Origin of the sequence: Paraclostridium dentum (assembly GCF_048568265.1) — a bacterium.
GTDB classification, from domain to species: domain Bacteria; phylum Bacillota; class Clostridia; order Peptostreptococcales; family Peptostreptococcaceae; genus Paraclostridium; species Paraclostridium dentum.
In genome coordinates, this window is record NZ_CP183813.1 from 3,056,583 (window position 1) to 3,171,925 (window position 115,343).

Sequence of the window (115,343 nt, forward strand, 5' to 3'; positions counted from 1 at the left end):
TGAGTTAAAGAAAAAGAAAGAAATACTCTTATCAGATAATCGTGTACCTAATGGGTATTTAGAAGTTAAGCATGATTGTTCTATGTGTAAAGATACAGGATTTTTAGGAAATGGACACAAGTGTAATTGCCTTAAGCAAAGAATAATAAATGAGGCTTATCATATGTCTAATTTATCTAGAGTTCTTCACCATCAAAACTTCTCTACTTTTGATGAATCTATCTTCTCTACTCAAAGAGAAGATTCTTCTGGAGTATCTCCTCAAGAAAATATATTAGAGATATTATCTATATGTGAAGGTTTTGTTATGAACTTCGATAAAGATAATGATGAAAATATGCTTTTCTATGGAGACACAGGTTTAGGGAAAAGTTTTATGTGTAACTGTGTTGCAAAAGAACTTTTAGATAAGGGTTACTTAGTTATATATCAGACTGCTTTTAAAATGTTTGAAATAATAGAAGAATATAAGTTTAAAAATTCAGATGATCATATAACAAAAGATAATTATAATAATTTATTTGATTGTGATCTTTTAATAATTGATGATTTAGGAACAGAGCTTACTAACTCTTTTACTAATAGTGAATTATTTAATATTTTAAATACTCGTCTACTATCAGGAAAGAAAACTATAATTTCAACTAACTTATCACCTATGCAATTAGGAGATATATACGCACAAAGAATATTCTCTAGAATATTTGATAGATTTAGAATGGTTAAGTTTACAGGTAATGATTTAAGATGGGAACAAAAAATGACTAAGTAGAAAATCTCCGTATTTTCTAACTTAGTCATTTTATTTATATAATATTAATTGTTTATATTTAATTTTCCATCTTTAATTTCAATACAAGTGTCTGCCATATCAGCAATTTCATTATTATGAGTTATCATAACTAATGTTTGTCCAAAATCTTTCACACAACTTCCTAATAAGTGCATAACTTCTTCTGTTGTTTTGCTATCTAAATTTCCTGTTGGCTCATCTGCAAATATTATTTTAGGTTTATTAGCTAAAGCTCTCGCAATAGCTACCCTTTGTTGTTGACCTCCACTTAACTCATTAGGAAATTTATTAATTTTATCTTTAAGACCTAACTTATCAATTATACTGTCTATGTATTTTTTATCTACTTTTTTATCGTCTATAGATATTGGGAGTATTATATTCTCATATACATTTATAACTGGTATTAAGTTAAAACTTTGAAATATAAATCCGAATTCTTCACTTCTTAATTTAGATAATTTATTTTCATTTAAAGTCGAAATATCTTTGCCTTTTAACATTACTTTACCTGATGATACAGTATCTAACCCTGCAATACAATTTAAAAGTGTACTTTTACCGCTTCCACTCGGACCTATTATAGCTGTAAATTTGCCTTTTTCTATAGATAAATTTATATCTTTTAATGCTTGTACTTTATTTTCACCTTTACCATATATCTTATTTAAATTTGTTATCTCTAATATATTCGCCACAAAATCCCCGCCTTTATTCATTTGTACTCAACCCTTCTACTATACTCATTTTTTCTATCTTCTTTTTACATAAAAATACTGCTATTAAACACATAATTATAGATACTATTAAAAATTCTACACTTTCAAATATCGGTAATGTAAAGTTCATAGCTTTTTCACTACCCGATAGTTCTTTACTTATTTCATTTGAAAGTTTTGTAAATTTATAAATACTCTGAGTAGCAATTATACTTGCCAATATAGATGCAAAAACTGCATACATTATATTTTCTTTTACAATCATATTTTTAAGTTTTTTAGGACTCATTCCTATAGCTCTTAGTGTTGAAAGTTCCTTCATTCTAGTCATTATATTAGCTTTTATTATGCACAATACATTTATAGATGATATTAATAATATTAAACCTACAATTACTAATGTTTCTTTTGTATTTCTTTCACTTTGCTTTATGTAGTAATTTTTATAATTGTACTTACTTTCAAATTTTGAAAATGAATTATTTTTTATAACTTTTTCTATTTCATTTTGAGCTTTTTTATCAGTTCCCTTTTCAATTTGTATATTTAGTTTATTATAATTTTCTCGTCCACTTATATTTTTAAAATCATCTTCATTTAATACAATTTTTAACCCAGTTGATAACCCACCTTCTCTCAAAACGTAGTCTCCATTTAAAATCCCAGCAACCTCTATATTTTCATTTTTATACTCTACTTTATTGTTTTTTGTAACAGGAATTTTTATATTTATTAAATCGCCTACTTTCATATCATTTAATAACTTTGTATTAGGAGATGCATTAGAGTAAAAATAATTAGTTACTAAAGCTTTTGGATATTTACCTTTACTTTTATCATTTATATTTTTCCCTTTTTCAATATATTGGTTTATGTTTTTTAAACTCTCATTGTTATTTCCTTCAATATCTACATATTCTTCTAAATTTTTATTTTCATCAACTATCCCATTTACACTTTTATACTCCTTGGTTAAATATTTAGAGTTAGTTATAAAAATTCCAGTTAACTCAATAACTGGCTTTACACTTTTTACCTCTTTTATATTTGATATTTTTTCTATTTCATCTTTACTAAATTTTGTAAAATTAGAATCTGAGTTATTAGGATTGTGAGATAATTTTATATCACTATTTCCCATAATCATAAGAGGCATAGTAGTCGTATCTAAGCTTTTATCTTCATTTTTTGACATTGCAATCGTATCTATAAAAAGTACTCCTCCCAAACTTATGGATATAATACATAGTATTGTTCTTATTTTATTTCTCCAAAAGTTTTTGTAAGCCATTTCTCCTGAAAATCCAAAAACCTTTCTTATTAATTTATAATAAAATCTATTTTTCTGTTTTTTATTAAATTCATCACTGCTTCTAATAGCCTCTACAGGCGAAATTTTTCCACTTTTATATATTGGTACTAAACTTGATATAAACACAGCTATAGTAGCCATTAACATAGGCTCATATATACTAGCTTTACTTATGTAAAGATTTACAAACCTCCCATAAATAATGTAAAATCCAGCATATGAAGCTAACATTCCTATCAAGAATCCAAATATAAGACCTAATGCCAATACGCTAATACTTTCTATAGCAATCATAAATCTTACTTTCTTTTTAGATAAACCAATTGCTCTTAATATACCTATTTGTTTTGTCATATCTATAAGAACTATACTAAATATATTACATATAACTAGAGTTGACGCTAACATTGGATATAACTTTCGCTTCATTGTATATGTTGTTCCCTTTGACATTGAATAATCATCTAACACTTGTGTTAGTGATGCATTTACCATAAAATTTGAATCATTTAATCCATATTTATTTATAATTTCATAAGCTTTTCCAATGTCTGGTCTAGACGAGTTTAAATATAAAGTTCCACCATGAGTTACTAAATTATTTGGTAAAATAGATTCATTGCTATTATCTTTAGTAAAAGCCTTTACTCCATAGTACTCATTTTCACTTGCATAACTACTTGAATCTTCATAGTAAGCATCTGGCTTTTTTACTATCCCAACTAGTTTGAACTTTTTATCTTTACTAAATATTTGATTTTCATTATTTTTATCAACATAATACTTTACAATTTTAAAATTAATTTCTTGATTTAAATCATCATTTAGGCCCATTTCTTTTAATGCTTTTTGCTCTATAACTATTTCATTTGAATTTTTAGGATTGCTTCCTTTCGATAATTGATATCCATATGAATCTATAAATTTATCGCTATATGAATTTAATTGAATTGACGTTCCGTTTTTTCCTACAATTTTACCTAACCCCAAAATATCATTAACTTCAGTTACTTCCTTATCTTTTTTTAACTTATTAACTATATCCTCGCTTAAGTTACTATATTCAACATGATAGTCACTATAATTTTTATATGCTTCTTTTATTTCTAGTTTACTTTGTGTTTCTGGTATTACATTTAATGAAAATACTAGTATTACAGCTAACGCTATACTTGTTATTAATGCGATAGTCCTTCCTTTTTGCTCTTTCATATAAGCAATTGCTAACTTAAAACTAATCTTCAAAATATACCCTCCCTTTTGTAATTCATATTTATGCCCCTAAAATCAAAAAAAATAAGGTGTTATCTTTTACGTTTAAAAGATAACACCTTATTTTTTTTGATTCAATATTTATAGTACAACTGGTACCTTTATAGCCCCAACTGTCATATTTTCATCTATAGGTATATAAATTTGTAATAAAAATTTATTTTCAAAATCCTCTATTTCTAAATCTCCATTATATTTTTTAAGTGAAGATTTAACACTTTTTAGCCCTATTCCATGAATAAATTTATCTTTCTTGCTAGTTATAATTTTACTATTTTTTATTTCTAATTTATTTATTTTAGAATTTTCACAGCGTATAACATAATATGATTTAACAAGTGTTCCCCTTATTTTTATATATTTTTTATCCATATAAGTTTTATTGCACGCTTCTATTGCATTATCTAGTATATTTGAAAATATGCTACATACATCTGTCATTTCTATAAAATTACATTTAGAAAAATTAACATCACAAGTTAAAGCTATATTATTTTCATTACAAATATTTTGTTTTTCATTTAATATAATATCTAATATCATATTCCCAGTATTATGTATTTCTTTAAACTCTCTTAATTCCTTACTCATTTCATCTATATATTTATTTACATCTTCTTTATCATAACTTAGATTTTTCATACAAAATATATGGTTATTTATATCATGATAAAGCTTTTTGACCTTATTTTGAGATTCTTGAAGATTTAAATAATACTTGTACTGCATATCTATTTTTTCTTTTAATAACCTTTCTTCACTTTTTTCTTTAATATCTTTAATGATTTTAAAAACTATCATTAAAAGTAAAAAACTACTTGTAAAAGACAGCTTAGGAGTTACATTTATATTAAATACATTAAGCTGATCATAAGAATAATTCATCCTAAACATATATGTCCATGTAGGTAGACTATTCATAATAGCTACTGTAAAATTACTTATTACACATCCTATTATAATTACTACACTTACTTTTTCTTTTTCCATATCTTTAAATCTTTTAATTAGATTAATATAACTGATATTAATAAATATAGTAATTGAACTTCCTATAATTGCTATTATATTATGGTTATATTCTGATGTAGGCGAAGCATACTCAGAATGTCCTGTTACAAAAAAGAAAACTATATAATACACCCATTGCCAAATTACATATTGTACTGTATTATAAGTTAAATAATATAACAATACTTTATAATTACTTATTTTATAATTTAACTTTATAAATAAAATAAAAGATATCCATTTTAAATTTATTATGAAACCATAGTATTGTGTTTCTCTACTGAATAAAATTATAGAATCCAAAGCACCAATTAACAAAAATACTATATCTAAATATCTCTTTTCATATCTTCTTTCTTCTAAACAATTTAATATTCTTATAAAAATAAAATATTCAACAAATGTAGATATGCCTATAATTAACCTTGACATTAATTCACTTCTTAACATAATTTTTCACCTAAAGAACTTAAAAACTTATGCTTAAAATCTTTAAATCTATGCCTACTAACTAAAATCTCTTCTTCATTTTCTAATATAGCTACATATTGTTTTATATTTTCTACATAATTTATATTTACTAAAAAACTTTTATGACATCTATAAAAATTATGATTTTTTAATTCATTTTCAATCTTATCCATGGTCATTTTAGTTTCATAAATTTTATTTTCTGTGTGTATAGTCATATCTTTTCTTTGAATTTCAATATAAGTTATATCTTCTATATTTATTTTGTAAGTTTCATTTTTATTTTCAACCAACACAAATTTATCTCTTTTATTTATAACTTCATCTATACAGCTCAAAATATGCTTCTTAAAATCATCATATTGTATAGGCTTTAATAGATATCTATAAGCTCTTACTTCATATCCTTCTTGTATGTATTCAATAAGTGACGTTGTAAAAATTATTTCTGGTTTATTTTTATCAATTTCTCTTATCTTTCTGGCTACATCCATTCCAGTTATTTCGTCCATCTGAATGTCTAGTATAAATATATCCGCACCTTGATTATAATTCTTAAGTAATTCTTCCCCAGTTGAATATATGTTTAAATTGTAATCAATATTTTTTTCATATAATATATTTTCTAAAATTTTTTCTATCGTTTTTTGATGTTCTATTTGATCTTCGCATAAAATTATTTCTATCATAATATCCCCTGTATATATTTTTTATATGTTTATATAACTATTATACATAATTTGTAAATACTTCTTAAGTTATAATACATTTTTATACTAAAAACTCGACTTTCTCTGAATTCATTATGTATATATAGCTTTTTTGAACACAAAAAAACTCTTAGATAAAATCCAAGAGTTTACTGGTGGGATTAACAGGGCTCGAACCTGTGACCCCCTGCTTGTAAGGCAGGTGCTCTCCCAGCTGAGCTATAATCCCAAATGCTGGTGACCCATAGGGGAATCGAACCCCTGTTACCGCCGTGAAAGGGCGGTGTCTTGACCGCTTGACCAATGGGCCATATTATATTTTTACAAAAAAAAATGGTGATCCATCCGCGACTCGAACGCGGGACACCCTGATTAAAAGTCAGGTGCTCTACCGACTGAGCTAATGGATCATCTTTTTTTGGAGCTAGTGATAGGAATCGAACCTACAACCTGCTGATTACAAGTCAGCTGCTCTACCGTTGAGCCACACTAGCAATGTGTGTTTGGCGACCTGGAAGGGACTCGAACCCTCGACCTCCAGCGTGACAGGCTGGCATTCTAACCAGCTGAACTACCAGGCCGCATATATGGTGGGATTAACAGGGCTCGAACCTGTGACCCCCTGCTTGTAAGGCAGGTGCTCTCCCAGCTGAGCTATAATCCCAAATATTGGTGACCCATAGGGGAATCGAACCCCTGTTACCGCCGTGAAAGGGCGGTGTCTTGACCGCTTGACCAATGGGCCTTACAAAAAAAATGGTGATCCATCCGCGACTCGAACGCGGGACACCCTGATTAAAAGTCAGGTGCTCTACCGACTGAGCTAATGGATCATCTTTGCTGAGATGTTGTTTCGACTTTTTTCTCTGCCGTATCAACAAATACTATTATATTAGCTTTATTAACTTTCGTCAACACTTTTTGTAAAATTTTTTAATTTTTTTAAGCAAATTATTTAAATACCCTATTTTTCAATGGTTTAATCCATTTATTTAAGCATAATTTTCAGCAAAATTTAGTAATTTTGTTAATTTTTTTAGATTTTTTTAAAATATTATATTATAAAAATATTTTATTAATACTATTTGTAATATAATATTCTTATACTAAATAAAGGAGGTAAATTTATGAACTTCATAAACAAAGAAAATCATACATTTACATTTTCAAGCTTAAACAATCCAGTTCTTAAAGTAAAGTCAGGAAGCAATGTAGTTTTTGAAACTCATGATTGCATGTGTAGTCAAATAACATGTAGTGATGACAATATGGATAGTATAGACTTTGATAGAGTAAATCCAGCAACTGGACCTTTATACATAGAAAATTCTATGCCTAACCAGACTTTAAAAGTTAGTATAAATTCTATTGAATTAAAAGGCAATGCGCTTGCCATGACAGGTCCTGGAGTTGGAGTTCTTGGTAATAAACTAGATACTATGACTCATAATATTTTAAAAATAGAAAATGAAAAAGCTTTATTTAATAATTTAGAACTTCCTTTAAATAAAATGATTGGTGTTATAGGTGTTGCTCCAAGCGATAATAAGTCTATAAATTGTGGGACTCCTGGTAGTCACGGTGGTAACATGGACTGTAAGATTATAGCTGAAGGCTCTAGTGTATATCTTCCTATATCAGTAGAAGGATCTTTATTATCTCTTGGAGATATCCATGCTGTTATGGGTGATGGTGAAATCGGAGTAAGCGGAGCTGAAATAGGAGCTCTAGTTGATGTTAAAGTTGAAGTAATAGATAACTTAACAATAAAGAATCCTATCTTAGAAACTGAAGATGCTTATTATACTGTAGCTTCTGCTGAAACATTGGATGAGGCTTATGAAATCGCTATCGAAGATATGTTTGATATTTTACTTCCTAAATGCAACTTATCTAAAAATGACCTAGTTATGCTAATGAGTTTAACTAGTGATATAGAAGTTTGCCAAGTTGTTGATCCTTTAAAAACGATTAGATTTAAAGTTAAAAAAGATATTTTAAGTCAATTAAATATAAATAAATTAATATAAAAATAAAATAAAGCTATGTTAAAACATTATATACTGTTTTAACATAGCTTTTGATTTTATATATTATAAAATTAGAATATATTCTTTCTTACTATAGTTTGAGCTCTGTTTGGTCCAACTGAAACCATATCTACATTTACTCCAACTAACTCTTCTATTTTAGCTATATATTTCTTAGCATTTTCAGGAAGTTCTTCATATGTTTCCATACCTGTTAAATCTTCAGACCATCCTTCTAATTCTTCATATATAGGCTCGCACTTAGCTAAATCTTCTAATGAAGCTGGGAATTCTCTTAAAACTTTGTCTCCCATTTTGTAAGATGTACATATTTTAACTGTATCAAATCCAGTTAAAACGTCTAATAACATTAAAGATATACTAGTTAATCCATTAACTCTAGCAGCATATCTAACTATTACAGCATCAAACCATCCACATCTTCTTGCTCTACCTGTAGTTGTTCCGAACTCTCTTCCTTGAGTTCTTATCTTGTCCCCTGTTTCATCGTTTAACTCTGTAACAAATGGTCCTTCTCCAACTCTAGTAGTGTAAGATTTTACTATACCTACAACATCTTTTATCATGTTAGGTCCAACACCAGCTCCTACAGAGAATCCTCCTGATGTAGGATGAGAAGATGTTACGAACGGATACGTTCCTAAATCTAAGTCTAGTAATGTACCTTGAGCTCCTTCAAATAAGACTTTCTTTCCTGCTTTTATAGCTTCGTATACAACAACTGATGTATCATCTACGTAAGATCTTATTTGCTCTGCATACCCTAAGTATTCATTATATATAGCATCAAAGTCAAACTCTTCTGCTCCATATATATTTTTAACTATTTTATTCTTAGCATCTACTTGAGCTTTTAATTTTTTAGCGAATATATCTTTATCCATTAAATCACATATTCTTATTCCAGATCTCTCTGTTTTATCCATGTAACAAGGTCCTATACCTTTTTTAGTAGTACCTATTTTATTATCTCCTCTAGCTTCTTCAGCTAAAGCATCTAATTCCTTGTGATATGGGAATATAACATGCGCTCTATCACTTATTTTTATATTTTTAGTATCTATATTATCTGCATTTAACTTAGCTAATTCTTCTAAAAATCCTTTTGGATCAAATACTATTCCGTTACCTATTACATTTATAGTTTCTGGATTTAATACTCCTGATGGTATTAGGTGTAATGCATATTTCTTTCCATCAACAACTAATGTATGACCTGCATTGTTTCCACCTTGTCCTCTTACTACTACATCAGCTTGTGTAGCTAAATAGTCTATAACTTTACCTTTACCTTCGTCTCCCCATTGAGAGCCTACTATAGCAACAGTCTTCATATTAATTCACCTCTAATTATTTTATTCGAACACTTACTTTCTTATTTTACCAAACATTCGCTTTATTTTCAAAACCTTTTTTATTAACCTATTTTATTTAGTATGTATTTTTCCACATATTCTAAGCTTTCTAGGGTTTTTATTTCGTGTTCATTAGTTTCTATAAATCTAACCATATCATTTACATTGTTAGCCTTTTTTACTAGTTTATTATCTCCTGTAAATGTATTTGTAATGTATATTTTTACTTTATTATTTTCTTTAATACCATATACAACTATAGTTTCTTTATCTTTATTATCAATTATTCTACATATATTGATTTCTTTGTTTATAAACTCTGTATTTGGATATATATATACTATATTTATCATTTTTTCTCCCCCGTTGAAAAAATTATACTAATTATAAGAAAGCAAGCTAAATTAGCTTGCTTTTTTAATTTGACTTTTATCCACCATTTATCCACAGAGCATCTGTGGAAACTGTGGATATCGTTTCGATAATTTAAAATAAAAATATCCACATATGATTATTTTTTATAAAATTATCAACATGTGGATATTTTTTTATTACATTTCTCTAGCTTTGTTTGCAAATTTTTGTATTTCGCCTAACCAAACAAGTTCAACTGATCCAGTTTCTCCATGTCTATTTTTAGCAATTATAATTTCTCCTATATTCTTTCTTTCTGAATCAGGATGATAATATTCATCTCTGTATAGGAACATTACTATATCTGCATCCTGCTCTATAGCTCCAGATTCTCTTAAATCGGATAACATAGGTCTATGATCTGATCTTTGTTCTGGTGCACGTGACAACTGAGATAATGCTACTACAGGACAATTCAATTCCTTAGCTATTATTTTCAAAGATCTAGAAATTTTAGATATTTCTTGTTGTCTACTTTCATTCCCTCCATCACCTTCCATAAGTTGAAGGTAATCTATAAGAATTAGGTCTAAACCTTTTTCAATTTTTAATTTTCTACACTTCGATCTTAATTCACCTATTTTTATACCAGGTGTATCGTCTATATATATGTTGGCGTTAGATAAAACAGACATAGCATCTATAATTCTAGGCCAGTCATTTTCATCTAAGTTACCAGTTTTTATCTTTTTCAATTCTACATGAGATTGTGCAGATAACATACGTTGAACTAATTGTTCTTTTGACATCTCTAAACTAAATACAGCTACAGATGCATTACCTTTAAGTGCTGCATTTTGGACTAAGTTAAGAGAAAATGCTGTTTTACCCATTGCAGGACGTGCCGCAACAAGTAGCAAGTCTGTTCTTTGTAGTCCATTGGTTTTCTTATTTAAATCATCAAATCCAGTAGTTATTCCAGTTATATCTTCCTTATTGGTATATAACTTTTCTATCGTGTCATATGTATCCATAAGTACTGAATTTATAGTTTGGAAATCTTCGCTAGATTTTTCTTGAGATATATCAAATATTTGCTTTTCTGCTTTTTCTAAAATGTCTTCTACTTTTATTGAACTATCATATCCTAAGTTTAATATATCATTAGATACTCTTATAAGCTTTCTTAAAACTGATTTCTCTTTCACTATATCTGCATAATACTTAACATTAGAAGTTGTAGGTACTATAGTAGATAAGCTAGTTATATAGCTTATTCCTCCTATATCCTCTAGATGACCTTGCTTCTTCAACTCTTCAGTAAGAGTTATTAAATCTATAGGTTCATTTTTATTGTTTAGCTTCATCATGCACTCATAAATAATTTTATGAGCTTCTTTATAAAAATCTTCAGGTTTTATAGTTTCTGTAACAGTTATTATAGCTTCTTTATCTAATAGTATAGATCCTAGTATAGATTGCTCAGACTCCACACTATGTGGAGGAATTCTACCTATATCCTCCATTTATCTCACCTCTAGTGTTTTTCTTATTGTTTTTCTTTTACGTCTACTCTCATTTTAGTAACTACTTTTTGATGTATTTTTATTTCAACAAATCTTGAACCTAAAACTCTTATAGGCTCATCTAATATAACTTTTCTCTTATCTACATCTATTCCATGCTCTTTTTTTATTTGAGCAGCTATATCTTTAGATGTTATAGAACCGAATAATCTTCCACCATCACCAGCTTTAGAATACATAGTTACATTCATTTCTTCCATTTTCTTTCCTAATTCAACTGCTGCTTCGTATTCTTTTTGTTCTTTTATTTGTTGAGATGTTTGTTTTTCTTTTAATTCTTTTAACTCTGTATTTCCAGCTTGAACTGCTAATTTTTTAGGGAATAAAAAGTTTCTAGCGTATCCATCACTAACTTCCTTTATATCACCTTTTTTTCCTGTTCCTTTTATGTCTTTTAATAATATAACTTTCATTACTCTTCTTCCTCCTCTAGATATTGTGTTATGATGTCTGATACCATCTTATATCCTTCTTCTAAAGATACTCCTTCAAGTTGAGCTCCTGCTATATCAATGTGGCCTCCGCCACCTAGTTTTTCCATTAATACATGTACGTTAATAGACCCTAATGATCTAGCACTTATAAATATAGTTCCTGATTTAGTTTTACCTAATACAAATGATGCTTCTACATCTTTTATGCTTAAAAGCTCATCTGCAGCTTGAGCCACAACTACATTTATATTATTTATATCCGACTTGCAATAAGCTAAACATATCTTGTCATTTATAACTTTAGTGCTTTGAATTATCTCTGCTTTCGTTACAAAATCTTCTAAATTAGAGTTAAATAACTTCTTAACTTCTATTGTATCTGCTCCTGCTTTTTTCAGATATGATGCTGCTTCAAATGTTCTAACTCCTGTTTTAAATGCAAAATTTTTAGTATCTAAACTTATTCCTGCCATTAATCCTTCTGCTGTTAATTTATTTATCTTAACATCTTCTTCCATATATTGAACTAATTCTGTTACCATCTCACAAGTTGATGATACATAAGTTTCATGGAATAAAAGAACTGTATCATTTATAAATTCGACCCCTCTTCTATGGTGGTCTATAACAACAATTTTATCAGATATAGCCAGTAGTTCAGGACATTCAGTAAAGTTAGGTCTATGAGTATCAACTACTATTACCAATGTGTCCTTAGAACAATTCTTAATAGCGTCTTCTCTTGATATAAACAAATTATTGTAGTAATCAGATTTTTTCAATCTACCTATAAATTCATCAATAGAATCATTAGAACTATTTAAAACTATATGTGCATTTTTATTACATGACTTACATATATCATAAATACCTCCTGCAGCTCCCATTGCGTCCATATCAGGATATTTATGTCCCATTATATATATATTCTTGCTTTCTAATATAATCTCTCTTAGAGCATGACCTATAAGTCTTGATTTAACTTTAGTTTTCTTTTCTACAGCTTTAGACTTTCCTCCGTAGAATATAGACTTGTCTTTAGTTTTTATTACGGCTTGGTCTCCACCTCTACCAAGAGCTAAGTCTAATGCTCCTTTTGCTAATTTGAAATTATCATTAATTGTTTTTCCTTCTATTCCTATACCTATACTTATTGTTACAGGTAAATTATTTTCTTGGTCAATTTCTCTTATTTTATCTAATATAGAGAATTTATCTGCTTCTAATTTGTCTAATTCATTCTTACTTAAAACTAAAAAGTATTTGTCATTAGCCGTTTTTTCAAGCGCACCGTTGCAGCTTGATTCTAATGACGCTAATATTTTATCAATTTCTACATTTATTAAAGGTCTTCTCTCTTCAGGAGCACTTTGTAATACTTCATCATATCCATCTACTTGTATAGTAGCTACTACATTTTTTTCTTCTTCATACTTACTTTTTAAGTCTAAGTAGTCAGTTTTATCAATCCAGTAAAGCATCATTAAATATTTAGTTTTGTCTTCTTGATCACTTTTTATAATATTATAAACTATAGTGTACTGTCTTCCATTATAGTTTATATCGGTATATAACTCTTTATTTTCATTTAATACTTTTCTTAAGTTTATATTTTTAACAAGAGTTTCTATGTTCATACCTAAGGTATCTTCTTTTTCTGTCATTTCATGGAACTTAGCATTGTACCATGTAACACTACCATCAAACTCTAAAATACATAAAGGTATTGGCAAGTTTAGTATAGCTTTTTTTGTTACTTCATCAATATCTACAGCTAAATCTTGAATATACTTATTCCATTCTTTTCTTCTTATATCTCTTGTTCTCCAGTTATGAAAAACAATATATATAAAGGCAGCAAATACAAGAGCACCTATATATATATTGTAATACATTAATATAAGACTAAGAATCCCAATAACCACTATGTATGCATTTATTTCTGGCATATTAAATTTAAAGGTCGACTTATTAAACATTTCTACCTCCTAAGTGGATTTGTAGTTTCTTACCTTTCTAAAATCAATTGCACTGTCTAACATTCCTACAAAGCTCAAAATCATGGATCCTGATAATAGAATTACTGCTATTACTGCAAATACTATTTTACCTGGCGATTTATCTTTCCATCTTTTTATAAAGTAAATAGACACTGATACACCTTGTATTAAAAATAGTATACTAAATACCAATTGAATATTTAACATTATTGAATCTGTATAAAGCCCTATATTCAACATCTCTAAGAACATAACTAATAAATATAATATTAGTGATGTTACTATAGCATTTCCTGGTAAATAAAACTCCGAAAATTTTGGTAAATCGTAATTTAATACTTTAGTTCTTCTTAAAATAAAGGCTTCTACATAATATGTTATTAATGATGCTATTATGCTATACATAAATAACACTGTAGGCATCATGTTTTGGAACATATTGATCATATCTTTGGCAGTTATATTTTCTTTAGGCATCATATTCGTACTTTCCATAATGGCAAACTGAGCTTCTACTGTTGCTTTTATAGTTTTCGATATATCTGCTAATAAGTCTATATTAAATAACAGTTTTGACATTGCAAAAAATACAATTATAGATAGTATAAATGCTATCGTTCCAAAATATATAGGCGTAAAGCTTTTATTTTCATCTTCTACTTTGCTATCTTGATTGATTCTATATCCCACTGCTATCCCTGGTAACATACACATTATAAGTAAATTTAAAGCGTATACTACGTCTACAGTTAATACCAATATAAAAAAAGAGGATATAGCTGAAATTAATGCATACTTATATCCTGAAGTTGTTGATATTATAGCATATGGAACAGGAAGAATAAGCGCAAGTAACCCTAAAAACGGAATGTATGCTGCACCAAGACAAAGCACTATGCCTATAGCAGTAATTATTGCCGCTTGAGTTAATTTAGCTCTATTATTCAAATTAATATCACTCCCTATTGTCTAAGTAATTTTTAAGATTAGATAAATCTCCATACCATCGTTCTACACTATGGTCTTCCTCTATTCCATCCTTTATCTTTTCCTTTATTTTATAATCTATTTCCTTAAAGCTAATTCCAAGTCTCTTTGATAGTAAATATGTAACCATAACTATATTAGCTAGAGTATCTTGTAAAATCTGATCTACAGGTCTTGTACCTTTAAATAAAAGGTTAAATAAGTCCCCCAGGCTTATTATTAATTCTGTTTTCATCCATTCAATAATTTTTATGTTCTTCGTTATCTCTGAGTTTTTATCTAGTCTCACTATGTCCCCCCTCCTTAATATATAAATATTATATCATAAATCATAGTAGTTTTAACCAATAAAAAAACGAGCCCCCTAAAGGCTCGTCCTTTTCTTAGTCTAATGTATATGGTAATAAAGCTAAGTTTCTAGCTCTCTTTATAGCAACTGTTAATTCTCTTTGATGCTTAGCACAAGTACCAGCTATTCTTCTAGGTAATATTTTACCTCTTTCAGTTACGTATTTTTGTAATCTTTGAGTATTTTTGTAGTCTATCTTAGCATTTTTATCTGCACAGAATTGACAAACTCTTTTTTTCTTACGTCTCTTCTTGTTTATCATGTCTTTTTCCCTCCTTTTTAGAATGGTATATCATCATCATCTATAGCTTGGAATCCTTGAGGATCTAATCCTGCAGGCTCAAAGCTTGGTTCGAAACTAGGTTCGAATCCTTGATTCTGATTTTGATTTGGATATGGACTATCCGATCTATTTTTATTACTATCTAAGGCTTGTATATTTCGAGCACTTACCTTAGTGAAAGTTCTTTTTTCTCCTGATTGAGTTTGATAATTATCTACTCTTATCGAACCTTGTATAGCAACTAATCTACCTTTTGATATATAGTTTGCACAAAATTCAGCAGGTTTACCCATTACCTCAACCGGTATAAAATCAGTATCTTTGCTACCATCTTTTTTAGTAAAATCTCTATCAATGGCAATACTGAATGATGCAACGGCTGTTCCTGTTCCTGGGATATATCTTAACTCAGGATCCTTCGTTAATCTTCCCACTAGCACAACATGATTCATATAAACACCGCCTATTCACGTAAAATTTATATATTAGTTATTAAGCAACAACTATCATATGTCTTATTACGTTCTCGTTTATCTTTAAGTTTCTGTCTATTTCCTTAGGAACATCAACACCTGACTTAAAGTTAACTAATACATAGTAACCTTCAGTGAACTTAGCTATTGGGTAAGCTAATTTCTTAGTACCCCAAGTATCTACAGTTGCAACTTCACCTTCAGTAGCTATAACTTCTTTAACCTTGTTTAATACAGCTGCTTTTGTTTCTTCATCTGCATTAGGCTTTACTACGAAAACTAATTCATAATTCTTCACACGATTCACCTCCCTTTGGACTTACGGCTCTGCTGCGCAGAGCAGAGAAATGAGATTTATAATCTCACACTTTACACATTTTATCACTAATAAAATTAATTGTCAATTTTATTTTATTTCATACTAAAATTGGAAATATTAATATTATTAGAAAAAATAAAATTTCAAATTAATATAGTATAAAGATTTTTATTTTGTTAATCCTATAAGGTATAACCCCATAACCTTAATATATTTCATCTTAATCTCCCCTAAAAAAAAATAGTGACCGAAAGGTCACTATTTTTTTTTAAGCATTTGCATCTTGAGCTAAAGCATCTTTTAATACATCTGCTAATCTATTCATACCTTCAACTATTTTATCTTCAGGCATATTAGAGTAGTTTAATCTGAATGTATTTTGGTTTCCTCCATTAGGGAAGAATGATCCTCCTGGAACATAAGCAACATCTTTTTCTAAACATTTTTCCATTATTTTTTTTGCATCTAAATGTTTTGGTAGCTCTACCCAAGTGAATAATCCACCTTCTGGATATGTATGTTCTATTCCTTCTGGGAATGTTTCGTCCATTGTTTTTAACATTAAATCTCTACGTTTACTATAAACTGATTTTATATTCTCAACATGAGCATCTAAATCATAAACATCTATAAATTTACTTATTTCTCTTTGTGATATTGTAGATGCTTGTAAGTCTGCTCCTTGTTTAATAAATATGAATTTTGATAATAATTCTTCAGAAGCAGCAACCCAACCTATTCTGTATCCTGGACAGAATATTTTTGAGAATGATCCTAAGAACATAACTAGTCCTTTTTCATCCATAGCCTTTAATGATGGTAATATTTCCCCTTCAAATCTTAATTCCCCATATGGATTATCCTCTATTACTGGTAATTCAAACTTATTTATGACATCCATGAATCTTTCACGTCTTTCCATAGACCATGTCTTTCCTGTTGGATTTTGGAAGTCAGGTATAACATATATCATTTTTACATTTTCTGTTGTTTCTAAAATCTTTTCTAGTTCTTCAATTATCATACCATCTTTATCAGTTGGTACTTCTATAAATTTAGGACAATAAGCTTTGAACGCATTAAGTGCACCTAAGTATGATGGACTTTCTACTAAAACTACATCTCCTTCATCTAAGAAAATTTTACCTGCAAAATCTAAACCTTGTTGAGATCCACTTGTTATTAATAGATCATCTTTTGATACATTAGTTTTTAGCTTTCTATTCATTCTTTCAGCTATGTGCTCTCTTAAAGGTCCAAATCCTTCTGTTGTAGTATATTGAAGAGCTTCTCTTCCTGATTCTTCTAATACCATTCTTGATATTTCTTTCATTTCTTCTACTGGAAATAATTCAGGAGCTGGAAGTCCGCCTGCAAAAGATATTACTTCAGGTTTCTCTGTCAATTTTAAAAGCTCACGAATCTCAGATCCTTTTAATCCATCCATTCTTTTTGCAAATTTGATAGCCATAATTAAGTTCCCCCTTGGTAAAATGTTTTCCCACTTTAATTATAGCAAAAGAAAACGCTTTTTTACAAGCCTTTTACTTTTTTTATTCTTTTTTCTAAAGTTTCTCTATCTAACATCAGCATTCTATCACACTTTAAACACTTTATTTTAAAGTCCATTCCTGCTCTAGTTATTTCAAATTCTTTACATCCACATGGATGTGGTTTCTTTAGTTCTACAACATCTCCTACGTTTAGCTTCATTGGCATTTGCATCACTCCTATCTTAATTTAGTTACTTCTTTTTTTCCTCCGGCTACTCTATTTACTTTGAAAATTCCATTATATAAAATTTCATTTTCTTCTAAAGATTCTACAACTACATCCATATCCTCTTTTAAAAATCTAACAGATATTCCACAACTAGAACTTATTTCTCTAGGTGTTGGTAAAGTGGTTACCTTTAAATCTTTTTCATTTAAAACTTTATCTGTTCTTATTGCATGATGTGTTGAGTTAAAAGCTACTATATACATTTCGTTCATTTTTCTGTATTCCTTTCTTAATGCCTTTATTTTTGATTTTATATAAATAAAGACTACATAAACTTTGTCATGTAGTCTTTATTATTTATATAGATATAGTTTTTGATGAATTGTTCATTGATTCTACAATTGTATACATATTTGTTACAGTTCCAACCTTTAATTCTTCTTTTAATCCGTAGTAATCTAAGCATGTTCCACAAGATAATATTTCAACACCTGCATCTTGTAATATTTTCAGATTTTCTACTGTTGCTTCATTTTCTGTTGTCAACTTTATTCCGCTATTAACAAATAGTATACTTTTTGGATATGGCTTACTTTCTGTTAAAGTATATATATATCCTTTTATAAGTACCTGTCCTAATTCATCATTTCCAGTTCCCATTTTATCTGAGTTTATAAATATACATGTATCAGCTAAAGACTCTTGTGATTTTTCTTCTATTATAACATTTTCACCTTTTATAATCTCTATACAAATAGAATCTTTTTCTGTTTTTAATACATTTGCTTCTAAATTCATTGATTTTGCTAATTTTAATATATTTTCCTTAGCAATCTCATTATCTACAGTTACTTCTACAACCCCTTGTTCAATACTATCTAATTTTTTTTTAGTATTTATAACTGGTTTCGGACATGCCAGTCCTTTTGCATCTAACTCTATTCTCATAAATACTCATCTCCTTAATATAATACAATACTCCCTTAATTTTAACATATATAGACATATTTTGTTATAGATTATTCCTATACCATAGATTTAAATTATTTCATTGTCCTATTGTCTATTTAACTTTTAATATTTGTATTTTATCATCCAATTCAACACCTAGAGTTGAGTCGTTAATCAACATTATACTTTTTATGTCTTTTTCAAAACCTTTTAATTCTTCACCTTTTTTATTAATTATTTTATTATCTTTATACAATATAAAGTTATCTTTCATATTAACAATACCATCTATATATTCAATATTACTTGATTTAGATATATCTTCAACTTTCTTGCTTATATGTTTTATATTATTGTTTTCTTCTGTAACATACATTCCATCACTATTTATATTGCTATAATATTTTATATTTTTAACATCAAATTCATCAATTACTTTTAAATTATAATCTACCCTGCTTATTTTATTTTTTTCAATTAAGTAAATATTATCTTTTTGCACTATGCTATCTAAAATAATAGAGTCTTTTATGCTTTTTTTATTTTTTAAGTTTCCGTTGTAATCGTAATGAGTTATTGTACTTTCTAAATCTTTTTCAGTTTTTAAATTACACACGTATATACCTTGTGATGTATATTCTATATCAGTTAGTTTACCTTCTAAATCTAAGTTTTTCTGCAAGTTACCCTCAAAATCATAAATATTTATACTATCTTTATTTTCTTTTTTATATGCATACACATATGAATCATTATCTAAACTTACATACATAAGTCCATTATTCGGTACATTTTTTTTGAAAACAACTTTTCCAGTTTTATTTATACTATATATAGTATTTTTATCTTTATCTAATACATCTATATACTTATTACTATCTAGTCTTAAATTTTTTATATTTAGATTTATCTCAAATATTTCTTTTCCATTTTCATCTACACTTTTTAATGTCTTTCCATCATAATATACAATATTATCTTCATACTCTACACAATTAAACTTTTCACTAACCTCTATACTTTTTTTATCTTGTATTTTTACAGATTTTTTACCTAATTTTTGACTAACACTTCCTATTGTCTTAGGATTTATTAAAACTATTATAATTAATACAATTATTAATAACCATTTCTTTTTCACATCTAATCCCCCCAAGCCCATTTATACCTAATATTTTCTATATAAAAATAAAAGACTCCTTTTATTAAAGAGTCTTTTTAAATAATTTCTAAGTTTTTATATAAACAAACACCTTTTTGATAATACTCAAGTTCTTTTTCTTTTGAAATATCTGTATATAGTTGACCTAATTCTATATATAAGTCTGCAAGAGTTTTCCTGTCATTTAGTTCATTTACTATATTTATACATTTTAGTATATATTCTATTGCCATTTTAATATTTTCTTCTTTTTTATATATTTGCGAATAATATTTAAGAGCTTTATATTCAAAGTACTTATTTTTATTTTTTATTGAACTAGCTAGTGCTAACTTTGAATACTTTCTAGCTTCTTCATAGTTTTCTAATTGAATGTATGATTGTATTATTTTTATAATAACATTAATTGAACATTCATCTTCATCATATTTCTTTATTTCATAAGCCCTTTTTGAATAATCTAATGCTTTTTCACTGTCGCCTATATTTTCATAAACTTCACATACTCTTAAATAAACATTAGCTAATTCATTCTTATTATCTTCTTCTTGTAAAAGTTCTAAAGCTAATCTAAATTGTTGCTTAGCTTCTTCATATTTACCCATACCCATTAATTTATTCGCTTTAGACACCATTAACTCAGCTTCTTCTTTTGTGTTAACAGTTATATCTAAGCTTTTAATTTTTTCTATATACTCTAAAGCTTCATCATCTTTGTTTAGTTGTGTATAACAAAATGATATATTGCTGTATAAATCTTTCTTAACACTTGAATCATTTAATTTATTTTCTTCTAAAATATCTTCAGCAAATTTGAAGTTACTTACTGCTCCTTTATGGAAGTTTTCTTCCATATAAATTTTACCTATGTTTATATAGCATTTAGCTATATTCTCTTTATCATTATTTTGTATGAAAAAATATAATGATTTTTCAAAGTTAATTATAGCAGCATTATAATCTTTTTGTTTTAGGTTTATCGTAGCAAGTAATAGATTGCATCTCCCATAATTATCTATTAATTGATACTTTGTACATATCGACATAACTTTATTTATTTCTTCTTTTGCTTTTTCTAAATCTTTACATTTTATATAAATTTCACTTTGTATTATTAAATTATCAGTTATCTTTTTAGCTTGCATTTCCTTTGTTTCTAGTAAATAGTCTACACTTACACCAAGACGGCTTGCTAAATATTCTAATAACTCGTAACTAGTGTATGACTTGTCTCTTTCTATATGACTAATTTGAGCTGCAGTAATTCTTTCTCCAGCTAGTTCTTTAAGCGTTAAGTTTTTTTCTTTTCTTAATTTCTTAATTTTTTCTCCTAAGCTTAAAATTTCCATGCCTGTCCCCCCTAGAAAACATTTTCTTATAATAAAATTATAACTTATATTTATCATAAATACACTAATTTATTTTTTTAGGCGCCATTTATTTTTAATTTAGTACATAAAAATACAGGTGATTCCCTCTTTATAGCCATACTACTGAGGTAAATCACCCATATTTTTACATATTAATTTCTTTTTCTATTTCTATCAAAGCTTCGACAGTTTTATCTATTTCCTCTTTTGTATTAAAGTATCCAAAACTAAATCTTACAGTACCTTGTATAAGCGTTCCTATTGTCTCATGAGTAAGCGGTGAACAATGAATTCCTGATCTTGTGGCAATATCGTACATATCGTCTAGCAAGTATGTTAATTCTCCTGAATCTATATCCCCTATGTTTATAGAAATTACAGCTGCTCTTTTTTTGCTATCTAAAGGTCCATATATTTTAACATTAGGAACCTCTTTTAGTTTTTTCAGCATATAATCACATAGTTCTTCTTCATGATGTCTAATTTTATCTATTCCTGTTTCTAGAACAAATTTAACCCCTGCATTTAAACCTGCTATACCAGGTGTATTATGAGTTCCTGACTCATATCTATCAGGCATCATGTTAGGTTGGAATAAGTCTTCTGAATTACTACCTGTTCCACCTTCTTTTAATATATCGACATTAAGTCCTTCTCTTATATATAAAATACCTGTACCTTGTGGTCCAAGTAAACATTTATGTCCTGGAGCTGCTATCATATCTACATTTAATTTCTGAACATCTACATTATAGACTCCTAATGTTTGAGATGCATCAACTAAGTATAATATATTATTTTCTTTAGCTATATTACCTACAGATTCTATATCAACAATAGTTCCACATACATTTGATGCATGAGTTGTAACAATCAATTTTGTATTTGGTCTTATTGCTTTTCTTATATCTTCAGGATCTAGTTGCCCTAATTTATCACATTTAACAATAGTATTTTCTACTCCTTTTTTCTCTAAAGACTTTATAGGTCTTATAACTGAGTTATGTTCAATACTTGTTGTTATAATATGATCTCCAGGTTTAACAACCCCTTTTATAGCAAGGTTTAAAGAGTCTGTAGCATTATGTGTAAACACTATATTCATAGGATTAGATACATTTAAAAGTTTAGCTATATTCTCTCTACACTCGTAAATCTCTCTCCCTGCTCTCATAGCTAATTTATGACCAGCTCTCCCTGGATTAGCTCCATAAGTTTCCATACAATCTAAAACTGCACAATATACTTCCTTAGGTTTTGGAAATGTAGTTGCTGCATTATCTAAGTAAATCATATTAAGTCCCCTCTCTTATGCTTCTTGTCCTTCTAACAATACTGATATTATGCCATTTAAATCATCATCATTGTAGTACTCTATTTCTATTTTACCTTTTTTCTTGCCTTTAGAAATATTAACTTTTGTTCCTAAAAGACTTGTAAGTCTTTCTTCTACATCCACAATATATATATCTTTTTGTTTTTTACTTTTTTCAACAATTGGAGTCTCGCTTTCTACTATTTTTTTAGCTAATCTTTCAGTTTCTCTAACAGATAACTCTTCCTCTATTATTTTATTAGCTAACTCTAATTGGATTTTTGAATCAGTTATTCTCAAAAGAGCTTTACCATGCCCTGGAGTAATTCTATTATCTTCTACCATAGCCATAACTTCTTTGCTAAGGTTTAAAAGTCTTAAAGTATTTGTTATGTGAGGTCTACTTTTTCCGACTGCTTCAGAAATTTCCTCTTGAGTTACACTATAATGGTCTATTAAGCTTTTATAAGCTATTGCTTCCTCTATAGAGTTTAAATCTTCTCTTTGTAAGTTTTCTATAAGGGCTATTTCCATTAAATCTTTCATAGGTATATCTTTTATAACAGCTGGCATTTCTTTTAAATTAGCTTTTTTTGAAGCTCTATATCTTCTTTCACCAGCTATTATCATGTATTTACCTTCATCGTCTGGTTTAACTACTATAGGCTGTAAAACTCCATAGTTTTTTATAGAATTTGATAATATCTCTATTTTTTCCCCATCAAAAACTTTTCTAGGTTGTTCTGGGTTTGCATAAATTTTCTTTATATCTATATTAACAATATCTTTTGAATCTATTTCTTCTTTTATAGTTGGAATTAAAGCTCCTAGCCCTTTTCCTAGTCTATTTGAACGTCTTGTCGTTTTTTCCATTCTATATCACATCCTCCTCTAAATCTATAAATTCTTCTGCTAATTCTAAGTATGCAACAGCACCTTTACATCTAGAGTCATAGTATATAACTGGTTTACCATGACTTGGAGCCTCTGCTAACCTTACATTTCTTGGAATTAAAGTTGTATACACACTTCCTTTAAAGTATTTTTTTACTTCTTCTACTACTTGAATTGACAGGTTCGCCCTTCCATCAAACATACTTAAAACTACACCTTGTATTTCTAAATTAGGATTTAGACTTCTCTTAATTAGTGATATAGTTTCCATTAGCTGGCTAACACCTTCTAAAGCATAGTATTCACACTGTATAGGTATTAAAACACTATCAACTGCTGTTAAACAATTTATAGTTAGCATACCTAAAGATGGAGGACAATCTATAAATATGTAATCATATTTATCTCTTACTTTATCTATTGCTTTTTTTAATATATATTCTCTTTCTTCAACAGTTGTAAACTCTATTTCTGCTCCAGCTAATTCTGTTGCTGATGCTACTATATCAATATTTTCAAATTCAGTTTTAATTATTGCATTCTCTATACTATCATTATTTATTAATACTTCATAAATTGTATTTTCGACTTCATTTTTTTCTATTCCATATCCACTAGTAGAATTCCCCTGTGGATCTAGATCTAATACTAAAACTTTTTTACCCATTTTAGCTACACTAGCGCTTAAATTTACATTTGTAGTTGTTTTTCCAACTCCACCTTTTTGATTAAACACTGCTATTACTTTGCTCATAAGACTTAACCCCCTTTAACCTTTTAAAAAAAGATTACTGCTAAGCAGTAATCTTTTATTTTTTAGGAATCTTTACAACAACCTCTATGTGATCACCTTTATCAACCTCTTTATACTTAGCTTCTAATCCTGTATTAGTTATAGCTTCGTATGCTTGCTTGATAGTATTAAGGTATATTCTCATTCCCATTATACCTTTGACAGTTTGTTTTTTATCTTCACCATCTTTAGGTTGTTTTAAATCTTCTAATATATCTGCTATTAGCTTTTCTGTTTTCTTTACATTTAAATCTGATTTTATTACCTTTTCTAAAACTTCTCTCATAAGTTCTTCATTTGGCAATTTCAATAAAGCTCTAGCATGTCTCTCCGTTAAACTATTCTCTACTAATTTTATTTTTATATCTGTTGGTAATCTTAGTATTCTAATTTTATTAGCTATTGTAGATTGATTTTTCCCTAACTTTGCTGCAAGCTGTTGTTGTGTGAACTCATGCTCTTTTATTAAGTTCTCATAACCCATAGCTTCTTCTATAAAATTTAAATCTTCTCTTTGTAAGTTTTCTAATAATGCTAATACAGCTGAAGATTCATCAGACATATTGTTTATTATAGCAGGAATAGTTTTTAATCCAGCTAGTTTTGATGCCCTAAGCCTTCTCTCTCCTGCTACTAATTCATACTCATTGTTGCTTTTACTCCTAACAGTTATAGGCTGTAATATACCATATACCTTTATAGATTCACTTAACTCTTCTAATGCCGCTTGTGAAAATACTCTTCTTGGTTGGTATGGATTTGGAACTATATTATCTATAGGTATCTCCATAACTCTTTTATCTTCCATAACATCCCTCTCTCATCCAAAACTAAATATATTTAAAACACGAAATTACCTTAGTTACTTATTTGTATAATATTTCTTCATTTAACTACATATTCCTTCTAAAATATTTTTTTTAACATATAATTTAAAAATATTTCTTTGGAAATATACATTTTCATTCTATTTTATTGGGGTTTTTACTGGTTTGCCTGCTTTTCTTGGGTATTTTGCTGGCGTACTATTTACTTTTTTGAAAACAACTATATTGTGTTTTAGCTCTATTTCTGGAAGCTCTACATCTATCTTTTCTACAAATTCTAAACCTAAAACTTCCATAGCTTTTCTAGACTCTTCTAATTCAGTGTCTGCATTTGGTCCTTTTAAACATACAAAGTAGCCCCCAACCTTTATAAAAGGTACACAAAATTCCATTAAAATAGGTAGTCCTGCAACAGCTCTAGCTGTAGCTATATCATATTGTTCTCTATATTTTTCATCTTTTCCAAAGTCTTCTGCTCTTCCATGTATTAATTCAATATCATCTATATTAATATTTGTACAGACTTCACTTAGGAAATTTATTCTTTTATTTAAAGAATCTAAAAGTGTTACTTTTGAATTTTCTAAGCAAATTCTTAATGGAAGTCCTGGAAACCCAGCTCCAGTACCTACGTCAATTATAGACATTCCATCTTTTATATAACCTTTTTTAACTGCAGCTACAGAATCTAAAAAGTGTTTTATATACACTTCTTTTTCTTCTTCTATTCCAGTAAGATTCATTTTTTGATTCCATTCAACTAATATTTCTCTATACTTACTAAACTTATCTATAGTTTCATCGCTACATTTTAAACCTAATTCTTCAATACCTTTTTTTAATATATCATCATTAGTCATTTTTTTCACCTCTACCTCTTCTTTGTTGTTCAAGATAGATAAGTAAAACTGATATGTCAGCTGGCGAAACTCCAGATATACGAGATGCTTGTCCTATTGATATAGGCTTTATAGCATCTAACTTTTGTCTAGCTTCTATTCTTAACCCATCTATAGCTGAATAATTTAAGTCTTCATTTAACTTCTTATTTTCTAGCTTCTTAAATTGATCTATTTGTTTTAATTGTTTATCTATATAACCTTCATATTTAGTCATTATTACACATTGTTCTTTTACTGAATAAGGAACTTCTTCTCCTGCTCCTTTACCAGCAGCTTCTATCATTTCATAATCAACTTCTGGTCTTTTTAAGAATTCATATAAAGAATAACCTACTTTTATAGGAGATGCTCCTTTTTCTTCTAGTAGATGATTTATATCTTTAGGAGTAATTCTTTCAGTCTTTAATCTTTCTAATTCTTTTTCAATTAACTCTTTTTTATCTAAGTATTTTTTATATCTATCTTCATCTACAAGTCCTATTTCATTACCCTTTTCAGTAAGTCTCATATCTGCATTATCTTGTCTTAAGTATAATCTGTACTCACATCTAGACGTCATCATTCTATAAGGCTCATTAGTTCCTTTTGTAACTAAATCATCTATTAAAACACCTATATAAGCTTCTGATCTGTCTAATATAAATGGTTCTTTTCCTTGAATTTTTAATGCTGCATTTATACCTGCTATTAAACCTTGAGATGCTGCCTCTTCATAACCTGAAGTTCCATTGAATTGACCAGCACTAAATAAGTTGTCTACACCTTTTATCTCAAGAGTTGTTTTTAATTGAGTTGGGTCTATACAATCATACTCTATTGCATATGCAGGTCTCATTATTCTTGCATTTTCAAGACCTTGAACACTTTTATACATTTGAATTTGTACTTCGTAAGGTAAACTTGTTGATATACCTTGGATGTACATTTCTTTAGTACTTTCTCCTTCTGGCTCTATAAATATTTGATGTGATTCCTTGTCACTAAATCTAACAATCTTATCTTCTATAGATGGACAATATCTAGCACCAGTACTATCTATTTCCCCTGCATACATAGGAGATCTTCCTAGGTTACTCTTTATTATTTCATGAGTGTTTAAATTTGTTCTTGTTAAGTAACATGGCTCTTGTTTTCTAGCTAATTCATTATTTAAAAATGAGAATGGAGTTATACGCTCATCTCCAGTTTGTAATTCCATAACAGAGAAGTCTATGCTATCTCTATGTATTCTAGCAGGAGTTCCTGTTTTAAATCTTCTCATTCTTAATCCTAAGTCAACAAGTTTATCAGTTAAGAATTTACTGTATCCTAAAGCATTAGGACCTTCATAAAAAGAAACTTCTCCCATGTATATTTTAGAATTTAAGTAAACTCCTGTTGCAAGTATTACAGCTTTAGCATGATATATACATCCTAGTTTTGTAATTACACCCTTTACAACATTACCCTCACTTAGTATATCTACAACTTCATCCATTGCTATATCTAAGTTAGGCTCATTTTCTAATGTTTTTTTCATTTCTTCATGGTATCTAGCCTTATCTGCTTGAGCTCTTAATGAGTGAACAGCTGGCCCTTTAGCTGTATTTAGCATTCTACTTTGTATAAATGTTTTATCGATATTTATACCCATTTGCCCACCTAGAGCATCTATTTCCTTAACTAATTGTCCTTTTCCTGTTCCTCCTATAGAAGGGTTACAAGGAAGTAAAGCTATTGAGTCTAAAGAAAGAGTTATAACTAATGTCTTATGTCCCATCCTAGCTGTAGCTAATGCAGCTTCACATCCTGCATGCCCCGCTCCAACTACTATTACATCATAATTTCCTGCATCAAAATTTAACATATATTCTCCTTTCTGATAAATATAGTATGTTTCACGAAAAACATACTATATTTATTTTCCTATACAGAAGTTACTAAATATCGTGTCTAATAGATCTTCAGTTACTGTATCTCCGTTTATATAGCCTAAGTAATCCCATATATTTTTAAAATCAACCTCTATAAAATCTAATGGCATATATGAGTCTATAGCTGTTAAAGCATCTGAAATTGATTGTTTAGCTTTGTATAGTGCATCTTTATGTCTAGAGTTTGTAACAACTAAATCAGAAGAGTTTCTAACCGTTCCTTCAAACACCATATCTTCTATTTTATCATGTATTTTTTCTATACCTTCATGTTGTAATGCTGATATAGTTATTATATTTTTTTCATCTACAAACTGTTTTATTTTTTCTATATCTATAACTTGATCTAAATCTGTTTTATTTAGTAAAACTATAGTTTTATTAGGTTGTACAGCTTCTAAGATTTCTATATCTTCTATTTCTAATTCTCTTGAAGAGTCTAAAACAACTATCGATAAGTCTGCTGAATTGAAAAATTCTTTTGATTTTTCAACTCCTATTTTTTCAACAACATCTTCAGTCTCTCTTATTCCTGCTGTATCTACTATTTTTAAAGGTATTCCTTTTATGTTTACAAATTCTTCTATTACGTCTCTTGTAGTTCCTGGAATATCTGTTACTATAGCTCTATTCTCACCTAATACAGCATTTAAAAGAGATGATTTTCCTACATTTGGTTTTCCAACTATTACTGTTTTCAATCCATCTCTAAGAATTTTTCCACTTTCAGCTGTATCATATAATTTATTTATTTCTTTTTGAAGTTCTAGTGATTTTTCTTTTAATGTATTATATGTTATGTGCTCAACATCTTCATCCGGAAAATCTATAGAAACAGTTATATGAGCTAGCATTTCTGTTATACCGAATCTTAAATCTTTTATTTTTTTAGATAAAGACCCTTCTAATTGAGACTGAGCTACAGTGTGAGCCATCTCCGTTTTAGCATTTATAACATCTATTATTGCCTCTGCTTGAGCTAAGTCTATTCTTCCATTTAAGAATGCTCTCTTAGTAAATTCTCCTTGATCAGCTAATCTAACGTCTTTAGATAAAACTAATTCCAGTATTTTTTTTACAGAAATAAATCCTCCGTGGCAGTTTATTTCTATAACATCTTCAGTTGTATATGAGTTTGGACCCTTCATATAAGCGACTAATACTTCATCTATAGTCTTTTCTCCGTCTAGTATATGACCATATATTAACGTTCTTGTGTTATATTCCTCGATCTTCTTTCCTGAAACTGACTTGAATATATCATTTGCTACTTGAAGTGATTTTTCTCCACTTATTCTTATTATTCCGATTCCACCTTCACCTGGCGCTGTTGCTATTGCAGCTATAGTATCGTCTATAAACAATCCTATCACCTCTTTATTTAATATTTTTATACACAATCTTTTAAAATAATATTTTATCACTTTATATACTATTTTGTAATAATATCGATCTAAAATTTGAATAAACTCTACCTACTATAATATCATGTATATCAACATAATCTTAATATTATTTTATAATAATATATATCTAAAATTTAAATAAGCTCTATATAATATAATATCATGGTATATCGCTTAATCTTCATATACTTAAATTATTTCCTCAATCTAACTATTATATAAAAATTTTTTCAAAAATAAAACCCCCTATATATTTAGGAGGTTTACTTTAATTCTATTTTTTATACTCTATTACAAGTCTTCTATATGGATCTACACCTTCACTATGAGTTTTTACAAACTTATCATTTTGAAGAGTTGAGTGAATTATTCTTCTCTCATATGGATTCATATAATCTAACTTTTTAGTTTTTCTTGTTTTAGCAACTTCTCTAGCTACTTTGTTTGCATATCTTATTAAAGATTCTTCTCTTTTTGATCTATAATTTTCTATGTCAATAAGTACCTTAAAGTGTGAGTCTTTTTTTACTTTGTTTAAAGCTAACCCTGCTAAAAATTGAATAGAATCTAAAGTTTCTCCTCTTCTACCAATTAATATTGCAGCATCTTTCCCTGTTATATTAACTTTAACAACATTTTTTTCTTGATTTACATCAACTTGAGCTTCCATATTTAAGTTGTTAACTATATTTAATACGAAATCTCTAACTACATCTGATTCTTTTAATGTATCTTTGCTTTCTTCTTTTTTGTCTACAATAGTGATTTCTTTTTCTCTTAATGGTTGTTCTTTTGAAACTGGAGCTTCTATTTTTTCCTTAATAGTTATTTTAAAAACTCCATCTTTGTTTCCTATTAATCCCAAGAAACCTTTTACCGGCTCTTTTACAACCTCTATATCTATGTCTTCTCTATTTACTCTTAATTGTCCTAAAGCTTGTGATATAGCAATATCAATGTTTTTACTTTTTATTTCTAGGCTTTGTTTCATCTACTACACCCTCCCCAGAATTAGCAAGCTTAGTTCTTAATGGATTCATTATTAAGTAGTATTGAGCTAATTGGAATAAGTTACTTACTGTCCAATATAACGCAAGACCAGCTGGGAAACTTATACCCCACCAGAACATCATGAATGACATGAAGTATGTCATAAACTTCATAGATCCTTGTTGTTGATCTTGTGGCATAGTTAACTTTTGAGTTATAAATGTTGTTACCCCTGCTAATACAGCTATTATTAATGTTTTATCTGGTGATGATAAAGATGTCATCCATAAAAATCCTGTATCCGCAGCTTTTTGTGCAGCAGCATTTTGGAAAACATGGTATGTAACCGGCTGTCTTAATACATTATAAAGACCTATTAATATAGGAAATTGTATTAATAATGGTAAACATCCTGACATCGGATTTATTTTAGCCTCTTGGTAAACCTTCATTATTTCTTGATTTTGCTTTTCTGGTTTACTCTTATATTTTTCTTGTATCTCTTTTATTTTTGGTTGAATATCTTGCATAGCCTTCATAGACTTTGTTTGTTTTATAGTTAATGGTAATAATATTACTTTTACAACTATAGTGAATAAAATAATAGCCCATCCATATTCAATTCCAAAATCTAATATAAATTTAAGAACTTGACCTAATAAGTTACTAATAAAATTCAATTCTAATACCTCCTAAAGTGTCTTTATCTTTACTTTACAACATAATTACTTTAGAGGATCATATCCTCCAGGATGGAAAGGGTGACACTTTAATATTCTTCTTATGGCTAAATAAGATCCTTTTAGTGCCCCATATTTTTTTAAAGCTTCTATCGCATACTGAGAACAAGTTGGATAAAACCTACACGTAGGTCCTTTTAAAGGAGATATGTGTTTTTGATAAAATCTTACTATATATATAAAAACTCTAGTTAAATAATAGTTTATATTATTTAATAAGTTATATAATTGCTTCAATTTAATCCCCCATATCCTTATTAACCTTTTAATAGTTTAGACTTTTTTACCAAGCTCATAACCGATTTCTCTATATCTCTATACTCAGCATCTTTGCTAGCTACTCTAGCTATGAACACTAAATCATATCCATCTTTTATATGCTCATCACAGTTTAACCTAAAACCTTCTCTTATTCTTCTTCTAACCTTATTTCTAATATTAGCTTTTCCAACTTTCTTAGAAACAGAAAATCCTACTCTATTAAAGTCTGATTTATTATCCAGTATATACATTACTAAGTATTTATTTGCAAAAGATTTGCCGTGTTTGTATACTTTTCTAAAATCAGAGTCTTTTTTTATACCTTTAGTATTCTTGAAATCCATACTAAATCCTCCTAAAAACACAGCTTAAATTTATAATTTTTTACACAAAAAGGCTACTTTTCAGCAGCCCTTTTATAAAAAAATTAATGAGTTAATCTCTTTCTTCCTTTAGCTCTTCTTCTTTTAAGAACATTTTTTCCGTTAGAAGTTTTCATTCTCTTTCTAAATCCATGTTCTTTCTTTCTTTGTCTTTTCTTTGGCTGATAAGTTCTTTTCATTTTTTGCACCGCCTTTCAAGATTAATTTTCCGTTTATAAAAATAATAACTTTACCCTCAAAGTAAGCATAACACGTACAATTATAAATCCTTTTAGGCTTATTGTCAACGTATTTTTGACGTTGTTTTGTCAAGATTTAATAGTAAAAAATGATAGTTAATTTTGTTGACATATTTATCAACAAGTCGTTAAATATGTGGATAAATTGTATATAAATTATTGAAGTTTAGCATATATTCTGATATTATAAATATACTTGTTGATAATGTTTATAAATATTATTAACATTTTAAATTTATTCACAAGTTGTGGATAAAATGTGCATAACTTATTGTGTAAAAGATAATAATCAAGTTATAAACTATATTTTATTATTATTGATATTATTTATAACTTTATATACATATTGTTCATAATTTCTATAAATTATCAGCTATTTTTTATTTTTTACAGTTTATCCACATGTTTATCCATATTTTTTTTGCATAAAATTATATTTTTTAAATAAATACTAAATTTGTTAATAACTTTGTGGAAATTGTTAATTATTTTGTTCGGAGGTTTAAATTATGGATATAGTTTCTTTATGGGAAAAAACTCTACAGCTTATAAAAGGCGAGTTATCACCCCCAAGTTTTAATGCTTTCTTTAAGCAAATAAAACCATTACAAATACAATCAAATACTTTAATATTATTAGTTCCAAATGATTTTACAAAAGGAATACTTGAAGATAGATACTTAAATCTAATAGAAAGCTCTGTAAATCAACTTTCATTAAAAAAACATAATATCAAATTTGTTTTAAGCGAAAATGAAGTAAAAGGTTTAGATAAAGACCAACAACTAGATTATGATACACAGATAAGAAAAAAATATCCAAATCTAAATCCTAAATATACTTTTGACACATTTGTTATTGGAAATAGTAACCGTTTTGCTCATGCAGCTTGTGTTGCTGTAGCTGAAGCTCCTGCAAGAGCTTACAATCCATTATTTTTATACGGTGGCGTTGGACTTGGAAAAACACATCTTATGCACGCAATCGGGCATCATATAATGGAACAAAAAAAAGATCCAAAGGTAGTTTACGTATCATCTGAAAAATTTACAAACGAGCTTATAAACTCAATTAAAGATGACAGAAATGAAGAATTTAGAAATAAATATAGAAATGTAGATGTCCTTTTAATAGATGATATTCAATTTATTGCAGGAAAAGAAAGAACTCAAGAAGAGTTTTTCCATACATTTAATTCATTACATGAAGCAAACAAACAAATAATAATATCTAGTGATAGACCTCCTAAAGAAATACCTACTTTAGAAGATAGACTTCGTTCAAGATTTGAAATGGGGCTTATAACTGATATTCAAGCTCCAGATTTTGAAACTAGAATGGCTATATTAAGAAAAAAAGCTCAAATGGAAGATATAGATGTTCCTAATGAAGTTACAGTATACATAGCAAAAAATATTAAATCAAATATAAGAGAATTAGAAGGCGCGCTTACGAGAGTTGTTGCTTATAGTTCCCTTACTAATAGAACTATATCTTTTGAATTAGCATCTGAAGCTTTAAAAGACATCATTACTACTTCTAAGCATGAAGAAATTACAGTAAATAGGATAAAAGAAAAAGTTTCTGCTGTATTTTCTTTAAAAATGGAAGACTTTAATTCTAAAAAGAGAACTAGATCTATTTCTTACCCTAGACAAGTTGCAATGTACTTATCAAGAGAACTTACCGATTTATCTTTACCTAAAATAGGTGAGGAGTTTGGAGGAAGAGATCATACTACTGTAATACATGCTCATGATAAAATTGCTAAGGATATTGAGAATAACGAAGATTTTAAAGAAAAAGTAAACAAAATAATACTAGATTTAAAGGGTTAACTTATAAACATTTGCATGTGGATATCACGTTAATTAAATGTGCATATTTTTTTTCTAATAAAATATATACAATTTATTCTACAAAAACACACAAAGATATTAACATTTTTTACACATGTTGATATCTTTGTATTTATTTTGATTGAGATACTTATCCCCATTATCCACAGCACCTACTATTATTACTACTATTTTTTCTTATTTATTTTTATATAAAACAAGCCAAGGAGGTTATCCACAATGAAGATAATTTGTAATCAAAAAATACTAGCTCATAAAATAAGCATTGTTCAAAAAGCTATTAATGGAAAAACAACTTTAGAACTTTTAAAAGGGATATTATTAACAGCTAAAGAAGGAACTTTAAATTTAACAGGATATGATTTAGAAATAGGAATAGACACTCATTTACAAGCTGAAATAGTAGAAGAAGGGGAAATAGTAATAAATGCTCGTTTATTTGGAGATATAATAAGAAAATTACCAGATACTTTTGTTGAAATAGAAACAGATTCTGATAATAATGTATACATAAATTGTTTAAACTCAAGATTTAAAATAAAAGGGGATTCAGCTGTTGAATATCCAAGATTACCAGATGTAAACGAAAACGACTTATACAATATTCCTCAAGATTTACTAAAAAATATGATAAAACAAACAGTTTTTGCAATATCTCAAGATCAAACAAAACCAATATTAATGGGAGAGTTATTAGAAATTGTTGGTGGAAATATAAGCTTGGTTGCAATAGATGGATATAGATTAGCTGTAAGATCTAGTGAAATTGATAATATGAGTAATAATACAAAAGTTATTATACCTGGAAAAACACTTCATGATGTAAATGGACTACTTTCATCTGAAGATGATGCTATTCAATTAGGATTTGATGAAAAAAATGCTATATTTATAATCAATGAAACTAAAATTATAACTAGACTATTAGATGGAGAATTTATAGATTATAAAAAACTTCTACCTAGAGAATATGGAGTTAGAGCAAAAGTTAATACAAAAGAATTATTAAATAGTATAGAAAGAGCTTCACTATTATCTCAGTCAGAGAAAAATAATTTAATAAAATTATCAATAAGAGACAATTCGATAGCAATAACTTCTAATACTGAAAAAGGAAATGTTTATGAAGAGGTTTCTATAGAACTAGAAGGAGATTATTTAGACATAGCTTTTAATTCAAGATATTTCTTAGATGCTTTAAAAGTTATAGATAGTGAGGAAATATTTATAGAATTCACTACAAATGTAAATCCATGTATAATAAAACCTGTAGATGGAACAAAATATACATACTTATTACTTCCTGTAAGAATATCATCTAATATATAGATTAAAATTAAACCCAACTGAAAAAGTTGGGTTTTTATGATATAATATATTTTTGAATATATGTTAAAACTTAAGATAATAAATTAAATTAATATATATTTGCTATAATAAAAGGAGGAAGAAAAATGATAGAAATCACTATAGATTCTGAATTCATAAAATTAGATCAATTCTTAAAACTAGCTGATATTGCATCTACAGGTGGACATGCTAAATTTTTAATTCAAGAAGGTCTAGTAAAGGTTAACGGAGAAATAGAAACTAGAAGAGGAAAAAAATTAAGATCTAATGATATAGTAGAAGTTGAAGGCAATACAATAAAAATACTATAAAAGGGGTGCCCTTTGTGTATTTAAAAGGCTTAAATTTAATCAATTTTAGAAATTATGAAGCTCTTTATTTAGAGTTTAATCCCAAAATAAATTTACTTATAGGTAAAAATGGACAAGGAAAAACAAATATTGTAGAAGCAATTTACTTATTATCATTTGGAAAGTCTTTTAGAACAAGTAAAGATAAAGAAATGATTAGATTTGATAGTGAAAATTTATATATAGGTGGAAATTTCACAAAATATAACAGAAATAGTCTAATAGAAATTGGAATTGGTAAAAATAACAAAAAGGGAATTAAAATTAATAAAATAAGCATAGAAAAAATATATGAATTATTAGGAAATCTAAATGTAGTTATTTTTTCTCCTGAAGATTTAAGGTTAGTCAAAGAAGGACCTAAAGAAAGAAGGTCTTTTATAGATAAAGAAATAAGTCAAATTATGCCTAAATATTATAATTACCTTACAAATTACAATAAAATACTATTTCAGAGAAATAAATTACTAAAAAGTAACTATGTCGACATAAATTTAATAGAGGTTTATGACGAGAGTTTGGCGAAGTATGGTAGTTATATATATATTTTAAGAAGAGATTTTATAAAAAAAATTGCATCTATATCAAGTGAAATGCATAAAAATCTTACTAATAATTTAGAAGATTTATCAATAAAGTATAAAAATCAATTAAATATTAATGATGAAGACACTGTAAACACTGTGTATGAAAGATTTATTGAAAAACTTAAATCTGGACATCAGCATGATATAGAAACTAGAACTACTAGATATGGAGTCCATAAAGATGATTTATCAATTTATATAAATGAGCTAGATGTTAGACTATATGGATCGCAAGGGCAACAAAGAACAGCATCTATTTCATTAAAGCTTTCAGAAATAGAGCTGATAAAAAACGAGGTAGGAGAGTATCCCATTTTGTTATTGGATGACATTTTCAGTGAATTAGATGAGACTAGACAAAAACTCTTAGTTGATAATTTAGATAAAGTTCAAATATTTATAACGACAGCTGAAGCTTCTCATAAAAAAATATTTAGCACTGAAAATACTACTATTTTCAATATTGAAAAAGGAAATGTAATTAGTATAGAGAATGGAGGAAACTAGATGAAACAAGAATACGGTGCAAGTCAAATACAGGTATTAGAAGGATTAGAACCTGTTAGAAAAAGACCTGGTATGTACATAGGGTCAACAGGACCTAGAGGTTTACATCATTTAGTTTATGAAGTCGTGGACAACAGTATAGACGAAGCTCTAGCTGGATATTGTTCAGACATATATGTTTCTATAAATGAAGATGGAAGCATATTAGTAAAAGATAATGGTAGGGGTATTCCAGTAGAAGTTCATCCTAAGACTGGAAAATCTACACTAGAAACAGTTTTAACTGTACTTCATGCTGGAGGAAAATTTGGCGGTGGAGGCTATAAAGTTTCTGGAGGTCTTCACGGAGTAGGTATTTCTGTAGTTAATGCATTATCAGAGTGGTTAGTTGCAGAAGTTCACCATGATGGTAAAATCTATAGCCAAAGATATGAAAAAGGAGTTGCGACTTCAGAAATAAAAGTTGTTGGAGAAACTAAAATAACAGGAACTACAATAACATTTAAACCAGATGCTACTATATTTGACGAAGTTGAATATAAGTATGATATATTAGAGCATAGATTAAGAGAATTAGCATTCTTAAATAAAGGTGTTAATATAGTTCTAGAAGATAAGAGAGAAGATCAAGAAAAAATAAAAAAATTCCATTATGAAGGTGGTTTAAGAGAATTTGTTAAACATCTAAATAAAACAAAAACAGGAATTCATGATGATATAGTTTATATAGAGAAAAAAGTAAAGGACTACATGGTTGAAGTAGCTTTACAATATACTGACGGTTATACAGAGAACATATATTCTTTTGCAAATAATATAAATACTCACGAGGGTGGTACTCACTTAAGTGGATTTAAAACTGCTATGACTAAGGTTGTAAATGATTATTCAAGAAAAAATGGAATATTAAAAGAAAAAGATTCAAATCTTTTAGGAGAAGATATAAGAGAAGGTCTTACAGCTGTTATATCTATAAAACTTCCAGAGCCTCAGTTTGAAGGTCAAACTAAAACTAAATTAGGAAATACAGCTGTTAGAGGTGTAGTAGATAGTGTAACAGTTGAAGAGATAGGCTCATTCTTAGAAGAAAATCCAACAACTGCTAGGATAATAGTAGATAAAGCTTTAAGAGCTCAAAGAGCTAGAGAAGCTGCTAAAAAAGCAAGAGAGTTAACTAGAAGAAAGAGTGTACTAGAAAGTACATCTTTACCTGGAAAATTAGCTGACTGTGCAGAAAAAGATCCTTCAAAAAGTGAAATATTCTTAGTCGAAGGGGATTCTGCCGGAGGTTCAGCAAAGCAAGGAAGAGATAGACACTCTCAAGCAATATTACCACTAAGAGGTAAGATACTTAATGTTGAGAAATCTAGATTAGATAAAATATTATCATCAGATGAAATAAGAAATATGATAACTGCATATGGATGTAGCATAGGTGATGATTTTGACTTAGAAAAAGCTAGATATCATAAAATTGTAATAATGACCGATGCCGATGTCGATGGAGCTCATATAAGAACACTTTTACTTACATTCTTCTTTAGATATATGAGACCTCTTATAGAGAATGGTTATGTTTATATAGCACAACCACCTTTATATAAAGTTAAAAAACAAAAGAAAGAATACTATGTATACTCTGATCAAGAGTTAAATACTTTATTAGAGCAACTTGGAAGAAGTGGAATAGAGCTACAAAGATACAAAGGTCTTGGAGAGATGAATGCAGAGCAACTTTGGGACACAACTATGAATCCTGAAACAAGAACTTTATTACAAGTATCTATAGAAGATGCATCTATGGCAGATGAAATATTCTCAATGCTTATGGGTGATAAGGTTGCTCCAAGAAAAGAATTTATAGAAGAAAATGCAAGATATGTTAGAAATTTAGATATATAAGAGAGGGGATGAGTGTTAATGGATGAAAATAATAGAATACTCCCTATTGAAATAGGTCACGAAATGAAAAAGTCGTATATTGATTATGCGATGAGTGTTATAGCTGGACGTGCCCTACCAGATGTAAGAGATGGACTTAAGCCAGTTCATAGAAGAATATTATACTCAATGAGTGAATTAAATTTAACACCAGATAAACCATATAGAAAGTCTGCCCGTATTGTTGGGGACGTTCTAGGTAAGTATCACCCACATGGAGATACTGCTGTTTACTTTGCAATGGTAAGAATGGCACAAGATTTCTCTACTAGAGGACTTTTAGTTGATGGACATGGTAACTTTGGTTCTGTCGATGGAGACTCACCAGCTGCAATGCGTTATACTGAAGCTAGAATGAGTAAATTAGCTCTTGAATTATTAAGAGATATAGATAAAGAGACAGTAGATTTTACACCAAACTTTGATGAATCTTTAAAAGAGCCATCAGTTTTACCATCTAGATTCCCTAACCTTTTAGTTAATGGATCTAATGGTATAGCAGTTGGTATGGCAACATCTATACCACCTCATAACTTAGGCGAAGTAATTGATGCTACAATACACCTTATAGATAATGAGGATTGCAGTATTGAAGATTTAATTCAATTTATACAAGGTCCAGATTTCCCAACTGCTGCAATAATAATGGGTAAGGAAAATATAGCTGAAGCCTACAGAACAGGAAGAGGTAAAGTTAAAGTAAGAGCTAGAGCATATATAGAAGAGCTATCTAAAGGAAAGCAACAAATAGTTGTAACTGAAATACCATACCAAGTAAATAAAGCTAAGTTAGTTGAAAAAATAGCTGAATTAGTTAAAGATAAGAAAGTTGAAGGAATCTCTGATTTAAGAGATGAGAGTAACAGAGATGGTATGAGAGTAGTTATAGAGCTTAAGAGAGATGCGAATGCAAACATAGTTTTAAATAAGCTTTATAAACATTCTCAGATGGAAGATACATTCAGTATAATAATGCTAGCATTAGTAAATGGAGAGCCTAAAGTTTTAAATTTAAAACAAGTTTTATATCACTATGTTCAACATCAAAAGGATGTAGTAACTAGAAGAACTCAGTTTGATTTAAATAAAGCTGAAGCAAGAGCGCATATACTAGAAGGATTAAGAATTGCTTTAGATAACTTAGACGAAGTTATAAAACTTATAAGAGCATCTAAAACTACTCAAGAAGCTAAGGAAGGTTTAATTAATAGATTTAATCTTTCTGATTTACAAGCTCAAGCAATACTTGATATGAGACTTCAAAGACTTACAGGATTAGAAAGAGATAAGATAGAAGCTGAATATGCAGAATTACTTAAAAAGATAAATAGATTAAGAGAAATTTTAAGTGATGAAAGATTGCTTATGAATGTTATAAAACAAGAATTAACTATAATAAAAGAAAACTACTCAGATGGTAGAAGAACTGAAATAAAACATGCTGAAGGCGAAATAGACATGAGAGATCTTATAGAGAATGAGGAAGTAGCTGTAACTCTTACTCATTTTGGATACATAAAGAGAATGCCTATAGATACATATAAGAGCCAAAACAGAGGCGGAAGAGGTATTTCAGCGCTTACTACAAGAGAAGAAGACTTTATAAAAGAGTTAATAACTACTCATACACATAGTAGATTATTATTCTTTACAAACAAAGGTAGAGTTTATAGATTAAATGCATATGAAATTCCAGAAGCTAAGAGACAAGCTAAAGGAACAGCTATAGTTAACTTATTACAGTTAAATAGTGATGAAAAAATTGCTACGATGATATCTATAGACGATAATAGCGAATCAGAATTCTTATTATTAACTACTAAAAAAGGAATAGTTAAAAAGACTAAGCGTGAAGAATTTAAAAATATAAACAAATCAGGTCTAATAGCAATAGGTTTAAGAGAAGATGATGAACTTATTGGAGTTAAAGTGACTGATGGTAGTGAAGATGTTATATTAGTTACTCAAGGTGGTATGTCTATAAGATTTAATGAAAATGATATAAGACATATGGGAAGAACTGCTATGGGTGTTAAGGGTATAACTTTAAGTAATAATGATAAAGTTGTATCGATGAACCTTTGCAGTGAAGGAACTGAATTGTTAGTTGTCAGTGGAAATGGCTTTGGAAAAAGAACATCAATAGAGGAATATAGATCTCAAATAAGAGCAGGTAAAGGTATAAAGACTTATAATATAAACGATAAAACAGGCGAGATTGTCGGAGCTCAAATGGTTAATGAAGATGATGAGATGATGATAATAAATTCAAATGGAGTATTAATAAGACTTAGAGTAAATGAAATATCTTTATTTGGAAGAGTTACTAGTGGTGTTAAGCTAATGAAAACTGATGATGAAGTTAATGTAGTTTCAATTGCAAAGATAGAGATGGAAGAATAGGGTATACAAACCCTATTCTTTTTGCATAATTATATATATAATATTTATATAAAGTAAGAAAGGAGTATTAATATTATGAGTAAAAACAAGGGAAAAGTTTTTTTACTAGGATCGATAATAGGATTTTTACTTGGTATATTCTTAGCACCTAAAAAAGGTTCTGAGTTAAGAAAAGAAGCTAAGGATAAGATGGAAGAAATAAAAGAAAATCCTAGAGAAGTTTTAGATGGTACGATTCAAACTGTAAAAGACAAGATTACAACTATAGTTGACGATTGTGATGTTAACGATATAAACATAGTTGAAGATGAAATAATAATAAGCAAGACTTTTGAAGATGAGGGAGATAATGTATAATGGATGCAGTAGGATGGCAGATAGGAGCTATTTTATTTGGTGTGTCAGTACTAATAATTGCTATATACCTAGCAAAGCTAATAAATAGTACAACTAAAGTTGTTGAAAAAGCATACAAGATAGTAGATTATAACGAAAGACATATACATGACACTATAGAAAATGTTGCAGCAATTACAAAAAGTACAGAAGATATTGTTAGTTTAGCTAGTGGTGTAACTAATATAACTAAAGCATTTAGATTTTTTAAAAAGTAATAAGGAGGTAGTACGATGTCTGTAAATATAGAGTCGAAACTAGATAATAATTTTTGGAATGTAGATATAAATGGAGAGTTAGATGTAGCTGGAGCTGATAAAGTAAAAACACATTTAAACAGCTTAATAGAAGAACAACCAGTAGACATAAAAATGGATTTTACTAACCTAGAATACATAGATTCAACAGGACTAGGAGCATTAATAGGAGTATTAAAAAGATTAAAAGTTAATGATAAGGATATATATGTATTAAATGCTAGAAAAAATGTTAAGAAAATTTTCAGTATAACAGGTCTAGACAAAATATTTAAAGTGGAGGGATAAGTTTTGGATTTAGAAACTATAAAAATGGAAGTTACATCTAATCCAGAATATGTAAGCATTATAAGATTAACAGTTTCTGGATTAGCAAATAAAATTGGATTTTCTTTAGATGATATCGAAGATATAAAAGTAGCAGTATCAGAAGCATGTACAAATGCTATAAAGCATAGTTTAGATGATAAATTTTTAGTTCAATTTTCTGTATTAGAAAATGGATTAATAATAGAGGTAGAGGACAAAGGAACAGGATACGATGTAGAATCTCTACAAGAGCCAGATTTAACAAACCCAAAAGAAAGCGGATTAGGCTTATTCATAATAAAGACATTAATGGACGAGGTAAGCACTATATCTAATAGCGATGTTGGGACTAGAGTTAAAATGACTAAATATTTAGGAGTTGGTATTTAATGAAGAATGTAGCTAATGCTACAAGCTATATGGATATGGAAACCAAAGAGCTGTTTAAAATATATAGCAATGACAAAAACGTAGAAATAAGAAATATTCTGATAGAGAGACATATGTATTTAGCTAATATACTAGCTAAAAAATATATTAATAAAGGTGTTGAATTTGATGATATTTTTCAAGTTGCATCTTTAGCTTTAATATATGCAATAGATAGATATGATATTGAAAAGGGATATGAATTTTCAAGTTTTGCAACACCTACTATAATAGGGGAAATTAAGAAATATTTTAGAGATAAAGTTTGGACAGTAAAAGTACCAAGAAGAATTCAAGAATTAAGCAAAAAGATAAGTGAAGCTAAGTTATTCTTAGAGCAAAAAAACAAACAAAGTCCAAAAGCTATAGATATAGCAAATTACTTAGACTGTACAGAAGAAGAAGTACTAGAGGCAATAGAAGCATCATATGGATATCAACCTATGTCTTTAGATGCATCTAGTAATGATGATTCAGATGATAAGGAAATAACATTAAAAGATAAAGTTGGACAAGAAGAAAATAGTTTTGGAAATATAGAAAATATGGACTTTATTAATAAGTTTATAGAATCTCTAAATGAATTAGAGGTTAAGATATTTAAAGATAGATTCTTCTTGGATAAAACACAATCAATTATAGCAAAAGAGTTGGAAATATCACAAATGACAGTATCAAGACTAGAAAGAAAAATCATAGAAAAGTTAAAGAAAGAATATGAGAAAAACTCATAAAAATAAAAAATGAAATAAAATTTTAAAAAACTATTGACTTACTGTTTAATTCATAGTATAGTATTACTTGTCCTTAAGAAAAGGGCAAAACAAAAATGAACTTTGAAAATTAAACAGTAGGTTAATTATAAAAATTCTTTTTTAAAGAATTAAACACAAACAACCAAGCCAGATATTCAGATAATGATTAGCTGAGCGATGGACAACTTTTTAAATTATATTTGAGAGTTTGATCCTGGCTCAGGATGAACGCTGGCGGCGTGCCTAACACATGCAAGTCGAGCGATCTCTTCGGAGAGAGCGGCGGACGGGTGAGTAACGCGTGGGTAACCTGCCCTGTACACACGGATAACATACCGAAAGGTATACTAATACGGGATAATATATGAAAGTCGCATGGCTTTTGTATCAAAGCTCCGGCGGTACAGGATGGACCCGCGTCTGATTAGCTAGTTGGTAAGGTAATGGCTTACCAAGGCAACGATCAGTAGCCGACCTGAGAGGGTGATCGGCCACACTGGAACTGAGACACGGTCCAGACTCCTACGGGAGGCAGCAGTGGGGAATATTGCACAATGGGCGAAAGCCTGATGCAGCAACGCCGCGTGAGCGATGAAGGCCTTCGGGTCGTAAAGCTCTGTCCTCAAGGAAGATAATGACGGTACTTGAGGAGGAAGCCCCGGCTAACTACGTGCCAGCAGCCGCGGTAATACGTAGGGGGCTAGCGTTATCCGGAATTACTGGGCGTAAAGGGTGCGTAGGTGGTTTTTTAAGTCAGAAGTGAAAGGCTACGGCTCAACCGTAGTAAGCTTTTGAAACTAGAGAACTTGAGTGCAGGAGAGGAGAGTAGAATTCCTAGTGTAGCGGTGAAATGCGTAGATATTAGGAGGAATACCAGTAGCGAAGGCGGCTCTCTGGACTGTAACTGACACTGAGGCACGAAAGCGTGGGGAGCAAACAGGATTAGATACCCTGGTAGTCCACGCCGTAAACGATGAGTACTAGGTGTCGGGGGTTACCCCCCTCGGTGCCGCAGCTAACGCATTAAGTACTCCGCCTGGGAAGTACGCTCGCAAGAGTGAAACTCAAAGGAATTGACGGGGACCCGCACAAGTAGCGGAGCATGTGGTTTAATTCGAAGCAACGCGAAGAACCTTACCTAAGCTTGACATCCCACTGACCTCTCCCTAATCGGAGATTTCCCTTCGGGGACAGTGGTGACAGGTGGTGCATGGTTGTCGTCAGCTCGTGTCGTGAGATGTTGGGTTAAGTCCCGCAACGAGCGCAACCCTTGCCTTTAGTTGCCAGCATTAAGTTGGGCACTCTAGAGGGACTGCCGAGGATAACTCGGAGGAAGGTGGGGATGACGTCAAATCATCATGCCCCTTATGCTTAGGGCTACACACGTGCTACAATGGGTGGTACAGAGGGTTGCCAAGCCGCGAGGTGGAGCTAATCCCTTAAAGCCATTCTCAGTTCGGATTGTAGGCTGAAACTCGCCTACATGAAGCTGGAGTTACTAGTAATCGCAGATCAGAATGCTGCGGTGAATGCGTTCCCGGGTCTTGTACACACCGCCCGTCACACCATGGAAGTTGGGGGCGCCCGAAGCCGGTTAGCTAACCTTTTAGGAAGCGGCCGTCGAAGGTGAAACCAATGACTGGGGTGAAGTCGTAACAAGGTAGCCGTATCGGAAGGTGCGGCTGGATCACCTCCTTTCTAAGGAGTAATTACCTACTGTTTAATTTTGAGAGCTTATTGTTCTCAAAATTAGTACTTTGAAAACTGCATAACATTTAGTGATGATTAAATAAACCAATTATAAGAGAAGAAAACTCTTTAAAAAATAACACTTTTAATAACTGGTCAAGTTATTAAGGGCGCAGGGCGGATGCCTTGGCACTAAGAGCCGATGAAGGACGCGATAAGCTTCGGGGAGTTGCACGTAAACTTTGATCCGAAGATTTCCGAATGAGGAAACTCACTTAGAGTAATGTCTAAGTATCATTAAGTGAATACATAGCTTAGTGAGGGGAACCCGGGGAACTGAAACATCTAAGTACCCGGAGGAAAAGAAAGAAATTCGATTCCGTAAGTAGCGGCGAGCGAACGCGGAATAGCCCAAACCAGTGAAGTTTTCTTCGCTGGGGTTGCGGACACATCATCAACAAAGAGGTATCGTAAACGAAGAGAGTTGGAAAGCTCCGCTATAAAGTGTAATAGCCACGTAGTTGAAACGAGAAGACTTTAGATGTGATCCAGAGTACCACGGGACACGTGAAACCCTGTGGGAAGCAGGAGGGACCATCCTCCAAGGCTAAATACTACTTAGTGACCGATAGCGCATAGTACCGTGAGGGAAAGGTGAAAAGAACCCCGGGAGGGGAGTGAAATAGAACCTGAAACCCTGCGCTTACAAGCTGTGGAAGCACTTTATATGTGTGACCGCGTACTTTTTGTAGAACGGGCCAACGAGTTACGATAGTAAGCTAGGTTAAGTACTTAAGGTATGGAGCCGTAGTGAAAGCGAGTCTTAAATGGGCGTTAAGTTTGCTGTCGTAGACCCGAAACCGAGCGACCTATCCATGAGCAGGATGAAGCGAAAGTAAAATTTCGTGGAGGTCCGAACCCACGAGCGTTGAAAAGCTCGGGGATGACTTGTGGATAGCGGTGAAATTCCAATCGAGCTCGGAGATAGCTGGTTCTCCCCGAAATAGCTTTAGGGCTAGCCTCAAGGTTGAGAAATACGGAGGTAGAGCACTGAATATCCTAGGGGGCATTGCGCTTACCGAAGATTATCAAACTCCGAATGCCGTTATTTTATACTTGGGAGTCAGACTGTGGGTAATAAGATTCATAGTCGAGAGGGCAACAGCCCAGATCGTCAGCTAAGGTCCCTAAATGTAAGTTAAGTGGTAAAGGATGTGGGATTGCATAGACAACCAGGATGTTGGCTTAGAAGCAGCCACTCATTTAAAGAGTGCGTAATAGCTCACTGGTCGAGTGATCCTGCGCCGAAGATTACCGGGGCTAAAACTTACTACCGAAGCTACGATATCATTTATGATAGGTAGGGGAGCTTCCTATGCAGGCTGAAGCATGACCGTAAGGACGTGTGGACAGTATAGGAGTGAGAATGTTGGCATGAGTAGCGAGACGTGGGTGAGAATCCCACGGGCCGTAAACCCAAGGTTTCCAGGGGAAGGTTCGTCCGCCCTGGGTTAGTCGGGACCTAAGCCGAGGCCGAAAGGCGTAGGTGATGGACAACAGGTTGAGATTCCTGTACCACCGATAATCGTTTGAGAGATGGAATGACACAGTAGGATAAGCTAACCACACTGTTGGTTATGTGTGGCTAAGTACTGAGGCAGTCAAGGCAGGCAAATCCGCCATGATAATGCTGGGGTACGATGGGGAGCGAAATTAAGTAGCGAAGTAGCTGATTTCACACTGTCGAGAAAAGTTTCTATCGAGATTAAAGGTGCCCGTACCGCAAACCGACACAGGTGGGTGAGGAGAGTATCCTAAGGCCAGCGAGAGAACTGTTGTTAAGGAACTCGGCAAAATGACCCCGTAACTTAGGGAGAAGGGGTGCCACGTTAGGGTTAACGCCCGAGGTGGCCGCAGAGAATAGGCCCAAGCGACTGTTTACCAAAAACACAGGTTTCTGCTAAGTCGCAAGACGATGTATAGGAGCTGACGCCTGCCCGGTGCTGGAAGGTTAAGGGGATCTGTTAGGATTTATCCGAAGCAGTGAACTTAAGCCCCAGTAAACGGCGGCCGTAACTATAACGGTCCTAAGGTAGCGAAATTCCTTGTCGGGTAAGTTCCGACCCGCACGAAAGGCGTAACGATTTGGGCACTGTCTCAACAACAGACTCGGTGAAATTGTAATCCCGGTGAAGATGCCGGGTACCTGCGACAGGACGGAAAGACCCCATGGAGCTTTACTGTAGCTTGACATTGAATTTTGGTGCTACATGTACAGGATAGGTGGGAGGCTATGAAATCGGGACGCCAGTCTCGGTGGAGCCATCCTTGGGATACCACCCTTGTAGTACTGAGATTCTAACCAGATACCTTGAATCAGGTATTGGGACACTGTCAGGTGGGCAGTTTGACTGGGGCGGTCGCCTCCCAAAGAGTAACGGAGGCGCTCAAAGGTTCTCTCAGCACGGTCGGAAATCGTGCGTAGAGTGTAAAGGCAGAAGAGAGCTTGATTGCAAGACATACAGGTCGAGCAAGGACGAAAGTCGGACTTAGTGATCCGGTGGTTCCGCATGGAAGGGCCATCGCTCAACGGATAAAAGCTACCCTGGGGATAACAGGCTTATCTCCCCCAAGAGTCCACATCGACGGGGAGGTTTGGCACCTCGATGTCGGCTCATCACATCCTGGGGCTGTAGTAGGTCCCAAGGGTTGGGCTGTTCGCCCATTAAAGTGGTACGCGAGCTGGGTTCAGAACGTCGTGAGACAGTTCGGTCCCTATCCGTCGCAGGCGTAGGAAATTTGAGGAGACCTGTCCTTAGTACGAGAGGACCGGGATGGACGTACCTCTGGTGTACCAGTTGTTCTGCCAAGGGCATGGCTGGGTAGCTATGTACGGAATGGATAAGCGCTGAAAGCATCTAAGCGCGAAGCCAACTTCAAGATAAGATTTCCCACCGTAAGGGTAAGATCCCAGGAAGACTACCTGGTTGATAGGTCGGAGGTGTAAGTGCAGCAATGTATGTAGCTTACCGATACTAATAGATCGAGGACTTGACCAAGATTATTTAATCTTACAAATGTTATTCAGTTTTTAGAGTACTAACTCTAAATAAAGATTATGCGGTTATTACAGCAAAGAGGATACACCTGTTCCCATTCCGAACACAGAAGTTAAGCTCTTTAGCGCCGATGGTACTTGGTGGGAAGCTGCCTGGGAGAGTAGGACGTAGCCGCGTAATCTTTTTTATTTTATGGAAATTGTAGTGTGGTTGATGTTTAGTTTGTGCTTGGGTCATAAAGCTGAGAAGATGCTTTGAATGACCACTTCGCTGCAAATTAAATATCAACCACTTTTTGTTGTAGAAAATAAAGAAGAATTATGCTTATACGGTATGAGATTTAATTTAAATGTACAAAGTGTAATAATTTAAATACAGCTTGAATATTCTTTATTAAAAGATACTAAAAAGGGGTAGATAAAAATGAAGTTTAGTATAGAAGTTAATAGAGGGAGTATTCTAGATTTAATAAATTTAGCTGAAGAAAATAATCTAAAGATTAATTCAATTTCTCAAGGACCAATAAATGATGAGATGATGAATATAAAAATTGATTTAGCAGATAGTAGTAAGATACAGGATCTTGATAGTTTTGTAAAAAAAATATTAGATTGTCATTCGATGAACTCATGTGAAAGAATTTAAAGCTATGAATTTTCATAGCTTTTTTTATTTTATATAAATATATACATTATAAAAATTGCATTTAATTGAAAAAATATTGTAAAATAATTAGAGATACATAAATCAAAGAGGAAAAAATATTAATATATATTTAAAATAAAGACAGCAAGTTAGGAGAGTGAGTCGATGATTAGTGGAAGTACAACGCAGGTATCTCAAAAAACTATAGAAACTTTTTTTCATGCAGTTAAAAACAGTGGACCTAAATTAATATATGCAATTATATTTCTTGTTGTAGGGTTATATGCTTGCAAATGGTTAAAAAGATATAGCAAAAACATTATACTTAAATACAATGTCGAAAGAGGAGTAGCTAATTTTGCATCATATGCTATTTATGGTGCTAGTGTTCTTATGGTAATTATGACATGTTTAGATATAATTAATTTCCCGGTACAATCTTTTATGACAGTTATGGTATCATTGATAGGAGTTATTGGTTTATCATTAGGTTTAGCATTTAAAGAAATACTATCAAATTTAGGTGCAGGTATGATAATTTTATTTTTCCAACCATTTAAAACAGGAGATTATATAGGTGGATCTGGAGTTGAAGGAACTGTTGCTGATATACAAATTTTTAGCACAATACTAAAAACTCCTGATAATAAAGCCATCATAGTACCAAACTTTAAGTTAACTAGTGATAATATAATTAATTACACACATCAGGAAAAAAGAAGAATAGATTTTTCATTTAGTGTATCTTACGATACAAATATAAAAGTTGTAAAAGATGTATTAGCAAAAATTTTTAAAGAAGATAACAGAATATTAAGAGATCCAGAACCTATAATTGGACTAAATACATTAGGTGAAAATGCTATGCAAATAGTAGCAAGACCATGGGTAAAGACTGATGATTACTGGAGTGTATACTTTGATGTAATGGAGAAGGTTAAATCTAAATTTGATGAGAACAATATTGAAATACCTTTCCCTTCAAGAGTTATATATTATAAAAATTGTGAGGAAGATATAAAAAAATAATAAAAATAATAAAACTTTTTTGAATATTAGTATTGAAAGTTGATAATATATATAATATAATGATTTACAAATAGAACAAAGAATATGGCGAAGACGGAAAATAGTAAAAAGCAAGTTTGTATTCAGAGAGTGAGTGGTTGGTGAGAACTCATTACAATGGTTTTTGAATCCATTCCTGAGCTACTAATCGGAAAATAATAGTAAGATTAGTCGTATACCTACGTTACAGGATTGAGAGGTTTATATTTTATAAATATAAACAACTAGGGTGGCAACGCGGATAACAGACTTTCGTCCCTTTTTAAGGGGTACGAGGGTCTTTTTTTATACAAAAAATCAAAAAATTGAAATAAAATCACTATTACATCATTAGGGGTAACGTTATTTTATTTTAAAATATAAAAATATTCTATAGGAGGAAGACAAATGTTAGATATAAAAAGAATAAGAGAAAATTTAGATGAAATAAAAAAAGCAATGGAAATAAGAGGAGAAAAAGAATTCGACCTTGATATAGTTGTAGAATTAGATAATAAGAGAAGAGAATTACTTCAAGAAGTTGAAGTTATGAAAAATGAATTAAATGTAGAATCAAAGAAAATACCTCAATTAATAAAAGAAGGTGTAGATGTTACAGAAGCAAAAGCTAAGTTAAAGCAATTATCTGAGAAGATAAAAGGATTTGATGAGAAAGTTAAAGAAGTAGAAGAAAAAATGGAATATAACTTAATGAGAATTCCTAATGTTCCTCACCCAGATGTTCCACAAGGAACAACAGATGAAGATAATGTACAAATTAGAACTTGGGGAGATCCTACTAAGTTTGACTTTGAAAACAAAGCTCACTGGGATATAGGAACAGGATTAGGTATATTAGATTTTGAAACTGCAGGTAAAATAACAGGATCAAGATTTACTTTATACAGAGGTTTAGGAGCTAGACTTGAAAGATCATTAATAAACTTCTTCTTAAATACTCATACTGAAAAGCATGGATACACAGAAGTATTACCTCCATTTATGGCAAATAGAGCTAGTTTTATAGGAACAGGTCAACTTCCTAAATTCGAAGAAGATATGTTCAAATTAGAAGGTCTTGATTACTTCTTAATACCAACTGCAGAGGTTCCTGTAACAAATATACACAGAGATGAAATATTATCAGCAGATGATTTACCAGTAAAATATTGTGCATATACTCCATGTTTCAGATCTGAAGCAGGATCAGCAGGAAGAGATACAAGAGGATTAGTAAGACAACATCAATTCAATAAAGTTGAATTAGTTAAGTTTGTTAAGCCAGAAGAATCTTATGAAGAATTAGAAAAATTAACAAATGATGCTGAAACTATGTTACAAATGTTAGGATTACCATATAGAGTTGTAAGAATATGTACAGGAGACTTAGGATTTACAGCTGCATTTAAATACGATTTAGAAGTATGGATGCCAAGTTATAACAGATATGTTGAAATTTCTTCTTGTTCAAACTTTGAAGATTTCCAAGCTAGAAGAGCTGGAATAAGATTCAAGAGAGATAAGAAAGCAAAAGCTGAATATGTTCATACATTAAATGGATCAGGATTAGCAGTAGGAAGATGTTTAGCTGCTATATTAGAAAACTATCAACAAGCTGATGGGTCTGTAGTAGTTCCTGAAGCATTAAGACCATACATGGGTGTTGATGTTATAAAGAAAGATGAATTATAAGATTTAAAAATCTTACTTATCTAAATAGGGAGCTTACATATTAAGCTTCCTATTTATTTTAAAAATTCATAATCAAAAATCACTTTAGATTTAACAAAAAATGTATTAAAAATAACATTAAATTTGTAGAATTATATTAGAATATGGGTTAAAATTTAAGTTGAATTATAAATTTAATTATGGTAATATTAAAGATGTTATAGGTTTTAGGAGGAAGCATGGACAAATCGTTTTATATGAGTGAAGCAATTAAAGAAGCATATAAAGCTTATGGAAAAGGCGAGACACCCATAGGTGCAGTCATAGTGAGGAATGGTGAAATTATAGCTAGAGCGCATAATCTAACTGAAACATTAAATGATCCTACAGCCCATGCTGAAATATTAGCAATAAGAAAGGCTTCAGATTACTTAGGTGGATGGAGACTTATAAATTGCGACTTGTATGTTACTATGGAACCATGTATAATGTGTAGTGGAGCTATAGTTCAATCAAGGATAAAAAAACTTATAATAGGGACTAAGCATATAAAAAACTTAAATATAGAAAAGCAACATGAATTCAAAGTTGACTACTTTAATACTTGCAATATAGATGTAACATTTGATATATTAAAAGAAGAATGTTCAGATGTATTACAAAAGTTTTTTAAAGAGTTAAGAAAGCGACAGTAAGGAGAGATGGTCGAGTTGGTCGAAGGCGCTCGCCTGGAAAGTGAGTATACGGGTAAAACCGTATCGTGGGTTCGAATCCCACTCTCTCCGCCAAAAAAATTATGGTTATAAGTTTGCTGTGCTAGACGGGAAGGTAGCGGTGTCCTGTAACCTGCAATCCGCTATAGCAGGGTTGAATTCCATCTAGAGGCTTATATATTGTAGGGCTGCCCTAAATAAGTGGTGTTGACACTTAGGTCCTGCGCAACGGAAGCTCATAAACTCCGCCAGATCCGGAAGGAAGCAACGGTAAGTGAATCCTTTCGTGTGCCGCGGGGGTGCCTAAGTCGAGCTAACTGTTTAGGTAACGCCTATGATAGTAAGTCAATAGATGGTGCACAGCTTTAATATAAAAATAAAATCCCTTGTATGAGGGATTTTTTTAATATAAAAAAATATATAATTGATTTATACTGAAATAGATAATATTTGTTTTAATTGGTATATAATAAAATATCGGGATTTTAGAATTAAGGAGAGATAAATTATGCATAAGGCGTTGTATAGAGCCTACAGGCCTCAAACATTTAAAGACGTTGTAGGACAAGAACATATAATCAGAACTTTAAAAAACCAGATCCAAAATAATAATGTAGGACATGCATATTTATTTTGTGGAACTAGAGGTACAGGGAAAACCTCAACTGCAAAGATTTTTGCAAGAGCTTTAAATTGCAAAAACTCTGTAGATGAAGAGCCTTGTAATGAATGTGAAGTTTGTAAAGATATACTAAGTGATAACATTATGGATGTTATAGAAATAGATGCAGCATCAAATAATAGTGTTGATGATATAAGAGAAATTAGAGAAAATGTAAAATATACTCCAGCAAAATGTAAATATAAGGTTTATATAATAGATGAGGTGCATATGCTATCTCAAGGTGCATTTAATGCACTTTTAAAAACACTTGAAGAGCCACCTTCATATGTAATATTTATATTAGCAACAACAGAACCTCATAAAATACCTGCTACAATTTTATCTAGATGTCAAAGATTTGATTTTAAAAGAGTTACAGTTAAAGATATGTCTACTAGAATGAAGGAAATATGCGATGATGTAAATGTAGTTGTAGATGACAGAGCTTTAAATTTAATAGCAAGAAACTCTCAAGGTGCACTTAGAGATGCGCTTAGTATATTAGATCAATGTATGTCATTTAGTGAAAATGATATAGAATACAAAGATGTTGTGGATTTATTGGGAACAGTAAATATAGAGCAACTATTTGAAATGGCAGAGTACGTTATAAAAGAGGATACAAAGAAATGTTTAGAGATATTGAATGAGTTTGTAGTATGGGGTAAAGATATAAAGAACTTGATAGATGATTTAATAGATCATTTTAGAAACTTAATGGTGTGCAAGGTGTCTAGTGATTTAGATGAAATAATTTCTTTACCAGAAGAAATAGTTGAACAGTTAAAAGCACAGGCAAGTACAATAGAGGTCAATGATATTATTAGGATTCTTAATATACTATCAACAACTCAGGATGCGATTAAGGTGTCTTCAAACCCTAGAGTATTGGCAGAGGTTAGTATAATGAAATTATCTCAACCAATGTTTGATGAAAGCAAAGAATCTCTTTTAAAAAGAATATCTAATTTAGAAGAGGTTATAAAAAGTGGAAAAATAAATATAAATAATAATGTTGAGATAGAAAATAAAAAAGAAACTAAAGATACTTCTGAAAAAAATGAAGTTGAAGCTGAGGAAGAAGTTTTTTACGAAGAAGTTAAAAGTGAAGATGTTGAGTTAATAGAGAAATCTTGGGAAAATATACTTACTCATATAAAGAAAGATAAAAATATGCCTGTATATGCTATTTTAAGAGAGGCAAAAGAATTTAATGTAAGTGCAAATAACTTATATATAGTATTTGATGATAACTTTGCATTTGCAAAAAATAAATTAAGTGATGAAAAAACTAGAAATTATATAGAGAGTGTAATAAGAAAAATACTGAATAGAAGTTTCGGTATAAAAATAATCTTAAAGTCAGAGTCAAAGAATATAAAACTAGAAATAGAAAAAGAACAAAAGGATAAAGGCGAAGAAATATTAAAATCTGTTTTTCCTAAAGAAATAATAGATATTAAGCAAAGTATAAATGAAAATGAAATTAAATAATAAATACGAATATGATATAATAATAGCATATTAAATAAAAAGGATAATTAAGGAGGAATTTATATATGGCTAAAAAAGGATTCCCAGGAATGATGCCTGGAAATATGAACCAATTATTAAAACAAGCTCAAAAAATGCAAACTGATATGCAAAAGATGCAAGAAGATTTAGAAACAAAAGAAATCGAAACTTCTGTTGGAGGAGGAGCTGTTACAGTTAAAGTTAACGGTAAGAAAGAAGTTGTTGATATTCAAATAAAACCTGAAGTTGTAGATCCAGATGATATAGAAATGCTTCAAGACCTAGTATTAAGTGCTGTTAATGAAGCATTAAGAAGTGTTGATGATATGCAATCTTCACAAATGAATAAATTAACTGGAGGAATGAATATTCCTGGGTTATTCTAGTAGGTGATTAGATGCAAACTTATTCAGGGCCTATTTCAAGGCTAATAGAAGAATTTTCTAAGCTTCCTGGAGTTGGAAGAAAAACTGCACAGAGATTAGCTTTTCACGTTATTAATATGAATATGAATGATGTAGAAGCTTTATCTAAGGCTATAGTAGAAGCTAAGAAAGAAATAAAATACTGTTCTATTTGCTATAATATAACAGATAAAGATCCATGTAGCATGTGTTCCAATAAAAATAGGGACAGTGGTACTATATGTGTAGTTGAAGATCCTAGAGATGTAGCAGCTATGGAAAAAACAAAAGAATTCCATGGTCAATACCATGTATTAAATGGAGTAATTTCTCCTATGGATGGTATAGGTCCAGATATGATAAGAGTTAAAGAACTTATACAGAGATTAGGAAATCAAGAAGTAAGAGAAGTTATAATGGCAACAAACCCAACTATAGAAGGTGAAGCTACAGCTATGTATATAGCAAGGCTTTTAAAACCTATGGGAATAAAAGTTACTAGAATTGCTCATGGATTACCAGTAGGTGGAGATTTAGAGTATGCCGATGAAGTTACAATAACTAAAGCTCTAGAAGGAAGAAGAGAAATATAAAAATCGAGATTTTATTCTCGATTTTTTTTATTTTTGTATTAAATTCGATGTCGTTTTTTACAAGATTTTGGTTTATAAAATTTATATTGAAAATATTGAAGTTTGAATGATGGTGTTGTATAATTTTATTAAAAATTTTAATAGGGGTGCAAAATGAAATCAGCTATGAATTTTGAAGAGTACAATGCTATGAAAGAAAAAAGAAATAAGAAACTAAAATCATCGAAAGATAAATTAAAATACACAGAGGATGATGATATGAGTGTTCTTATAAAAAAGAAAAGTAAAAAAGCCTTTAAATCAAAAGAGAGTAGTTTTAAGAATAATTATAAAAATTATCAATATGACTATGAAGAAGATTTTTATGAACCTAGGTACTAGGTTTTTATAGAATAGATAAAAAAACTGTAGATATTATATCTACAGTTTTTATTATATTATGATAATTCGCCCTCTATAAGATTAGCTATGTTTTGAGAGGAATTAAATTTTCTAATTGATTTAATATTTTTTTTAAGAAGTTCAAGTCTAGAAGGATCATCTATTATTACTTTTAATAGTACGGATAAAGTATATTTTTTAGTTGTCCTAAGTGCAGAACCACAATTACATAAGAAATCTAAATTTTCCTCTTCTTGACCAGGTATATAGTATGGAACTATCATAGGAACATCTTTTAATAGAGCTTCTGTTGTTGTAAGTCCACCTGGCTTTGTAACAAGTATATCGATAGAAGCTAAAATATCATTCATTTTATCTGTAAATCCTAAAATATGTACTGTTTTACTAGTTATATGATTTTCTAATTTTTTTGAAAGTTTTTCTTTCAGAGATTCATTTCTGCCTGTTATAACTAAAATTTGGAAATCTCTATCTATATCGAGCATTTCTTCGAATGTTTCTTTCATATTCCCAGCCCCAAAACTGCCGCCCATAAGAAGAACTGTTAATTTTTCAGGATCAAAACCTAATTCAGATAAAACTGTCTCTCTACTTCTATGTTGTAAGAATGATTTTTCAACTGGAATTCCAAGAGGCTTAACTTTATCTCCATCAACACCTTCTGAAATAAGAAGCTCTTTAACATATTCATGTCCTACAACATAGTAATCTAACTCATGCTGTATCCATGTAGAATGAGTTGTATAATCAGTTAATACTGAAATAAGTGTAGGAAAATTTTCATTGTTAAAATGATTATTAAAATTATCGTTAAAGCTAGTGTGAAATACGGGATTGCTATTAGTGCTACATTGTTTCTTTAAAGTACTAAGTGCTATCATAGGAAAAGGATGAGTTCCTATTATTAGATCTGGTTGCTCATCTAAAAGTAATCTTCTAAAACGTTTAGCCATAAAAGTTGTTATCATATTTCCTTTAAACTCATTTTTAGAAACAAGTCCAGTTTCAGAAAATCTATAAACTTTACCATATGCATTAGGTGTATAAATAGCAGATTTTTCATATCCTCTAGATATAATCTTATCCATAGTAGTATTTACAAGTTTTAAACTATCTATGATTTTACATTCTATGTTTTCCCCGTCAAGTGTCTTTTTTATCAGTTCTTCTTCAATAGCTCTAGCTGCTCTATTATGGCCACCACCTGTAGATGCGGACATAATTAATACTTTCTTGCTCATATTAGAACCCTCCTAAAATTAGCTTTATAAATATTTTATATTTATATAAACTTACGAATAATATTAATTATTTGAAACACAGTATTGACATATTACACTTAATATTTAATACTAATCTAATATATGTAAAACAAAAATACAAGAGTGGTATTTTAAAAAAGAAAGTAGGAGAAGTGAAAAAAGCATGAAAAAAATAGAAATCTTTAGTAGTGATAAATGTAAACAATGTATTGAATTAAAAAAGTATTTAAAAGAAAAAAACATAAATTATACTGAATATAATATATCTGGGAATGACGAAAATAGAAAAACTCTTATAAAACTTGGATATATGTCTGTGCCAGTTTTACTTATAGATGGAAATCATGTTTTAGGTTTTGATAAAACTAGAATAGACAGTTTATTAGAATTATAAAAACATATATAAATATAAAAAAATATATAATATATGAATAAAAAACATCAGCAATTGGAAAGCTTAACAAAGAAAGTTTAAATTTCTAAATAAAAAATAAAATTAAATTTAAAAAAAGTGTTGACGATGTTAAATTAAGATGGTATAGTATTACTTGTCCTTAAGAAAAGGGCAAAACAAAAATGAACTTTGAAAATTAAACAGTAGGTTAATTATAAAAATTCTTTTTTAAAGAATTAAACACAAACAACCAAGCCAGATATTCAGATAATGATTAGCTGAGCGATGGACAACTTTTTAAATTATATTTGAGAGTTTGATCCTGGCTCAGGATGAACGCTGGCGGCGTGCCTAACACATGCAAGTCGAGCGATCTCTTCGGAGAGAGCGGCGGACGGGTGAGTAACGCGTGGGTAACCTGCCCTGTACACACGGATAACATACCGAAAGGTATACTAATACGGGATAACATATGAAAGTCGCATGGCTTTTGTATCAAAGCTCCGGCGGTACAGGATGGACCCGCGTCTGATTAGCTAGTTGGTAAGGTAATGGCTTACCAAGGCAACGATCAGTAGCCGACCTGAGAGGGTGATCGGCCACACTGGAACTGAGACACGGTCCAGACTCCTACGGGAGGCAGCAGTGGGGAATATTGCACAATGGGCGAAAGCCTGATGCAGCAACGCCGCGTGAGCGATGAAGGCCTTCGGGTCGTAAAGCTCTGTCCTCAAGGAAGATAATGACGGTACTTGAGGAGGAAGCCCCGGCTAACTACGTGCCAGCAGCCGCGGTAATACGTAGGGGGCTAGCGTTATCCGGAATTACTGGGCGTAAAGGGTGCGTAGGTGGTTTTTTAAGTCAGAAGTGAAAGGCTACGGCTCAACCGTAGTAAGCTTTTGAAACTAGAGAACTTGAGTGCAGGAGAGGAGAGTAGAATTCCTAGTGTAGCGGTGAAATGCGTAGATATTAGGAGGAATACCAGTAGCGAAGGCGGCTCTCTGGACTGTAACTGACACTGAGGCACGAAAGCGTGGGGAGCAAACAGGATTAGATACCCTGGTAGTCCACGCCGTAAACGATGAGTACTAGGTGTCGGGGGTTACCCCCCTCGGTGCCGCAGCTAACGCATTAAGTACTCCGCCTGGGAAGTACGCTCGCAAGAGTGAAACTCAAAGGAATTGACGGGGACCCGCACAAGTAGCGGAGCATGTGGTTTAATTCGAAGCAACGCGAAGAACCTTACCTAAGCTTGACATCCCACTGACCTCTCCCTAATCGGAGATTTCCCTTCGGGGACAGTGGTGACAGGTGGTGCATGGTTGTCGTCAGCTCGTGTCGTGAGATGTTGGGTTAAGTCCCGCAACGAGCGCAACCCTTGCCTTTAGTTGCCAGCATTAAGTTGGGCACTCTAGAGGGACTGCCGAGGATAACTCGGAGGAAGGTGGGGATGACGTCAAATCATCATGCCCCTTATGCTTAGGGCTACACACGTGCTACAATGGGTGGTACAGAGGGTTGCCAAGCCGCGAGGTGGAGCTAATCCCTTAAAGCCATTCTCAGTTCGGATTGTAGGCTGAAACTCGCCTACATGAAGCTGGAGTTACTAGTAATCGCAGATCAGAATGCTGCGGTGAATGCGTTCCCGGGTCTTGTACACACCGCCCGTCACACCATGGAAGTTGGGGGCGCCCGAAGCCGGTTAGCTAACCTTTTAGGAAGCGGCCGTCGAAGGTGAAACCAATGACTGGGGTGAAGTCGTAACAAGGTAGCCGTATCGGAAGGTGCGGCTGGATCACCTCCTTTCTAAGGAGTAATTACCTACTGTTTAATTTTGAGAGCTTATTGTTCTCAAAATTAGTACTTTGAAAACTGCATAACATTTAGTGATGATTAAATAAACCAATTATAAGAGAAGAAAACTCTTTAAAAAATAACACTTTTAATAACTGGTCAAGTTATTAAGGGCGCAGGGCGGATGCCTTGGCACTAAGAGCCGATGAAGGACGCGATAAGCTGCGATAAGCTTCGGGGAGTTGCACGTAAACTTTGATCCGAAGATTTCCGAATGAGGAAACTCACTTAGAGTAATGTCTAAGTATCATTAAGTGAATACATAGCTTAGTGAGGGGAACCCGGGGAACTGAAACATCTAAGTACCCGGAGGAAAAGAAAGAAATTCGATTCCGTAAGTAGCGGCGAGCGAACGCGGAATAGCCCAAACCAGTGAAGTTTTCTTCGCTGGGGTTGCGGACATATCATAAACAAGAGGTCATCGTAAACGAAGAGAGTTGGAAAGCTCCGCTATAAAGTGTAATAGCCACGTAGTTGAAACGATAATTCTTTAGATATGATCCAGAGTACCACGGGACACGTGAAACCCTGTGGGAAGCAGGAGGGACCATCCTCCAAGGCTAAATACTACTTAGTGACCGATAGCGCATAGTACCGTGAGGGAAAGGTGAAAAGAACCCCGGGAGGGGAGTGAAATAGAACCTGAAACCCTGCGCTTACAAGCTGTGGAAGCACTTTATATGTGTGACCGCGTACTTTTTGTAGAACGGGCCAACGAGTTACGATAGTAAGCTAGGTTAAGTACTTAAGGTATGGAGCCGTAGTGAAAGCGAGTCTTAAATGGGCGTTAAGTTTGCTGTCGTAGACCCGAAACCGAGCGACCTATCCATGAGCAGGATGAAGCGAAAGTAAAATTTCGTGGAGGTCCGAACCCACGAGCGTTGAAAAGCTCGGGGATGACTTGTGGATAGCGGTGAAATTCCAATCGAGCTCGGAGATAGCTGGTTCTCCCCGAAATAGCTTTAGGGCTAGCCTCAAGGTTGAGAAATACGGAGGTAGAGCACTGAATATCCTAGGGGGCATTGCGCTTACCGAAGATTATCAAACTCCGAATGCCGTTATTTTATACTTGGGAGTCAGACTGTGGGTAATAAGATTCATAGTCGAGAGGGCAACAGCCCAGATCGTCAGCTAAGGTCCCTAAATGTAAGTTAAGTGGTAAAGGATGTGGGATTGCATAGACAACCAGGATGTTGGCTTAGAAGCAGCCACTCATTTAAAGAGTGCGTAATAGCTCACTGGTCGAGTGATCCTGCGCCGAAGATTACCGGGGCTAAAACTTACTACCGAAGCTACGATATCATTTATGATAGGTAGGGGAGCTTCCTATGCAGGCTGAAGCATGACCGTAAGGACGTGTGGACAGTATAGGAGTGAGAATGTTGGCATGAGTAGCGAGACGTGGGTGAGAATCCCACGGGCCGTAAACCCAAGGTTTCCAGGGGAAGGTTCGTCCGCCCTGGGTTAGTCGGGACCTAAGCCGAGGCCGAAAGGCGTAGGTGATGGACAACAGGTTGAGATTCCTGTACCACCAATAATCGTTTGAGAGATGGAATGACACAGTAGGATAAGCTAACCACACTGTTGGTTATGTGTGGCTAAGTACTGAGGCAGTCAAGGCAGGCAAATCCGCCATGATAATGCTGGGGTACGATGGGGAGCGAAATTAAGTAGCGAAGTAGCTGATTTCACACTGTCGAGAAAAGTTTCTATCGAGATTAAAGGTGCCCGTACCGCAAACCGACACAGGTGGGTGAGGAGAGTATCCTAAGGCCAGCGAGAGAACTGTTGTTAAGGAACTCGGCAAAATGACCCCGTAACTTAGGGAGAAGGGGTGCCACGTTAGGGTTAACGCCCGAGGTGGCCGCAGAGAATAGGCCCAAGCGACTGTTTACCAAAAACACAGGTTTCTGCTAAGTCGCAAGACGATGTATAGGAGCTGACGCCTGCCCGGTGCTGGAAGGTTAAGGGGATCTGTTAGGATTTATCCGAAGCAGTGAACTTAAGCCCCAGTAAACGGCGGCCGTAACTATAACGGTCCTAAGGTAGCGAAATTCCTTGTCGGGTAAGTTCCGACCCGCACGAAAGGCGTAACGATTTGGGCACTGTCTCAACAACAGACTCGGTGAAATTGTAATCCCGGTGAAGATGCCGGGTACCTGCGACAGGACGGAAAGACCCCATGGAGCTTTACTGTAGCTTGACATTGAATTTTGGTGCTACATGTACAGGATAGGTGGGAGGCTATGAAATCAGGACGCCAGTCTTGGTGGAGCCATCCTTGGGATACCACCCTTGTAGTACTGAGATTCTAACCAGATACCTTGAATCAGGTATTGGGACACTGTCAGGTGGGCAGTTTGACTGGGGCGGTCGCCTCCCAAAGAGTAACGGAGGCGCTCAAAGGTTCTCTCAGCACGGTCGGAAATCGTGCGTAGAGTGTAAAGGCAGAAGAGAGCTTGATTGCAAGACATACAGGTCGAGCAAGGACGAAAGTCGGACTTAGTGATCCGGTGGTTCCGCATGGAAGGGCCATCGCTCAACGGATAAAAGCTACCCTGGGGATAACAGGCTTATCTCCCCCAAGAGTCCACATCGACGGGGAGGTTTGGCACCTCGATGTCGGCTCATCACATCCTGGGGCTGTAGTAGGTCCCAAGGGTTGGGCTGTTCGCCCATTAAAGTGGTACGCGAGCTGGGTTCAGAACGTCGTGAGACAGTTCGGTCCCTATCCGTCGCAGGCGTAGGAAATTTGAGGAGACCTGTCCTTAGTACGAGAGGACCGGGATGGACGTACCTCTGGTGTACCAGTTGTTCTGCCAAGGGCATGGCTGGGTAGCTATGTACGGAATGGATAAGCGCTGAAAGCATCTAAGCGCGAAGCCAACTTCAAGATAAGATTTCCCACCGTAAGGGTAAGATCCCAGGAAGACTACCTGGTTGATAGGTCGGAGGTGTAAGTGCAGCAATGTATGTAGCTTACCGATACTAATAGATCGAGGACTTGACCAAGATTATTTAATCTTACAAATGTTATTCAGTTTTTAGAGTATTAACTCTAATATAATATTTAACAAAATATTATAAAAAATATTGACATTTTTATTAAAAAATGTTAATATAATACTTGTCCAAAAGACAAGAACATAATCTAGTTACTATAGCAAAGAGGATACACCTGTTCCCATTCCGAACACAGAAGTTAAGCTCTTTAGCGCCGATGGTACTTGGTGGGAAGCTGCCTGGGAGAGTAGGACGTAGCTAGGTGATGTGCCGAAGTGGCGGAACTGGCAGACGCACAGGACTTAAAATCCTGCGGGACTTACCTCTCGTACCGGTTCGATTCCGGTCTTCGGCACCATTTTAACAAAACATCGCGGGGTGGAGCAGTTGGCAGCTCGTCGGGCTCATAACCCGAAGGTCGCAAGTTCGAGTCTTGCCTCCGCAACCATTAAAATTATATAAGGCCCATTGGTCAAGCGGTCAAGACACCGCCCTTTCACGGCGGTAACAGGGGTTCGATTCCCCTATGGGTCACCAATTAAATATGCGGGTGTAGCTCAATGGTAGAGTTCCGGCCTTCCAAGCCGGCTGTGAGGGTTCGATCCCCTTCACCCGCTCCAGAATAAACATATGGGACTATAGCTCAGCTGGGAGAGCACCTGCCTTACAAGCAGGGGGTCACAGGTTCGAGCCCTGTTAGTCCCACCAATTGCGGCCTGGTAGTTCAGCTGGTTAGAATGCCAGCCTGTCACGCTGGAGGTCGAGGGTTCGAGTCCCTTCCAGGTCGCCAAAATAATCAAATATGTGGGAATATGGCTCAGTTGGTAGAGCAATTGACTGTTAATCAATGGGTCACAGGTTCGAGTCCTGTTATTCCCGCCAATATGCTAGTGTGGCTCAACGGTAGAGCAGCTGACTTGTAATCAGCAGGTTGTAGGTTCGATTCCTATCACTAGCTCCAACGTGGAGGATTTCCCGAGCGGCCAAAGGGGGCAGACTGTAAATCTGTTGTCAGTGACTTCGGTGGTTCGAATCCACCATCCTCCACCAACTTAATAATTTGCGCGGATGTGGCGGAATTGGCAGACGCACCAGACTTAGGATCTGGCGCCTATGGCGTGGGGGTTCGACTCCCTTCATCCGCACCAAATTTAAATAATGTGGGTGCATAGCTCAGCTGGATAGAGCAACGCCCTTCTAAGGCGTGTGTCCGGGGTTCGAATCCCTGTGCGCTCACCACATTCATAGGGGATTCGCCAAGTCGGTAAGGCATAGCACTTTGACTGCTACATGCGTAGGTTCGAGTCCTGCATCCCCTGCCAAGTAAATAAAATGATCCATTAGCTCAGTCGGTAGAGCACCTGACTTTTAATCAGGGTGTCCCGCGTTCGAGTCGCGGATGGATCACCAATGGAGAGGTGTCCGAGTGGTTTAAGGAGCTGGTCTTGAAAACCAGTGACTCCGAAAGGGGCCGTGGGTTCGAATCCCACCCTCTCCGCCAAATGCCCAGATAGCTCAGTCGGTAGAGCAGGGGACTGAAAATCCCCGTGTCGGTGGTTCGATTCCGCCTCTGGGCACCAAAATATGTGGCGGTATAGCTTAGTTGGCTAGAGCGTTCGGTTCATACCCGAAAGGTCACAGGTTCGACTCCTGTTACCGCTACCAATATAAAAACAAATGTGGACCTTTAGCTCAGTTGGTTAGAGCGCCCGGCTCATAACCGGTAGGTCCGGGGTTCGAGTCCCTGAAGGTCCACCATTTTTTGTTTAAAATATTATTTAGTTAGATATCGAGGTGTAGCGCAGTTTGGTAGCGCACATGGTTTGGGACCATGGGGCCGGGGGTTCGAGTCCCTTCACCTCGACCAATATATGGTGGGTATAGCTCAGTTGGTTAGAGCGCCAGATTGTGGCTCTGGAGGTCGTGAGTTCGACTCTCATTATCCACCCCAGTAAGGCGACATAGCCAAGTGGTAAGGCAGTGGACTGCAACTCCTTGATCCCCAGTTCGAATCTGGGTGTCGCCTCCATAAAAAAATTGAATGCCGAAGTGGCGGAACTGGCAGACGCACAGGACTTAAAATCCTGCGGGACTTACCTCTCGTACCGGTTCGATTCCGGTCTTCGGCACCATTATAATAAAACATCGCGGGGTGGAGCAGTTGGCAGCTCGTCGGGCTCATAACCCGAAGGTCGCAAGTTCGAGTCTTGCCTCCGCAACCATTAAAATTATATAAGGCCCATTGGTCAAGCGGTCAAGACACCGCCCTTTCACGGCGGTAACAGGGGTTCGATTCCCCTATGGGTCACCAATTAAATATGCGGGTGTAGCTCAATGGTAGAGTTCCGGCCTTCCAAGCCGGCTGTGAGGGTTCGATCCCCTTCACCCGCTCCAGAATAAATATGGGACTATAGCTCAGCTGGGAGAGCACCTGCCTTACAAGCAGGGGGTCACAGGTTCGAGCCCTGTTAGTCCCACCAATTGCGGCCTGGTAGTTCAGCTGGTTAGAATGCCAGCCTGTCACGCTGGAGGTCGAGGGTTCGAGTCCCTTCCAGGTCGCCAAAATAATTAAATACGCGGGAATATGGCTCAGTTGGTAGAGCAATTGACTGTTAATCAATGGGTCACAGGTTCGAGTCCTGTTATTCCCGCCAACTTAATTAAAAATAAATAAACTAATAATGTGGGAATATGGCTCAGTTGGTAGAGCAATTGACTGTTAATCAATGGGTCACAGGTTCGAGTCCTGTTATTCCCGCCAATACGCTAGTGTGGCTCAACGGTAGAGCAGCTGACTTGTAATCAGCAGGTTGTAGGTTCGATTCCTATCACTAGCTCCAACGTGGAGGATTTCCCGAGCGGCCAAAGGGGGCAGACTGTAAATCTGTTGTCAGTGACTTCGGTGGTTCGAATCCACCATCCTCCACCAACTTAATAATTTGCGCGGATGTGGCGGAATTGGCAGACGCACCAGACTTAGGATCTGGCGCCTATGGCGTGGGGGTTCGACTCCCTTCATCCGCACCAATTGTACTATGCGGGAATAGTTCAGTGGTAGAGCGCAACCTTGCCAAGGTTGAAGTCGCGAGTTCGAATCTCGTTTCCCGCTCCAAATAAAATAATGTGGGTGCATAGCTCAGCTGGATAGAGCAACGCCCTTCTAAGGCGTGTGTCCGGGGTTCGAATCCCTGTGCGCTCACCACATTCATAGGGGATTCGCCAAGTCGGTAAGGCATAGCACTTTGACTGCTACATGCGTAGGTTCGAGTCCTGCATCCCCTGCCAAGTAAATAAAATGATCCATTAGCTCAGTCGGTAGAGCACCTGACTTTTAATCAGGGTGTCCCGCGTTCGAGTCGCGGATGGATCACCAATGGAGAGGTGTCCGAGTGGTTTAAGGAGCTGGTCTTGAAAACCAGTGACTCCGAAAGGGGCCGTGGGTTCGAATCCCACCCTCTCCGCCAAATGCCCAGATAGCTCAGTCGGTAGAGCAGGGGACTGAAAATCCCCGTGTCGGTGGTTCGATTCCGCCTCTGGGCACCAAAATATGTGGCGGTATAGCTTAGTTGGCTAGAGCGTTCGGTTCATACCCGAAAGGTCACAGGTTCGACTCCTGTTACCGCTACCAATACAAAGTGGACCTTTAGCTCAGTTGGTTAGAGCGCCCGGCTCATAACCGGTAGGTCCGGGGTTCGAGTCCCTGAAGGTCCACCACTTTTATCATTTTAAGAATTACTTCGAGGTGTAGCGCAGTTTGGTAGCGCACGTGGTTTGGGACCATGGGGCCGGGGGTTCGAGTCCCTCCACCTCGACCAATTATGGTGGGTATAGCTCAGTTGGTTAGAGCGCCAGATTGTGGCTCTGGAGGTCGTGAGTTCGACTCTCATTATCCACCCCATAAAAGTTGATCCATTAGCTCAGTCGGTAGAGCACCTGACTTTTAATCAGGGTGTCCCGCGTTCGAGTCGCGGATGGATCACCATTTTTTTATATATTGAAAAATGGCGACATAGCCAAGTGGTAAGGCAGTGGACTGCAACTCCTTGATCCCCAGTTCGAATCTGGGTGTCGCCTCCAATATAATAATGCGCCTATAGCTCAACTGGATAGAGTGTCTGACTACGAATCAGAAGGTTAGGGGTTCGAGTCCCTTTGGGCGCACCATAAATAAATATACGGGATTATAGCTCAGCTGGGAGAGCACCTGCCTTACAAGCAGGGGGTCACAGGTTCGAGCCCTGTTAATCCCACCAGTGTAAAACATCTAATTTGAATAAATTAGATGTTTTTTTATTGCTAATTTTAGGAAAGCTTTATCTATTGTCAAAATAAGATTAAAGATGTAATATATACATTAAAAAGACATAGATAGGTATATCTAAAGTTATTTTTGGCAAGATTCTAGGTAAATAATAAATTTGTTGGAGGAATTTTTATGCCTAGAAAAAAAACTTTAAAATATGATATAGAGAATAAAAAAATTATAAAAGAAATAAAGGCAGCACAATTAGAAATTAAACATGCGGAGAATTTTTTTCAATTTGTAAATGACCCTGAGTTAGTTGATGTAGCTATATATGATTTAGAAGCTAAAAAATCAAAATACTCATATTTAATAAGGGTTGCAAAAGAAAAAGGAATTAAAAATTCTTTGGAAGAGTGTTTAATTGAATCATTGGCTAAATAATTAACACAGGATGAGGAGAATTATATATGTACATATTATTCGGTAATGAAATTGTAGATAGTGAAGAAATTAAATCATTAATAGAGAATGAAAGTCCATTTAGAGTGGATAAAGATTTAAGCAAAGGATCTAAAAGAGAAGATATTATTGCATTCCAAATTAGTGTAGATATTGAAGAGTTAAATGAAATAATAAAAGAAGAATATGAATTAAGTGAAATGGAAACAGAAGATTTATTTGATGAATATATGACTTTAGCAGATGAAATCGGTGTAGATTTAGAAGAATTAATGCCAGAAGGAGCTATTCTTAATGTTAGATCATATAAGTGGGATAATTCAGAAGATAGAATAAAAGCTGTTGTGGCAATAACTCATGAAGAAGTTGGAGAAATGAAACTAAGAGATATAACTAAAAGATTATTAAGTCAAGTTGATTAATTCATAAATTTAATAATTAAAGTGGTCTATGATTTTAAATGACTACTTTAATTATAATATTATGTTATTTTTATTTAAATAATATAATATTAAAAACACTGTATTATGTGTAAATTTCAACATAAAACTCAAAAATAATAAAAAAATAAAATTAAATTTTAAAAAAGTGTTGACGATGTTAAATTAAGATGGTATAGTATTACTTGTCCTTAAGAAAAGGGCAAAATAAAAATGAACTTTGAAAATTAAACAGTAGGTTAATTATAAAAATTCTTTTTTTAAGAATTAAACACAAACAACCAAGCCAGATATTCAGATAATGATTAGCTGAGCGATGGACAACTTTTTAAATTATATTTGAGAGTTTGATCCTGGCTCAGGATGAACGCTGGCGGCGTGCCTAACACATGCAAGTCGAGCGATCTCTTCGGAGAGAGCGGCGGACGGGTGAGTAACGCGTGGGTAACCTGCCCTGTACACACGGATAACATACCGAAAGGTATACTAATACGGGATAATATATGAAAGTCGCATGGCTTTTGTATCAAAGCTCCGGCGGTACAGGATGGACCCGCGTCTGATTAGCTAGTTGGTAAGGTAATGGCTTACCAAGGCAACGATCAGTAGCCGACCTGAGAGGGTGATCGGCCACACTGGAACTGAGACACGGTCCAGACTCCTACGGGAGGCAGCAGTGGGGAATATTGCACAATGGGCGAAAGCCTGATGCAGCAACGCCGCGTGAGCGATGAAGGCCTTCGGGTCGTAAAGCTCTGTCCTCAAGGAAGATAATGACGGTACTTGAGGAGGAAGCCCCGGCTAACTACGTGCCAGCAGCCGCGGTAATACGTAGGGGGCTAGCGTTATCCGGAATTACTGGGCGTAAAGGGTGCGTAGGTGGTTTTTTAAGTCAGAAGTGAAAGGCTACGGCTCAACCGTAGTAAGCTTTTGAAACTAGAGAACTTGAGTGCAGGAGAGGAGAGTAGAATTCCTAGTGTAGCGGTGAAATGCGTAGATATTAGGAGGAATACCAGTAGCGAAGGCGGCTCTCTGGACTGTAACTGACACTGAGGCACGAAAGCGTGGGGAGCAAACAGGATTAGATACCCTGGTAGTCCACGCCGTAAACGATGAGTACTAGGTGTCGGGGGTTACCCCCCTCGGTGCCGCAGCTAACGCATTAAGTACTCCGCCTGGGAAGTACGCTCGCAAGAGTGAAACTCAAAGGAATTGACGGGGACCCGCACAAGTAGCGGAGCATGTGGTTTAATTCGAAGCAACGCGAAGAACCTTACCTAAGCTTGACATCCCACTGACCTCTCCCTAATCGGAGATTTCCCTTCGGGGACAGTGGTGACAGGTGGTGCATGGTTGTCGTCAGCTCGTGTCGTGAGATGTTGGGTTAAGTCCCGCAACGAGCGCAACCCTTGCCTTTAGTTGCCAGCATTAAGTTGGGCACTCTAGAGGGACTGCCGAGGATAACTCGGAGGAAGGTGGGGATGACGTCAAATCATCATGCCCCTTATGCTTAGGGCTACACACGTGCTACAATGGGTGGTACAGAGGGTTGCCAAGCCGCGAGGTGGAGCTAATCCCTTAAAGCCATTCTCAGTTCGGATTGTAGGCTGAAACTCGCCTACATGAAGCTGGAGTTACTAGTAATCGCAGATCAGAATGCTGCGGTGAATGCGTTCCCGGGTCTTGTACACACCGCCCGTCACACCATGGAAGTTGGGGGCGCCCGAAGCCGGTTAGCTAACCTTTTAGGAAGCGGCCGTCGAAGGTGAAACCAATGACTGGGGTGAAGTCGTAACAAGGTAGCCGTATCGGAAGGTGCGGCTGGATCACCTCCTTTCTAAGGAGTAATTACCTACTGTTTAATTTTGAGAGCTTATTGTTCTCAAAATTAGTACTTTGAAAACTGCATAACATTTAGTGATGATTAAATAAACCAATTATAAGAGAAGAAAACTCTTTAAAAAATAACACTTTTAATAACTGGTCAAGTTATTAAGGGCGCAGGGCGGATGCCTTGGCACTAAGAGCCGATGAAGGACGCGATAAGCTGCGATAAGCTTCGGGGAGTTGCACGTAAACTTTGATCCGAAGATTTCCGAATGAGGAAACTCACTTAGAGTAATGTCTAAGTATCATTAAGTGAATACATAGCTTAGTGAGGGGAACCCGGGGAACTGAAACATCTAAGTACCCGGAGGAAAAGAAAGAAATTCGATTCCGTAAGTAGCGGCGAGCGAACGCGGAATAGCCCAAACCAGTGAAGTTTTCTTCGCTGGGGTTGCGGACACATCATCAACAAAGAGGTATCGTAAACGAAGAGAGTTGGAAAGCTCCGCTATAAAGTGTAATAGCCACGTAGTTGAAAAGAGAAGACTTTAGATGTGATCCAGAGTACCACGGGACACGTGAAACCCTGTGGGAAGCAGGAGGGACCATCCTCCAAGGCTAAATACTACTTAGTGACCGATAGCGCATAGTACCGTGAGGGAAAGGTGAAAAGAACCCCGGGAGGGGAGTGAAATAGAACCTGAAACCCTGCGCTTACAAGCTGTGGAAGCACTTTATATGTGTGACCGCGTACTTTTTGTAGAACGGGCCAACGAGTTACGATAGTAAGCTAGGTTAAGTACTTAAGGTATGGAGCCGTAGTGAAAGCGAGTCTTAAATGGGCGTTAAGTTTGCTGTCGTAGACCCGAAACCGAGCGACCTATCCATGAGCAGGATGAAGCGAAAGTAAAATTTCGTGGAGGTCCGAACCCACGAGCGTTGAAAAGCTCGGGGATGACTTGTGGATAGCGGTGAAATTCCAATCGAGCTCGGAGATAGCTGGTTCTCCCCGAAATAGCTTTAGGGCTAGCCTCAAGGTTGAGAAATACGGAGGTAGAGCACTGAATATCCTAGGGGGCATTGCGCTTACCGAAGATTATCAAACTCCGAATGCCGTTATTTTATACTTGGGAGTCAGACTGTGGGTAATAAGATTCATAGTCGAGAGGGCAACAGCCCAGATCGTCAGCTAAGGTCCCTAAATGTAAGTTAAGTGGTAAAGGATGTGGGATTGCATAGACAACCAGGATGTTGGCTTAGAAGCAGCCACTCATTTAAAGAGTGCGTAATAGCTCACTGGTCGAGTGATCCTGCGCCGAAGATTACCGGGGCTAAAACTTACTACCGAAGCTACGATATCATTTATGATAGGTAGGGGAGCTTCCTATGCAGGCTGAAGCATGACCGTAAGGACGTGTGGACAGTATAGGAGTGAGAATGTTGGCATGAGTAGCGAGACGTGGGTGAGAATCCCACGGGCCGTAAACCCAAGGTTTCCAGGGGAAGGTTCGTCCGCCCTGGGTTAGTCGGGACCTAAGCCGAGGCCGAAAGGCGTAGGTGATGGACAACAGGTTGAGATTCCTGTACCACCGATAATCGTTTGAGAGATGGAATGACACAGTAGGATAAGCTAACCACACTGTTGGTTATGTGTGGCTAAGTACTGAGGCAGTCAAGGCAGGCAAATCCGCCATGATAATGCTGGGGTACGATGGGGAGCGAAATTAAGTAGCGAAGTAGCTGATTTCACACTGTCGAGAAAAGTTTCTATCGAGATTAAAGGTGCCCGTACCGCAAACCGACACAGGTGGGTGAGGAGAGTATCCTAAGGCCAGCGAGAGAACTGTTGTTAAGGAACTCGGCAAAATGACCCCGTAACTTAGGGAGAAGGGGTGCCACGTTAGGGTTAACGCCCGAGGTGGCCGCAGAGAATAGGCCCAAGCGACTGTTTACCAAAAACACAGGTTTCTGCTAAGTCGCAAGACGATGTATAGGAGCTGACGCCTGCCCGGTGCTGGAAGGTTAAGGGGATCTGTTAGGATTTATCCGAAGCAGTGAACTTAAGCCCCAGTAAACGGCGGCCGTAACTATAACGGTCCTAAGGTAGCGAAATTCCTTGTCGGGTAAGTTCCGACCCGCACGAAAGGCGTAACGATTTGGGCACTGTCTCAACAACAGACTCGGTGAAATTGTAATCCCGGTGAAGATGCCGGGTACCTGCGACAGGACGGAAAGACCCCATGGAGCTTTACTGTAGCTTGACATTGAATTTTGGTGCTACATGTACAGGATAGGTGGGAGGCTATGAAATCGGGACGCCAGTCTCGGTGGAGCCATCCTTGGGATACCACCCTTGTAGTACTGAGATTCTAACCAGATACCTTGAATCAGGTATTGGGACACTGTCAGGTGGGCAGTTTGACTGGGGCGGTCGCCTCCCAAAGAGTAACGGAGGCGCTCAAAGGTTCTCTCAGCACGGTCGGAAATCGTGCGTAGAGTGTAAAGGCAGAAGAGAGCTTGATTGCAAGACATACAGGTCGAGCAAGGACGAAAGTCGGACTTAGTGATCCGGTGGTTCCGCATGGAAGGGCCATCGCTCAACGGATAAAAGCTACCCTGGGGATAACAGGCTTATCTCCCCCAAGAGTCCACATCGACGGGGAGGTTTGGCACCTCGATGTCGGCTCATCACATCCTGGGGCTGTAGTAGGTCCCAAGGGTTGGGCTGTTCGCCCATTAAAGTGGTACGCGAGCTGGGTTCAGAACGTCGTGAGACAGTTCGGTCCCTATCCGTCGCAGGCGTAGGAAATTTGAGGAGACCTGTCCTTAGTACGAGAGGACCGGGATGGACGTACCTCTGGTGTACCAGTTGTTCTGCCAAGGGCATGGCTGGGTAGCTATGTACGGAATGGATAAGCGCTGAAAGCATCTAAGCGCGAAGCCAACTTCAAGATAAGATTTCCCACCGTAAGGGTAAGATCCCAGGAAGACTACCTGGTTGATAGGTCGGAGGTGTAAGTGCAGCAATGTATGTAGCTTACCGATACTAATAGATCGAGGACTTGACCAAGATTATTTAATCTTAATAAATGTTATTCAGTTTTTAGAGTACTAACTCAAAATATATGCGGGTGTAGCTCAATGGTAGAGTTCCGGCCTTCCAAGCCGGCTGTGAGGGTTCGATCCCCTTCACCCGCTCCAAATAAAGATTATGTGGTTATTACAGCAAAGAGGATACACCTGTTCCCATTCCGAACACAGAAGTTAAGCTCTTTAGCGCCGATGGTACTTGGTGGGAAGCTGCCTGGGAGAGTAGGACGTAGCCGCGTAATCTTTTTTTATTTTTTGGAAATTATAGTTATAGGTATAATTATAGTTTTTTTAGAATATATAATTTAAAAAATAAAAATTAAATATATTGATTAAAAACTTTTTATTCGACGATAATATTAATAAATAAATGTATTTAAAACTAAATTTTATTTGCAATTTTAATATATAAAAAAACCTTAAGAAGTATATTTAGAGTAGTAAAAAATATGGAATTTTGTAAAATTTAGTTTTTATAGGAGGAAAATTTATCCTCTTGTAGAATTAAATATATAAATAATTAATAATCTTATAGGAAGTGGTTTGAATGAGTAAATCTGTTACTAAGGTAGTTAATTTATATGAATATAAGTCAGCGAAAAAAGAAAAGGAAATAGATAGAGAACAATTATTAAAATTAATAAAAAAAATTATGATAACTAAATAAAGGAGCTATGCTCCTTTATTTTTATTGCATTCTAAGTGTACTTATATAATCTTGAAATTGATTAAAATCATCATCATTTGTTAATTCTATGACTTCAGATTTTTCACTATCAAAATTTTTCAAATAAATTGTATGTGTACTACTTTCAGAATTGCAATATATACATCTAAATCCATCCTCATAAAGACCTTTTATATGGTTGAAATCTGGCATAACTAACAACTCCTTGCAAAAGTATTTTTATATAGTTTTCCAATAAAAATGTATTATATTCAGTCTATATAACTTATTTATAATGGAATAATATTATTGAAATTATATAAAAAAATAAAAAAATAAAATTAAATTTTAAAAAAGTGTTGACGATGTTAAATTAAGATGGTATAGTATTACTTGTCCTTAAGAAAAGGGCAAAACAAAAATGAACTTTGAAAATTAAACAGTAGGTTAATTATAAAAATTCTTTTTTAAGAATTAAACACAAACAACCAAGCCAGATATTCAGATAATGATTAGCTGAGCGATGGACAACTTTTTAAATTATATTTGAGAGTTTGATCCTGGCTCAGGATGAACGCTGGCGGCGTGCCTAACACATGCAAGTCGAGCGATCTCTTCGGAGAGAGCGGCGGACGGGTGAGTAACGCGTGGGTAACCTGCCCTGTACACACGGATAACATACCGAAAGGTATACTAATACGGGATAACATACGAAAGTCGCATGGCTTTTGTATCAAAGCTCCGGCGGTACAGGATGGACCCGCGTCTGATTAGCTAGTTGGTAAGGTAATGGCTTACCAAGGCAACGATCAGTAGCCGACCTGAGAGGGTGATCGGCCACACTGGAACTGAGACACGGTCCAGACTCCTACGGGAGGCAGCAGTGGGGAATATTGCACAATGGGCGAAAGCCTGATGCAGCAACGCCGCGTGAGCGATGAAGGCCTTCGGGTCGTAAAGCTCTGTCCTCAAGGAAGATAATGACGGTACTTGAGGAGGAAGCCCCGGCTAACTACGTGCCAGCAGCCGCGGTAATACGTAGGGGGCTAGCGTTATCCGGAATTACTGGGCGTAAAGGGTGCGTAGGTGGTTTTTTAAGTCAGAAGTGAAAGGCTACGGCTCAACCGTAGTAAGCTTTTGAAACTAGAGAACTTGAGTGCAGGAGAGGAGAGTAGAATTCCTAGTGTAGCGGTGAAATGCGTAGATATTAGGAGGAATACCAGTAGCGAAGGCGGCTCTCTGGACTGTAACTGACACTGAGGCACGAAAGCGTGGGGAGCAAACAGGATTAGATACCCTGGTAGTCCACGCCGTAAACGATGAGTACTAGGTGTCGGGGGTTACCCCCCTCGGTGCCGCAGCTAACGCATTAAGTACTCCGCCTGGGAAGTACGCTCGCAAGAGTGAAACTCAAAGGAATTGACGGGGACCCGCACAAGTAGCGGAGCATGTGGTTTAATTCGAAGCAACGCGAAGAACCTTACCTAAGCTTGACATCCCACTGACCTCTCCCTAATCGGAGATTTCCCTTCGGGGACAGTGGTGACAGGTGGTGCATGGTTGTCGTCAGCTCGTGTCGTGAGATGTTGGGTTAAGTCCCGCAACGAGCGCAACCCTTGCCTTTAGTTGCCAGCATTAAGTTGGGCACTCTAGAGGGACTGCCGAGGATAACTCGGAGGAAGGTGGGGATGACGTCAAATCATCATGCCCCTTATGCTTAGGGCTACACACGTGCTACAATGGGTGGTACAGAGGGTTGCCAAGCCGCGAGGTGGAGCTAATCCCTTAAAGCCATTCTCAGTTCGGATTGTAGGCTGAAACTCGCCTACATGAAGCTGGAGTTACTAGTAATCGCAGATCAGAATGCTGCGGTGAATGCGTTCCCGGGTCTTGTACACACCGCCCGTCACACCATGGAAGTTGGGGGCGCCCGAAGCCGGTTAGCTAACCTTTTAGGAAGCGGCCGTCGAAGGTGAAACCAATGACTGGGGTGAAGTCGTAACAAGGTAGCCGTATCGGAAGGTGCGGCTGGATCACCTCCTTTCTAAGGAGTAATTGCCTACTGTTTAATTTTGAGAGCTTATTGTTCTCAAAATTAGTACTTAATTGTACTTTAGTACTTTGAAAACTGCATAACATTTAGTGATGATTAAATAAACCAATTATAAGAGAAGAAAACTCTTTAAAAAATAACACTTTTAATAACTGGTCAAGTTATTAAGGGCGCAGGGCGGATGCCTTGGCACTAAGAGCCGATGAAGGACGCGATAAGCTGCGATAAGCTTCGGGGAGTTGCACGTAAACTTTGATCCGAAGATTTCCGAATGAGGAAACTCACTTAGAGTAATGTCTAAGTATCATTAAGTGAATACATAGCTTAGTGAGGGGAACCCGGGGAACTGAAACATCTAAGTACCCGGAGGAAAAGAAAGAAATTCGATTCCGTAAGTAGCGGCGAGCGAACGCGGAATAGCCCAAACCAGTGAAGTTTTCTTCGCTGGGGTTGCGGACACATCATCAACAAAGAGGTATCGTAAACGAAGAGAGTTGGAAAGCTCCGCTATAAAGTGTAATAGCCACGTAGTTGAAACGAGAAGACTTTAGATGTGATCCAGAGTACCACGGGACACGTGAAACCCTGTGGGAAGCAGGAGGGACCATCCTCCAAGGCTAAATACTACTTAGTGACCGATAGCGCATAGTACCGTGAGGGAAAGGTGAAAAGAACCCCGGGAGGGGAGTGAAATAGAACCTGAAACCCTGCGCTTACAAGCTGTGGAAGCACTTTATATGTGTGACCGCGTACTTTTTGTAGAACGGGCCAACGAGTTACGATAGTAAGCTAGGTTAAGTACTTAAGGTATGGAGCCGTAGTGAAAGCGAGTCTTAAATGGGCGTTAAGTTTGCTGTCGTAGACCCGAAACCGAGCGACCTATCCATGAGCAGGATGAAGCGAAAGTAAAATTTCGTGGAGGTCCGAACCCACGAGCGTTGAAAAGCTCGGGGATGACTTGTGGATAGCGGTGAAATTCCAATCGAGCTCGGAGATAGCTGGTTCTCCCCGAAATAGCTTTAGGGCTAGCCTCAAGGTTGAGAAATACGGAGGTAGAGCACTGAATATCCTAGGGGGCATTGCGCTTACCGAAGATTATCAAACTCCGAATGCCGTTATTTTATACTTGGGAGTCAGACTGTGGGTAATAAGATTCATAGTCGAGAGGGCAACAGCCCAGATCGTCAGCTAAGGTCCCTAAATGTAAGTTAAGTGGTAAAGGATGTGGGATTGCATAGACAACCAGGATGTTGGCTTAGAAGCAGCCACTCATTTAAAGAGTGCGTAATAGCTCACTGGTCGAGTGATCCTGCGCCGAAGATTACCGGGGCTAAAACTTACTACCGAAGCTACGATATCATTTATGATAGGTAGGGGAGCTTCCTATGCAGGCTGAAGCATGACCGTAAGGACGTGTGGACAGTATAGGAGTGAGAATGTTGGCATGAGTAGCGAGACGTGGGTGAGAATCCCACGGGCCGTAAACCCAAGGTTTCCAGGGGAAGGTTCGTCCGCCCTGGGTTAGTCGGGACCTAAGCCGAGGCCGAAAGGCGTAGGTGATGGACAACAGGTTGAGATTCCTGTACCACCGATAATCGTTTGAGAGATGGAATGACACAGTAGGATAAGCTAACCACACTGTTGGTTATGTGTGGCTAAGTACTGAGGCAGTCAAGGCAGGCAAATCCGCCATGATAATGCTGGGGTACGATGGGGAGCGAAATTAAGTAGCGAAGTAGCTGATTTCACACTGTCGAGAAAAGTTTCTATCGAGATTAAAGGTGCCCGTACCGCAAACCGACACAGGTGGGTGAGGAGAGTATCCTAAGGCCAGCGAGAGAACTGTTGTTAAGGAACTCGGCAAAATGACCCCGTAACTTAGGGAGAAGGGGTGCCACGTTAGGGTTAACGCCCGAGGTGGCCGCAGAGAATAGGCCCAAGCGACTGTTTACCAAAAACACAGGTTTCTGCTAAGTCGCAAGACGATGTATAGGAGCTGACGCCTGCCCGGTGCTGGAAGGTTAAGGGGATCTGTTAGGATTTATCCGAAGCAGTGAACTTAAGCCCCAGTAAACGGCGGCCGTAACTATAACGGTCCTAAGGTAGCGAAATTCCTTGTCGGGTAAGTTCCGACCCGCACGAAAGGCGTAACGATTTGGGCACTGTCTCAACAACAGACTCGGTGAAATTGTAATCCCGGTGAAGATGCCGGGTACCTGCGACAGGACGGAAAGACCCCATGGAGCTTTACTGTAGCTTGACATTGAATTTTGGTGCTACATGTACAGGATAGGTGGGAGGCTATGAAATCGGGACGCCAGTCTCGGTGGAGCCATCCTTGGGATACCACCCTTGTAGTACTGAGATTCTAACCAGATACCTTGAATCAGGTATTGGGACACTGTCAGGTGGGCAGTTTGACTGGGGCGGTCGCCTCCCAAAGAGTAACGGAGGCGCTCAAAGGTTCTCTCAGCACGGTCGGAAATCGTGCGTAGAGTGTAAAGGCAGAAGAGAGCTTGATTGCAAGACATACAGGTCGAGCAAGGACGAAAGTCGGACTTAGTGATCCGGTGGTTCCGCATGGAAGGGCCATCGCTCAACGGATAAAAGCTACCCTGGGGATAACAGGCTTATCTCCCCCAAGAGTCCACATCGACGGGGAGGTTTGGCACCTCGATGTCGGCTCATCACATCCTGGGGCTGTAGTAGGTCCCAAGGGTTGGGCTGTTCGCCCATTAAAGTGGTACGCGAGCTGGGTTCAGAACGTCGTGAGACAGTTCGGTCCCTATCCGTCGCAGGCGTAGGAAATTTGAGGAGACCTGTCCTTAGTACGAGAGGACCGGGATGGACGTACCTCTGGTGTACCAGTTGTTCTGCCAAGGGCATGGCTGGGTAGCTATGTACGGAATGGATAAGCGCTGAAAGCATCTAAGCGCGAAGCCAACTTCAAGATAAGATTTCCCACCGTAAGGGTAAGATCCCAGGAAGACTACCTGGTTGATAGGTCGGAGGTGTAAGTGCAGCAATGTATGTAGCTTACCGATACTAATAGATCGAGGACTTGACCAAGATTATTTAATCTTACAAATGTTATTCAGTTTTTAGAGTACTAACTCTAAATAAAGATTATGCGGTTATTACAGCAAAGAGGATACACCTGTTCCCATTCCGAACACAGAAGTTAAGCTCTTTAGCGCCGATGGTACTTGGTGGGAAGCTGCCTGGGAGAGTAGGACGTAGCCGCGTAATCTTTTTATTTTACGTGGATTTGAGGTGGTTAGTATTAAGTTACATTTGAAGTCATAAAGCTGAGAAGATGCTTTAAAATGACTTCTGCATTGTAACTTAATACTAACCACTTTTTGTTGTGTAAACTAAAAATGATTACGCTTGTACGGTATGAGATAAAGAGATAAGAAAAGATGATTTTAAGTTTATGTTTCACGTTAAACGAGATACATTTTACTTTTAATAGTTTAATATTTAAAATAATTGCACATAAAGCCTTATATTAATTGCATATAAATTATTAAAATGATATGAGGTAGGTGCTTAGATATGAAGGTATATGATAGTAATAATATAAGAAGTATAGCTATATTAGGCCATAGTGGATGTGGAAAAACAAATTTAATTGAAGCAATGGCATATACTTCTAAAAATACAAATAAAATGCCTAAAATAACAGATAAGATAAGTATGACATATAGTATGAATTTAGTTCCTATAGAATATAGAGATTACAAATTAAATTTACTAGATACTCCTGGATATTCTGATTTTACAGGAGACGTTATATCAGCTATAAGTGCTAGTGATGCTGCCGTTATCGTCATAGATGCTACTACTAGCATTCAAGTTGGAACAGAAAAAGCACTAGAACTTGCAGGAGAATCTATACCTAAACTTATATTTATAAATAAAATTGATAATGATAAATCCAGATATAAAGATTTAATTGAAGAACTAAGAGATAAATATAGTAACAAAATAGTACCTATGTATATGCCTATATATAATGGTGAGGAATTTATTAAGCTACATAATATCTTTGAAAGTGATTCAGATTTATGTGATGAATTTAAAATACAAGTAGAAGGAACAAGAGATGGATTATTAGAGTTAATAGCTGAAACAGATGATGAATTATTAGAAAAATATTTTAGTGGAGAAGATTTGACAGAAGAAGATATTAAGAGAGGTACAACTATAGGTATTCAAAATGGAGATATAATACCAGTTATATGTGGATCTACAATAAACAATGTAGGTACAGAGGAAATATTAGGAATTATATCTAGCTATATTCAACCTAAGTGTGTATATGAAAATGATAAGTTAAATGGAAGCATATTTAAAACTATAGTAGATCCTTTTATAGGAAAAATGTCATATGTCAAAATATTACAAGGAAATATAAAAAAAGATATAGAAGTATATAATGTAAATAAGTCTGTAAAAGAAAAAATTTATAATATATATACTATGAATAATAATGAGTTATCTGAGATACAATGTGCTAATGCAGGTGATATAGTTGTTATGACTAAGGTAAACTCCTTGCAGACAGGAGATTTTATATCTATAAATAAAAATCATAAAGCAGATGAACAGCTTATCTTTCCTAAACCTCAAATATATTTTGCATTACAAGCTAAAAATAAAGGGGATGAAGATAAAATTAGTGCTGTTCTAAGTAAAATATCAGAAGAAGATCCTACGATTACATGGAGTAGGAATGTAGAAACTAAACAAGTTTTAATTGGTGGGCAAGGTGAGCTTCATATAAATATAGTTAAAAATAAAATGAAAGAAAAATTTGGATTAGATGTAGATTTAACAGATTTAAAAGTTGCTTATAGAGAAACTATAAAAGGAAAAGCAGATGTTCAAGGTAAGCATAAAAAACAATCTGGAGGACATGGACAGTATGGAGATGTTAAAATAAGGTTAGAGTATTCTAAAAATGATTTTGAATTTGAAGAAGATATATTTGGAGGGTCTGTTCCTAAACAATATATACCTGCAGTTGAGAAGGGAATAAGAGAATCTATGTCAAAAGGTATACTAGCTGGATATCCAGTTACTAATATAAAGGCAACTCTTTATGACGGATCTTATCATGATGTAGATTCTTCAGAAATGGCTTTTAAGTTAGCAGCTAATATAGCTTTTAAAAAGGGAGTAGAGCAAGCAGTGCCAGTTCTTTTAGAGCCTATAATGAAATTAACTATAGTAGTTCCAGATGAATATATGGGAGATGTTATGGGTGATATAAATAAAAAAAGAGGAAGAATATTAGGTATGGAACCTGATAATAATGGTAAACAAGTTATTTATGCAAATGCTCCACAGGCAGAAACATTTAAGTATGCAATAGATTTAAAAGCTATGACACAAGGTAGAGGTTATTTTGAAATGGAACTTGATAAATATGAAGAAGTTCCAATACAAATTGCACAAAAAATAATATCTAACTCTGAAATTAATTAATTTGCAAATTTAATTAAAAAGAAATCCTAGGAATATAATTCCTAGGATTTCTTTATTTATTGAAACAATAAAAACTATTAGGGCATATAGTATATATATATCTAATATTAAAATTGAGGAGGGACTATATTGTACTTTGACAAATTTTCTAAGGTAGCTCAAAAAGCGATAGATATATCTATAGAATATGCAAAAGAGTTTGGGCATAGAGTAGTTGGTACAGAACATTTATTGATTGGTTTAATTAAAGAGAAAGAGGGAACAGCTTCTAAGGTTTTATTAAAATTAGGGATGGATGAAGATATAATATGTGAAAAAATTATAGATATATATGGAATAGGAATTAATGATAGTACAGATGATATTTTTTTAAGTCCTAGAAGCAAAGACGTATTAGATAACTCAGCTATATTTGCAGAACAATTTGATAGTATTCTTATAGATACTGAACATATCTTGTTAGCAATTTTACAAGAAACAGATAGTTTAGCAGTGAAAATTCTAAGTATGAATAATATAACTGAGCAAGTCATAATTAAATCTTTGATAGAGGTATCTAGACCAGAAACAAGTATAATACTTTTTAGAGATGAAAGTAAAAACGAAGAACCTAAGAAAGAAAAGGAAAAATTAAATATTCCTACACTTGAGAAATATGCAGTTAACCTAAATGAATATGCAAAGAGTTCTAAATTAGACCCACTAATTGGTAGAGAAGATGAAATGCAACGAATTATTCAAATTTTAAGTAGGAGAACTAAAAACAATCCTATATTAATTGGTGATCCTGGAGTAGGAAAGACTGCTATAGTAGAAGGGTTAGCAATTAATATAGAAAGCAACAAAGTACCTAGTTCCCTTCAAGGAAAGCTTATATACAGTTTAGACATAGGAGGAATGCTTGCAGGAGCTAAGTATAGAGGTGAGTTTGAAGAAAGAATAAAGAAAGTAATAGAAGAAGTTGTCAAATCTGATAACATTATATTATTTATAGATGAGATGCATACTATAGTAGGAGCAGGAGCAACAGGAGAAAATTCTATGGATGCATCTAATATACTAAAGCCAGTATTATCAAGAGGAGATATACAAGTTATAGGTGCTACAACTATAGATGAATATAGAAAGAGTATAGAAAAAGATACTGGATTAGAAAGAAGATTACAACCAATTTTAATTGAAGAACCAACCAAAGAGGAATCAATCAAAATTTTAAAAGGATTAAAAGAAAAATACGAAAATTTCCATGGTGTAAAAATAACAGAAGAAGCAATAAAAGCAGCCGTTGATTTATCAAGTCGATATATTGTAGATAGATATCTACCAGATAAGGCAGTTGATATAATTGATGAGTCTGCATCTAGAATCAGAATGAAGAATTTAAAATTAAAAAATAATAAACCTACAGTTAATAGTGAAATAGTTACAGAGGTAATAGGTTTATGGACTGGAATACCTATAAGTAAAATAGTTAAATCTGAAGGAGATAAATTACTAAACTTAGAATCTATACTTCATCAAAGAGTTATTGGGCAAGAGGAGGCTGTAACTGCTGTATCAAAAGCAGTTAGAAGATCTAGAGCAGGATTAAAAGATCCCAAAAGACCAATAGGATCATTCTTATTCTTAGGGCCTACAGGTGTTGGAAAAACAGAATTATGCAAAGCATTAGCAGAAGCTCATTTTGGAAATGAAAATCAAATTATTAGGATAGACATGTCAGAATATATGGAAAAACATTCAGTTTCAAAGCTAATAGGATCTCCTCCTGGATATATAGGGCATGATGATGGAGGTCAATTGACCGAAGCTGTAAGAAGACATCCGTATACTTTAGTTTTATTTGATGAAATAGAGAAAGCACATGAAGATGTGTTTAATATACTACTTCAAGTATTAGATGAAGGAAGATTAACAGACTCTAAAGGAAGAACTGTAGATTTTAAGAATACACTAATAATTATGACATCTAATATAGGTGCAAAAAGTATAAATAAGCAACAAATAATTGGTTTTTCAGCTTCTGAAAATAAAAATGTAATTGATGAAAATTATAAAGCTATGAAAGAAAAAATTTTATCAGAAGTTAAGAATAGATTTAAACCAGAATTTATAAATAGGATTGATGATATAGTGGTTTTCCATAAATTAAATATAGATAATTTACATGAAATTTCTAAAATAATGCTTAGTAATTTAATAAGCAGATTAAATCAACTTAATATTAGCTTAGAAATTTCAGATGATGTTTTAAATCTTATATCTAAATATGGAATAGACTTAGAATATGGAGCTAGACCTCTAAAAAGGGCTATTCAAAAAGAAATAGAAGATGTATTAGCGGATATGATATTGAGTGAAGATATAAAAAAAGGAGATAATATAGTAGCTAAAGTTGTTGAAGAAAAAGTTATATTTGAAAATAAATGATTAAAAATGTAAAAAAATTAATCTTAAAACTGATTTTTTTATTGGAAATTACATTTAATTCTAAACTGATGATAAATGTAATTTCCGAGCTATGTATTTTATTAAATTAAGTGAATTTTTTTATATATTATAAATTTAACATATTAATAGATATATATGATAAAATTAATAATATATAAAAAATTACATAAGGGTGAGTTTATAAATGGCTAAAATAAAAACTAAATATGTGTGTCAAGAATGTGGGTATGAGAATAGTAAATGGCTAGGAAAATGTCCAGAATGTAGCAAATGGAATACATTTGTCGAAGAAATAGAAGAGAAAACTTCAAAATCAAATAAAGAAGTTTTTGTTATAGATAAATCATCATCTAGACCTTTAAATATAAACTCGATAGAAACTATAAAAGAGCAAAGATTTTCAACTTGCATAAACGAGTTAGATAGAGTTTTAGGTGGAGGAGTAGTTAAAGGATCATTAGTTTTAGTCGGAGGGGATCCAGGTATTGGTAAGTCAACATTACTTATACAAGTTTCAAGTAATGTTGCTAATAGCGGTAAAAAAGTTTTATACATATCAGGAGAAGAATCTGCATCTCAAATAAAAATGAGGGCTCAAAGATTAGGAATAAAGTCCGATAATTTATATATATTTGCTGAAAATAACTTGAGTATAATAGAAGCTCACTTAGAAAGTGTAAATCCAGACTTAATTATATTAGACTCTATACAAACTGTTTTTAGTCCTGAAATTACATCTGCTCCAGGTACTGTAAGCCAGATAAAGGAAGGTACTTCGAGATTTATGAAAATTTCTAAAAAAATGGGTATATCAACCTTTGTAGTTGGACATGTAACTAAAGAAGGTGCACTAGCAGGACCGAAGGTATTAGAACATATGGTAGACACTGTATTATATTTTGAAGGAGAACGATTCAATACGTATAGATTGATAAGAGCTGTAAAAAATAGATTTGGGTCTACAAATGAATTAGGTGTATTTGAGATGCGAGAAGTAGGATTAGTTGAGTTAGAAAATCCATCTAAAATACTTATAGCCGAAAAACCAAAAGATGTAGCAGGGTCTATAATTATATCTACAGTAGAAGGTACTAGACCAATGCTTTTAGAATTGCAAGCACTAGCATCACCTACTAGTTTTGGGATTCCTAAAAGAACGGCTACAGGAGTTGATTATAATAGAGTATCATTACTTATGGCTGTTCTTGAAAAACGTGTTGGTATGCAAATACAAAACCAGGATATATACATAAATGTTGTTGGAGGAATAAAAATTAATGAGCCATCTATAGATCTAGGAATAGTTATGGCTATAGCTTCTAGTTTTAGAAATATACCTATAGATGGGAATGTAGCAATTACAGGAGAAGTTGGATTAACAGGAGAAGTAAGAGCGGTGAGCTTTATAGAAAAGAGAATCGCAGAATGTAAGAAGCTAGGTTTCACTAAAATCGTTATTCCAAAGAGCAATTATGAGGCTGTTAAAGATGTAAAAGGGATAGATATATGTCCAGTGGATAGTGTAAGACAAGCTATAAATATGGTATTAGGAGGAAATAGATAAAATGGATGATTTTTTTAGTGGCAAAAAAGCAATTAGAACGCTAAAAATGATATCTCCTGGTACAGACCTTAGATTGGGAATAGACCATGTTTTAAAGGCTAAAACAGGAGGACTTATTGTAATTGCCGATAGCGATGAGGTTATGAGCATTGTTGATGGAGGGTTTGCTATAAATGCAGAATATTCTCCAGCATACTTATATGAGTTAGCTAAAATGGATGGAGCTATAGTTTTAAGTTCGGATATGAAGAAGATACTCTTTGCAAATGCTCAACTTATACCAGATTACTCAATTGAAACAGCTGAAACTGGAACAAGACATAGAACTGCTGAAAGGGTTGCAAAACAAACTGGAGGAATTGTAATAGCTATATCTCAAAGAAGAAATGTTATAACTGTATATCAAGGGGATAAGAAATATGTAGTAGAAGATATATCAAAGATATTTACTAAAGCTAATCAAGCATTACAAACTCTAGAAAAATATAAGTCTGTTTTAGACCAAGCTATAATAAGTTTAAATGCACTAGAATTTAAAGATTTCGTAACTTTGTATGATGTTGTACTCGTAGTTCAAAAGATAGAAATGGTTATGAGAGTGACAAATATAATTGAAAAGTATATAGTAGAATTAGGTGTGGAAGGTACACTTTTAAGTATGCAGGTTGATGAACTAATGGGAACAACTAAAATAGATCAAAATCAAATACTAAAAGATTATAAAAGAAATGATATGAATTTAGCTGAATTTAAGAAAAAAATTATATCATTATCATCAGAAGAGTTACTTGATTTAGCAAATATAGCAAAAATGTTAGGATATACAGGTTTCTCAGAAAGTATGGATATGCCGATTAGACCAAGAGGATATAGAATATTAAATAAAATACATAGATTGCCTAGTGCTATAATTGAGAATTTAGTTAATTATTTTGAAGATTTTCAGGATATACTATGTGCAACAATTGAAGATTTAGACGATGTTGAGGGAATAGGTGAAATAAGAGCAAAATATATAAAAAATGGACTTATAAAAATGCAAGAATTATCACTTATAGATAGACATATATAATATATTATGTCAAATTTGAAACAATATTGTGCTTGAATATAGTTAATAGTTTGATTATAATAAGAAAATATTAAGGAAAAAATATAGGGGGTGAAAATTTGGTATCTAAGATAATAAGAGCGATACTTACATTAGTAGGATTCGTGTTAGGTATGACAACGTATATATCATTAGTTCAAAAATTTCCTCAAATTTCGTTAGGATCAGAGCTATATGTATTTATAATTTCTATAGTTATTGGAGTAGTAATAGGTTTTGTATTCTTTATAATAGCTCCTTGGATTATGAACAAATCTAGGAAAATAGCAAAAGCTATGGATAGGGAAATTTCTAAATATCCTCAAACAGATATAATATTAGGTACTATAGGATTAATAGTTGGTTTTGTTATAGCTTATCTTGTAAGTCAATTAATATTGATGTTAAAGATACCTGTAATAGGAAGCTTACTATCTTTATTTACATATGTATTTTTAGGTTATTTAGGTAGTAGAATAGCACTAAAGAGTAAGGATGATATTTTTAACTTAAACAAGTTAACTAGATTATCAGTAAATAAGGACAAGAATTCTAAAAAAGAAGAAAAAAGTATACCACCTAAAGTTCTAGACACTAGTGTTATTATAGACGGTAGAATTGCTGAAATATGCCAAACTGGATTTATAGAAGGTAAGCTTGTAATTCCTACTTTCGTTCTAGATGAATTAAGACATATAGCAGACTCTTCAGATGACTTAAAAAGAGTTAGAGGTAGAAGAGGATTAGATATACTTAACATAATTCAAAAAGAATTAAATATTGAAGTTGAAATAAGCAACAGAGATTTTGATGATATAGCAGAAGTTGATGCAAAATTATTAAAGTTAGCTGAAACACTTGGGGGTAAAGTTGTTACAAATGACTACAATTTAAACAAGGTAGCTCAAGTTCAAGGTGTTGAAGTTCTTAATATAAATGAATTAGCTAATGCAATTAAACCAGTAGCGATACCTGGTGAACATATGATAGTTCAAGTTGTTAAAGAAGGTAAGGAATCTAATCAGGGTATAGCCTATTTAGATGATGGTACTATGATTGTAGTAGATGGTGGAAAGAAACATATGGGAGAAACTATAAGTGTTTTAGTTACATCAGTATTACAAACACCAGCAGGAAGAATGATATTTGGAAAACCTAAAGTTGATTAGTTAAAAGTCTTCAGGATAAAAGTTCTGAAGGCTTTTTTTGATAAAGTGAATTGAATTTTTTAGTTTATTAAAATTTAATTATTACTATGGTAAAATATATTTAAGTTATTTATTCGTATTATAAGAGGTGAGTTTATGAATGGTGTTGTAATAGTAGCAGCTGGAACTGGAAGTAGAATGAAGAAAGATATAAATAAGCAATTTATAAAGCTAAAAAATAAGGAAATTGTAGCACACACTATAGAAAAATTTTATAATAGTGAAAATATAGATGATATAGTTGTTGTTATAAGAGAAGATGAAGAAGAATACTTTAATAAAAATATTAAAGAGAAATATGGATTTACAAATATAAAAGTAGCACATGGAGGAAATGAAAGACAAGATTCTGTGTTCAATGGAATAAAAATGTTAAAAAAAGAATGTGATGTAGTACTAATACATGATGGTGCTAGACCTTTTGTAACAGATGATATAATAAAAAGATCTATAAATAAAGCTAATGAGCATAATGCTATAGTTGTTGGAGTTAAGGTAAAAGATACAATAAAAGTAGTAAGTGATAATGGAAATATTGTAGATACTCCAAACAGAAGTTATTTATGGGCGGTACAAACTCCTCAGGTTTTTAAATATGATATTATAACAAAAGCATACGAAGATGCATATAATAACAATTACTATGGAACTGATGATGCAATGTTAGTAGAAAGAATAGGTTATAATGTTAAAATGATAGAAGGGTCATATAATAATATAAAAATAACTACACAAGAAGACTTAGAATTTGGAGATCAAATTTTAAAAAATATATAATTTCGGAGGATAAAAAATGAGAGTAGGAATGGGATATGATGTTCATAAGCTAGTTGAAAATAGAAAATTAATATTAGGTGGAGTTGAAATAGAACACGAAAAAGGATTATTAGGGCACTCAGATGCAGATGTTTTACTTCATGCGATAATGGACTCTATACTAGGGGCATTAGCACTTGGAGATATAGGTAAGCACTTCCCTGATACAGATGAAAAGTATAAAGGTGCAGACAGTATGAAATTATTAGAGCATGTATATAATTTAATAAAAGAAAAAGGATATGCTATTGGAAACTTAGATGCGACAATTATAGCACAAGCCCCTAAAATGGCTCCACACATACAAAAAATGAGAGAAAATATAGCAAGAGTTTTAAATACAGATATAAACAATGTAAATGTTAAAGCAACAACAGAAGAAGGATTAGGTTTCACAGGGAACAAAGAAGGAATTTCATCGCAAAGTATTTGTTTATTAATTAACATTGACAATTAGAAATAAATTCTATAAAATTATTATAAATAATGTATCAAAAAGTTCACCAAGAACATAATAGTAGGTATAACAAAAGCTTACTAAAATGAAATTAGATACGTTGACAAGGTATATTAATTGCTATAAAATATAATCAATTATTTATAATTAAAAAGCTAAGAAGAGAAATAGTAAAAGATAGTATTTTTTACAGAGAGGAAACACTTGGTGAAAGTTTCTAAAAATTATTCTTTGAACCAGTCTCAGAGCTTAAGAATGGTAAAAAGTTCTTACGGGAAGGACCGTTATATCCTATAAAGAGAATTGATAAAATTACTTATCAATTAACTAGAGTGGTACCGCGGAAATATAACCTTTCGTCTCTATATTGAGATGAAGGGTTTTTTTGATTATAAAAAAATTCAATAGGAGGAAGAAAATATGAAAATGTCAAGAATGTTTATGCCTACTTTAAGAGAGGTTCCAGCAGATGCAGAAATAACTAGTCATCAGTTAATGATGAGAGCTGGTATGATAAAGAAAATGTCATCAGGGGTATACAATCAATTACCTATGGGAATAAGAGTTTTCAAAAAAATAGAAAATATAATAAGAGAAGAGTTAAACAAAAAGGGATGTCAAGAAATACTATGTTCTGCATTAATTCCAGCTGAATTATGGCAAGAGTCTGGAAGATGGGATGTAATGGGAGCAGAAATGTTTAGATTAAAAGATAGAAATACTAGAGATTACTGTTTAGGACCTACTCATGAAGAAGTTTTCACAGATATAATAAGACAAGAGATTACTTCATATAAACAATTACCTTTAAATTTATATCAAATTCAAACTAAATATAGAGATGAAAGAAGACCAAGATTCGGAGTAATGAGAACTAAGTCTTTCACTATGAAAGATGCATATAGCTTTGATACTGACGAAGCTGGATTAGATAAATCATATCAAGATATGTATGATGCATATACAGAAATATTTAGAAGATGTGGATTAGAAAATAGTCCAGTTCAAGCTGATTCAGGAGCTATAGGAGGATCAACTTCAGCAGAGTTTATGGTTAAATCTCCAGTAGGTGAAGATGAAATAGTATTCTGTACTGGTTGTGACTATGCAGCAAATATAGAAAAAGCTAATTCAGTAGACGATTTAAAAGCTAAAGAAGAAATGAGAGAATTAGAACCAGTTCATACTCCAGGAGTAACTACTATAGAACAATTATGTGAGTTCTTTAATACAACAGCAGATACATTTGCTAAAACATTAATATATGAAGCAGATGGAAAGACAGTTGTTGTTTTAGTAAGAGGAGATAGAGACGTTAATGAAGTTAAAGTTGCTAACGCTATAGGTGAAGTTATAGAATTTGATTTAGCAAGAGAAGAAGTAGTAAAAGAATTAACTAATGCTGAAGTAGGATTTGCTGGACCAATAGGAATGAAAGCAGATTATGTATTTATAGATAAAGAAGTAGCAGAGCAAAGTAACATAGGGGTTGGTGGAAATAAAACTGATTACCATATAAGAAATGCTAACTTTGGTAGAGATTTTGATGGTGTAGTTGGAGATTTCAGAAATGTACAAGAAGGAGATAAATGTACATGTTGTGGAGCACCACTTGAAATAGCTAGAGGAGTTGAAGTTGGTCATATATTCAAATTAGGTACAAAATACTCAGAAACTATGGGAGCTAAATATATAGATAAAGATGGTAAGAGTAAACCAATAGTTATGGGATGTTATGGTATAGGTGTTGAAAGAACTGCAGCAGCAGTTATAGAACAACATAATGATGACAATGGTATAGTATGGCCTTTAGCAATAGCTCCATATCATGTAGTTGTAGTTCCTGTAAATATAAAGAAAGCTGAGCATATGGAAGCAGCTGAGAAGATATACAATGAATTAACAGCTATGGGAGTAGAAGCATTATTAGATGATAGAGATGAAAGAGTAGGAGTAAAATTCAAAGACTCTGAATTAATAGGTATACCTATGAGAATAACAGTAGGTAAAGATATAACTGATGGAAAAGTTGAGTTTAAATTAAGAGACGAAGCAGAAAAAGAGTTAATATCTTTAGAAGAGATAAACGATAAAATAAAAGCTGAATTTGCTAAAAATGAAGTTAAGTTAGGATAGTTTAAATTAAAATAGTATATATAATCCACGAAGTTATTAACATTTTGAATAAAATGTGGATATATATACTATTTAATTTTGTATAAAAATACAATTATCCACAGGTGGAAAATTTAAAAAATAGGGTAACTATAGTAATAGTAATATAAAGTTTTTATTATAAATACTTATTAAGTTTGGTATTATAATAGATATTAAGATTATTTTAGGAGGTAAAGTTATGAACGTAAGAGTAAGATTTGCTCCAAGTCCAACAGGATTTGTTCATATAGGTAGTTTAAGAACTGCATTATACAATTATCTATTTGCAAAAAGAATGGGTGGAGAATACATATTAAGAGTTGAAGATACTGATAGAACTAGACTTGTTGATGGTGCAATAGAAAATATGCTAGAAGCAATGTCATGGGCAGGAGTTAACCATACAGAAGGAGTTATGTTAGATGAAAATAAAAATGTAACTCAAGTTGGACCATACGGACCATATATACAATCTGAAAGATTAGATATATACAAAGGTTATATCCAAGAATTATTAGATAGTGGAAAAGCATACTATTGTTTCTGTTCAAAAGAAAGATTAGATGAAGTTAGAGAGCAACAAAAAGAAGCTGGAGAAACTCCAAAGTATGATGGTCATTGTAGAAATTTATCAAAAGAAGAAGTAGAAGCTAAATTAGCAGCTGGTGAAGAACATGTAATAAGATTAAAATTACCTGAAAATCATGTTATAAAGTTTACTGATTTAGTAAGAGGTGAAACTGAATTTAATACTGATGAACTAGATGATCAAGTGCTTATAAAAACTGATGGATTCCCAACATACCATTTTGCAGTTGTTGTAGATGACCATATGATGAAAATAACACATGTTATAAGAGGAGAAGAATGGATATCATCTACTCCAAAACATGTATATTTATATGAAGCATTTGGATGGGAAGCTCCTACATTTGTACATCTTCCAAATATACTTAATAAAGAAAAGAAAAAATTAAGTAAAAGACATGGAGATGTTGCTGTAGAAGACTTCAAGAGAAAAGGATACTTACCAGAAGGATTAGTAAACTATGTTGCTTTAGTTGGTTGGTCTCCAGAAGATAATCAAGAATTATTTACTATGAAAGAATTAGAAGAACACTTCTCTGTTGAAAGAGTTTCTAAGAGTGGAGGAGTATTTGATACAGATAAATTAAATTGGGTTAATCAACATTATATAAAAGATGCTTCAGATGAATATATAACTGATTTAGCAATACCTTTCTTAATAGAAGCTGGATACATAACAGAAGAAGATGCTAAAAATAGATATGAGTTTGTAAAAGCTATGGTTTCTGTTGTTAAAGAAAAATTACAATATGTAAAAGAAGTAACAGATCACGTAAATATATTCTTTGGAGACAAAGTAGAGTTAGAAACAGAAGAATGTCAAGAATTCTTAAAATTAGAGCATATGCCAACATTAGTAAATGCATTAGAGGAAAAAATTAATGTTGCAGACGAAATAAGTGAAGAGTTCTTTAAGGCAATGTTTAAAGAAATACAAAAAGAACATGCAATAAAAGGTAAAAATTTATTCATGGGAACTAGAATAGTATTAACTGGACAAATGCATGGTCCAGATTTACCAAAAGCAGCAGCTGTTATAGGTAAACAAACATGTTTAAATAGAATAAAATATGTAAAAGAAAACTTATTATAGTAAAAAATCTCACCTTTATATTAGGTGAGATTTTTTTTATGTAGTTTTTTGAAGAAAGATTACAATCTAAAAATAAAGGAATTTTGAACAGTTAAACTAAATATATTTTAAATAGTTTATTATTAAAATAATGTATATTTTTAGGAGGATTGTATGAGTATAGATATTAACGAAATAAAGGAGGAACTAGATCAACTTTGTAAAGACTACGTAGACATAGTTAGTAAAATGAAAAACAATAAAATCATTAATGATGATATATATTTAAATTGTGTATCTAATAAAATAGAATTTTTAGAAAAAAATGAGATGGTTAAAACTAAATAGTTTGTTTATAAAAGCCCGAGGGTATAATAGTAGTACTATTAATTCGAGCGAATATAAATTATAATAGATTATATAGTTAGATTTATAAATTAAACAATGGTGAGGTGAATATTATGAAGTTATACAATACGTTAACTAGGACAAAAGAAGAATTTGTACCAATAGAAGAAGGAAAGGTAAAGATGTATGTTTGTGGACCTACAGTTTACAACTTCTTCCATATAGGAAATGCTAGACCCTTTATAATATTTGATACATTTAGAAGATATTTAGAATATAGAGGTTATGATGTAAAATATATTCAAAACTTTACTGATGTAGATGATAAAATAATAAAAAGAGGTAATGAAGAGGGAATAACTCCGGAGCAAGTTGCTGATAAGTACATAGATGAATATTTTAAAGATGCAGATGGATTAGGAATAAAAAGAGCTACTGTTCATCCAAGAGTTACTGATAATATCAATGAAATAATAGAATTTATAAAAGAATTAGAAGAAAAAGGATATGCTTATGCAGTAAACGGAGAAGTTTACTTTGATACTCAAAAGTTTGAAGGATATGGGAAATTATCTAAACAAAATCAAGAAGACCTAGAAGCAGGAGCAAGAATAGAAGTAAACTCTCAAAAAAGACATCCAATGGATTTCGTATTATGGAAACCTAGAAAAGAAGGGGAGCCAGGATGGGAAAGTCCATGGAGCGTAGGTAGACCAGGGTGGCATATAGAGTGTTCTGTTATGTCTAAGAGATACTTAGGAGACACTATAGATATACATGCTGGAGGGCAAGATTTAGCATTCCCACATCATGAAAATGAAATAGCTCAAAGTGAAGCTAGAAGTGGAAAAACTTTCTCTAACTACTGGATACACAATGGATATATAAATATAAATAATGAAAAAATGAGTAAGTCTAAAGGTAACTTCTTTACAGTAAGAGATATAGCAGATAAGTATGATTTAGAAGTTGTAAGATTCTTTATGCTATCAGCTCATTATAGAAATCCAGTAAACTTTAGTGATGAAATGTTATCTCAGTCAAAAGCTGGATTAGAGAGATTATACAATACAAAAGAAAAATTAGAATTTACATTAAGTAATTTAAAGGTAATAGATATAAAAGAAGACGAAAAAAGCTTAAGTGAAGAATTAAATTCATTTAGAGAAAAATTCATATCTGCTATGGATGATGATATAAATACAGCTGATGCTATAAGTGTTATATTTGAATTAGCTAGATTTATAAATACTAATGTAAATGAAGAATCATCAATAGCATTTGCTAAGAAATGTTTAGCTGAGTTTGAAGAATTAACTAATGTTCTAAATATAGTTAATAAAAAACAAGAAGAAGTTTTAGATGATGACATTGAAAAGTTAATACAAGATAGAGTGGATGCAAAGAAAAATAAAGATTTTGCATTAGCAGATGAAATAAGAAATAAGTTATTAGAAATGGGAATTGTTTTAGAAGATACAAGACAAGGAACTAAATGGAAAAGGGTGTAATAATGGAAAATGTAAACTTAGCTACGGTATCACCACTGGTTCTTGCTTATTTAGGCGATACTGTATATGAATCACATATAAGGGAGTATCTTATAAATAGAAATGTAAACAAGAAAGTTAATGATTTGCATAAGACAGCTATAAAATATGTAAAAGCTAAGGCTCAAGCAAATGTGATTCTTACTATTGAAGAATCATTGACTGAAGAAGAACACAGAATATATAAAAGAGGACGTAATCAAAAGTCTCATACTACACCTAAAAATGCGGATATTATAGACTATAAAAATGCTACTGGATTTGAAGCTTTAATAGGATATCTTCATATGAAAAAAGATTATGAAAGATTGAACTATATAATTCAAAAAGCAATTGAAATAACAGAAGAGAGCATATAATAAAAAAGAGCTATCTCTATGTAGAGATTAGCTCTTTTTTATGCTTATATAAAAATTTATGTTAATTTAAAAAACTCCATTTTTAGACGAAATAATGTATAATAATATAATAAACTATTAAAGGAGGTACACACATGAAAGTTAAAGTAATAGCACACACACCTGAACCAGAAAAGGTGATATCAATGGCAGCAAAATTATGTTATTCATCTGTAGGAGTAGATGAAATAGAACAAAATTTAACTGATGAAAGTGTAGAAAAATTTTTAAATATGTTAATAAATATAGGACATGAATCTCCGTTAGAGCATGTCACATTTACATTTGCTGTAGAAGGGATATCAAGAAGCTGTTCACATCAAATTGTTAGACATCGTATAGCAAGTTTTTCTCAACAAAGTCAAAGATATGTTAAGCTAGATCAATTCGAGTATATAGTTCCTCCTGAAATAGAGAGTATCGAGGAAGCTAAAGAACTATTTATAGATGCTATGAATAAGGATCAAGAATCTTATGATAAATTAGTGGATATATTATTTAAAAAACATTATAATAATTTAATCAAATCTGGAAAAAATGAGAAGGAAGCTAAAAGAAATGCAGAAAAGAAAGCAATAGAAGATGCAAGATATGTTTTTCCTAATGCATGTGAAACGAAAATGGTATTTACAATGAATACTAGAAGTTTATATAATTTCTTTAATCATAGATGTTGTGAAAGAGCACAATGGGAAATTAGAGAGTTATCTATAGAAATGTTAAGACAAGTAAGATTAATAGCTCCTATATTATTTAAGAATATAGGACCAAAGTGTATAAAAGGACCTTGTCCAGAAGGAAAAATGACTTGTGGAAATATTGTTCAAGTAAGAGAAAAGTTTAATAATTTATAGGCGGTGAAGATTTTGGCAATTATAGAAGGTAGAAATCCAGTTATAGAAGCTATAAAAAACGATAGAGAAATAGATAAAATAATGATAGCAAATGGAGCTAAAGAAGGCTCTATAAAAAAGATAACTGCAATGGCAAAAGAAAAAAATATAATAATACAATATGTAGATAGAAATAAATTAGATGAAATAAGTACTAGTCATTCACATCAAGGTGTAATAGCTAATGTTAGTGAATACAAATATTTTGAATTAGATGATTTAATTCAAAATGCAAAAGATAAGGGAGAAGACCCATTTTTTATAATATTAGATGAAATAACAGATCCTCATAATTTAGGATCAATAATAAGAACAGCTGACGCTGTAGGTGCTCATGGAGTTATAATTCCAAAGAGAAGATCAGTCCATATAACACCTACAGTTGTAAAGGCATCTGCAGGGGCTGTAGAGTATGTACCTGTTTGCAAGGTAACTAATATAGTTAACACAATAAAAACATTAAAAGAGCACGGTTTATGGATTGCAGCAGCAGATATGGATGGACAAACATTTTATGAGCAAAACCTAACAGGGCCTATAGGTTTAGTAATAGGAAGCGAAGGTTTTGGTATATCAAGGCTTGTTAAAAAGAATTGTGACTATATAGTGAAAATGCCTATGGTAGGAAATGTTACTTCATTAAATGCATCAGTTGCAGGAAGTATACTTTTATATGAAATATTCAAACAAAGAATAGGCTCTAAATAAGGTAATGAAAAGAAAGTTTAATCATTATCTAATAATTGATGGATATAATATTATAAATGCATGGGAAGAACTTAGACGTATTTCAGTAGAAGATTTAGATGCATCTAGGGAAAAATTAATTGATATAATCATTGAATATGCAGAGTTTTCAGGCCAAAAAGCCATTGTTGTTTTTGATGCATATAATGTTAAAAGCTCTATGGAAAAAATAGAAAAAAGAAAATATATAACAGTAGTTTATACAAAAGAACATCAAACAGCAGATAGTTATATTGAAAAATATATAACATCTTTATCTAAGTATGATGTTGTTAAAGTAGCTACAAATGATTATGCTGAACAACAAATAGTATTAGGTAAAGGAGCATCTAGAATATCAGCTAGAGAGCTTAAATTAGACATAGAAGACGCTAAAAACAAGATAAGAAGTAAGCAAATAGGGTCAGAGCGCAAAATTCAAAGAAATTGGTTAGAAGATAGATTAGATAAAGAAACTTTGTCGAAACTTGAGAACATTCGTAGAAACCGTTGAAATTACTAAGTTTAATAAACTATAATATACCTATGAAATTAAGTAATGGGGGATAGTAAAATGTTAGTAGCTAAAGAAAATAATTTTGGGTTTATAAATAATTCTCAGCAAGATGAATATGAAATAGTATTAAAAGCAAACAAAGGGGACACAATAGCACTGGAGTATATAATTACCAAGTATAAAAACTTTGTTAAATCAAAGGCAAAGTCATACTTTTTAGTAGGAGCGGATAAAGAAGACATAATCCAAGAAGGTATGATAGGACTTTACAAAGCTATAAGAGATTTTGACGGTACTAAAACAAACTCTTTTAAGTGTTTCGCAGAGATATGTATAACAAGGCAAATTATAACAGCAATAAAAACAGCAACAAGACAAAAACATATACCACTTAACTCTTATGTATCTTTGAACAAGCCTATATATGATGAAGAATCAGATAGAACTTTATTAGATATAATAGCAACAAGTATAATTACTGATCCAGAAGAATTAATAATAAGCAAAGAGGAACTTAAAAATATAGAATCAAAGATGAATGAAATTTTAAGTAAGTTGGAGCTAGAAGTTTTAGAATTGTACTTAAATGGCAAGTCTTATCAATACATAGCAGATAAATTGGATAGAGATGTTAAGTCTATTGATAATGCGTTACAAAGAGTGAAGAGAAAATTGGAAAAATATCTTGAAAACAGAAATAATTAATAGTAAAATACTTAGCATAAGCTTAATGTAAGCATTAACAAATATACAAAGGGAGGAATTCAAAATGGCTAAAGCTAAATTTGAAAGAAACAAGCCACATGTTAATATAGGAACAATAGGTCACGTTGACCACGGTAAAACTACATTAACTGCAGCTATAACAAAAACATTATTCGATAGATATCAATTAGGAGAAGCAGTAGACTTCGCTAATATAGATAAAGCTCCAGAAGAAAGAGAAAGAGGAATCACAATATCAACTGCTCACGTTGAATATGAGACTCCAAACAGACATTACGCTCACGTTGACTGCCCAGGACATGCTGACTACGTTAAGAACATGATAACAGGTGCTGCTCAAATGGACGGTGCTATATTAGTTTGTTCTGCAACTGATGGACCAATGCCTCAAACAAGAGAGCATATATTATTATCAAGACAAGTTGGTGTACCATACATAGTAGTATTCTTAAACAAATGTGATATGGTAGACGATGAAGAATTATTAGAGTTAGTTGAAATGGAAGTTAGAGACTTATTAAACGAGTACGAATTCCCAGGAGATGACACTCCAATAGTAAGAGGATCTGCTTTAATGGCATTACAAGATTCTTCTTCAGAGTGGGGAGATAAGATAGTTGAATTATTCGAGCAAATAGACGAATATATACCAGCTCCAGAGAGAGATGTAGATAAAGACTTCTTAATGCCAGTAGAAGACGTATTCTCTATAACAGGTAGAGGAACAGTTGCTACAGGTAGAGTTGAAAGAGGAGTATTAAAGGTTCAAGACGAAGTTGAACTAGTAGGTTTAGCTGAAGAGCCAAGAAAAATGGTAATAACAGGAGTAGAAATGTTCAGAAAGTTATTAGACCAAGCACAAGCTGGAGATAACATAGGAGCATTAATAAGAGGTGTACAAAGAAATGAAATAGAAAGAGGACAAGTTTTAGCTAAGCCAGGAACTGTTAAGCCTCACACTAAGTTCAATGCAGAAGTATACGTATTAAAGAAAGAAGAAGGTGGAAGACATACTCCATTCTTCGATGGATACAGACCTCAATTCTACTTCAGAACAACTGACGTAACAGGAGCTTGTAAGTTACCAGAAGGTGTAGAAATGGTTATGCCTGGAGATAACATCCAAATGAATATAGAGTTAATAAACTCAATAGCAATAGAAGAAGGATTAAGATTCGCAATAAGAGAAGGTGGAAGAACAGTAGCATCAGGTGTTGTTTCTTCTATAATAGAGTAATTCTCTTACCTTAAATATAAGTTTAAAAAACTAAAAAAAAGAGGGGGATATCCTCCTCTTTTTTTAACTTGAAACTAACAAAAACATTGACATGCCTACTAATTTATGATAATTTATATGAGGTGATGATTCAAAAACGATAAATTGAACCTATTATACAGAGTAGGCAATAAAGTTAACAATATATATATTGTATTTACGAGTTGGAGGTGTAGCAGATGAGAGTTAAAGTAACTTTAGCATGTACAGAGTGTAAGCAAAGAAACTACAACACTACTAAAAACAAAAAGAATAACCCAGATAGAATAGAATTACAAAAATATTGTAGATTCTGTAAGAAGCATACTGCTCATAAAGAAACAAAATAGTTTTTATTAAGGATGTGAGTGTGGAATGGCTGCCCAAATAAATGAAAGTCCAAGAACTAAAAAGAAATTTAGTTTCGTTAGATATGTTAAGGAAACTAAAAGTGAATTAAAAAGAGTTACGTGGCCAACAAAGAAAGAGCTTTTAAAAAACACAGGAGTTGTTTTAACTGTTGTTGTTTCGGCTACTATCTTAGTATGGGCTTTAGATAGTGTATTATCTGGTGCACTAAATCTAATACTAAAATAGAAAGGGAGAATCAGAATGTCGGAATTACAAGAGGCTAGATGGTATGTAGTACATACTTATTCAGGTCATGAAAATAAAGTTAAAGCAACAATTGAAAAAGCTGTTAAAACTAGAGGTATGGAAGATTGCATAACTCAAGTAGTTGTCCCTACTGAAGATGTAGTTGAGACTACAAAAACTGGGAAAGAAAAAACTAGACAACGTAAGGTATTTCCAGGGTACGTACTAGTAAAAATGGTTATTACTGATGAATCTTGGTATGTCGTAAGAAATACTAAAGGGGTTACTGGATTTGTAGGACCAGGTTCTAAGCCAGTTCCTTTAAGTGAAGAAGAAGTAATAGCTATGGGCATAGATACAGCTGTTCCTAAATTAGTAAGCGGAGACATAAATTTTGAAATTGGCGAAGTAATAAAGGTTGCTAACGGTCCTTTTGAAGGACAAATAGGAACTATAGAAGAGATAGACCTGGAATCAAAAGAAGTAAAAGTGTGTATAGATGCTTTTGGTAAAAAAACTCTATTTGCAATAGACTACAAAGGCATAGAAAAATATAACTAGAGAATAAATAATCTGAGGAGGTGCGCTCAATGGCTAAAAAAGTTATAGGTCAAATAAAATTACAAATACCTGCAGGGAAAGCTACACCAGCTCCACCAGTTGGACCAGCATTAGGACAACACGGTGTTAACATAATGGGATTCACAAAGGAATTCAATGCTAAAACTGCAGATCAAGCTGGGATGATAATACCAGTTGTTATAACTGTATATCAAGATAGATCTTTCAGTTTCATAACAAAAACTCCTCCAGCTGCAGTATTATTAAAGAAAGCTGCTGGATTAGATACTGCTTCAGGAGAGCCAAATAAGAAGAAGGTTGCTACTTTATCTTCAGCTAAGGTAAGAGAAATAGCTGAGTTAAAAATGCCTGACTTAAACGCTGCTTCAGTAGAATCTGCTATGAGAATGATAGCTGGTACTGCAAGAAGTATGGGTATCGTTGTTGAAGACTAATTAATATTAGATTAGTTATCTTCGCTTGAAAAAGTGGGAGGTAAAAAACCAATATAACCACAAGGAGGACATGAAAAATGGCTAAAAAAGGTAAAAAATACGTAGAAGCTTTAAGTAAAATAGATAAAACTAGATTATATGATGCTTCAGAAGCTTTAGCTTTAGTTGCAGAAGTTGCTACTGCTAAGTTTGATGAGACTGTAGAAGCTCATATAAAGTTAGGTGTTGACTCAAGACACGCTGACCAACAAGTAAGAGGTGCGGTTGTATTACCACACGGAACTGGTAAAACTAAAAGAGTTTTAGTTTTTGCTAAAGGTGCAAAAGCTGAAGAAGCTACAAATGCTGGTGCTGACTTTGTAGGTGCTGAAGAATTAGTACAAAAAATACAAGGTGAAAACTGGTTTGACTTTGATGTAATTGTTGCTACTCCAGATATGATGGGTGTAGTAGGTAGATTAGGTAGAGTATTAGGACCTAAAGGTTTAATGCCAAACCCTAAATCAGGAACAGTTACTTTTGACGTAGCTAAGGCTATAGATGAAATAAAAGCTGGTAAAGTTGAATATAGATTAGATAAAACTAACATAATACACGTTCCAGTAGGAAAAGTATCTTTCGGTGGAGAAAAGTTAACTGAAAACTTTGCTGCATTAATGGATGCTATAGTTAAGGCTAAGCCTGCTGCTGCTAAGGGACAATACTTAAAGAGCGTAGCTGTTACTTCAACTATGGGACCAGGAGTTAAAGTTAACCCTGCTAAAATAGCTGAATAATAAAAGCTTGACATTAATAAATAACGATGTTAAAATAATATTCGTTAATAAATAAAAAAGAATAGATTTGCCGTAGACAGTAGGTGCTTTAAGCTTAATATCCTACCGAGGTTTTAGATAAATTTTGATGCTAAAGCTTTTGTATGTCTATATGATTACAAAAGCTTTTATAAGTTGCGGCAGATAAAACCTATCGGATGAAGGAGGTGCTGACCAGATGAGAAAAGCTATAGAAGTAAAATCACATGTTGTTGCTGAAATAGTTGAGAAGTTACAAAACTGTTCTTCTGCTATAGTTGTTGATTACAAAGGATTAACAGTTGAAGAAGTAACTGAATTAAGAAAGAAAATGAGAGAAGCTGGTGTTGAATACAAAGTATACAAAAACACTTTAGTTAGAAAAGCAGCTAAAGAAGTTGGTATAGAACAATTCAATGACGAATTATTAGTAGGAACAAATGCGATAGCATTCGGACACGAAGATCCAGTTGCTCCAGCTAGAATAATAAAAGAATTTATGGATTCTCATCCAAAAATGGAATTAAAAATGGGTGTAGTTGAAGGGGAATTCTACGGTAAAGAAGATATCGTTGCATTCGCTAATATACCATCAAGAGAAGTACTTCTTGCTAAATTACTTGGAAGCTTAAAAGCTCCAGTATCAAACTTTGCATACTTATTAGATGCAATGATCAAGAAGCAAGAAGGTCAAGAAGCTTAATAATAGCTTAAGAAATAAGAAAAAAATAACAATTATTAATTGAAAAGAATATAATTCGGAGGTGCTAACAATGACAATAGAACAAATATTAGAAGCTATAGAAAACATGAAAGTTTTAGAATTAAATGAATTAGTTAAAGCTGCAGAAGAGAAATTCGGAGTATCTGCTTCAGCTCCAGTTATGATGGCTGGTGCTGCTGCTGGTGGAGCTGCTGAAGAGAAAACTGAGTTTGATTTAGTATTAACAAGTGCTGGATCTTCAAAAGTTGGGGTTATAAAAGCAGTTAGAGAAATAACTGGATTAGGATTAAAAGAAGCTAAAGAATTAGTTGACAATGCTCCTAAGACATTAAAAGAAGCAGTTTCTAAAGACGAAGCTGAACAAATGAAAGAAAAGTTAGAAGCTGCTGGAGCTTCAGTAGAAGTTAAGTAGTTTTCTTTTAAAGAAGATGTCCTTTAGGGCATCTTTTTTTTTCCTCAAATGCAGAAATTAACAGTATATTTTTAAAAAAAGCGAATTAGAGGATGAATTTTTGAACATAATAGATAATGCATGTTTTATGTCGAACAAAAAAAGCTAATATTATGCATATACATAAAAGTTATATATTGAAAAAAGCTTGCAATTATGTTAGAATTATTAGATGCGTTAGAATAAACTATGGTTTTATTTTTAATTATTGAGAGGTGAAAAGTGAATGCCACATCCTGTCACGATAGGTAAGAGAACTAGAATGAGCTACTCAAAAATAAAAGAGATAGCTGATGTACCAAATCTTATAGAGATACAATGCGATTCCTATGAGTGGTTTTTAAAAGAAGGTTTAAAAGAAGTGTTTGAAGACATTTCACCTATAGAAGATTATACAGGTAATCTTATATTAGAATTTGTTGATTATTCTTTAGACGAGAAACCGAAGTATGACATAGAAGAATGTAAAGAAAGAGATGCAACATATTGTGCACCTCTAAAAGTTAAAGTAAGACTTATAAATAAAGAAACAGGTGAAATAAAAGAACAAGAAGTATTTATGGGTGACTTCCCTTTAATGACAGAAAAGGGAACTTTCATAATAAACGGAGCAGAAAGGGTTATAGTAAGTCAGTTAGTTAGATCTCCTGGAGTTTACTATGCTCAAGAAATGGATAAGTCAGGTAAAAGACTTATATCATCTACTGTTATACCAAACAGAGGTGCATGGTTAGAATATGAAACTGATTCTAATGATGTTATATCTGTAAGAGTTGACAGAACAAGAAAACAACCTGTTACAGTCTTATTAAGAGCATTTGGAATAGGTTCAGATGCAGAAATAATAGAGCTATTAGGCGAAGATGAAAGATTAATGGCTACATTAGAAAAAGATAACACAAAAACTGTTGAAGAAGGTCTTATAGAAATATACAAAAAGTTAAGACCAGGTGAACCTCCAACAGTAGAAAGTGCATCATCATTATTAAATGCATTATTCTTTGATGCTAAGAGATATGACTTAGCTAAAGTTGGTAGATACAAGTTCAATAAGAAACTTGCGTTATGCTATAGAATAATGAATAAAATTTCAGCTAACGATATTATAAATCCAGAAACAGGGGAAGTATTTGTTAAAGCTGAAGAAAAAATATCTTTAGAAGTAGCTGTTGCTATACAAAACTCAGGAATAAATGTTGTTGAGTTATTGACTGAAGATGAAAAAGTTGTAAAAGTTATAGGGAATAACTTTGTAGATATAAAATCACATATAAACTTTGATATAGACGATTTAAAGATAAAAGAAAAAGTTCACTACCCAACTTTAAAAGAGATTTTAGATGAGTATAGTGAAGAAGAAGAAATCAAAGAAGCTATAAAATCTAGAATGAAAGAACTTATACCAAAGCATATATTATTAGATGACATAATTGCTTCTATAAGCTACCAATTTAATATATTCTATGGAATAGGTAATATAGATGATATAGATCATTTAGGAAACAGAAGAATAAGATCAGTTGGTGAATTACTACAAAACCAAGTTAGAATAGGTCTTTCAAGAATGGAAAGAGTTATAAAGGAAAGAATGACGGTTCAAGATATGGAATCTATAACTCCTCAAGCATTAGTAAACATAAGACCTGTTTCAGCTGCAATAAAAGAATTTTTTGGTAGTTCTCAGTTATCACAATTCATGGACCAAACAAACCCATTATCAGAGTTAACTCATAAGAGAAGACTATCAGCACTTGGACCAGGAGGACTTTCAAGAGAAAGAGCTGGATTCGAAGTTCGTGACGTTCACCATTCTCACTACGGAAGAATGTGTCCGATAGAGACTCCAGAGGGACCAAACATCGGTCTTATAAACTCTCTAGGAACATATGCAAAAATAAATGAATTTGGATTTATAGAATCTCCTTATAGAAAATATGATAAGGAGAGCGAAAAAGTTACAGATGAAATACATTACTTAACAGCTGACGAAGAAGACTTATTTATAAGAGCTCAAGCAAATGAGCCTTTAGATGATAATGATGCATTCGTGAACAGCAGAGTTGTATGTAGAACTGTAAATGGTGCCATGGAATTAGTTCCTACTGATAAAGTTGACTACATGGATATATCTCCTAAGCAAGTTGTGTCTATAGCGACAGCTATGATACCATTCTTAGAGAATGATGACGCCAACCGTGCGCTTATGGGATCAAACATGCAACGTCAAGCAGTACCACTGGTAAGAAGAGAAGCACCTATCATAGGTACAGGTGTTGAATATAGAGCTGCTAAAGACTCTGGAGCAGTTGTAGTTGCTAAAAATGCTGGTATAGCAGAAAGAGTAAGTGCAGAAGAGATAATCATAAGAAGAGAAGATGGAAATAAAGATAGATATAAGTTACTTAAGTTTAAGCGTTCAAACCAAGGTACTTGTATAAATCAAACTCCTATAATAAATAAAAATGATAAGATAGAAGCTGGAGATGTTATAGCTGACGGACCATCTACTGAGATGGGAGAAGTAGCTTTAGGAAGAAACTGCTTCATAGCATTCATGACATGGGAAGGTTACAACTATGAGGATGCTATCTTAATAAATGAAAGACTTGTAAAAGAAGACAGACTATCTACTATTCATATAGAAGAATATGAATGTGAAGCTAGAGATACTAAACTAGGACCAGAAGAAATAACTAGAGATATACCTAACGTTGGAGAAAGTGCTATAAAGAACTTAGACGAAAGAGGTGTAATCAGAATAGGGGCAGAAGTTGACTCTGGAGATATATTAGTAGGTAAAGTAACTCCTAAAGGAGAAACAGAACTTACTGCAGAGGAAAGATTACTTCGTGCTATATTCGGAGAAAAAGCTAGAGAAGTTAGAGATACTTCATTAAAAGTACCTCATGGAGAATCTGGTATAATAGTTGACGTAAAAGTATTCACAAGAGAAAACGGAGATGATTTATCTCCAGGAGTTAATGAATTAGTTAGATGTTATATAGCTAAGAAGAGAAAAATAAGAGTTGGAGATAAAATGGCCGGACGTCATGGTAACAAAGGGGTTATATCAAGAGTATTACCTGAAGAAGACATGCCGTTCATGGAAAATGGTCAGCCACTTGATATAGTTCTTAACCCACAAGGTATACCATCTCGTATGAACATCGGACAGGTTCTTGAAGTTCATTTAGGTCTTGCTGCTAAAACTTTAGGATGGCATGTAGCTACATCAGTATTTGATGGAGCGAAAGAGCCAGATATAAGAAAAGCACTAGTAGAAGCAGGATATCCAGATGATGGGAAAGTAACTTTATACGATGGTAGAACTGGAGATGTATTTGACAATAGAATTACAGTTGGATACATGTACATGTTAAAACTACATCACTTAGTTGATGATAAGTTACATGCAAGAAGTACAGGACCATACTCTTTAGTAACTCAACAACCGCTTGGTGGTAAAGCACAATTCGGTGGTCAGAGATTCGGAGAGATGGAGGTTTGGGCATTAGAAGCATATGGTGCTGCTCACATACTTCAAGAAATTCTTACAGTTAAGTCAGATGACGTTGTAGGACGTGTTAGAACTTACGAAGCTATCGTTAAAGGTGAAAATATACCTGAACCAGGTATACCAGAATCATTTAAAGTTTTAATAAAAGAACTTCAAAGTTTATGCTTAGATGTAAAAGTATTAACAGAAGAAGATAAAGAAATAGAAGTAAGAGAGTCTATAGATATAGATGAAGATGCTAAAGAATTTGAATTGGATATTATGGAAAACATAAGCGAACTTGAAGAAAATAGCATAGTTGAAGAAATAGATGATCTTGAAACATCAGAAGAAGTAGAAGAATTAGAATTTGAAGAAGACGTAGTTTACGAAGACTTAAATTACGACGATGAAGACTTTGATATATAGTTTCTTATTTTAAGTAAATCTCAAATAGAAGGGAGAGAACTCCTTGTTTGAACTAAACAATTTCGAGTCAATAAAAATAGCATTGGCTTCTCCAGAAAAAATAAGACAATGGTCTAGAGGAGAAGTAAAAAAGCCTGAAACAATAAACTACCGTACACTTAAGCCTGAGAAAGATGGTCTTTTCTGTGAAAGAATATTTGGACCACAAAAGGACTGGGAGTGTCACTGTGGAAAGTACAGAAGAGTTAGATACAAAGGTGTTGTTTGTGATAGATGTGGAGTAGAAGTAACTAAAGCAAAGGTAAGAAGAGAAAGAATGGGACATATAGAGCTAGCAGCTCCTATGTCTCATATCTGGTACTTCAAAGGTATACCAAGTAGAATGGGACTTCTACTTGATATGTCTCCTAGATCATTAGAAAAAATATTATACTTTGCATCATATGTAGTAACTAATCCTGGTGAAACTGGATTAAATGAAAAGCAATTATTAACAGAAAAAGAATACAGAACTGCTGTAGAAAAGTACGGATATAATACTTTCGAAGTAGGGATGGGTGCTGAAGCTGTTAAGAAGCTTTTACAAAACATAAATTTAGAGCAACAAAGTAAAGAATTAAGAGCTGAACTAAAAGATAGTACAGGTCAAAAAAGAGTTAGAACTATAAGAAGATTAGAAGTTGTAGAAGCATTTAAGAAATCTGGAAATAAACCAGAGTGGATGATATTAGATGCTATTCCAGTTATACCACCTGATTTAAGACCGATGGTTCAATTAGATGGAGGAAGATTTGCAACATCTGACTTAAATGACTTATACAGAAGAGTTATAAATAGAAATAATAGATTAAAGAGATTATTAGAGCTTGGAGCTCCAGATATCATTGTAAGAAATGAGAAGAGAATGCTTCAAGAAGCTGTAGATGCTTTAATAGACAATGGTAGAAGAGGTAGACCAGTAACTGGACCAGGAAATAGACCATTAAAATCTTTATCAGATATGCTTAAAGGTAAGCAAGGTCGTTTCCGTCAAAACTTACTTGGTAAGCGTGTTGACTACTCAGGACGTTCTGTTATAGTTGTTGGACCAGAACTTAAATTCTATCAATGTGGTCTTCCTAAGAAGATGGCTCTTGAATTATTCAAGCCATTTGTTATGGATAGATTAGTTAAAGAAGGATATGCACACAACATAAAGAGTGCAAAATCTATAGTAGAAAAAGTTAAGCCGGAAGTTTGGGACGTATTAGAAGATGTTATAGAAGGACATCCAGTGATGCTTAACCGTGCTCCAACTCTTCATAGATTAGGTATACAAGCATTTGAACCAGTTTTAGTTGAAGGAAAAGCTATAAAGTTACATCCATTAGTATGTACAGCATACAACGCTGACTTCGATGGTGACCAAATGGCAGTACACGTTCCTTTATCTGTTGAAGCTCAAGCTGAGGCGAGATTCTTAATGTTATCTGTAAATAACATACTTGCTCCTAAAGATGGTTCTCCTATAACTACTCCTTCTCAGGATATGGTTCTAGGGTGTTACTACTTAACAATAGAAGCTCAAGAAGGTGCTAGAGGTACTGGAATGATCTTCAAAGATTATAATGAAATGATGCTTGCTTATGATAATAATGCAGTTACATTACACTCATTAGTTAAAGTAAGAAGAACTGTTGTGGGTGTTGGAACTCAATTAGTAGAAGCAACTGTTGGTAGATTTATATTCAATGAAAATATACCTCAAGACTTAGGATTCGTTGATAGAAACGAAGATAAGTTTGCTTTAGAAGTAGATTTCTTAGCAGATAAAAAGTCTTTAGGGAAAATAATAGATAAGTGTTTCAGAAAGCATGGAAACACAGTAACTGCTGAAATGTTAGACCATATAAAATCTTTAGGATTTAAATATTCTACAAGAGGTGGTATAACTGTTGCTGTTGCAGATATGAAAATACCAGAAGCTAAGAAAGGTTATATAACTGAAGCTGAAGGTAAAGTTGATAAATATGAAAAAGCATATAGAAGAGGTCTTATATCTAACGAGGAAAGATATGAGAGAGTAATAGAAACTTGGACAGAGACTACTGAAAAAGTTACAGATGCTCTTATGGCTAACCTAGATAGATTAAACAACATCTTCATAATGGCTCACTCTGGAGCCAGAGGTTCTAAGAACCAGATAAGACAGTTAGCTGGGATGCGTGGTCTGATGGCCAATGCATCTGGTAAGACAGTTGAAATACCAGTTAAATCTAACTTCCGTGAAGGTTTATCAGTACTTGAATACTTCACATCTTCACATGGAGCTAGAAAGGGTCTTGCCGATACAGCTCTACGTACAGCTGACTCAGGATACTTAACAAGAAGACTTGTTGATGTCAGTCAAGATGTTATTGTTAGGGATGTTGACTGTGGAACAATAGAAGATACAGAAATCTTTGCAATAAAAGATGGAAATGAAGTAATAGAAGAACTATATGATAGAATAGTTGGAAGATATACTATAGATCCTGTAGTTCATCCAGAAACAGGTGAAGTAATCGTTGAAGCTGATGCTATGATACAAGAAGATCAAGCTGAAAAGATTATAGAGGCTGGAATAAAAATAGTTAAGATAAGAACAGTTCTTAATTGTAGAACTAACCATGGAGTATGTTCTAAGTGTTATGGTAGAAACTTAGCTACTGGTAAAGAAGTTAATATAGGAGAAGCTGTTGGTATAATAGCTGCTCAATCAATCGGTGAACCTGGTACTCAGCTTACAATGCGTACATTCCATACAGGTGGGGTTGCCGGAGGAGATATAACACAAGGTCTTCCAAGGGTAGAGGAATTATTTGAAGCTAGAAAGCCAAAAGGGCTTGCTACAATAACTGAAGTATCAGGTAGAGTAGAGATAGATGAAACTGGTAAAAGAAAAGAAGCTACAGTAGTTCCAGAACAAGGTGAAGCACAAGTATATGCTATACCATATGGTTCAAGATTAAGAGTGAAAAATGGTCAATTTGTAGAAGCTGGAGAAGCTTTAACTCAAGGATCAATAAATCCTCATGATATAGTAAGAGTTAAAGGTATTGAAGGTGTTCAAGACTATGTTGTTAAAGAGGTTCAAAGAGTTTATAGAATGCAAGGGGTTGACATCAACGATAAACATATAGAAGTAATTGTTAGACAAATGCTATCTAAAGTTAAAGTTGAAGATCCAGGTGATACTGATTTATTACCAGGAGGATATGAAGATGTTCTTACATTCAATAAAACAAATGAAGAAGCTGAAGCTCAAGGCCTAAGACCTGCATCAGCTAAGAGAGTTTTACTTGGTATAACTAAAGCATCTCTTGCAACAGAATCTTTCTTATCAGCTGCATCATTCCAAGAAACTACTAGAGTATTAACAGAAGCTGCTATAAAAGGAAAAGAAGATCACTTAATAGGTCTTAAAGAAAATGTTATAATAGGTAAGTTAATACCAGCAGGAACAGGAATGAAGAGATACAAAAATATAGCAGTTGAAAAAATAGAAGAATAATTTTACTTTGTTATATAAACTAAACATCCTTGACATAAGGTGTCTCTGATGCTAAAATGTAAAGGTATGTGAAGTAAAGATATTAAATATTACTAAGGGCTAAGCTCTTAGTAATATTTTAAATATATTTTATTTTAACTAATAAAAAGCATAATAATATGCACCAAACTAAAGAGCTAAAACCACAAATGTGTGTTATAGACATTTATTGCAATGTAGCATACCTGCTACATATTATATCAGTATGAGCCCATATTGATGTAGTTGGCGGTCATTTAAGATCGAAAAATTTGGAAGGAGGTGCAGATGATGCCAACAATTAACCAATTAGTTCGTAAGAGAAGAAAAGCGATAGAAAAGAAATCTACTGCTCCAGCATTACAAAAAGGATACGATTCTTTACACAAGAAATCAACTGATACTAGTGCTCCACAAAAAAGAGGGGTTTGTACTTCAGTTAAAACATTTACTCCTAAGAAACCTAACTCAGCTTTAAGAAAAGTTGCCAGAGTTAGATTAACTAACGGTATAGAAGTTTCTGCTTATATACCAGGAGAAGGACACAACTTACAAGAACATAGTGTTGTTCTTATAAGAGGAGGAAGAGTTAAAGACCTTCCAGGGGTTAGATACCACATATTAAGAGGTACATTAGACACAGCTGGTGTTGATAAGAGAATGCAAGCTAGATCTAAGTACGGTGCTAAGAGACCTAAACCTGCAAAAAAATAAGCAATTAAAAATCAATTTCAATTATAGTTCGGTGCTTTAAATATATAGATATTTATGGCATCACGGCGTTTTATATGATGTCGAGTACCTATGATTTAAGATTAAATAATTAAGGAGGGAAGCAAAATGCCAAGAAAAGGTAATGTTCCAAAAAGAGAAGTTTTACCAGATCCATTATATGGAAGTAAGGTAGTAACTAAGTTAATAAATAACTTAATGATAGATGGGAAAAAAGGGAAATCTCAAAAGATAGTATATGATGCTTTCGAGATAATCGCTGAAAAAACTGGAGAAAATGCTTTAGAAATTTTCGAAACAGCTATGGAAAATATAATGCCTGTTTTAGAGGTTAAAGCTAGAAGAGTTGGTGGAGCTAACTACCAAGTTCCAATTGAGGTTAGACCTGAAAGAAGACAAACTTTAGGATTAAGATGGTTAGTAAACTATACTAGAGCTCGTGGTGAAAAAGGTATGGTTGAAAAGCTAGCTAAAGAAATAATGGATGCTGCTAACAATACAGGAGCTTCTGTTAAGAAGAAAGAAGATACTCATAAGATGGCAGAAGCTAATAAAGCATTTGCTCATTACAGATTCTAATAATAGGATATATTTGATATCCTTTTATTAGATAGGATGTCGTAAGGAGGAGAATCATGGCTAGAAAGTTTCCTTTAGAAAGAACTAGAAATATAGGAATCATGGCTCATATAGATGCTGGAAAAACTACTACTACAGAAAGAATCCTATTCTATACAGGGCAAACTCATAAAATAGGAGAAACTCACGAAGGAGCTTCTCAAATGGACTGGATGGAGCAAGAGAAGGAGAGAGGTATAACAATAACTTCTGCTGCTACTACTGCTGCTTGGAAAGACCATAGAATAAATATAATAGATACACCAGGACACGTCGATTTCACAGTTGAGGTTGAAAGATCTCTAAGAGTTCTTGACGGTTCAGTTGCAGTTTTCTGTGCTAAAGGTGGGGTTGAACCTCAATCTGAGAATGTATGGAGACAAGCTGATAACTATGGAGTACCTAGAGTTGCATTCGTAAATAAAATGGACATCATGGGTGCAGACTTCTACAATGTTGTAGCTATGATGAAAGATAGATTAGCTGCTAATGCAGTTCCGGTTCAATTACCAATAGGTAAAGAAGACTGGTTAGAAGGAGAAGTTGACCTTGTAGAAATGTGTGCTCACATATACAAAGATGACTTAGGTGTAGAAATAATAAAAACAGAAATACCAGAAGATATGAAAGAATTAGCTCAAGAGTGGAGAGAAAAGCTTGTAGAAGCTGTTGCTGAAACTGATGAAGAGTTAATGATGAAATACCTTGAAGGTGAAGAATTTACTGTTGAAGAAATAAAGACTGCTCTAAGAAAAGCTACTATAGCATGTGAACTTAACCCAGTATTCTGTGGTTCTGCTTACAAGAACAAAGGTGTTCAGTTATTATTAGATGGTGTTGTTGATTACTTACCAGCTCCAACTGATATACCTTCTATAAAAGGTATATTAGAAGATGGTGAAGAAGCAGAAAGACATTCATCTGATGAAGAACCATTCTCAGCTTTAGCATTCAAAATAATGACTGACCCATTTGTTGGGAAGTTAGCATTCTTCAGAGTTTACTCTGGGGTAATATCAAGTGGATCTTATCTTTTAAACTCTACTAAAAACAAGAGAGAAAGATTAGGACGTATACTACAAATGCATGCTAATACTAGAGAAGAAATAACAGAAGTGTATGCAGGAGATATCGCTGCAGCTGTTGGATTAAAAGATACTACTACTGGAGATACTTTATGTGATCCAGGTCATCCAATAGTACTTGAGACTATGGAATTCCCTGAGCCAGTTATATCTGTTGCTATAGAGCCTAAGTCAAAAGCTGCTCAAGAAAAAATGGGTGTAGCTCTTCAAAAGTTAGTTGAAGAGGATCCAACTTTCAGAGTTAGAACTGACGAAGAAACAGGACAAACTATAATATCAGGTATGGGTGAATTACACTTAGAGATAATAGTTGATAGATTATTAAGAGAATTCAAAGTTGAAGCTAACGTTGGAGCTCCACAAGTTGCTTATAGAGAGACTATAACTCAGCCAGTTGATATAGAGTATAAATATTCTAAACAATCAGGTGGTAGAGGTCAATACGGTCACGTTAAGATTAGAGTTAATCCTCAAGAGCCAGGAGCAGGATACAAATTCGAAAATAAAACTGTTGGTGGATCTGTACCAAAAGAGTACGTTGGGCCAACAGATGCAGGTATACAAGGTGCTATGGCATCTGGTGTAGTTGCTGGATTCCCAGTTGTTGACGTTGCTGTTGAATTATACGATGGTTCTTACCATGAAGTCGATTCATCAGAAATGGCATTCAAAATGGCTGGTTCTATGGCTATGAAGGACGCTCTTAAGAGAGGAAACTCTGTATTACTTGAGCCATACTTCAAAGTTGAAGTTGTTACTCCAGAAGAATACATGGGAGACGTTATGGGTGGATTAAACTCTAAGAGAGGTTTAATACAAGGTATGGAAGCTAGATCTGGTGCACAAGTTATAAATGCATTCGTTCCACTTTCAGAAATGTTTGGATACTCTACAGAGTTAAGATCTTCTACTCAAGGTCGTGCAACATACACTATGATATTCGACCATTATGAGCAAGTTCCAGCTTCAGTTGCTAAGAAAATAGCTGAAGGTAAATAATTAATTAATTTAATTAATTTTGTATATAATAAATAAGTAAGGCGAGGGAATCCTCGTCTTACAAAAAATAAAACCAATATTAAAGGGAGGAATTCAAAATGGCTAAAGCTAAATTTGAAAGAAACAAGCCACATGTTAATATAGGAACAATAGGTCACGTTGACCACGGTAAAACTACATTAACTGCAGCTATAACAAAAACATTATTCGATAGATATCAATTAGGAGAAGCAGTAGACTTCGCTAATATAGATAAAGCTCCAGAAGAAAGAGAAAGAGGAATCACAATATCAACTGCTCACGTTGAATATGAGACTCCAAACAGACATTACGCTCACGTTGACTGCCCAGGACATGCTGACTACGTTAAGAACATGATAACAGGTGCTGCTCAAATGGACGGTGCTATATTAGTTTGTTCTGCAACTGATGGACCAATGCCTCAAACAAGAGAGCATATATTATTATCAAGACAAGTTGGTGTACCATACATAGTAGTATTCTTAAACAAATGTGATATGGTAGACGATGAAGAATTATTAGAGTTAGTTGAAATGGAAGTTAGAGACTTATTAAACGAGTACGAATTCCCAGGAGATGACACTCCAATAGTAAGAGGATCTGCTTTAATGGCATTACAAGATTCTTCTTCAGAGTGGGGAGATAAGATAGTTGAATTATTCGAGCAAATAGACGAATATATACCAGCTCCAGAGAGAGATGTAGATAAAGACTTCTTAATGCCAGTAGAAGACGTATTCTCTATAACAGGTAGAGGAACAGTTGCTACAGGTAGAGTTGAAAGAGGAGTATTAAAGGTTCAAGACGAAGTTGAACTAGTAGGTTTAGCTGAAGAGCCAAGAAAAATGGTAATAACAGGAGTAGAAATGTTCAGAAAGTTATTAGACCAAGCACAAGCTGGAGATAACATAGGAGCATTAATAAGAGGTGTACAAAGAAATGAAATAGAAAGAGGACAAGTTTTAGCTAAGCCAGGAACTGTTAAGCCTCACACTAAGTTCAATGCAGAAGTATACGTATTAAAGAAAGAAGAAGGTGGAAGACATACTCCATTCTTCGATGGATACAGACCTCAATTCTACTTCAGAACAACTGACGTAACAGGAGCTTGTAAGTTACCAGAAGGTGTAGAAATGGTTATGCCTGGAGATAACATCCAAATGAATATAGAGTTAATAAACTCAATAGCAATAGAAGAAGGATTAAGATTCGCAATAAGAGAAGGTGGAAGAACAGTAGCATCAGGTGTTGTTTCTTCTATAATAGAGTAATCTATTATCCACTATATATATAAAAGGAAGATGTTTAACATCTTCCTTTTTTTATTGGATTATTTAAAAATAAAAAACATTGACAAAATTGTTGAAAGAATATATACTATCCTAGTACCCGTTAAGATTCTCAACACAAAATTTGTAGTAAGTTTTACATACAAAAAATATTTTGTAAAATTATAAAAAAAACTTGAAAAAAAGTAAAAAATAATATAAAATATAATAGTGTGCTTGAGAGATGCGAAATGAAAGACAAGTAAAGTAATATCCTAGAGATAGGCGACGAGATGCCGATTTTTAAAAAAACACAACACACCCGGAACTGTGTATCGGTATCAGTCGTGCGTAACCAAAAAAATTAAACGTACGATAAAGGAGGGAAACTAAAATGGCTAACAATGGAAAAATAAGAATAAGATTAAAGTCATATGATCACAAATTATTAGATTTTTCAGCTGCTAAAATAGTTGAAACTGCTAAAAAAGCTGGATCACAAGTTTCAGGACCTGTGCCACTACCAACTGAAAAGCAAGTTGTAACTATATTAAGAGCTGTACACAAGTATAAGGACTCTAGAGAGCAATTCGAAATGAGAACTCATAAGAGATTAATAGACATAGCAAACCCAACACCTAAGACAGTTGACTCATTAATGAAGTTAGACTTACCAGCTGGTGTTGATATAGAAATAAAGTTATAAGATAAGCCTCTAAGATACGATCCTATAAGGCAACTATCTTAGAATGATTATGAGAAATCATAATCCGCTGTAAGATTATAGGAGGTGCGATATGAAAGGAATATTAGGAAAAAAGTTAGGAATGACTCAAATATTCACTGAAGCAGGGAATGTAGTACCTGTAACTGTTGTTGAAGCAGGACCAGTAGTGGTTACTCAAATAAAGACAACAGAAAAAGAAGGATACAATGCAGTTCAAGTAGGTTTTGCAGATGCTAAAGAGAAATCTTTAAACAAGCCTCAAAAAGGACATCTTGCTGCTGCTAACGTATTAAAGAAACACTTAAAAGAATTCAGAATGGATTCAGTAGAAGAGTTCACA

At 33.7% G+C, this 115,343-nt stretch carries 90 protein-coding genes, 55 tRNA genes, 12 rRNA genes, 1 other RNA gene and 3 other annotated features (2 of these 161 cut by a window edge); of the genes, 116 read left to right on the plus strand and 42 right to left on the minus strand.

The features are described from left to right. A protein-coding gene (locus ACN6I1_RS14340; protein ID WP_419742295.1) for an ATP-binding protein crosses the window boundary here: on the plus strand, positions 1-772 show its 3' portion. 224 nt of this gene lie to the left of the window's left edge; only the last 772 of its 996 coding nucleotides appear in the window; its start codon lies off the left edge, out of view; the stop codon is at positions 770-772. A 44-nt stretch (positions 773-816) separates the two neighbouring features. Here the strand turns inward: ACN6I1_RS14340 and ACN6I1_RS14345 are convergent, their stop codons facing one another. From ACN6I1_RS14345 to ACN6I1_RS14400, 12 genes are all read right to left on the minus strand, one after another. Then, a complete protein-coding gene (locus ACN6I1_RS14345; protein WP_419742296.1) occupies positions 817-1,512 on the minus strand; it encodes an ABC transporter ATP-binding protein in 696 nt (231 codons plus the stop codon). Then, positions 1,505-4,069, minus strand: a complete 2,565-nt coding sequence (locus ACN6I1_RS14350) for an ABC transporter permease (RefSeq protein WP_419742297.1) — start codon at positions 4,067-4,069, stop codon at positions 1,505-1,507. The genes ACN6I1_RS14345 and ACN6I1_RS14350 overlap by 8 nt, the downstream gene beginning before the upstream one ends. Before the next feature lie 108 nt (positions 4,070-4,177). Beyond that, positions 4,178-5,557, minus strand: a complete 1,380-nt coding sequence (locus ACN6I1_RS14355; protein ID WP_419742298.1) for a GHKL domain-containing protein — start codon at positions 5,555-5,557, stop codon at positions 4,178-4,180. Continuing rightward, the gene (locus tag ACN6I1_RS14360) at positions 5,551-6,267 is read right to left on the minus strand and encodes a LytR/AlgR family response regulator transcription factor (RefSeq protein WP_419742299.1); all 717 of its coding nucleotides are present in this window, start codon (positions 6,265-6,267) and stop codon (positions 5,551-5,553) included. The genes ACN6I1_RS14355 and ACN6I1_RS14360 overlap by 7 nt, the downstream gene beginning before the upstream one ends. A 174-nt stretch (positions 6,268-6,441) precedes the next feature. Then, positions 6,442-6,517, minus strand: a tRNA-Val gene (locus ACN6I1_RS14365). A 6-nt stretch (positions 6,518-6,523) separates the two neighbouring features. Next, a tRNA-Glu gene (locus ACN6I1_RS14370) sits at positions 6,524-6,598 on the minus strand. A 24-nt stretch (positions 6,599-6,622) separates the two neighbouring features. Next, positions 6,623-6,698 (minus strand) — tRNA-Lys (locus ACN6I1_RS14375). A gap of 9 nt (positions 6,699-6,707) precedes the next feature. Continuing rightward, positions 6,708-6,782 (minus strand) — tRNA-Thr (locus ACN6I1_RS14380). 10 nt (positions 6,783-6,792) lie between these two features. Then, positions 6,793-6,869, minus strand: a tRNA-Asp gene (locus ACN6I1_RS14385). Positions 6,870-6,876: 7 nt separating this feature from the next. Continuing rightward, positions 6,877-6,952 (minus strand) — tRNA-Val (locus tag ACN6I1_RS14390). Positions 6,953-6,958: 6 nt separating this feature from the next. Then, positions 6,959-7,033 (minus strand) — tRNA-Glu (locus ACN6I1_RS14395). A gap of 12 nt (positions 7,034-7,045) precedes the next feature. Beyond that, positions 7,046-7,121 (minus strand) — tRNA-Lys (locus ACN6I1_RS14400). A 294-nt stretch (positions 7,122-7,415) separates the two neighbouring features. On the opposite strand from ACN6I1_RS14400, the gene ACN6I1_RS14405 reads away from it, so the two are divergent. Continuing rightward, positions 7,416-8,318, plus strand: a complete 903-nt coding sequence (locus ACN6I1_RS14405; protein WP_419742300.1) for an acetamidase/formamidase family protein — start codon at positions 7,416-7,418, stop codon at positions 8,316-8,318. Between the two features lie 71 nt (positions 8,319-8,389). Here the strand turns inward: ACN6I1_RS14405 and ACN6I1_RS14410 are convergent, their stop codons facing one another. The 28 genes from ACN6I1_RS14410 to rpmH all read right to left on the minus strand — a co-directional run bounded on the left by ACN6I1_RS14410 (position 8,390) and on the right by rpmH (position 32,287). Next, positions 8,390-9,673: an adenylosuccinate synthase gene (locus ACN6I1_RS14410; protein WP_053832449.1), complete on the minus strand. Its 1,284-nt coding sequence runs from the start codon at positions 9,671-9,673 to the stop codon at positions 8,390-8,392. Between the two features lie 83 nt (positions 9,674-9,756). Beyond that, a complete protein-coding gene (locus ACN6I1_RS14415) occupies positions 9,757-10,047 on the minus strand; it encodes a hypothetical protein (RefSeq protein ID WP_053832450.1) in 291 nt (96 codons plus the stop codon). A 198-nt stretch (positions 10,048-10,245) separates the two neighbouring features. After that, the gene (gene dnaB, locus ACN6I1_RS14420; protein WP_220797619.1) at positions 10,246-11,574 is read right to left on the minus strand and encodes a replicative DNA helicase; all 1,329 of its coding nucleotides are present in this window, start codon (positions 11,572-11,574) and stop codon (positions 10,246-10,248) included. Positions 11,575-11,597: 23 nt separating this feature from the next. Continuing rightward, positions 11,598-12,047: a 50S ribosomal protein L9 gene (gene rplI / locus ACN6I1_RS14425; RefSeq protein WP_419742301.1), complete on the minus strand. Its 450-nt coding sequence runs from the start codon at positions 12,045-12,047 to the stop codon at positions 11,598-11,600. Continuing rightward, positions 12,047-14,047, minus strand: coding sequence for a DHH family phosphoesterase (locus tag ACN6I1_RS14430; RefSeq protein ID WP_419742302.1), 2,001 nt, complete (start codon positions 14,045-14,047; stop codon positions 12,047-12,049). Before ACN6I1_RS14430 ends, rplI begins: the two co-directional genes overlap by 1 nt. 9 nt (positions 14,048-14,056) lie before the next feature. Then, positions 14,057-15,016, minus strand: a complete 960-nt coding sequence (locus tag ACN6I1_RS14435; RefSeq protein ID WP_158088083.1) for a YybS family protein — start codon at positions 15,014-15,016, stop codon at positions 14,057-14,059. Positions 15,017-15,023: 7 nt separating this feature from the next. Further along, positions 15,024-15,344: a MazG-like family protein gene (locus ACN6I1_RS14440; RefSeq protein ID WP_021428034.1), complete on the minus strand. Its 321-nt coding sequence runs from the start codon at positions 15,342-15,344 to the stop codon at positions 15,024-15,026. Between the two features lie 94 nt (positions 15,345-15,438). Next, a complete protein-coding gene (rpsR, locus tag ACN6I1_RS14445; RefSeq protein WP_021127409.1) occupies positions 15,439-15,666 on the minus strand; it encodes a 30S ribosomal protein S18 in 228 nt (75 codons plus the stop codon). Between the two features lie 17 nt (positions 15,667-15,683). After that, positions 15,684-16,139, minus strand: a complete 456-nt coding sequence (locus ACN6I1_RS14450; RefSeq protein WP_021434331.1) for a single-stranded DNA-binding protein — start codon at positions 16,137-16,139, stop codon at positions 15,684-15,686. Positions 16,140-16,179: 40 nt separating this feature from the next. Beyond that, positions 16,180-16,458 carry a 30S ribosomal protein S6 gene (gene rpsF / locus ACN6I1_RS14455; protein ID WP_021428006.1) on the minus strand — a complete coding sequence of 93 codons (279 nt, stop codon included), beginning with the start codon at positions 16,456-16,458 and terminating at the stop codon, positions 16,180-16,182. Between the two features lie 289 nt (positions 16,459-16,747). Then, on the minus strand, positions 16,748-17,950 hold the full coding sequence (locus ACN6I1_RS14460; RefSeq protein WP_021434332.1) for a PLP-dependent aminotransferase family protein: 1,203 nt from the start codon (positions 17,948-17,950) through the stop codon (positions 16,748-16,750). A 62-nt stretch (positions 17,951-18,012) separates the two neighbouring features. After that, on the minus strand, positions 18,013-18,198 hold the full coding sequence (locus ACN6I1_RS14465; protein WP_021428122.1) for a DUF951 domain-containing protein: 186 nt from the start codon (positions 18,196-18,198) through the stop codon (positions 18,013-18,015). A gap of 11 nt (positions 18,199-18,209) precedes the next feature. Beyond that, positions 18,210-18,473, minus strand: a complete 264-nt coding sequence (locus ACN6I1_RS14470; protein WP_021434333.1) for a DUF3343 domain-containing protein — start codon at positions 18,471-18,473, stop codon at positions 18,210-18,212. 85 nt (positions 18,474-18,558) lie between these two features. Beyond that, positions 18,559-19,149, minus strand: coding sequence for a sulfurtransferase-like selenium metabolism protein YedF (gene yedF / locus ACN6I1_RS14475; RefSeq protein WP_021427997.1), 591 nt, complete (start codon positions 19,147-19,149; stop codon positions 18,559-18,561). Between the two features lie 115 nt (positions 19,150-19,264). Continuing rightward, positions 19,265-20,293 carry a DUF5711 family protein gene (locus ACN6I1_RS14480; protein WP_419742303.1) on the minus strand — a complete coding sequence of 343 codons (1,029 nt, stop codon included), beginning with the start codon at positions 20,291-20,293 and terminating at the stop codon, positions 19,265-19,267. 77 nt (positions 20,294-20,370) lie between these two features. Beyond that, positions 20,371-21,663, minus strand: coding sequence for a helix-turn-helix domain-containing protein (locus ACN6I1_RS14485; RefSeq protein WP_220797615.1), 1,293 nt, complete (start codon positions 21,661-21,663; stop codon positions 20,371-20,373). 166 nt (positions 21,664-21,829) lie between these two features. Next, positions 21,830-22,978, minus strand: a complete 1,149-nt coding sequence (locus tag ACN6I1_RS14490; protein ID WP_419742304.1) for an aminotransferase class V-fold PLP-dependent enzyme — start codon at positions 22,976-22,978, stop codon at positions 21,830-21,832. A 15-nt stretch (positions 22,979-22,993) separates the two neighbouring features. Further along, positions 22,994-23,872: a ParB/RepB/Spo0J family partition protein gene (locus tag ACN6I1_RS14495; protein WP_419742305.1), complete on the minus strand. Its 879-nt coding sequence runs from the start codon at positions 23,870-23,872 to the stop codon at positions 22,994-22,996. A gap of 1 nt (position 23,873) precedes the next feature. Next, positions 23,874-24,647, minus strand: a complete 774-nt coding sequence (locus tag ACN6I1_RS14500) for a ParA family protein (RefSeq protein ID WP_021428117.1) — start codon at positions 24,645-24,647, stop codon at positions 23,874-23,876. Positions 24,648-24,702: 55 nt separating this feature from the next. Beyond that, on the minus strand, positions 24,703-25,494 hold the full coding sequence (gene noc, locus ACN6I1_RS14505) for a nucleoid occlusion protein (RefSeq protein ID WP_021427994.1): 792 nt from the start codon (positions 25,492-25,494) through the stop codon (positions 24,703-24,705). Between the two features lie 159 nt (positions 25,495-25,653). Next, positions 25,654-26,373 (minus strand): 16S rRNA (guanine(527)-N(7))-methyltransferase RsmG, encoded by a 720-nt coding sequence (gene rsmG / locus ACN6I1_RS14510; RefSeq protein ID WP_419743309.1) that lies wholly within the window; start codon positions 26,371-26,373, stop codon positions 25,654-25,656. Next, positions 26,366-28,261 carry a tRNA uridine-5-carboxymethylaminomethyl(34) synthesis enzyme MnmG gene (gene mnmG, locus ACN6I1_RS14515; protein ID WP_419742306.1) on the minus strand — a complete coding sequence of 632 codons (1,896 nt, stop codon included), beginning with the start codon at positions 28,259-28,261 and terminating at the stop codon, positions 26,366-26,368. The genes rsmG and mnmG overlap by 8 nt, the downstream gene beginning before the upstream one ends. Positions 28,262-28,312: 51 nt before the next feature. After that, a complete protein-coding gene (gene mnmE, locus ACN6I1_RS14520; RefSeq protein WP_021428106.1) occupies positions 28,313-29,692 on the minus strand; it encodes a tRNA uridine-5-carboxymethylaminomethyl(34) synthesis GTPase MnmE in 1,380 nt (459 codons plus the stop codon). 316 nt (positions 29,693-30,008) lie between these two features. Further along, positions 30,009-30,725 carry an RNA-binding cell elongation regulator Jag/EloR gene (jag, locus tag ACN6I1_RS14525; protein ID WP_419742307.1) on the minus strand — a complete coding sequence of 239 codons (717 nt, stop codon included), beginning with the start codon at positions 30,723-30,725 and terminating at the stop codon, positions 30,009-30,011. Then, positions 30,697-31,404, minus strand: a complete 708-nt coding sequence (locus ACN6I1_RS14530) for a YidC/Oxa1 family membrane protein insertase (RefSeq protein ID WP_025161511.1) — start codon at positions 31,402-31,404, stop codon at positions 30,697-30,699. The genes jag and ACN6I1_RS14530 overlap by 29 nt, the downstream gene beginning before the upstream one ends. 45 nt (positions 31,405-31,449) lie before the next feature. Further along, the gene (gene yidD, locus ACN6I1_RS14535) at positions 31,450-31,671 is read right to left on the minus strand and encodes a membrane protein insertion efficiency factor YidD (protein WP_419743310.1); all 222 of its coding nucleotides are present in this window, start codon (positions 31,669-31,671) and stop codon (positions 31,450-31,452) included. Between the two features lie 50 nt (positions 31,672-31,721). Next, positions 31,722-32,069 (minus strand): ribonuclease P protein component, encoded by a 348-nt coding sequence (gene rnpA, locus ACN6I1_RS14540; RefSeq protein ID WP_021428044.1) that lies wholly within the window; start codon positions 32,067-32,069, stop codon positions 31,722-31,724. Positions 32,070-32,152: 83 nt separating this feature from the next. Beyond that, a complete protein-coding gene (gene rpmH, locus ACN6I1_RS14545) occupies positions 32,153-32,287 on the minus strand; it encodes a 50S ribosomal protein L34 (protein ID WP_021428024.1) in 135 nt (44 codons plus the stop codon). A 569-nt stretch (positions 32,288-32,856) separates the two neighbouring features. Here rpmH and dnaA point away from each other — a divergent pair. The 24 genes from dnaA to ACN6I1_RS14665 all read left to right on the plus strand — a co-directional run bounded on the left by dnaA (position 32,857) and on the right by ACN6I1_RS14665 (position 55,871). Continuing rightward, positions 32,857-34,185, plus strand: coding sequence for a chromosomal replication initiator protein DnaA (gene dnaA / locus ACN6I1_RS14550; RefSeq protein WP_419742308.1), 1,329 nt, complete (start codon positions 32,857-32,859; stop codon positions 34,183-34,185). 240 nt (positions 34,186-34,425) lie between these two features. Next, positions 34,426-35,535 (plus strand): DNA polymerase III subunit beta, encoded by a 1,110-nt coding sequence (gene dnaN / locus ACN6I1_RS14555; RefSeq protein WP_419742309.1) that lies wholly within the window; start codon positions 34,426-34,428, stop codon positions 35,533-35,535. Between the two features lie 125 nt (positions 35,536-35,660). Next, positions 35,661-35,867, plus strand: coding sequence for a S4 domain-containing protein YaaA (gene yaaA / locus ACN6I1_RS14560; RefSeq protein WP_021428116.1), 207 nt, complete (start codon positions 35,661-35,663; stop codon positions 35,865-35,867). A gap of 14 nt (positions 35,868-35,881) precedes the next feature. Then, complete coding sequence (gene recF / locus ACN6I1_RS14565; protein WP_419742310.1) at positions 35,882-37,000, plus strand: DNA replication/repair protein RecF; 1,119 nt, start codon at positions 35,882-35,884, stop codon at positions 36,998-37,000. Next, positions 37,001-38,902 carry a DNA topoisomerase (ATP-hydrolyzing) subunit B gene (gene gyrB, locus ACN6I1_RS14570; protein ID WP_220797608.1) on the plus strand — a complete coding sequence of 634 codons (1,902 nt, stop codon included), beginning with the start codon at positions 37,001-37,003 and terminating at the stop codon, positions 38,900-38,902. 18 nt (positions 38,903-38,920) lie between these two features. After that, a complete protein-coding gene (gyrA, locus tag ACN6I1_RS14575; RefSeq protein WP_419742311.1) occupies positions 38,921-41,344 on the plus strand; it encodes a DNA gyrase subunit A in 2,424 nt (807 codons plus the stop codon). A 75-nt stretch (positions 41,345-41,419) separates the two neighbouring features. Then, positions 41,420-41,701, plus strand: coding sequence for a YtxH domain-containing protein (locus ACN6I1_RS14580; RefSeq protein WP_021428009.1), 282 nt, complete (start codon positions 41,420-41,422; stop codon positions 41,699-41,701). After that, positions 41,701-41,958: a hypothetical protein gene (locus ACN6I1_RS14585; RefSeq protein WP_021428029.1), complete on the plus strand. Its 258-nt coding sequence runs from the start codon at positions 41,701-41,703 to the stop codon at positions 41,956-41,958. The genes ACN6I1_RS14580 and ACN6I1_RS14585 overlap by 1 nt, the downstream gene beginning before the upstream one ends. Positions 41,959-41,973: 15 nt before the next feature. Then, the gene (locus ACN6I1_RS14590; protein WP_021428059.1) at positions 41,974-42,285 is read left to right on the plus strand and encodes an STAS domain-containing protein; all 312 of its coding nucleotides are present in this window, start codon (positions 41,974-41,976) and stop codon (positions 42,283-42,285) included. A gap of 3 nt (positions 42,286-42,288) precedes the next feature. After that, entirely contained in the window at positions 42,289-42,696 is a 408-nt protein-coding gene (locus tag ACN6I1_RS14595; protein WP_419742312.1) for an ATP-binding protein, read from the plus strand. Then, positions 42,696-43,469, plus strand: a complete 774-nt coding sequence (locus tag ACN6I1_RS14600) for a SigB/SigF/SigG family RNA polymerase sigma factor (protein ID WP_021428091.1) — start codon at positions 42,696-42,698, stop codon at positions 43,467-43,469. The genes ACN6I1_RS14595 and ACN6I1_RS14600 overlap by 1 nt, the downstream gene beginning before the upstream one ends. A 217-nt stretch (positions 43,470-43,686) precedes the next feature. Further along, a 16S ribosomal RNA gene (locus ACN6I1_RS14605) occupies positions 43,687-45,188 on the plus strand. Between the two features lie 145 nt (positions 45,189-45,333). Further along, positions 45,334-48,238, plus strand: a 23S ribosomal RNA gene (locus ACN6I1_RS14610). 60 nt (positions 48,239-48,298) lie between these two features. Continuing rightward, positions 48,299-48,415: ribosomal RNA gene (rrf, locus tag ACN6I1_RS14615) — 5S ribosomal RNA — on the plus strand. Together the 16S, 23S and 5S rRNA genes form the textbook arrangement of a ribosomal RNA operon. 246 nt (positions 48,416-48,661) lie before the next feature. Further along, on the plus strand, positions 48,662-48,883 hold the full coding sequence (locus ACN6I1_RS14620) for a hypothetical protein (protein ID WP_419742313.1): 222 nt from the start codon (positions 48,662-48,664) through the stop codon (positions 48,881-48,883). 165 nt (positions 48,884-49,048) lie between these two features. Then, on the plus strand, positions 49,049-49,912 hold the full coding sequence (locus tag ACN6I1_RS14625; protein ID WP_419742314.1) for a mechanosensitive ion channel family protein: 864 nt from the start codon (positions 49,049-49,051) through the stop codon (positions 49,910-49,912). An 81-nt stretch (positions 49,913-49,993) separates the two neighbouring features. After that, positions 49,994-50,214 (plus strand) — a binding site (T-box leader). A 124-nt stretch (positions 50,215-50,338) separates the two neighbouring features. Further along, a complete protein-coding gene (gene serS, locus ACN6I1_RS14630; protein WP_419742315.1) occupies positions 50,339-51,622 on the plus strand; it encodes a serine--tRNA ligase in 1,284 nt (427 codons plus the stop codon). Between the two features lie 218 nt (positions 51,623-51,840). Continuing rightward, positions 51,841-52,296: a nucleoside deaminase gene (locus ACN6I1_RS14635; protein WP_021428132.1), complete on the plus strand. Its 456-nt coding sequence runs from the start codon at positions 51,841-51,843 to the stop codon at positions 52,294-52,296. Further along, positions 52,297-52,389: transfer RNA gene (locus ACN6I1_RS14640), tRNA-Ser, on the plus strand. A gap of 23 nt (positions 52,390-52,412) precedes the next feature. Further along, positions 52,413-52,677, plus strand: an RNA gene (ffs, locus tag ACN6I1_RS14645) — signal recognition particle sRNA large type. A 145-nt stretch (positions 52,678-52,822) separates the two neighbouring features. Continuing rightward, positions 52,823-54,472, plus strand: a complete 1,650-nt coding sequence (gene dnaX, locus ACN6I1_RS14650) for a DNA polymerase III subunit gamma/tau (protein WP_419742316.1) — start codon at positions 52,823-52,825, stop codon at positions 54,470-54,472. Between the two features lie 65 nt (positions 54,473-54,537). Continuing rightward, positions 54,538-54,879: a YbaB/EbfC family nucleoid-associated protein gene (locus ACN6I1_RS14655; RefSeq protein WP_021428128.1), complete on the plus strand. Its 342-nt coding sequence runs from the start codon at positions 54,538-54,540 to the stop codon at positions 54,877-54,879. An 11-nt stretch (positions 54,880-54,890) separates the two neighbouring features. Next, positions 54,891-55,490: a recombination mediator RecR gene (gene recR / locus ACN6I1_RS14660; protein ID WP_024619992.1), complete on the plus strand. Its 600-nt coding sequence runs from the start codon at positions 54,891-54,893 to the stop codon at positions 55,488-55,490. Between the two features lie 153 nt (positions 55,491-55,643). Next, on the plus strand, positions 55,644-55,871 hold the full coding sequence (locus tag ACN6I1_RS14665; RefSeq protein WP_021428135.1) for a hypothetical protein: 228 nt from the start codon (positions 55,644-55,646) through the stop codon (positions 55,869-55,871). Between the two features lie 56 nt (positions 55,872-55,927). Here the strand turns inward: ACN6I1_RS14665 and ACN6I1_RS14670 are convergent, their stop codons facing one another. Continuing rightward, the gene (locus tag ACN6I1_RS14670) at positions 55,928-57,133 is read right to left on the minus strand and encodes an MGDG synthase family glycosyltransferase (protein ID WP_220797234.1); all 1,206 of its coding nucleotides are present in this window, start codon (positions 57,131-57,133) and stop codon (positions 55,928-55,930) included. 184 nt (positions 57,134-57,317) lie between these two features. On the opposite strand from ACN6I1_RS14670, the gene ACN6I1_RS14675 reads away from it, so the two are divergent. The 55 genes from ACN6I1_RS14675 to rrf (ACN6I1_RS14945) all read left to right on the plus strand — a co-directional run bounded on the left by ACN6I1_RS14675 (position 57,318) and on the right by rrf (ACN6I1_RS14945) (position 72,706). Further along, the gene (locus ACN6I1_RS14675) at positions 57,318-57,548 is read left to right on the plus strand and encodes a glutaredoxin family protein (protein ID WP_085283844.1); all 231 of its coding nucleotides are present in this window, start codon (positions 57,318-57,320) and stop codon (positions 57,546-57,548) included. Positions 57,549-57,852: 304 nt separating this feature from the next. Then, positions 57,853-59,354 (plus strand): 16S ribosomal RNA (locus tag ACN6I1_RS14680). 145 nt (positions 59,355-59,499) lie between these two features. Then, positions 59,500-62,414 (plus strand): 23S ribosomal RNA (locus ACN6I1_RS14685). Between the two features lie 138 nt (positions 62,415-62,552). Next, positions 62,553-62,669: ribosomal RNA gene (gene rrf / locus ACN6I1_RS14690) — 5S ribosomal RNA — on the plus strand. 5 nt (positions 62,670-62,674) lie between these two features. Further along, positions 62,675-62,763: transfer RNA gene (locus tag ACN6I1_RS14695), tRNA-Leu, on the plus strand. A 14-nt stretch (positions 62,764-62,777) separates the two neighbouring features. Continuing rightward, positions 62,778-62,853, plus strand: a tRNA-Met gene (locus tag ACN6I1_RS14700). Positions 62,854-62,867: 14 nt separating this feature from the next. Next, positions 62,868-62,942, plus strand: a tRNA-Glu gene (locus ACN6I1_RS14705). Positions 62,943-62,951: 9 nt separating this feature from the next. Continuing rightward, positions 62,952-63,025 (plus strand) — tRNA-Gly (locus ACN6I1_RS14710). Between the two features lie 12 nt (positions 63,026-63,037). Then, positions 63,038-63,113 (plus strand) — tRNA-Val (locus ACN6I1_RS14715). 5 nt (positions 63,114-63,118) lie between these two features. Then, positions 63,119-63,195 (plus strand) — tRNA-Asp (locus ACN6I1_RS14720). A gap of 16 nt (positions 63,196-63,211) precedes the next feature. Then, positions 63,212-63,287: transfer RNA gene (locus ACN6I1_RS14725), tRNA-Asn, on the plus strand. 4 nt (positions 63,288-63,291) lie between these two features. After that, positions 63,292-63,366 (plus strand) — tRNA-Thr (locus ACN6I1_RS14730). A gap of 4 nt (positions 63,367-63,370) precedes the next feature. Further along, positions 63,371-63,455: transfer RNA gene (locus ACN6I1_RS14735), tRNA-Tyr, on the plus strand. 14 nt (positions 63,456-63,469) lie between these two features. Further along, positions 63,470-63,553: transfer RNA gene (locus ACN6I1_RS14740), tRNA-Leu, on the plus strand. A 14-nt stretch (positions 63,554-63,567) separates the two neighbouring features. Further along, positions 63,568-63,644, plus strand: a tRNA-Arg gene (locus ACN6I1_RS14745). A gap of 7 nt (positions 63,645-63,651) precedes the next feature. Next, positions 63,652-63,727: transfer RNA gene (locus ACN6I1_RS14750), tRNA-Gln, on the plus strand. A gap of 12 nt (positions 63,728-63,739) precedes the next feature. After that, positions 63,740-63,815 (plus strand) — tRNA-Lys (locus ACN6I1_RS14755). A 2-nt stretch (positions 63,816-63,817) separates the two neighbouring features. Beyond that, a tRNA-Ser gene (locus ACN6I1_RS14760) sits at positions 63,818-63,906 on the plus strand. Positions 63,907-63,909: 3 nt separating this feature from the next. Next, positions 63,910-63,985 (plus strand) — tRNA-Phe (locus tag ACN6I1_RS14765). An 8-nt stretch (positions 63,986-63,993) separates the two neighbouring features. Continuing rightward, a tRNA-Met gene (locus ACN6I1_RS14770) sits at positions 63,994-64,070 on the plus strand. A 16-nt stretch (positions 64,071-64,086) separates the two neighbouring features. Further along, positions 64,087-64,163, plus strand: a tRNA-Ile gene (locus tag ACN6I1_RS14775). 32 nt (positions 64,164-64,195) lie between these two features. Beyond that, a tRNA-Pro gene (locus ACN6I1_RS14780) sits at positions 64,196-64,272 on the plus strand. Positions 64,273-64,279: 7 nt separating this feature from the next. After that, positions 64,280-64,356, plus strand: a tRNA-His gene (locus tag ACN6I1_RS14785). A gap of 4 nt (positions 64,357-64,360) precedes the next feature. Beyond that, positions 64,361-64,434: transfer RNA gene (locus ACN6I1_RS14790), tRNA-Cys, on the plus strand. Between the two features lie 14 nt (positions 64,435-64,448). Beyond that, positions 64,449-64,537: transfer RNA gene (locus ACN6I1_RS14795), tRNA-Leu, on the plus strand. A gap of 14 nt (positions 64,538-64,551) precedes the next feature. Next, positions 64,552-64,627, plus strand: a tRNA-Met gene (locus tag ACN6I1_RS14800). Between the two features lie 14 nt (positions 64,628-64,641). After that, positions 64,642-64,716: transfer RNA gene (locus ACN6I1_RS14805), tRNA-Glu, on the plus strand. Between the two features lie 9 nt (positions 64,717-64,725). Further along, positions 64,726-64,799: transfer RNA gene (locus ACN6I1_RS14810), tRNA-Gly, on the plus strand. A gap of 10 nt (positions 64,800-64,809) precedes the next feature. Continuing rightward, positions 64,810-64,885 (plus strand) — tRNA-Val (locus tag ACN6I1_RS14815). 5 nt (positions 64,886-64,890) lie between these two features. Beyond that, positions 64,891-64,967: transfer RNA gene (locus ACN6I1_RS14820), tRNA-Asp, on the plus strand. A 16-nt stretch (positions 64,968-64,983) separates the two neighbouring features. Next, a tRNA-Asn gene (locus ACN6I1_RS14825) sits at positions 64,984-65,059 on the plus strand. 31 nt (positions 65,060-65,090) lie between these two features. Then, a tRNA-Asn gene (locus tag ACN6I1_RS14830) sits at positions 65,091-65,166 on the plus strand. Between the two features lie 4 nt (positions 65,167-65,170). Beyond that, positions 65,171-65,245 (plus strand) — tRNA-Thr (locus ACN6I1_RS14835). A gap of 4 nt (positions 65,246-65,249) precedes the next feature. Further along, positions 65,250-65,334: transfer RNA gene (locus ACN6I1_RS14840), tRNA-Tyr, on the plus strand. Positions 65,335-65,348: 14 nt separating this feature from the next. After that, a tRNA-Leu gene (locus tag ACN6I1_RS14845) sits at positions 65,349-65,432 on the plus strand. 10 nt (positions 65,433-65,442) lie between these two features. Beyond that, a tRNA-Gly gene (locus ACN6I1_RS14850) sits at positions 65,443-65,517 on the plus strand. A 13-nt stretch (positions 65,518-65,530) separates the two neighbouring features. After that, a tRNA-Arg gene (locus ACN6I1_RS14855) sits at positions 65,531-65,607 on the plus strand. A 7-nt stretch (positions 65,608-65,614) separates the two neighbouring features. Next, a tRNA-Gln gene (locus ACN6I1_RS14860) sits at positions 65,615-65,690 on the plus strand. Between the two features lie 12 nt (positions 65,691-65,702). Next, positions 65,703-65,778: transfer RNA gene (locus tag ACN6I1_RS14865), tRNA-Lys, on the plus strand. Positions 65,779-65,780: 2 nt separating this feature from the next. Continuing rightward, positions 65,781-65,869 (plus strand) — tRNA-Ser (locus ACN6I1_RS14870). Positions 65,870-65,872: 3 nt separating this feature from the next. Then, positions 65,873-65,948: transfer RNA gene (locus ACN6I1_RS14875), tRNA-Phe, on the plus strand. 8 nt (positions 65,949-65,956) lie between these two features. Continuing rightward, positions 65,957-66,033, plus strand: a tRNA-Met gene (locus ACN6I1_RS14880). Between the two features lie 9 nt (positions 66,034-66,042). Beyond that, a tRNA-Ile gene (locus tag ACN6I1_RS14885) sits at positions 66,043-66,119 on the plus strand. Positions 66,120-66,143: 24 nt separating this feature from the next. Next, positions 66,144-66,220: transfer RNA gene (locus tag ACN6I1_RS14890), tRNA-Pro, on the plus strand. Between the two features lie 6 nt (positions 66,221-66,226). After that, positions 66,227-66,303: transfer RNA gene (locus tag ACN6I1_RS14895), tRNA-His, on the plus strand. An 8-nt stretch (positions 66,304-66,311) separates the two neighbouring features. Next, positions 66,312-66,387, plus strand: a tRNA-Lys gene (locus tag ACN6I1_RS14900). A gap of 21 nt (positions 66,388-66,408) precedes the next feature. Further along, a tRNA-Cys gene (locus ACN6I1_RS14905) sits at positions 66,409-66,482 on the plus strand. A 10-nt stretch (positions 66,483-66,492) separates the two neighbouring features. Then, positions 66,493-66,569: transfer RNA gene (locus tag ACN6I1_RS14910), tRNA-Arg, on the plus strand. Between the two features lie 13 nt (positions 66,570-66,582). After that, positions 66,583-66,658, plus strand: a tRNA-Val gene (locus tag ACN6I1_RS14915). Positions 66,659-66,840: 182 nt separating this feature from the next. Next, complete coding sequence (locus ACN6I1_RS14920; protein WP_419742317.1) at positions 66,841-67,092, plus strand: DUF2508 family protein; 252 nt, start codon at positions 66,841-66,843, stop codon at positions 67,090-67,092. A gap of 26 nt (positions 67,093-67,118) precedes the next feature. Beyond that, positions 67,119-67,532: a hypothetical protein gene (locus ACN6I1_RS14925; protein WP_419742318.1), complete on the plus strand. Its 414-nt coding sequence runs from the start codon at positions 67,119-67,121 to the stop codon at positions 67,530-67,532. A 353-nt stretch (positions 67,533-67,885) separates the two neighbouring features. Then, a 16S ribosomal RNA gene (locus ACN6I1_RS14930) occupies positions 67,886-69,387 on the plus strand. Positions 69,388-69,532: 145 nt separating this feature from the next. Further along, positions 69,533-72,447: ribosomal RNA gene (locus tag ACN6I1_RS14935) — 23S ribosomal RNA — on the plus strand. Between the two features lie 57 nt (positions 72,448-72,504). Beyond that, positions 72,505-72,578 (plus strand) — tRNA-Gly (locus tag ACN6I1_RS14940). Positions 72,579-72,589: 11 nt separating this feature from the next. Beyond that, a 5S ribosomal RNA gene (gene rrf, locus ACN6I1_RS14945) occupies positions 72,590-72,706 on the plus strand. Positions 72,707-73,155: 449 nt separating this feature from the next. Here the strand turns inward: rrf (ACN6I1_RS14945) and ACN6I1_RS14950 are convergent. Then, positions 73,156-73,347 carry a hypothetical protein gene (locus ACN6I1_RS14950; protein WP_021428578.1) on the minus strand — a complete coding sequence of 64 codons (192 nt, stop codon included), beginning with the start codon at positions 73,345-73,347 and terminating at the stop codon, positions 73,156-73,158. A 329-nt stretch (positions 73,348-73,676) separates the two neighbouring features. Here ACN6I1_RS14950 and ACN6I1_RS14955 point away from each other — a divergent pair. The 35 genes from ACN6I1_RS14955 to rplC all read left to right on the plus strand — a co-directional run. Further along, a 16S ribosomal RNA gene (locus tag ACN6I1_RS14955) occupies positions 73,677-75,178 on the plus strand. Between the two features lie 163 nt (positions 75,179-75,341). Continuing rightward, a 23S ribosomal RNA gene (locus ACN6I1_RS14960) occupies positions 75,342-78,256 on the plus strand. A 60-nt stretch (positions 78,257-78,316) separates the two neighbouring features. Next, positions 78,317-78,433: ribosomal RNA gene (rrf, locus tag ACN6I1_RS14965) — 5S ribosomal RNA — on the plus strand. Positions 78,434-78,745: 312 nt separating this feature from the next. Further along, positions 78,746-80,680, plus strand: coding sequence for an elongation factor G (locus ACN6I1_RS14970; RefSeq protein ID WP_419742319.1), 1,935 nt, complete (start codon positions 78,746-78,748; stop codon positions 80,678-80,680). Positions 80,681-80,809: 129 nt separating this feature from the next. Beyond that, the gene (locus ACN6I1_RS14975) at positions 80,810-83,110 is read left to right on the plus strand and encodes an ATP-dependent Clp protease ATP-binding subunit (RefSeq protein WP_419742320.1); all 2,301 of its coding nucleotides are present in this window, start codon (positions 80,810-80,812) and stop codon (positions 83,108-83,110) included. 205 nt (positions 83,111-83,315) lie between these two features. Next, entirely contained in the window at positions 83,316-84,695 is a 1,380-nt protein-coding gene (radA, locus tag ACN6I1_RS14980) for a DNA repair protein RadA (RefSeq protein WP_025162202.1), read from the plus strand. 1 nt (position 84,696) lies between these two features. Next, a complete protein-coding gene (gene disA / locus ACN6I1_RS14985) occupies positions 84,697-85,767 on the plus strand; it encodes a DNA integrity scanning diadenylate cyclase DisA (protein WP_148552198.1) in 1,071 nt (356 codons plus the stop codon). Between the two features lie 98 nt (positions 85,768-85,865). Beyond that, positions 85,866-86,954, plus strand: a complete 1,089-nt coding sequence (locus tag ACN6I1_RS14990) for a PIN/TRAM domain-containing protein (protein ID WP_021431481.1) — start codon at positions 85,866-85,868, stop codon at positions 86,952-86,954. Between the two features lie 135 nt (positions 86,955-87,089). Then, a complete protein-coding gene (ispD, locus tag ACN6I1_RS14995) occupies positions 87,090-87,770 on the plus strand; it encodes a 2-C-methyl-D-erythritol 4-phosphate cytidylyltransferase (protein ID WP_419742321.1) in 681 nt (226 codons plus the stop codon). A gap of 16 nt (positions 87,771-87,786) precedes the next feature. Continuing rightward, the gene (ispF, locus tag ACN6I1_RS15000; RefSeq protein ID WP_021428178.1) at positions 87,787-88,266 is read left to right on the plus strand and encodes a 2-C-methyl-D-erythritol 2,4-cyclodiphosphate synthase; all 480 of its coding nucleotides are present in this window, start codon (positions 87,787-87,789) and stop codon (positions 88,264-88,266) included. A gap of 148 nt (positions 88,267-88,414) precedes the next feature. Next, positions 88,415-88,633: a binding site (T-box leader), on the plus strand. 53 nt (positions 88,634-88,686) lie between these two features. After that, positions 88,687-90,402, plus strand: a complete 1,716-nt coding sequence (locus ACN6I1_RS15005; protein ID WP_419742322.1) for a proline--tRNA ligase — start codon at positions 88,687-88,689, stop codon at positions 90,400-90,402. A gap of 220 nt (positions 90,403-90,622) precedes the next feature. Next, positions 90,623-92,104, plus strand: coding sequence for a glutamate--tRNA ligase (gene gltX, locus ACN6I1_RS15010; RefSeq protein WP_419742323.1), 1,482 nt, complete (start codon positions 90,623-90,625; stop codon positions 92,102-92,104). 153 nt (positions 92,105-92,257) lie between these two features. Further along, on the plus strand, positions 92,258-92,431 hold the full coding sequence (locus tag ACN6I1_RS15015) for a hypothetical protein (RefSeq protein WP_021428173.1): 174 nt from the start codon (positions 92,258-92,260) through the stop codon (positions 92,429-92,431). Between the two features lie 113 nt (positions 92,432-92,544). Beyond that, positions 92,545-93,942 (plus strand): cysteine--tRNA ligase, encoded by a 1,398-nt coding sequence (gene cysS, locus ACN6I1_RS15020; RefSeq protein WP_419742324.1) that lies wholly within the window; start codon positions 92,545-92,547, stop codon positions 93,940-93,942. Further along, positions 93,927-94,340: a Mini-ribonuclease 3 gene (locus ACN6I1_RS15025; protein ID WP_025162206.1), complete on the plus strand. Its 414-nt coding sequence runs from the start codon at positions 93,927-93,929 to the stop codon at positions 94,338-94,340. Before cysS ends, ACN6I1_RS15025 begins: the two co-directional genes overlap by 16 nt. Positions 94,341-94,474: 134 nt before the next feature. Next, positions 94,475-95,233, plus strand: coding sequence for an FAD-dependent thymidylate synthase (thyX, locus tag ACN6I1_RS15030; RefSeq protein ID WP_419742325.1), 759 nt, complete (start codon positions 94,475-94,477; stop codon positions 95,231-95,233). A 12-nt stretch (positions 95,234-95,245) separates the two neighbouring features. Next, a complete protein-coding gene (rlmB, locus tag ACN6I1_RS15035) occupies positions 95,246-95,980 on the plus strand; it encodes a 23S rRNA (guanosine(2251)-2'-O)-methyltransferase RlmB (protein WP_021431488.1) in 735 nt (244 codons plus the stop codon). A 4-nt stretch (positions 95,981-95,984) separates the two neighbouring features. Beyond that, entirely contained in the window at positions 95,985-96,512 is a 528-nt protein-coding gene (locus ACN6I1_RS15040; RefSeq protein ID WP_419742326.1) for an NYN domain-containing protein, read from the plus strand. A 60-nt stretch (positions 96,513-96,572) separates the two neighbouring features. Next, the gene (gene sigH / locus ACN6I1_RS15045; RefSeq protein ID WP_021428164.1) at positions 96,573-97,220 is read left to right on the plus strand and encodes an RNA polymerase sporulation sigma factor SigH; all 648 of its coding nucleotides are present in this window, start codon (positions 96,573-96,575) and stop codon (positions 97,218-97,220) included. Positions 97,221-97,284: 64 nt separating this feature from the next. Continuing rightward, positions 97,285-98,478, plus strand: a complete 1,194-nt coding sequence (gene tuf, locus ACN6I1_RS15050; RefSeq protein WP_021428171.1) for an elongation factor Tu — start codon at positions 97,285-97,287, stop codon at positions 98,476-98,478. A 218-nt stretch (positions 98,479-98,696) separates the two neighbouring features. Then, positions 98,697-98,846, plus strand: coding sequence for a 50S ribosomal protein L33 (rpmG, locus tag ACN6I1_RS15055; protein WP_021121979.1), 150 nt, complete (start codon positions 98,697-98,699; stop codon positions 98,844-98,846). A gap of 25 nt (positions 98,847-98,871) precedes the next feature. Beyond that, positions 98,872-99,093: a preprotein translocase subunit SecE gene (gene secE / locus ACN6I1_RS15060; RefSeq protein ID WP_021428169.1), complete on the plus strand. Its 222-nt coding sequence runs from the start codon at positions 98,872-98,874 to the stop codon at positions 99,091-99,093. 15 nt (positions 99,094-99,108) lie between these two features. Further along, complete coding sequence (nusG, locus tag ACN6I1_RS15065; RefSeq protein WP_025161504.1) at positions 99,109-99,654, plus strand: transcription termination/antitermination protein NusG; 546 nt, start codon at positions 99,109-99,111, stop codon at positions 99,652-99,654. Between the two features lie 29 nt (positions 99,655-99,683). Beyond that, positions 99,684-100,109, plus strand: coding sequence for a 50S ribosomal protein L11 (rplK, locus tag ACN6I1_RS15070; RefSeq protein ID WP_025161505.1), 426 nt, complete (start codon positions 99,684-99,686; stop codon positions 100,107-100,109). Between the two features lie 77 nt (positions 100,110-100,186). Further along, complete coding sequence (gene rplA, locus ACN6I1_RS15075) at positions 100,187-100,885, plus strand: 50S ribosomal protein L1 (protein WP_220797543.1); 699 nt, start codon at positions 100,187-100,189, stop codon at positions 100,883-100,885. Positions 100,886-100,937: 52 nt separating this feature from the next. Then, positions 100,938-101,066: a sequence feature (ribosomal protein L10 leader region), on the plus strand. Between the two features lie 36 nt (positions 101,067-101,102). Next, the gene (gene rplJ, locus ACN6I1_RS15080) at positions 101,103-101,606 is read left to right on the plus strand and encodes a 50S ribosomal protein L10 (protein ID WP_419742327.1); all 504 of its coding nucleotides are present in this window, start codon (positions 101,103-101,105) and stop codon (positions 101,604-101,606) included. A 70-nt stretch (positions 101,607-101,676) separates the two neighbouring features. Then, entirely contained in the window at positions 101,677-102,039 is a 363-nt protein-coding gene (rplL, locus tag ACN6I1_RS15085) for a 50S ribosomal protein L7/L12 (RefSeq protein WP_021428185.1), read from the plus strand. 265 nt (positions 102,040-102,304) lie between these two features. Then, entirely contained in the window at positions 102,305-106,003 is a 3,699-nt protein-coding gene (locus ACN6I1_RS15090; RefSeq protein WP_148552127.1) for a DNA-directed RNA polymerase subunit beta, read from the plus strand. A gap of 43 nt (positions 106,004-106,046) precedes the next feature. Then, a complete protein-coding gene (rpoC, locus tag ACN6I1_RS15095; protein WP_419742328.1) occupies positions 106,047-109,535 on the plus strand; it encodes a DNA-directed RNA polymerase subunit beta' in 3,489 nt (1,162 codons plus the stop codon). 309 nt (positions 109,536-109,844) lie between these two features. Continuing rightward, positions 109,845-110,267, plus strand: a complete 423-nt coding sequence (rpsL, locus tag ACN6I1_RS15100) for a 30S ribosomal protein S12 (RefSeq protein ID WP_021431497.1) — start codon at positions 109,845-109,847, stop codon at positions 110,265-110,267. Between the two features lie 126 nt (positions 110,268-110,393). Further along, positions 110,394-110,864, plus strand: a complete 471-nt coding sequence (gene rpsG / locus ACN6I1_RS15105; protein ID WP_114541924.1) for a 30S ribosomal protein S7 — start codon at positions 110,394-110,396, stop codon at positions 110,862-110,864. 56 nt (positions 110,865-110,920) lie between these two features. Next, entirely contained in the window at positions 110,921-112,987 is a 2,067-nt protein-coding gene (gene fusA, locus ACN6I1_RS15110; RefSeq protein WP_419742329.1) for an elongation factor G, read from the plus strand. A gap of 98 nt (positions 112,988-113,085) precedes the next feature. Next, the gene (gene tuf, locus ACN6I1_RS15115; RefSeq protein ID WP_021428171.1) at positions 113,086-114,279 is read left to right on the plus strand and encodes an elongation factor Tu; all 1,194 of its coding nucleotides are present in this window, start codon (positions 113,086-113,088) and stop codon (positions 114,277-114,279) included. A gap of 391 nt (positions 114,280-114,670) precedes the next feature. Then, complete coding sequence (gene rpsJ, locus ACN6I1_RS15120) at positions 114,671-114,982, plus strand: 30S ribosomal protein S10 (RefSeq protein ID WP_021431502.1); 312 nt, start codon at positions 114,671-114,673, stop codon at positions 114,980-114,982. A gap of 91 nt (positions 114,983-115,073) precedes the next feature. Continuing rightward, a protein-coding gene (gene rplC, locus ACN6I1_RS15125) for a 50S ribosomal protein L3 (protein ID WP_021431503.1) crosses the window boundary here: on the plus strand, positions 115,074-115,343 show its 5' end (the start). It continues 360 nt past the right edge of the window; 270 of the gene's 630 nt are visible here — the first part of the coding sequence; its start codon is at positions 115,074-115,076; its stop codon lies off the right edge, out of view.

Bases quoted from the DNA above. Each gene is read 5' to 3' on its own strand.
- ACN6I1_RS14345 (WP_419742296.1), bottom strand. From the start codon at position 1,512: ATGAATAAAGGCGGGGATTTTGTGGCGAATATATTAGAGATAACAAAT.
- ACN6I1_RS14355 (WP_419742298.1), bottom strand. From the start codon at position 5,557: ATGTTAAGAAGTGAATTAATGTCAAGGTTAATTATAGGCATATCTACA.
- ACN6I1_RS14360 (WP_419742299.1), bottom strand. From the start codon at position 6,267: ATGATAGAAATAATTTTATGCGAAGATCAAATAGAACATCAAAAAACG.
- ACN6I1_RS14405 (WP_419742300.1), top strand. From the start codon at position 7,416: ATGAACTTCATAAACAAAGAAAATCATACATTTACATTTTCAAGCTTA.
- ACN6I1_RS14410 (WP_053832449.1), bottom strand. From the start codon at position 9,673: ATGAAGACTGTTGCTATAGTAGGCTCTCAATGGGGAGACGAAGGTAAA.
- ACN6I1_RS14415 (WP_053832450.1), bottom strand. From the start codon at position 10,047: ATGATAAATATAGTATATATATATCCAAATACAGAGTTTATAAACAAA.
- dnaB (WP_220797619.1), bottom strand. From the start codon at position 11,574: ATGGAGGATATAGGTAGAATTCCTCCACATAGTGTGGAGTCTGAGCAA.
- rplI (WP_419742301.1), bottom strand. From the start codon at position 12,047: ATGAAAGTTATATTATTAAAAGACATAAAAGGAACAGGAAAAAAAGGT.
- ACN6I1_RS14430 (WP_419742302.1), bottom strand. From the start codon at position 14,047: ATGTTTAATAAGTCGACCTTTAAATTTAATATGCCAGAAATAAATGCA.
- rpsR (WP_021127409.1), bottom strand. From the start codon at position 15,666: ATGATAAACAAGAAGAGACGTAAGAAAAAAAGAGTTTGTCAATTCTGT.
- ACN6I1_RS14450 (WP_021434331.1), bottom strand. From the start codon at position 16,139: ATGAATCATGTTGTGCTAGTGGGAAGATTAACGAAGGATCCTGAGTTA.
- ACN6I1_RS14460 (WP_021434332.1), bottom strand. From the start codon at position 17,950: ATGGCTATCAAATTTGCAAAAAGAATGGATGGATTAAAAGGATCTGAG.
- ACN6I1_RS14465 (WP_021428122.1), bottom strand. From the start codon at position 18,198: ATGCCAATGAAGCTAAACGTAGGAGATGTTGTAGAACTAAAGAAACCA.
- ACN6I1_RS14470 (WP_021434333.1), bottom strand. From the start codon at position 18,473: ATGAACGAAATGTATATAGTAGCTTTTAACTCAACACATCATGCAATA.
- yedF (WP_021427997.1), bottom strand. From the start codon at position 19,149: ATGAGAATAGAGTTAGATGCAAAAGGACTGGCATGTCCGAAACCAGTT.
- ACN6I1_RS14485 (WP_220797615.1), bottom strand. From the start codon at position 21,663: ATGGAAATTTTAAGCTTAGGAGAAAAAATTAAGAAATTAAGAAAAGAA.
- ACN6I1_RS14490 (WP_419742304.1), bottom strand. From the start codon at position 22,978: ATGATTTACTTAGATAATGCAGCAACTACATTTCCAAAACCTAAGGAA.
- ACN6I1_RS14495 (WP_419742305.1), bottom strand. From the start codon at position 23,872: ATGGAAAAAACGACAAGACGTTCAAATAGACTAGGAAAAGGGCTAGGA.
- ACN6I1_RS14500 (WP_021428117.1), bottom strand. From the start codon at position 24,647: ATGAGCAAAGTAATAGCAGTGTTTAATCAAAAAGGTGGAGTTGGAAAA.
- noc (WP_021427994.1), bottom strand. From the start codon at position 25,494: ATGGAAGATAAAAGAGTTATGGAGATACCTATAGATAATATAGTTCCA.
- rsmG (WP_419743309.1), bottom strand. From the start codon at position 26,373: ATGACTAATGATGATATATTAAAAAAAGGTATTGAAGAATTAGGTTTA.
- mnmG (WP_419742306.1), bottom strand. From the start codon at position 28,261: ATGTTAAATTTTGATGCAGGAAATTATGATGTAATAGTAGTTGGAGCG.
- jag (WP_419742307.1), bottom strand. From the start codon at position 30,725: ATGAAACAAAGCCTAGAAATAAAAAGTAAAAACATTGATATTGCTATA.
- rnpA (WP_021428044.1), bottom strand. From the start codon at position 32,069: ATGGATTTCAAGAATACTAAAGGTATAAAAAAAGACTCTGATTTTAGA.
- rpmH (WP_021428024.1), bottom strand. From the start codon at position 32,287: ATGAAAAGAACTTATCAGCCAAAGAAAAGACAAAGAAAGAAAGAACAT.
- dnaA (WP_419742308.1), top strand. From the start codon at position 32,857: ATGGATATAGTTTCTTTATGGGAAAAAACTCTACAGCTTATAAAAGGC.
- dnaN (WP_419742309.1), top strand. From the start codon at position 34,426: ATGAAGATAATTTGTAATCAAAAAATACTAGCTCATAAAATAAGCATT.
- yaaA (WP_021428116.1), top strand. From the start codon at position 35,661: ATGATAGAAATCACTATAGATTCTGAATTCATAAAATTAGATCAATTC.
- gyrB (WP_220797608.1), top strand. From the start codon at position 37,001: ATGAAACAAGAATACGGTGCAAGTCAAATACAGGTATTAGAAGGATTA.
- gyrA (WP_419742311.1), top strand. From the start codon at position 38,921: ATGGATGAAAATAATAGAATACTCCCTATTGAAATAGGTCACGAAATG.
- ACN6I1_RS14580 (WP_021428009.1), top strand. From the start codon at position 41,420: ATGAGTAAAAACAAGGGAAAAGTTTTTTTACTAGGATCGATAATAGGA.
- ACN6I1_RS14585 (WP_021428029.1), top strand. From the start codon at position 41,701: ATGGATGCAGTAGGATGGCAGATAGGAGCTATTTTATTTGGTGTGTCA.
- ACN6I1_RS14590 (WP_021428059.1), top strand. From the start codon at position 41,974: ATGTCTGTAAATATAGAGTCGAAACTAGATAATAATTTTTGGAATGTA.
- ACN6I1_RS14600 (WP_021428091.1), top strand. From the start codon at position 42,696: ATGAAGAATGTAGCTAATGCTACAAGCTATATGGATATGGAAACCAAA.
- ACN6I1_RS14620 (WP_419742313.1), top strand. From the start codon at position 48,662: ATGAAGTTTAGTATAGAAGTTAATAGAGGGAGTATTCTAGATTTAATA.
- ACN6I1_RS14625 (WP_419742314.1), top strand. From the start codon at position 49,049: ATGATTAGTGGAAGTACAACGCAGGTATCTCAAAAAACTATAGAAACT.
- serS (WP_419742315.1), top strand. From the start codon at position 50,339: ATGTTAGATATAAAAAGAATAAGAGAAAATTTAGATGAAATAAAAAAA.
- ACN6I1_RS14635 (WP_021428132.1), top strand. From the start codon at position 51,841: ATGGACAAATCGTTTTATATGAGTGAAGCAATTAAAGAAGCATATAAA.
- dnaX (WP_419742316.1), top strand. From the start codon at position 52,823: ATGCATAAGGCGTTGTATAGAGCCTACAGGCCTCAAACATTTAAAGAC.
- ACN6I1_RS14655 (WP_021428128.1), top strand. From the start codon at position 54,538: ATGGCTAAAAAAGGATTCCCAGGAATGATGCCTGGAAATATGAACCAA.
- recR (WP_024619992.1), top strand. From the start codon at position 54,891: ATGCAAACTTATTCAGGGCCTATTTCAAGGCTAATAGAAGAATTTTCT.
- ACN6I1_RS14665 (WP_021428135.1), top strand. From the start codon at position 55,644: ATGAAATCAGCTATGAATTTTGAAGAGTACAATGCTATGAAAGAAAAA.
- ACN6I1_RS14670 (WP_220797234.1), bottom strand. From the start codon at position 57,133: ATGAGCAAGAAAGTATTAATTATGTCCGCATCTACAGGTGGTGGCCAT.
- ACN6I1_RS14675 (WP_085283844.1), top strand. From the start codon at position 57,318: ATGAAAAAAATAGAAATCTTTAGTAGTGATAAATGTAAACAATGTATT.
- ACN6I1_RS14920 (WP_419742317.1), top strand. From the start codon at position 66,841: ATGCCTAGAAAAAAAACTTTAAAATATGATATAGAGAATAAAAAAATT.
- ACN6I1_RS14925 (WP_419742318.1), top strand. From the start codon at position 67,119: ATGTACATATTATTCGGTAATGAAATTGTAGATAGTGAAGAAATTAAA.
- ACN6I1_RS14950 (WP_021428578.1), bottom strand. From the start codon at position 73,347: ATGCCAGATTTCAACCATATAAAAGGTCTTTATGAGGATGGATTTAGA.
- ACN6I1_RS14970 (WP_419742319.1), top strand. From the start codon at position 78,746: ATGAAGGTATATGATAGTAATAATATAAGAAGTATAGCTATATTAGGC.
- radA (WP_025162202.1), top strand. From the start codon at position 83,316: ATGGCTAAAATAAAAACTAAATATGTGTGTCAAGAATGTGGGTATGAG.
- disA (WP_148552198.1), top strand. From the start codon at position 84,697: ATGGATGATTTTTTTAGTGGCAAAAAAGCAATTAGAACGCTAAAAATG.
- ispD (WP_419742321.1), top strand. From the start codon at position 87,090: ATGAATGGTGTTGTAATAGTAGCAGCTGGAACTGGAAGTAGAATGAAG.
- ispF (WP_021428178.1), top strand. From the start codon at position 87,787: ATGAGAGTAGGAATGGGATATGATGTTCATAAGCTAGTTGAAAATAGA.
- ACN6I1_RS15005 (WP_419742322.1), top strand. From the start codon at position 88,687: ATGAAAATGTCAAGAATGTTTATGCCTACTTTAAGAGAGGTTCCAGCA.
- gltX (WP_419742323.1), top strand. From the start codon at position 90,623: ATGAACGTAAGAGTAAGATTTGCTCCAAGTCCAACAGGATTTGTTCAT.
- ACN6I1_RS15015 (WP_021428173.1), top strand. From the start codon at position 92,258: ATGAGTATAGATATTAACGAAATAAAGGAGGAACTAGATCAACTTTGT.
- cysS (WP_419742324.1), top strand. From the start codon at position 92,545: ATGAAGTTATACAATACGTTAACTAGGACAAAAGAAGAATTTGTACCA.
- ACN6I1_RS15025 (WP_025162206.1), top strand. From the start codon at position 93,927: ATGGAAAAGGGTGTAATAATGGAAAATGTAAACTTAGCTACGGTATCA.
- thyX (WP_419742325.1), top strand. From the start codon at position 94,475: ATGAAAGTTAAAGTAATAGCACACACACCTGAACCAGAAAAGGTGATA.
- ACN6I1_RS15040 (WP_419742326.1), top strand. From the start codon at position 95,985: ATGAAAAGAAAGTTTAATCATTATCTAATAATTGATGGATATAATATT.
- sigH (WP_021428164.1), top strand. From the start codon at position 96,573: ATGTTAGTAGCTAAAGAAAATAATTTTGGGTTTATAAATAATTCTCAG.
- tuf (WP_021428171.1), top strand. From the start codon at position 97,285: ATGGCTAAAGCTAAATTTGAAAGAAACAAGCCACATGTTAATATAGGA.
- rpmG (WP_021121979.1), top strand. From the start codon at position 98,697: ATGAGAGTTAAAGTAACTTTAGCATGTACAGAGTGTAAGCAAAGAAAC.
- secE (WP_021428169.1), top strand. From the start codon at position 98,872: ATGGCTGCCCAAATAAATGAAAGTCCAAGAACTAAAAAGAAATTTAGT.
- nusG (WP_025161504.1), top strand. From the start codon at position 99,109: ATGTCGGAATTACAAGAGGCTAGATGGTATGTAGTACATACTTATTCA.
- rplK (WP_025161505.1), top strand. From the start codon at position 99,684: ATGGCTAAAAAAGTTATAGGTCAAATAAAATTACAAATACCTGCAGGG.
- rplA (WP_220797543.1), top strand. From the start codon at position 100,187: ATGGCTAAAAAAGGTAAAAAATACGTAGAAGCTTTAAGTAAAATAGAT.
- rplJ (WP_419742327.1), top strand. From the start codon at position 101,103: ATGAGAAAAGCTATAGAAGTAAAATCACATGTTGTTGCTGAAATAGTT.
- rplL (WP_021428185.1), top strand. From the start codon at position 101,677: ATGACAATAGAACAAATATTAGAAGCTATAGAAAACATGAAAGTTTTA.
- ACN6I1_RS15090 (WP_148552127.1), top strand. From the start codon at position 102,305: ATGCCACATCCTGTCACGATAGGTAAGAGAACTAGAATGAGCTACTCA.
- rpsL (WP_021431497.1), top strand. From the start codon at position 109,845: ATGCCAACAATTAACCAATTAGTTCGTAAGAGAAGAAAAGCGATAGAA.
- rpsG (WP_114541924.1), top strand. From the start codon at position 110,394: ATGCCAAGAAAAGGTAATGTTCCAAAAAGAGAAGTTTTACCAGATCCA.
- fusA (WP_419742329.1), top strand. From the start codon at position 110,921: ATGGCTAGAAAGTTTCCTTTAGAAAGAACTAGAAATATAGGAATCATG.
- tuf (WP_021428171.1), top strand. From the start codon at position 113,086: ATGGCTAAAGCTAAATTTGAAAGAAACAAGCCACATGTTAATATAGGA.
- rpsJ (WP_021431502.1), top strand. From the start codon at position 114,671: ATGGCTAACAATGGAAAAATAAGAATAAGATTAAAGTCATATGATCAC.